The sequence below is a fragment of the Streptomyces niger genome (genome assembly GCF_000718305.1).
GTDB classification, from domain to species: Bacteria; Actinomycetota; Actinomycetes; order Streptomycetales; family Streptomycetaceae; genus Streptomyces; species Streptomyces niger.
Genome location: NZ_JOFQ01000001.1, coordinates 1 through 111,885 on the forward strand (window position 1 = coordinate 1; position 111,885 = coordinate 111,885).

Genomic DNA, 111,885 nt, shown 5'->3' on the forward strand with positions numbered 1-111,885 from the left:
AGGCGCCAACACCAAGCCCGCATCAGTCACTACAAACGACGGGGCCACAGTCCCTGAAAACTGCCCAGCAATCAGAACAAACACCGTTGCAGTACTAGGCGAGTTCAGGGCCGTCCAGGAAGCCCAGCAACACGGCGGCCTCCGCACGGAGTTGAGCGGCTCGGTCAGCATGCGCAGGCGCGCTCAGCTGTTCCGCCACCTCCAGCCGCTCGGCGGCCTCGGCGCGTACGACGTCGACCACGTTGCGCTCGCTCAACTCGCGCCGAGTTCCCTCGGTGGCACCGGCACCGGCCGGCGATTGTTCCAAGGCCACGCCGCGCAGCTTCGCTTCGTCCACCGGCACCGCTTCAGCGTTGTCCAGCGCAGCGAGTGTCGCGCGCAGGGCGCTCACCGCTGCCTTGTCGCGGGCGCGCATCGCTTCCGGCAGTGCCTGACGCATACGAAGACGTAGAGACATGCGGGTGACCTTATGGCCGGCATCCGGGGCACACAACGCAATTACGCCCGGTGCCGAACCACCACCCGCATCGAATGAGGCCGCGGCAATGGCCGGCCTCTCCTCTGGACACATCGACCGCTCGACGGGGCAGGCCGCGAAGCCGCCGTCCGCGTCGATTCGTGGCACCGGTGACCCGTGCTGTCCGACCGTGCAGCGGCCATACGGGTGGGCGTACCGATGGCAGCCGCTGACGTATCGGAAGGGGTGGCGGACGAGTGGCCGGTAGATGTCTACGGTACGGCGGAGGAGAAGTCACGGTACGAGGAGCAGAGCATGGGAGAGGCGGCATGAGCGAGGGCGACAGCACCATGGAGCGGATCGGCCCGCTGCGGCGGGTGATGCATGGTCGGGATCCGGATGAAGCGCACCGCGCGTCGACGCCGTTGGAGCTGCTGTTCGACCTGACCTTCGTGGTCGCGGTCTCTCAGGCCGCCGCTCAGCTCCACCACGCCCTGGCCGAGGGGCACGTCGGTGCCGGCCTGATGGGGTACGCCGCGGTGTTCTTCGCGATCTGGTGGGCGTGGATGAACTTCACGTGGTTCGCCTCCGCCTACGACACCGACGACGTGCCCTATCGGCTTCTGACACTGCTGCAGATGGCCGGCGTTCTCGTGCTGGCGGCAGGCGTTCCGCGCGCGTTCCGGCACGGCGACTTCGCCATCGTCGTGGTCGGCTACGTCATCATGCGCGTCGCCATCCTCACGCAGTGGCTCCGAGCTGCCGCCGAACACCCCGAGGGCCGCGGGGGTGCGCTGCGTTACGCCGCGGGCATCGTCGTCGTACAGGTCGGGTGGATCGCCCGGCTCTGGGCGCCGGGGATCTGGGCCCCCCTCACCTTCGTGGTGCTCGTCGCGGCGGAACTGGCCGTACCCGCCTGGGCCGAGTACCGCGGAAGCGCCACCCACTGGCATCCGGAGCACATCACCGAGCGGTACAGCCTGTTCACGATCATCGTGCTCGGCGAGGTCATCCTCGCTTCTTTCGCCGCCGTGCAGTCGGCGGTGTCGGCTCATGGCCTGTCCCCCTCCGTGCTGCTCGTCGTGATGGGCGGCCTCTTCCTGGTGTTCGCCCTGTGGTGGATCTACTTCACCGGGAGCGATGCCCACCTCAGCGCCCTGCGCACCGCCCTGACCTGGGGATACGGTCACTACGTCGTCTTCGCTGCCCTGGCTGCCCTCGGTGCCGGCCTGGAGGTCGCGTTGGATGCCGCCGAGCATCACGGGCACCTGTCCGCCCGAGCTGGTGGGCTGGCGGTGGCCATTCCCACCGCGATAGTGCTGGTCGTCCTCGGGGTCCTGCATCGGGTGACCGGTACCGGTGCCGTGGGCCGCGGGTGGTTGGTGGCAGCGGGTGTGCTGGTCGTGTTGGGCCTGGGCTTCAGTCCGCCCGTACTGGGCCTGGGCGGCGCCGTGCTGGGCATCGGGCTGGCCGTGGCCGCAACCCTGGCCGCCAATCTGGCGGTGTTCCGCCATCGGGCAGTCGCGGCGCGGTGAGCATGCCCTCGGGAGTGCCCCCTCGGCCGTTCCGCCGGGCGCTGTCGTCGGGTAGACGTAGGCGGGTGTGAGCTGCGCGCAGGGAGCGGAGCGTTGGTTGAAGGAGGGGCCTGGCGTGCATCGGCACCAGGAGCAGAACGGCGTCGGGAAGACAGCCGTCCCGTATCGCCGGCCGGCAGCCGGTGGCGTGGCAGCCCGGCAGGACGCACCGGTCCCGCCGCACGGCGCGAGCCCCGCGGCTACTGCGTTGACGGCACTGCAGCGTGCAGCGGGCAATGCCGCCGTGAGCCGGATGGTCGGAGATCTGCGGGGACGTTCCGATGGCGCTGCTCACTCGGCGGGTCCTGCAGGCCCTGTGGTGCAGCGTGCCCCTTCGCCGGCTCCTGCTCCTGCTGCGCGGGCGGCGGCCCCCGCGGTGCAGCGCGCCCCCGCGGACGATCTGGTGCACGACCCGAAGGCGTTCCTGTCGCACTCCGCCCTGTCGCTGGATTTCGCGCTCGGCATGCGGAATCGGGCGCCCGGGCTCCCCCTGGACCATCAGGCCTTCGCCAACCGGCTGGGCCGGTGGAATCAGCACTGGTTCGTTCTCGTACCGGACGCCCGGCGCGCCAAGGAGGGCAGGCCCGCATACCTGCTCACGCCTGCCGTGGAGAAGTACGTGCAGGCCTTCGGTGACAGCGACGACCTGCTCGCCCCGCTCTCCGGGCACCGCGATCTGCCCCCGGTACTGCCCGATCAGGCCTACCTGGCGTCGTTCTACGTCCCCTACCTCAGAGGCGGGACAGCGGGCCCGGACACCTCCGTCGGCCACTCGCGGATTCCCAAGGACGCCGGGAAACAGGGGCACGGTTCGGAGTTCGTGTTCACCGCCACGATGAACGGCTGTGCCTTCGCCGTGACCGGCGACGCCCAGGACAAGTGCTTCACCGCCTGGCACTACCAGTCCCCCAGCGCCCTGTCCAACCGCGAGCCGGCCAAGAACTTCCGGCGCGACCGCCGCCCCGCCGACTGGTTCGGCCCGGAGGAGTACGAAAGTCCCGACCAGGACGGGCTGTTCGAGACGACGAACATGCTGTGGAACGGTCCGGCCGGCTGGGAGGTCCTCAGCCAGGAGACCTCCGTCTCCGCGTACGACGAGAACGACGCCCGCATCGCGGCGGTCCGCAGCCGTCCACTCACCATGGGCCCGGGGCAGGAGGCCGCGTACACCGCCCGGATCTACGTCGGGCGGGCACAGACGCAGCTCAAGGAGTTCATGCGGTCTCTCGCCCAGGCCCGCAACGCCGCCGGGAACACCGAGCAGCAGCGAACTCTGGAGCAGCACGTCTTCAAGCCGCTGGAGATCACCATGGCGGCGGAGCCCCTGATGCTCGCGGGGAACACCGATTTCGCCGCGCTCATCGGCATCGCCGTACGCCTCAAACAGCAGCGCGCGGAGGCTCTGCAGAAGGTCAAGGACTGGCTCGCGGCGCACCTTGAGGATGCCACCATGACGCACGAAGGCGGCCTTCTCAATCGTCGGATCAGCCCGGAGAAGCTGGCGCACCGGCGTAAGAAGATCAACATTCTGCTCGGCCAGTTCTCCGACCGCGCATGGATCGACGGCCTGTTGGAGGAGGCGACCGACCACCCTGCCGACCGGGACGGTGCGCCGGGGGCCGGCGCGCCCGCGGCCGGAGCCGGTACTCCTCCGGCCTGAGGGCGACCGGCTCCGGCGGCGGTCAGCCGAGCCAGAGGAGGTCCGTCACGCGGAGCTCACGCAGTGCGGGGTGCACGATGTAGCTGATCAGGACCGGTAGGCGGGGTACGTCGACGTTGTGGCGGCCGTCTCCCATCGGCAGACCGGGAAGCGGCTTGTCGGCATCGGCCGCGGCGCCGGCCTCCAGGGCGAGCGCGCGAACGAACCGTACGAGCTGGTCGTGCAGCTCGTGGTCACCCCCCGCGCGCATCGTCTCCAGGACGCCGGCGGCTTCCCGGGTGAGCGACACGGACCAGCCCGGTGCGGGACTGCTCACTCCTCACCGCCGACCGGGTGGGGCAGCGAGGTCAGGCCGCGGCCGGCGGCGGCGTCGGCCAGGCGCTGATCGCGGCCGGGCTGCTGGTCGAACATCGCTTCCATCCACCACTTCCGCAGGGTGGCGTTGAGGGGTTCGCCCTCTTCGGCCTGGCCGATCTCGGCGTAGAAAGCCATGCGCTTGGCACCGGTGAGAGCGTCGGCCACGGCGTCGATCGTGTGCGGCAGCGGACGGACCCTGGGGTCAGCGGGGTGTTCGGGCTGGGCGCTCATGATGTCCTCATGTCCTCCGGGCAGGTGTCGCTGTCACCGTACGCGGTCGCGGCGCGGTCAGGGGAGCGATATGCGAGCGATGTGGGAGCGCTGCGACGCCACCTGTGACCTTGTGTGGCTACTGCTCTGCGGGTGCCGGTACGAGGCCGTCCTCGACCAGGCCGGCGAGAACGGTCTCGCCGAGTGCGTGTACGGCGGACCGGGGGCGCACCATGACGGTGAACTCCTTGATCCGTCCGGCGTCGTCGAAGTGCAGCAGATCCACGCCGTGGATCTCCTTGCCGCCCGCCGTGGCGCGGAAGAGCAGCACCGCGGAGTCGGCGGACGAGCCGTCGGTGCTGGTCTGCGCGGTACCCGTGTGGTCGCCGATGTAGCGGAAGTCCTCGAACTTGCGCAGCAGGACGCCGAAGAGGCCCAGCACCATCGGCTTGCCCTCGAAGGGGGTGAACTTCACGGGGCTGTAGAACCGGATGTCGTCCGTGAACAGGTCGTCCAGCGCCGAGAGGTCGCGGCGGTCCACTGCGGCGCGGAAACGGTCGGCGGGGGTCATGGCGTGCTCGCCCTCCATGCTCTGCACTCCTCACTCCTCTTCATTCTTCTTCGCGCTTCTTCGCGCTTCTTCGCGCTTCTTCAGACTTCTTCGGACTTCTTGATACTCATGAATGTGACTAGTCATTTTCATGATTACCATGGATCGCGAGTCCGGAACAGAGGGGCGGACAGCGGAACAGCGGGACGGAGAAGGCGGTCCGATGGCGCTCAGGCACGCCGTACTGGCGGCACTGCTCGATGAGGAGCTCAGCGGTTACCAGCTGGCCAAGGCGTTCGACCTCGGAGTGGCGAACTTCTGGCACGCGCAGCCGCAGCAGCTCTATGCCGAGCTGACCCGGCTGGAGAAGGACGGGTTGATCGCCGGCCGCGAGGTCGTCCAGGAAGCCCGGCCGAACAAGCGCCTCTTCCACGTCACCGCGGCAGGACTGGCGGAGCTGGAGGGCTTCACGGCCGCCTCCGCGAAGCCCTCCTTCGTCCGCGACGACCTGCTCGTCAAGGTGCAGGCCGCCGACCACGTCGACACCGGTGCCCTGATCGCCCAGCTCTCCGACCGCGCCGCCTTCGCGCAGGCCAAGGTCGAGCTCTTCGGCACGTTGCTGCACACCATGCGCGCAGGGCGTACGGAGGAGGAGTTCCTGCGGCACGGCGACCGCATCGGGCCTTATCTGACGTGCCTGCGCGGACTGGCCTTCGAGGAAGGCAACCGCGAGTGGTGCGAACGCACCATCGCCGTGCTGCGCGAGAGAAGGTAGACCCGTACGTTCGGTTCGCCGTCGAGCCGCCACACGCGGACGCCCCGGTCAGTCGGCTGACGCGCCGCGTCGGTCCTGGCCCGCTGCCTGGCGGGCCGCCGCGGCCCCCTGTCGCTCCATGGCCAGCAGCAGCCGGTCCAGGGCGGGCATCGCCGCGGCCAGTGCCGCCCGGTCCGCCGCCGGCAGCTCGGCACTCGCCGTGACCAGCGCCGCCGTACTCGCGCTGTCGTAGCGCTCCAGCAGTTCCCGCGCCGTGGCCGAGGCCGTGAGCGTCACCGTACGCAGGTCGTGCGGCTGGGATATCCGCTCCACCAGGCCCGCCGCCGTCATCGTGCGCACCAGGTTGCTCACCGTGGACGGTGCGATCCGCAGCCGCGCCGCCGCCTCGCGCGGCGCCAGCCCGTCGGGAGCGGCGGACAGCGCCCGCAACAGTTCGATCTGCGCCTCGGGCAGGTCCGGCAGCCCCTCCGCATTCCGCGTGGCGCGCAGCACCGCGCGTCGCAGTGGCCCGAGAAGTCTGCCGAGTTCGAGAGCGACGTGGCCGGTGTCCGCTGAGCTGCTGTCCATGCGCCCATTCTGCCAGTCGGGGGTTTACTTTTGCTACAAAACTGTTTTGTGGCAAAATCAAATGGCGGGAGCCGAACCGGGCGACCGCCATGCACCACCGAGGAGAAGCGCCATGACCACCACCGTGGAGAACCCCGTACCGCCGCAGGACCTGGCAGGCATCGTGGGGCACCGCTTCATCTACACGTACGCCAACGGCTGGCAGTACGAGATGTACGTGAAGAACGCGACCACGATCGACTACCGCATCCACACCGGCATGGTCGGCGGCCGTTGGGTCAAGGACCAGGAGGTCGACCTGGCACAGCTGGCCGACGACGTCTACAAGGTCTCGTGGAACGAGCCGACGGGCACGTCGGTCGTCGTGAACGTGCTGCCCGGCCGGCGCGTCCTGCACGGCACGATCTTCTTCCCGCACTGGATCGAGGAGGACGGCAGCAAGACCGTCCTGTACCAGAACGAGCACCTGGACGAGATGCGCGCCTTCCGCGACGCGGGGCCGACCTACCCGATCTACGTCGTTCCGGAGTTCGCGAAGATCACCCTGTTCGAGCACGTCGGGGAGAACGACGAGCAGGTCATCGCCGTGGGCCCGGCCGACCTGCCGGCCGGCTTCGCCGACCGCACCAACTGAGGTCCGACGGCCCCGGTGGCCGCGCGGGTGTCGCTAGACCGCTGTCCGCAGCCGCCATCTCACCTCGACGCCCGTCTGCCCCGCCGCCCGTGGCCCCTCCGGCTCCCGGGTGCGCGCGATCTCGGTGAAGCCCAGACGGCGGGCCACGGCACCGCTGGCGGGGTTGCCCTCGTCGTGGTGGATCTCCACGTGACCGATGCCCGGCAGCTGCCCGGCCGCACGGACGAGAGCAGCCGCGGCCATGGTGGCCAGGCCCTTACCCGTCCAGGCGGGATGGATCCAGTACCCGATCTCCAGTCCGCCGGGCCCGATCCGGCGATGCAACCCGCAACTGCCGATCACCTCTCCCCCGGACGTGATGGCGTAGCTGTACGCCTCCCCCGATGCCCACTGCTCCTGTGACCGGGCCAGGAACTCTTGTCCCTGCTTGCGGTCGTGCGTCGCCGCGAAGGCCAGCCAGGGCAACAGGTGGTCACGCGACTCGGTCATCACCCGGTGCAGGGTGTCGATGTCGTCCATACGCCATCGACGCAACTCGACGTCCCCATGGCGAAGAATCTCAGCAGGCTGCTCCATGACGGGATGCTGCCCGAGTGTTCACCACCGCGACAACACAATTAACCGACGCGACAACACAATGAGCGGCAACCAGCGGCGGCCGGCTGCGCACTGCGGTGCGCAGCCGGCCGCCACCGTACTGGCCGACTCCGTCCTGGCCGACCTCGACCCGCTGCCGGCGCGCGAGCTGTACTGCCACCGCAACACCGTGCTGAACCGGCTGACCCGCTTCGCCGAACTCACCGGCTACCACCCCGCCCGCCCCGCCGAGGCCGCCACGGTCCTCTTCGCCCTGCACTGCGCCGGACCCGCGTAGGATCCGCAGCTTGACCCTGCACCGCGGTGCAGGGTGCACCGTTGCCGGCATGACACACCCGAACCGCCGCCTGCGGACCGATCCCGCCCGGATCGGCGCCCTCTACGACCTCGCCGTCGCCCCGGTCTTCGCCACTCCTTGGACCGCCCGGCTCGCCCTCGACGGTGCCCGTGTCCTGCACACCGCCCTGGACCTGCCCGGACGCGCCCCCGGCGGCTTCGGGCCGGAACAGCTGCTGTTCGTCACGTTCTTCGGCGTCCTGGTGACGATGTGGGCGGTGGTCCGCCTGGTACGCGGCGACGCCGTGACCACGGCAGCCGACATGGCCGGCCGGGCGGCCTTCGCCGTGTTGATGACGGTGGCGATGGCCGACGGGGCGAGCACCGTACTCGCGGTGTTCGTCACGTTCGAGGTCGGCTTCCTGCTGGCACAGGGCGGGCAGCTGATCCGGGCGACCCGGCGGCCCGCACGTACCTCCCCCGTCCGGGAGACTGTGTCCCCATGACCATGACGCCTGCCGAAGCCGCCCGCGCCGCCGGCGTGCCGCTGAGCACCCTGCGCTACTACGAGCGGCGTGGCTTCCTCGCCCCCGAACGTGACCCGAACTCGGGCTACCGCCGCTTCTCGCCGGACGACGTGCGCCGCGCCCGCTTCGTACAACGCGCCCAGCGGCTCGGCTTCGGCATGGCAGACGTCGCGGCGTTCCTGGCGCTCTCGCAGGAGGGCGCCGTCGCCTCCTCGCAACTGCGCACCGTCATCGACGCAAAACTCGCGGACCTCGACGCGCGCATCGCCGACCTCGCACGGATGCGTACGGCCCTCGCCGCGCTGGCCGACGGCGCCGCGGACGGCGACTGCGTGTGCCCCGTCGAAGCAGCGCTGACCGGGGCGGTGCCGGAGGCAGGGCACGCCCCGCGGCCGTCTCCGTGACCCTGGCGTTGCGTCAGCGGCAGGGCGATCTCCGCCAGGTGGCGGATTCCCGGGAGTGTGCGGGCCGGACACTCGGGAAGGACCGAGCCACTCGGAAGCCGGGTGGAGCACACTGGCGTCATGGGTGACAGCAGCCAGCCGGGGTCGGTGCAATCGCAGACATTTCCACCGCGGCCGGAGAGCGTGGCGCATGCTCGGCGCTTCGTCCGGAGGGTGTTGGCGGGCATTGACTGCGAGGCGGTCGACTCGGAGGTGGCGGAGAACGCCGCACTGCTGGTCAGCGAGCTGGTGACCAACGCCGTTCTGCACGCGGGCACCGCGATCGAGGTGACGGTACGGATCCTCGACCACAAGGTGCGTACGGAGGTCGGCGACCGCCGGCCGCACCGCGGACTGGTGCCGCAGGGGCACTTCCCGCATGCCACCTCGGGGCGGGGCCTGAGGATCGTCGAGCAGTTGGCATCCCGGTACGGCGTCGACACCGGCGAGGACTCCAAGACGGTGTGGTACGAACTGTGGCTGGACGGGGGCCAGCCACCACCCTCCAGGTGGCGAAGCGAGGTACCGGCCTCCTCCCCCACCCGTACCGTGTCCCTGGTCGACCTGCCGGGCGCGCTGTACGTCGCTTCCCAGCAGCACTGCCACTCGTTGCTGCGCGAACTCACGCTTGCCGCGTCCACCGGGCAGCGTTCCGGCGTGCGTCCGGCGGACCTCGCCGTCGCGCACGACGTGAACAACGTGATCAGTGCCTGTGTGACGGCCGAGTGGGAGTGGGAACAGCAGCCCCCGGCCGCGCACTTTCGCACCGTGCGGCTCCCGTTCCCGGCGGATGCCGGGCCTGCGGTACTCACCTTGCGCCGCGTGCTCGATGCGGCTGAGGAGGCCGCCCGGGGCGAGCGTCTGCTCTCCCTGCCGGCGCTCCCCCAGAACAGTGCGTTGAGCCATTGGCTGCTCGACCAGCTGAGCGGCCAGCTCGCCGGCGGGCCACCCACCGCGTGGACCGTGATGCCTCGCGAGCCGAGCGCGAGCCCGCTGGAGCCGGCGGTCTGGGAAGCCGGCCAGGTGACGGCCAGCGGCATCCCGACCATCGCCGCCGACGACGAGAACCGGATCATCGCCGCCAACGGGTCCGCGGCGGACATGCTCGGCTGGCAGGCCGACGACCTCATCGGCCGACGCCTCACGACCCTCATCCCGGAACACCTGCGCAGGCGCCACGTGGCGGCGTTCTCGTCCCTCCTGCTGACCGGCCGGCCCCGCATTCTCGGCCGCTCGGTGCCCATCCCCGCACTGCACCGGGACGGCCGGCTGGTACCCGTCCGGCTGTTCATCCAGACGCAGGAGACGGCTGACGGCCGCCCCGTGTTCGTCGCCCAGCTCACGCCGCGTACCGTCATCCCTGCCGCCTCGCCGGGCCCCTCCGAAGAGGGCAGTGACGCGGTGGCCGAGGCGCCGGGCGGGGTGCAGGAAGCGGGCGAGGCGCAGCAGCCCGGCGAACTCCGGGCGGAGCCGGACGACGACGAGGCCACCGGTTCGGTGCGGGAGCGGCGGCTCCTGCTGCTGGCCGACATCAGGGACGCGCTGAGCGCCGCCGCCGACCTCAAAGAGGGGGTGCAGCGCGTGTGCGCGATCCTCAGTCAGCGACTGGCCGGCTGGTGCGTGGTGGATCTGCTCTCCGATTCCGGTCAGCTCGAACGGGTCTGCGTCACCCACCGCGGCCCCGGGCCGCTGCCCGCCGAGGTGGACACGGGCAAGTTGCCGGTGCTGACCGAGAACGCCCGCGGTCCCCTGGGCCGGGTCCTGCGCGGAGCCGGACCGCTGCTGCTCAGCGAGGCCCCGCCACCGCACCAGAGCGGCACGCTCCTGGACACCCACTACGTCGAACTGTTCGAACGAATGGGAGCGAGAAGCGCCGTCGTCGCCCCGCTGCGGGCGCGCGGCGCGGTCTTCGGCGCCCTCACACTGGCCCGTTCCGCCGCGGAACCACCGTTCACCGAGGAGGACCTGCCCCAGGTCGCCGACCTGGTCCGGAACCTCGCGCTGGGGGTGGAACACGCCCGCCTGTACCAGGAGTCCCGGCAGATCGCCGAGCGTCTCCAGCGCTCCTTGCTGCCCGTGCTCCCGGACCTCCCGTACCTGCGGCTGGCCGCTCGGTACGCACCCTCTTCCACCGCCGCGCAGGTCGGTGGCGACTGGTTCGACGGCTTCGTCCTCCCCAACGGAAACACCGCTGTGGTCATCGGTGACGTCGCCGGGCACGACCTGGATGCGGCCGTCGCCATGAGCCAGCTGCGAAGCATGCTCCGCGGCATCGCCGTCGACCGGCAGGAACCTCCGCAGGAGGTGTTGCGCCGCCTGGACCTGGCCAACCACAGCCTGTACCGGGAGGCCACCGCCACGTGCGTGTACGGTGTCGTCGAGGGGCCCGAGGACGGGCCGTGGAGGTTGCGGTACTCCTCCGCCGGGCATCTGCCACCGTTGCTCACCACCAGGGAGGGCGACACGTCCTACCTTGAGGACGGGATGGGACTGCTGCTCGGTATGGACCCCGACATGCCCCGTCCCGGGGCGGAGGCCCCCCTTCCTCCCCACTCGACCGTGCTGCTCTACACCGACGGCCTCGTCGAACGCCGCGACGAGTCGCTCGACGTCTCCCTGTCCCGACTCCGCCGGCTCACCGCCGCACTGGCCCGCGAACCCCTCGACGTCTTCTGCGACGAACTGCTCATCGGCCTGAGTGCCGACAGCGTCGACGACATCGCCCTCCTCGCCGTCCGGCCGGTGCCCGCACCCGACCGCTGACCGGCCGCCTCCGGCCGCCCATTCACCCGCTGCGGGGGATGCCCGACCGCCGCGGACGACGGCTGAATGGAGGGGGGAGCCGGTACGTCGCGCTCCTCCCACCGCGGTGCCGAACACCTCGCTCCGCACGCACCGGGGAGCGCCTGTTCGTAAGTCCTAGGGGGCGGCGGAGATGGCTGATGTGTCCTCGACCGGTCGGTGGGGACCGGGCCGCGCGCGGTGAAGCGGCTGAGCGCCGCCGTCCCGGCGGTGTCCCGTGCGGCGCCCTTCGTGCGGCGGGTCGCCGTTCAGTTGAGGAGCGTCAGCGTCCTCGATCTGTCGACCCGGCTCGCGGCACAGGTGTTCCTGACCGCACTGCCCATGCTCTTCGTGATCGCGGCCTACTGCCCGCAAGAGGTGCGGGAGCAGTTGCGGACGTCGCTACGTGACGTCCTCGGGATCCAGGGCATCGTCCAGGACCAGGTCGAGCGGCTCTACGCGGGCGGCGAACGAGGATCGGGGGCATGGGGTGTGGTGAGTGCCGTGGTCTCGCTGGTCTCTGCGACGGCTCTCAGCCGGGTACTTCAGCGGCTGTGCGAGCGTTCCTGGCAGCTGCCGCACACGACCGCGCGCACCGCGGTGTGGCGGTGGTTCCTGTGGCTGCTCGTATGGAGCACCGCGTTGGTGTTCCAGGGGGTGGTGCGCGGTGGATTCGGTGCGGGCGCCCTGTTGGGCTTCCCGCTCCAGGTCGCGGCGGCGACAGGGCTGTGGTGGTGGACCCAGCATCTCCTCCTGGCGGGCCGTGTCGGGTGGCTGCCACTGCTTCCCGGTGCGGTGCTCACCGGTGCGGGCACCTCGGTGTTCGCCGCCACATCGAGCCTGTGGATGCCCCGTACGCTGCAGCGGAGCGTGGACCAGTTCGGACTGCTCGGCTCGGTCTTCACCGTGTTGTCCTGGCTGATTCTCTTCTGCACCACGGTGGTGGCGGGGATCGCCATCGGCTGGCTGGTCGCCCAGGAGCGGTCGGTCAGACGGCTGCTCGCCCTGGATCGCGGTGGTTTCACCCGCGCGAGGTGATGCGCCCGCCGGATCGCGGGCCGCGAGAATGGGCGGCACAGCGGGCATGGCCGCGGCGGAGGTGGTGCCATGGTGAGGACCGACAACCCCGACAACGCCGATAACACCGACAACACAGAGGGGCCGCGGGGTGACACCGGGTTCGAGATCCGCATTCGCGGCACGTTCAGCGCGGCCTTCCAGGAGGCCTTCGGCGACCTGTCGGTCACCCGACACCCTGCTGAGACGGTGCTGCGCGGTACGCGCCTGGACCAGGCCGCGCTCTACGGCGTCCTCGACCGCATCCAGGCGCTGGGCCTCGAACTCATGGAAGTACGGCGGCTGCCGCCGTCCGAGAGCCGAGACCCCTCCGAGAGCCGAGACCCCGGGGCGACCACGGGGACCGAATGATCAGCGGTCAGAGCAGTTCCAGTTCGCGTGCGCGCCGGACCGCTGCCGAACGCCTTGTCACCTCCAACTTGCGGTAGACGCTCTTGAGGTGCGTCTTGACCGTGTTGACCGACAGGTACATCTCGGCGGCGATCTCTTCGGTGGTCATCGTCCGCGCCAGGTGTTTCAACACGTCGCGTTCCCGCCCACTGAGCACCTCGCACTTCGTGGTCTCCCGGCCCCCGGCAGGCGCTCCGGAGAAACCGCAGGGCGCGGCAGCGCACGCCAGGTGCACCGCACGCTCCAGCCCCTCAGTGGGCCACGGGCCCGCCACCGCCGCACAGAGGTCACGTACGGCCTCGGCGGAAGGCGGGGCGTCACGCTCGCACAGGACGACCGTCTCGCCGGCGAGACGGTGCAGGGCGACGACGGGAGGGTCGGGCATCGGTACACACAACGCCGAAGCCACGTCGTCGAGTTGGCGTCGAGCCGCTGCGGGCTCCCCCCGTACCAGATGCGACCAGACCCGTACCACGTGGAGTGCGGCGCAGGAGCGGTCCGCCGGGTCGGGCGCGGGTATGTCGAGGTGCCGGGCTCGCGCGGCGAACTCGGCGGCGGACCGCGTCCGGCCGCGCAGGGTCGCGAGGAGGGCGAGGTCGACGAGACAGTCACGCCGCAGCGGGCTGGGGCCGGCGTCCTGCGGCCCGATGGTCCTGAGCGTTGCGAGCAGCGCTTCCTCCGCCCTCTTCAACCGGCCGCACCGCAGTTCGGCGCCGCCGCGCACGTAGTGCGCGAAGGCCTGCAACTCGGGGTGTCGCGCGCTGGTTTCGCGCGGCAGTCGTGCGCACAATCCGTCCATCTCGGCCGCCGCGGCCAGTGCGGACGTCGGATCGCCGAAGGGGTCCGCCGCCATACGGATCGCGTCATACGTCAGGCGGGCAGTGAGCGGGACCGGCTGCGCACCATCGGCCGGCGCTGCCGTCCTCATCAGCGCGTCGGCCTTCCGCAGGGCGTCGTCACAGCCCGCACCATCCCTTCGGGCAAGCGACAGGGCCGCGGTCGCCAGCGCCACGTCACCGTCCTGTGCGCTGTCGGAGGCCGTGGCCATGCACTGCGAAAGGCGCTGAAGGAGGCTGTCGGGCAGTGGATCGCCGGCGAGGCCGATGATCCGGCCGACCGCCAGCCGCTCGACCGCCAGCCGGGCGGCGTACGACGGGTCACCCGCGGCCACGGCGTGCTCAAGGGCTTGGGTCAGCGGGCCGTGCGCGCCCAGCCAGTCGGCGGCGCGACGATGCAGCCGCGCGATCCGCTCCGGGGCTTCGTACCGCAGTCGCAGCAGCAGCACGTCACGGAACATGCGGTGGTACCGGTACCACCCCTCCCCCAGCGGTTGCAGGAAGGAGTTCTGCCGGACCAGCGCGGCGAACCGGCCGTCGGCGTCCTCTTCCGTGACGGCGGCGGCCAGCTCCGCGTTCACCCGGTCCAGCAGGCTGGTGACCAGCAACAGGTGGCGCATGGGGGCGGGCTGGACGTCGAGCACCTCCTCGGCCAGATAGCTGACGACCGCCTCCTCGTCGCCGGCGAAACGCCGCACGAACGTTGCCGGGTCCCGATGTCCGCCCAGGGACATGGCCGCCAGCCGCAATCCCGCCGCCCAGCCCTCCGTACGCCGGGTGAGGTGCCGCACCGCCGAACCGGTGAGGGTCACCTCGTGCTGGGCGAGCAGCGCCACCGTCTCCTTGTCGGTGAACGCCAGGTCCGCCGTGCGCAGTTCGGTCAGTTCGCCGGCGAGGCGGCGGCGGTGGAGGTGCAGCGGCGGGTCCCTGCGCGCGACCACGAGCAGCCGCACCATGGGAAACGCGTGCCTGAGCAGGAGTGTCACGCCCTCCGCGGCTGCCGACCCCGGCTCCAGGTCGAAGTCGTCCAGCACGATCACCACGGGCTCGGTGCGCCGGGCCAGGTCCGCTGCCACCCGGGCGGCCAGCGGCCCGTCGGCGGCGCCGGAGATCGGTGCGGCGGTGTGGACGCCCGCGTACGGCAGCGCGACCCCGGCTTCCCGCAGCTTGGCGACCACGCGCGGCCAGAACACGCCGGGCGGCTCGTTCCCGCCGTCGCAGGGCACCCAGGCCACGGGGCCGGGCAGGGCAGCCGTGTGCGCCCATTCGGTGACCAGTGCCGTCTTCCCGGCACCAGGCGGGCCCACCACCACGGTCAGGGGCCCGCGCACGCCCCGGGCGAGCCGGGACACCAGGTGAGGCCGGGGGATGAGCCACTCCGGTACCGGTGGCACAACAGATGTCGGTGGCGCGGGAGGAAAGGACGCAGTGCTCGAAGAGTCACCCGTGAACTCGGCCATCGCGGCACCTCACTCTCGCAGCAACGACGCGCGACACGCGGAAGCGTGGCATGCACGAGTGTGCCGCGGTCCGGGCGGAGCGGGCCCCGAGCGGGCGGCACGAGCAGGCTCCGGGCAAGCTCCGAGCGGGCGGAAAAAAGGGGCGGGCGCGACCACTACAGTGGCCGCGCCCCTACCGGCCCACGGTTTCCGGTCCCGCGCCCGGTCTCAACGGTTCACGATGCGGCGGAGCCAGTGCACGCGGGCCCGGCGGGCGTCCTGGGAGACGGTGGCCTTGGGAGCCAGTTGGTCGAAGCCGTGGAAGCCGCCCGGCCAGATGTGCAGTTCGGCGTCCCCGCCGGCCTGCCAGATACGGGTGGCGTACGCGACGGCCTCGTCGCGGAAGGTCTCGGCCGCACCCGCATCGATGTACGCGGGCGCCAGTCCGGACAGGTCCGTCGCCCGGGCGGGTGCCGCGTACGCCGGTACCTCCGCCGTACCACGCGCCGCACCCAGCAGCGCGGCCCACCCGACGGCGTTGTCCTGCCGGTCCCACAGCCCGCGTCCCGCCATCTGGCGGGCGGAGGGGGTGTCGTTGCGGTCGTCGAGCATCGGACACATCGCCAGCTGCCCGATGAGGTGCGGGCCGTTGCGGTCGCGGGCCAGCAGCGCCAGGGCGGCGGTGAGGCCACCGCCCGCGCTGCCACCGGCGACGACGATGCGCGCCGGGTCGCCACCGAGGTCAGCGGCGTTCCCGGCCACCCACCGCAGACCGGCATAGCAGTCCTCGACGGCCGCGGGGTAGGGGTACTCGGGCGCGAGGCGGTACGCGACGGAGACCACGACGAGCCCCAACGGCTCCGCCCACTCCGTCAGAATCACCTCCAGGCCGGCACGGTTGCTGCCGCTGATCATCCCGCCACCGTGCAGGTGGTAGACCACCGGTGCGCCGGCCGCGAGACCGGTCGGCCGGGCGACGAGGAGGGAGACCTCCGGCGCCCCGGCGGGGCCGGGCACACTCCTCTCGTACACCTCGAAGGCTCCGCCGGCGCGCAGCTCGTCCAGGGTGGGGTCGGGGACCATCTCGGCCAGCCGTTCCCGCCAGCGGGGAATCATGGCGGGGTCCGACGGGAAGGCGTCCCGCAAGTCGTCCATGCCGTTCAGCACGGTGGCCAGTTCCGGGTCGAAGCGCACCGGCAGCAGCTCTGCCGGCCCGCTTGCCTCGCTCCGCCCGGACGACGGCGTGTGGTTCATCGGCCTACCTCCATCGATGGTGTTTCCAAGACGGCGCGGACCTCGTCCTCGCTGGTCTCGCGCAGTTCCTCGTCGACGAGCAGCCAGCGGGTGATGCCGGCCGCTGCCAGGAACGGCAGGTCGTGGCTGGCGATGACCAGGGCGCCTTCGAAGGACTCCAGGGCGCTGGTCAACTGCCGGACGCTCGACACGTCGAGGTTGTTGGTCGGCTCGTCGAGCAGGAGCAGCTGCGGCGCCGGCGCGGCGAGCACGGTCGCCGCGAGGGCGGCCCGGAAGCGTTCGCCGCCCGACAGGGTGCCGGCCGGCTGTTCGGCGCGTGCCCCCTTGAACAGGAAGCGGGCGAGCTGTGCGCGGATGTGGTTGTCGGTGACGCCCGGAGCGGTGCGGGCCACGTTCTCGGCGACGCTCAACTCGTCGTCCAGCACGTCCAGGCGCTGCGGCAGGAACCGTAGCGGGACGTGCGCGGTGGCCGTACCGGACAGGGGGGCGAGCTCGCCGGTGAGGGTGCGCAACAGGGTGGTTTTTCCGGCTCCGTTGCGTCCGACCAGTGCGATGCGTTCGGGGCCGTGCACGTCGAGGGTGGCGGCGCGCAGCCTGCCGAAGCACGGTTGCACGTCGTGCAGGCTCAGTACGGTGCGGCCGGCCGGTACCGCGGTGTGCGGCAGGCTCATCCGGATCTCGGCATCGTCACGGATCGCGTCCGCGGCCGCCTCCCGCCGCTCGCGCGCCTCCTGGAGACGGTCTTCGTGCAGGCCGCGCAGCTTGTCGCCGGACTCCTGCGCCGACCGCTTGCGTTCGCCGGCGACGATCCTCGGGGCGCGCCGCTGGGCATCCAGCTTCTTGTTCTGCCGTTGCCGCCGCGCCACCTTGGTGCGGGTCTCTCCGAGTTCGCGCTGCTGTCGGCGTACGTCCGCCTCGGCCGCCCGCAGCGTACGGCCCGCCGCCTCCTGTTGGGTGGCCAGCGCCTCCTGGTACGCGGACCAGCCGCCCCCGTACCAGCTCACCGAGCCCGACCGCAGCTCGGCGGTGCGGTCCACCCGTTCCAGCAGGTCGCGGTCGTGACTGACGACGATCAGGGTGCCGGAACGCCAGGAGTCCACGGCGTCGTGCAGGCGGCGGCGCGCGAACAGGTCGAGGTTGTTGGTCGGTTCGTCGAGCAGCAGGACATCGGGGCGTTCCAGTAGCAGCGCGGCGAGGCGCAGCAGTACGGTCTCGCCGCCGGACATCTGCCCCACGGTGCGGTCGAGTCCGAGGCCACCGAGTCCGAGTGAGCCCAGTGTGGCGAGGGCTCGCTCCTCGACGTCCCAGTCGTCGCCGAGCTTTTCGAAGTGCTCCTCGTCGACCTCGCCCGCTTCGATGGCGCGCAGGGCGGTGCGCCGCTCGGCGATGCCCAGCGCCTGGTCGACGCGGAGTGTGGTGTCCAGGGTGATGTTCTGCGGAAGGTGGGCCAGGCGGCCGCCGACGGTCACCGTTCCGCGGGACGGGGACAGCTCACCGGCCAAGAGGCGGAGCAGGGTGGACTTGCCTGTGCCGTTGGCGCCGACGAGGCCGATGCGGCCCTTGCCGACGGTGAAGGAGAGTCCGTCGAAGACGGTCGTGCCGTCCGGCCACTGGAAGGACAGGGCGGAGCAGGTCACGGAGGCCTGGGGCGTCGGTCCTGACATGATGTTCTCGCAGTCGTACGCGGTGGATGGGGACTACGTGTGCGAACACCACGCGGCGACCGAACCGGCGAGCCGGCGAACCGACAGAACAATGGGTGCGGCTCTCCGAAGGGTGAGGGACAGCTCATGCACCGAGGTCGCAGACACGCGGGGCCACGGACGGCGGAATGCCGTGCGACGCGACGGGCGTACGGCCGATGCCGTACCGCGTGATGATCGCGAACCTCAGATGCGCAACGTCCACCTCTATCGGAGACAACAGGACCCTGCGACTGTACCTCATGGTGCGGAGCGGTACACCGAAAAGGCCGGCCCGACGCGTCAAGGGCGTCGGGCCGGCCTCCCCGGCGGTACGTTCCCGCGAGGGTGCTCGTCCCTCGCGCGACACGGCTGGTCAGTCCGTGCCGAACTCCATCGCGGCGCGGTCCAGCGCCTCGTCCTCACCGGAGACCTCGCCGCGGGAGGCGATGGCCTCGGCGCCGCCCTCCGGCATGGCGCCGATCAGCCCGGTCGAGGCCGCCTGCGCGGCACCGATGGCGGGGCTGCCGGTACCGATCAGGCCGATGCCGGCGTACTGCTCCAGCTTGGCGCGCGAGTCGGCGATGTCGAGGTTGCGCATGGTGAGCTGGCCGATCCGGTCCACCGGGCCGAACGCCGAGTCCTCGGTGCGCTCCATGGACAGCTTGTCCGGGTGGTAGCTGAACGCGGGGCCCGTGGTGTTCAGGATCGAGTAGTCCTCACCGCGGCGCAGCCGCAGCGTCACCTCGCCGGTGATGGCCGCGCCGACCCAGCGCTGGAGCGACTCCCGCACCATCAGGGCCTGCGGGTCCAGCCAGCGGCCCTCGTACATGAGGCGGCCGAGGCGCCGGCCCTCGTTGTGGTACTGGGCGAGGGTGTCCTCGTTGTGGATCGCGTTGACCAGGCGCTCGTAGGCGGCGTGCAGCAGGGCCATGCCGGGCGCCTCGTAGACGCCGCGGCTCTTGGCCTCGATGATCCGGTTCTCGATCTGGTCCGACATGCCCATGCCGTGGCGGCCGCCGATGGCGTTGGCCTCCATCACCAGGTCGACGGCGGAGGCGAACTCCTTGCCGTTGATCGTCACCGGGCGGCCCTGGTCGAAGCCGATCGTGACGTCCTCGGTGGCGATCTCGACCTCGGGGTCCCAGAACCGGACGCCCATGATGGGCTCAACGGTCTCCACGCCCGTGTCCAGGTGTTCCAGCGTCTTCGCCTCGTGGGTGGCGCCCCAGATGTTGGCGTCGGTGGAGTACGCCTTCTCCGTGCTGTCCCGGTACGGCAGGTCGTGGGCGAGCAGCCACTCCGACATCTCCTTGCGGCCGCCGAGCTCGGTCACGAAGTCCGCGTCCAGCCACGGCTTGTAGATCCGCAGGTTCGGGTTGGCGAGCAGGCCGTAGCGGTAGAACCGCTCGATGTCGTTGCCCTTGAAGGTCGAGCCGTCGCCCCAGATCTGGACGTTGTCCTCCAGCATCGCCCGGACCAGGAGGGTGCCGGTGACGGCGCGGCCGAGCGGCGTGGTGTTGAAGTAGGCACGCCCGCCCGAGCGGATGTGGAACGCGCCGCAGGTGAGCGCGGCAAGGCCCTCCTCGACCAGCGCCGCGCGGCAGTCGACCAGACGCGCGATCTCGGCACCGTAGGTCTTCGCACGGCCGGGCACCGAGGCGATGTCGGGCTCGTCGTACTGGCCGATGTCGGCGGTGTAGGTACACGGAACAGCACCCTTGTCGCGCATCCACGCGACCGCGACGGAGGTGTCGAGGCCGCCCGAGAAGGCGATGCCGACGCGCTCGCCGGCGGGGAGGGAGGTGAGGACCTTAGACATAGGAAGAGTATGCACGATTACGCATTTCCATGCAAAGGCAGGTCCGGGTGTCCAGGTTCCGGGTCAGGGAAAAGTTACAGACAGTAGTCGCCGGTTGCCCGCCTCCGCGCCGCCTCTCAGTGCAGCAGCTTGAGCCCCACCACTCCGCCGATGATCAGGAGCAGGCAGAACAGGCGCGCGGCCGTCACCGGGTCGCCGAGCACCGCCATCCCGTACACGGCGGTCCCCACGGCACCGATGCCCACCCACACTCCGTAAGCGGTACCGAGCGGGATGTGATTCACCGCGTACGAGAGGCCGCCCATGCTGAGCGCGAGCGCACAGAGGAAGAGCACGGAGGGCCACAGCCGCGAGAAGTTCTTGGACGCCTCTAGAGCCGTCGCCCAGACCGTCTCCAGGACGCCCGACACGATGAGTACCACCCAGGCCATGGACCGCTCCGTTCTCCCTGGTGCCCGCGAGGGATCGACTTGATCAACATCGTCCAGTTGACCACTGCGCGTCGCTTTCCGCGCGCCGGGGGCAGCAGGGGCCGCACAGGGCGGTGCGCGCTTCGGGCGTCGGCATGCGGGTGAGGGGTACAGTCAGCACGTAAGTCGCAGCTCCTGATCAGCGGAAACCCACATCGGTCGGCCACTCGGCGACGTGTCGCCCCCGATGCCACGCCTCTCACCCGGAGCCGTTCATGACCACACCGCGGGATTTGTCGATCGTCGCCCTGGACGTGGCTTCCGATCCTCCAGTGGATCCGGGCGACCTCTCGCTCGCCCTCGCGGGAGCCGAGCTGATCGACCTCATGGACGCCGGGATGCTGGTACTGGACGGCGACCGCATCGCGCCGGGCGGAGCGCGGACACTGGCGGACCGTCAGCTCGACGAGGCCGCTGCACTGCTGATTCGTCGGATGCCCTATGAGTCGGTCGACGACTGGCTGTGGCGCCGAGGCCGCGGCCTCTCCGCGGTCTACCGGGCCGCGCTGGCCGAATTGGCGGCAGCGGAGAACGCCACAGGCACCCCGGAGCGCGTCGTTCGACAGCGCCGCCGCTGGTTCCCCCTCCGGCACACCGGGCCGGCACTGGCGGCCGACTCCCCCGCCCGCCGCCGCGCAACCGCCCGCTGGGCGTCCGGCGACCCCGTCCTCGCCACTCTCGCGGCCGCTGCCGGGGTCCACAACGCATCGGTTCCGGCCGAGGAGTCCCCGAGTTTCGCCGACGAAGCGGTGGCGACCGTACTCGCCGCCGTCAACGGGGCGGTGACGGAGCTGGAAGCCGTACGGCAACGCCGAACCATCGAAGCTGCCGCCTTCGACAACATCTGGCGCGGACAGTGACGGGAACGGAGAGGGGGACGGGTCAGGAACGGGGAACGGGAGCCGAGGGCGCGTCAGCGCAAAAGGGGTAACTCGCCCGCTGGCCGGATTCATTGAGGCCGCCACTTCGCGAACAGGCGTTCTACGGCCGGCTTTCGAGTTCTCCCTCCACGGGGGAAATCTGCCGGTCAGCACCGTTTTCCTGTCGGCCGGTCTGCCCACTTCACGCCGTACTTACGCGTGACCTTTCCCCTATTGGATCAATGTGCGGTGGCGCATAACATGCGGTTTGTTGATCACACTGGGTGTCCGCGTGACGCCCCGGGGGAGTGACCGAACCGCCTCAGGAGGGCCGCCAGATGAGTCCGCTGACAGACCCACCGGCTACCACCCCGACCCCTCGGATACCCCCGCTCTACGCGCCGATCCCGCCCGCCGTCCACCCGCGCCACACGGCCATCGACAACCGTACCGCCGCCTGGGCACGCCGGTACGGGGGCGGTACGCGGCTGAGCGAACGGCTCGCCGAGCAGGACATCGGCGTCTTCGCCGCGCGCATCCTCCCGACCGGCCGTGAGGATGTCGCGCAACTCCTGGGCGATTTCGTGCTGTGGCTGTTCCTCGTGGACGACGGCGTGATCGAAGAGGGCGAGCTCGGCCGGGCTCCGGGCGCGCTCACCGCCGCCCTGCAACGCCTGCTGTGGGTGGCCGAGAATCCGGAGGCGGCTCTGCTGACGGACGACCCGCTGGCCAAGGGGTTGCGGGACCTGCACGCACGGGTGGCGCGGTACGGGACCGCCGGTCAGGTCACCCAATGGGTCAACGCGCTGCGAGAGTACGCCCTTTCGGTCGTCTGGGAGGCCGGCCACCGCTTGGCCGGCAGCGTGCCCGACCTGGAGGACTACACGCTGATGCGGCTGTACGACGGCGCCACCACGGTCGTACTGCCACTGCTGGAAATGGGGTACGGGTACGAGCTGTCGCCCCAGGAGCGCGCGCATCCCGCGACGCGTGCCGCGGCCCAGATGGCCTCGTTCATCATCACCTGGGACAACGACCTGCTGTCCGCTCACAAGGAGGCGCAGGAAGCGGGGCAGACGGGTGACTACTACCTCAACGTGCTCCGCGTCCTGACGCACCATCACGGCCTCTCCCTCGCCCAGGCGGTCTCCACGGCGATCGCGCAGCGCGACCGCGTGATGGTGCACTTCCAGCGAGTGTGCTCCGCACTGGCTTCCCAGTCCGGTCCGCAGCTGCGCCAGTACCTCGACAGCCTGGGAAACTTCGTACGCGCCTCACTGGACTGGGGCGTCAGCAGCCACCGCTACACCACACCGCACGATCCCGCGGGCCTGCCGAGCACGTTCGCGTCGATGCCTACCGACGCGCGGGCCGAACCGCTGGCCATCAGCGCCATCTCCTGGTGGTGGGATCCGCACCGCCTCCGCCTCAGCCCCTCGGCACGCCGTAGCCGGCAGACCTCCGGGAACAGCGCGTTACTGGCGACTTCCGCGTAGCCCGGCGGCCGGCCGTCGTCGCGGTGTGCCCGGGGTGGTCGGCGGTGCGTCATCGGGCGCCGAAGTGCGGGGCGACTCCGGTCAGTTCGCAACTGGCCTCCCACAGGCGGGTTGCGGCCTCGGGGTCCGCGTAGTGGCCCCGGACGGAAGTGGGCCGAGGGCGGCCGCGCAGGCCGAAGACTCTCGGCTCCCAGAGCTGACCGCCTTGCACCGTTGGGTCGAGGACGGCGCGCACCATGGGCCACGCCCCGGCGTCCTTGCCCTGGACGAGCAGGCCGGCGGGCAGACCGCGCAGCCGGTCGCCGACGCTCCTCTCGTGCACCGGCGGGCGTGCGGGCGTGAGAGAGTCCAGCGCGCCGCCGGGGTGGGCCACCACGCTCAGCACCGGGCTGCCGCTCGCCCGCAGCCGCCGGTCGAGCTCGCACGCGAAGTACGTCTGCGCCAGCTTGGAGCGCCCGTAGGTCCGTTTGGGCCGGTAGTCCCGAGTCGACTGCAGGTCCTCCAGGTCCAGCCGCTCGGACCTGGCCGCGAAGCTGCCGACCGTGACGACGCGTCCCGCCGGCGCGGCCGTCAGCAGCGGCGCCAGCCATCCGGTCAGGGCGAAGTGGCCGAGGTGGTTGGTGCCGAACATGACCTCGTGGCCGTCCTTGGTGACCTGCCGCGGCGGGTCGTCGAGGGCCACTCCGGCGTTGAGGACCACCGCGTCCAGGCGGTCCGCGGCCAGCGCGTCGGGAGCGCTCGGGAGCGATGCCAGGTCTGCCAGGTCGAGCCGCAGATGGCGCAGCCGGGCACCGGGCACGCGGGCCCGGATCGAGTCCATCGCGGCCCGGGCCCTGCCGGCGTTCCGGCTGCCCAGGACGACCATGGCCCCCGTCCCGGCGAGCTGCTCCGCCACGAAGTACCCGATCCCCGCGTTTCCCCCGGTGACGAGGAAGGTGCGGCCCTCGGCCCGCGGAAGTCGGTGGACGTTCCAGGGAAGGTGCGGGGATACGGGTGTCATGCGACGGCTCCTTGCGGGAGGGGAGGAGGTGGGACGGCCCGGCGGGCCCGGTCCTGCCGCGAAGATCGCAGCAGCCGCCGACAGACTCCCTACACCTCGGCGACGCCGCCGGCAGGTCGCCGACAGCGCACGGCCCCGGCAGCTGTCAGTGCGCCCGGCCCGGGGCCGGGTCCTCGTCGAGGAGCGGGCGGATGGCGCCCAGTACGGCACCGATGCATACGTCGCGCAGTTCGGCGCGGGTACAGGTCTCCTCGGTGAGCCAGTCCACGCACAGCACCTGGACGAACACCAGCCAGCTTTTCAGTACGCCCGACACCGCCGCTCGGGTGTTGTCGTCGGTGAGGGCGAGCGCACCGAGCAACCGCTCACGCAGCGCGTCGAGTTCGCCGGCGATGATGGTCTGGATCAGCCGGTCACCGGCCAGTACCCGATTCGCCGCGAGCACGGTGTGGCGGTTCTCCGCGAAGTACTCGATGTGGGCGTCCAGGCCCTCGGTGAGTTGCTCGACCAGCGAGTCGGCGGGGTCGAGCCGGGTCTTGGCGAGCAGCTGCTCGGCCACCTGCTGGTAGAGCGCGGCGAAGAGGTCCCGTTTGCTCGGGAAGTGGCGGTAGAGCAGTGCCCGGGAGACGCCGGCCTGCTCGGCGACCTCCTCCATCAGCACCTCGTCGTAGGGCTGCGCGGCGAAGAGCCGGGCGGCGACGGCGAGGAGCTGGGCACGGCGTTCGGCTGGACCGAGGCGCTGACGCGAAGACACAGCCGCATGTTAGTTGACACACGTCTACCGGTTGGCAAGCTTAGTAGACACGTGTCAACTTACGCGGTCGGCTGTCGACCCGATGCGGTCGACGAAGGGACAAGGGGCCGAAGATGACCAGAGGCAAGACGCTTCGCGGACTGGCGATGGTGATGGGGTACGCCTGCGTGGCGATCGGGCTCTTCCACGTACTGCTCGGGAACGCCGCCATTCCGGGCGCGAGCTCGGCCGGCCCGACCATCGACAGTCTCGGACGGTTCTTCGGCGCGATCTTCGCCGGGTACGGCCTCGCCTGGCTCTGGGCCGCCCGGCAGTCACCGGTCCCCGCGACAGCCGTACGGTGGCTCTCCGCGGTGTTCCTGCTGGGCGCGATCGGGCGTCTGCTGTCGCTCGCCGCGCAAGGGTGGCCGCACTGGTTCCAGGTGGTGCTGACGATCATCGAACTGGTCCTCCCCCCGCTGTTCCTCTGGCTGGCGAGCGACCGGGACGAGGCGCCGTCGCGCCGGGGTGCCGGAGTCGGCCCGTAGCGGCCAGGAACGCCACGAAGGCGGCCATGGCGATCCAGCCGGGCCAGCCGAAGAGCCCCATCCGCAAGGGGTCCGGCGTCACGTCCTGGTCGGCGAATTCCTTGACCATGCTCACGCTGACCGTACTGACGAAGGCGTGGCCGACGACCGCGGGGATCACCGAGCCCGAGCGCAGCCGTAGCCAGGTGAGGATCGGCAGTGCGAGCGTGCAGCTCACCAGCATCGCGGGCACGGACACATACCAGGGACGACCTGGGTACTGGCCGCCCATCAGGAGTGTGGGCAGGTGCCACAGCGCGAAGACGACGCCGGTGGCCGGGTAGGCCCACAGCAGGCGGCGGGGCCGGCCGTCCTGCGCCAGCCGGGGGAACAGATATCCCTGCCAGCCGAGCTCTTCACCGAAGAAGAGCGGCAGGGACGGCAGTAATTGCAGCAGCATGCCCACTGCCCACGCTCCCAGGCCGGACCAGCGCATCTCGCCCCACGGGTAGGTGCCGGCCGCGGCGCCGATGCCGAGAGCGATCAGGGTCAGGCCGGCCGGGACCGCCAGGGCCATGAGGCATGCGCGTACGGCTCGCCCAGGGGGCGACGGCCACCGCAGGGCGAGGGCCTCGCGTACGCGCCCCCGGCCGGCCGGCTCCACGTACCGGATCACGAGGACCGCGGCGAGCGCCGGCGTCATCATCGCCACTGCGATGCACACCTGCTCCAGCGCGCCGGTCTCCGTCCGGCTGTCCGTACGCAGGTACCCACTGGCCAGCAGCGGCGACATGGACAGCCACATGCCCAGGTACGCCAGGCCCAGGAATGCGATGAGGCCACGGCGCCCCCGCCCCGGCGGTCCCGCCGCCCTCTCGGGAGCCGGCGCACAGGAAGTCGACGTGTCGGTGGCCGGCGTATCGGGAGTTGTCATGACTCTGACGTTATGGCGGGCGTCGCGAGCCGGTGAATGCGGCTGCCACCAGTGCCGCCCCTGCGGCTGCCCCTACGGATCACGGGGCTCCTCCGCCCTCCCCCGACCCGGTGGATGAGCGAGATCACGACCGGTTAGCATATGAGCACCGCCTAGCTCGATCGAGAGATAAGCCTGTGACTGTCAACGACGACTCGTTCACCAATTGGAAGAACCGCGAGGAGATCGCGGAATCGATGATCCCGATCATCGGGAAGCTGCACCGGGAGCGGGACGTCACGATCCTGCTGCACAGCCGCTCCTTGGTGAACAAGTCGGTGGTCAGCATCCTGAAGACCCACCGATTCGCGCGCCAGATAGCCGGCGAGGAGCTCTCGATCACCGAGACGTTCCCCTTCCTCCAGGCGCTCACCGCCCTCGACCTGGGCCCCTCCCAGATCGACATCGGCCGGCTCGCCGAGACGTACAAGGCCGACGACCGGGGGCTCTCGGTGGAGGCGTTCACCGCCGAGGCCGTCGCGGGCGCCACGGGCGCCAACAAGATCGAGTGCCGCCAGGGGCGCGACGTCGTCCTCTACGGCTTCGGCCGCATCGGCCGCCTCGTCGCCCGGCTGCTCATCGAGAAGGCCGGCTCCGGCAACGGCCTGCGGCTGCGCGCCATCGTCGTGCGCGGGGGCGGCGGCCGGGCCGCCGAGGACCTCGTGAAGCGCGCCGCGCTGCTGCGCCGCGACTCCATCCACGGTCAGTTCCAGGGCACGATCACCGTCGACGAGGCGAACAGCACCATCGTCGCCAACGGCAACGAGATCAAGGTGATCTACGCCAACGGCCCGTCGGAGATCGACTACACGGCGTACGGCATCAAGGACGCCATCCTCATCGACAACACGGGCAAGTGGCGCGACCGCGAGGGCCTGTCGGAGCACCTGCGCCCCGGCATCGACAAGGTCGTCCTGACCGCGCCGGGCAAGGGCGACGTCCCGAACATCGTGCACGGCGTCAACCACGACACGATCAAGCCGGACGAGCGGATCCTGTCCTGCGCGTCCTGCACCACCAACGCCATCGTCCCGCCGCTGAAGGCGATGGAGGACGAGTACGGGGTGCTGCGCGGCCACGTGGAGACCGTCCACTCGTTCACCAACGACCAGAACCTGCTGGACAACTACCACAAGGCGGACCGCCGCGGCCGCTCGGCGCCGCTCAACATGGTCATCACCGAGACCGGTGCCGCCTCCGCCGTCGCCAAGGCGCTGCCCGACCTCAAGGCGAAGATCACCGGCAGCTCGATCCGCGTCCCGGTGCCGGACGTCTCGATCGCGATCCTCAACCTCCAGCTCGCCCGCGAGACCAGCCGCGACGAGGTGCTCGAATACCTCCGTGACGTGTCGCTGACCTCGCCGCTCCGCCGCCAGATCGACTTCACCAGCGCCCCCGACGCGGTCTCCAACGACTTCATCGGCTCGCGCCACGCGTCGATCGTGGATGCGGGTGCCACGAAGGTCGAGGGCGACAACGCGATCCTGTACCTGTGGTACGACAACGAGTTCGGCTACTCCTCGCAGGTCATCCGCGTCGTCCAGCACGTCTCCGGGGTCGAGTACCCGACGTACCCGGCGCCGGCCCCGGTGGCCTGACGCCTGCTCACCCCCGTACGGCGGCCCCGACGACCGATCCGGGGCCGCCGGCAGTAACTCGGCTCATCCAGGGCACTTGCAGAAAACGATCTTCGCCCAGCCCTGGAGAGCGCTCATGGTCACCCCGACCCGCCGGCCACGACCCGCCACCCGCCGCCCCGCGTTCAGCCTGCGCCAACTGACCGTCTGCTTCGGGCTGATCGCCATCGGCATCGTGGGGATCGGCTTGATGCTGCGAACGGGCCTGGACAGCGCGGCCCGCCACCCTGTGGCGAGTCTCGTCGTGGTGTCGGCGGTAGCGGCGCTGGTCGTAGGGATCGCCCGCTCCCGTCCTCGCGGAGGCGCGAGCAGGCGCGTGGATCCTCGTCCGGGCGACCCGGGCTTCGCGGCGGAATCCCCTCTCGTCGAAGTCGAGAACATCGAAGAGGGCGAAGAGGCCGAAGCAGTCGAAGCAGCCGAAGAAACCGTGTACGTGGCGGACTACGCGGCCATGGACGCGTACGAGTTCGAGAACGCGGTGGCCGCACTGTGCGAGCGGGACGGCTGCATCGACGTCGAGGTCGTCGGCGGCGCCAACGACCTCGGCGCGGACATCGTGGCCACGACGTCGGACGGCCGCACCCTGGTCGTCCAGTGCAAGCGCTACGCCGAGAGCCACAAGGTCGGCTCGCAGGATCTCCAGCGCTTCGGCGGCACCTGCTACACGGTCCACGGCGCGGACGTCGCGGCGCTGGTCACCACTAGCTCGTTCACCGACCCCGCCATCGAGTACGCCGAACAGTGCGGCATCCTCTGCTTCAGCGGCACGGAACTGACCGCCTGGGCCACCGGAACCGGGCCCGCCCCCTGGGAGTAGGCCCGCACCAGGAGTGAGGGTGGGGAGTGCGGAGCGAGGAGCGGGGCGTGGCTCCACCCCTCGCGTGTGCTCACGTGTTGCGGATCGCTTGCACCAGGCCGGCGATGAGGTCGGCCCGCTCGGTCATGGCGGCGACCACCAGGTACTCGTGGTCCGCGTGGGCGCCGCCACCGACCGCGCCGAGGCCGTCGAGGGTCGGCACCCCCAGAGCGGCCGTGAAGTTCCCGTCGCTGCCGCCGCCCACTGCCTTGCCCCGCAGGCCGGGCGCGAGTTGCCGGGCCATGGCGAACAGCTCGGCGGAGGCCGACTCGGGCATCGGGGGGCGGCCTACGGAGCCCCGTACCGCGATCTTCGCCTCGTCGAGGCGCGGAGTCAGTGCAGCGAAGGCGGACTCGATGCGGTCCTTCTCGTCCGCCGACTCGACCCGCACGTCGACGACGATGGTCGCCTCCGCCGGTACGACGTTGTCCAGGGTGCCGGCGGACGCGACGGTCGGGGTCACCGTCGTGCCGATGTCGGGACGGCTCAGTGCCGCGATGTCCAGGACCTGGTGTGCGGCTTCGACCAGGGCATTGACTCCGGCCGCCGGCTCCAGCCCCGCATGCGAGGCGCGGCCGGTGAGGGACACCTGGAACGTGCCACACCCCTTACGACCGGTCTTCAGGCCACCGTCGTCGGCCGCACCCTCGGCCACCAGTACCGCACCGCAAGCGAGGGCGCGTTCTTCGATGAGGGCGCGCGAGGCGTGCGATCCGACCTCTTCATCGGCGGTCACCAGGATCTCGACGCCCGAACGGTCGGCGAGCGACGCCACGCCGTGAACGGCCTGCACCAGGCCGCCCAGCATGTCGAAGACCCCGGGCCCGGTCGCATGGCCGGCCTCGACCTTGAAGGGGCGACGGGCGAGGGTGCCGAGCGGGAACACCGTGTCGTGGTGACCGAGGATCAGTACCTTGGGGTCGCCGCCGCCCGACCAGTGCACGTGCGGCCCGGCTGCGCTCTCCACGAGGCGGGCCCGACCGCCGAGACGGCTCTCGATGACGGCGGCGACGGCCTTCGCCGATGCGGTGAGGGCATCGACATCGCGCGACGGAGACTCGGTCTCGACGAGCGTCCGAAGGTCGTCCAGCATGGCGTCGACGCTCACATCGACAGACTTGTACTTCGTCACGCCGCAAGCCTACTCGGCACGTCGCGGGCCCACTTGGTACACCGCGGGCCTACTCGGCACGTCGCGGGCAGCGTCTTCGTTCAACCCGCGCCGCCGGCGGCTGCGTTGTCCGAGTAGATCTGCTTGCGTACCGCCTCGGCGAACCACTGCTCGCGGACCAGAGGTCTCAGTTCGCGGCGTGCGCGCCAGGAGACGTCCAGACGTGTGGCCACCTCCGTGGCCAGGAGCAGTCCGGCCAGGGCGCGGGAACGACGGTCGGGGAAGCCCCGCTCCAGGGAACCGTGGAAGGCGGCGAGCGCCTGGTCGTGCAGTTGCTGGTCGACCACGTCGTAGCGACGGTGGGGGAACAGACCGAGCGCGCGGTGTTCCGTCAGCCGGATCGCGCCACGGTGAGCGAGGGAGGCGGCGGCGAGCTGCTCCGCCTGTCTACCGTACTTCCGGAGCCAGGCCTGCAGCCGTTCACCCTTGCCCTTGCCGTTGGCTCCACCCGCCGGGCCGGCGGCGAGGTCGCCCAGTATCCGGTCCAGTAGTGGCTGACCGACCGGCAGAGGACGCAGGACGACGAACCGCCCCCGTTCCTCGGCCACACTGCCGTACCCCTCCAACTCCGCGAGCGCGGCCGCGGCCAGGCCGTAGCGGAGGTGGTCCATCTTGACGCGGGGCCGGGAGCGGGCGGGATCGAGGCCCAGGAGCAGCAGTTCCTCGGCCACCGTCAGGTGATGCGGCGAAAGCGTGGTCATGGCGGAAGGGACGCTGCCACGTCGACCAGCGGTTGCCGGCGGCGGCGGTGTCGAGGGGTGCGGGGAGGCCGGTGGCAGCGGGCGGCGGTTCGCGGACGGAGAAGAGAGAGAAGGGGGAGAAGGGTAAGGCGACGCACGCGGTAGGAGGCGAGGGGCGAGGCGGTCGGGGGCCGGAAGGCGACCGATCGCCTCGTGCTGAGCGGTGCTGATCGTTATGCTGCCGCCGAACGCTCAAACGCACACAACAGGGGGTGGCGCATGCGGGAACCGGTGGAACTGCGGCGGCAGCGCATACTGGCCGTCCTGAGGTCGCGCGGCTCGGCGCGCGTCGCCGACCTCGCGGCCGAGCTGGAGGTCTCGGTGGTCACCGTCCGCCGGGACGTCGAGGAGCTGGACCGCGCCGGCAAGCTGCGGCGCGGGCACGGGGTGGCACGTTCGCTCGTGCCGGTCGAGGAAGCGGGTACGGGTGCCGCCACGGCGGTGGCGACGGGCGGGCGGCCGGGTGAGGACTCCGCCCCGGCGATCGGCCTGGTGGTGCCCGAGCGGCACTCGTACCTCTTCGAGACCCTGCACGGTGCGCGCACCGTGCTGGAGGAAGCCGGCATGCGCATCGCGCTGCACATCGCGCCTGCCGTCTCCGGCGGTGAACGCCCCATGGTGGAGCGGGCGTTGGCGAGCGGCGTGCGGGGGCTGCTGATCGCGCCGCGGTGGCGCGGGCGGGGCGCGGAGGAGGCCGATCACGGCTGGCTCGGCTCACTGGACGTACCGACCGTGCTGATGGAGCGCCGCCCGCGGCCCGGCAGTGCGCTGCACGCGTTGGATTCGGTCTGCTCCGACCACTGGTACGGCGTGCACCTCGCCGTCGAGCACCTGGTGGCGCTGGGCCACCGGAGGATCGTGCTGGCCGCGCGGGACGACAGTCCGACGGCCCGGGCGGTGCGCGCGGCGTTCACCGCGATCGCGGCGGAGCGGGCGGAGGTCGAGGACTGGGCGGTGACGCTGAGTTCGCCGAGCGCGGTGCCGGAGGCCGAGGAGCGGTCACGCACCGAGCTGGATCATGGGCCGCAGCCCGACGTCCTGGACCTGGTGCGTGCGCGCGGCGCCACCGCCGCCCTGCTGCACGGCGATGTCGATGCGCTGATGCTGGTCCAGCGGTTCCAGGAGGCCGGGATACGGGTGCCGGAGGACTTCTCGGTGGTGGCCTACGACGATGTCGTGGCGGCGCTGGGCAGTACCCCGCTGACCGCGGTGGCGCCGCCCAAGAAGGAGGTGGGGCGGGCGGCGGCCGAGCTGTTGCTGCACCGGCTGCGGCAGCCGGCCGGCGAGCGGCCCGCACCCGTACGGCGTATCGAGCTGCTGCCGGATCTGCAGGTGCGTGGTTCGACGGCGCCGGTGGGCGGTTGCGCTGGTGAGTGACCGTCAGAAGCGGTATGCCAGCGGTATGCGGCGACCCTTGTGAGCGTTTGACCGCTTTATTTTCTTCTGATCGGTCTATTGACCGGGTTCTGTAGCTCCGATCACTATTCCCGTGTCCCGAAACGAGCCGCGGGAGGCACGCATGCCGGGCCAACAGAGCCGTCGTTCCGTACTCGCTGCGCTCGCCGCCCTGTCCCTGTCCGGTGTGAGCGCCTGCACCGGCAGCGGCGGCAGACAGCCGCGCACCACCGGCACCATCGGCAAGAGCACCACACGCGTCACCTTCTGGTCCGCCTTGCGTGGCAGCCAGGAGGTGGTGGACGAGTTCAACCGTACGCACCGCCACATCCAGGTGGACTTCCAACAGGTCCCGTCCGGCGCGCTGGGCGGTTATGCCAAGCTCAGCAACGCGGCCCGGGCGGGGAACGCACCGGACGTCGCCACCATCGAATACCCCCAGGTCCCGGGCTTCGCGATCGACGGCGTCGCCCGCGACATCACCGACCTCGTCGACGCCGACCTGCGCGGCAAACTGCTGCCGCAGGCTCTCCAGCTGACGACGTTCGACCGCCGGGTCTTCAGCGTTCCGCTGGACGTCGAGCCGATGGTGCTGCATTACCGCACCGACCTCTTCCGGGAGTACGGCCTGGACGTCCCTGCCACGTGGGACGACTTCGAGGAGGCGGCGCGGGTGGTACGGAAGCGCGCACCGGACCGCAGGCTGGCGCTGTTCCCCACCGACGGCATGACGCAGTTCGCCGCATGGTCATGGCAGGCGGGCAGCCGTTGGTTCGACACGTCCAAGGGTGCCTGGAACGTCTCCATGGCCGATGCCCCCAGCCGCCGGGTGGCCGGGTACTGGCAGCGGCTGTGGGACCAGGACCTGGTCTTCATGAATCCCACCGAGGGCGCCCGTGGCACCGCCCAGATCGGCCAGGGCCGGCTGCTCGCACGGCTCAGCGGCGCCTGGGACGCCGGCGCACAGATGAACGCCCATCCGGGGCAGGCGGGAAAGTGGGCCGTCGCGCCCCTCCCCCAGTGGGACACCCGACACCCCGTCAGCGCCACCCACGGCGGTTCCACCTTCGCCGTCACCAAGGACTGCCGGAACCCCGAAGCCGCGATGGAGTTCATCAGCTGGCAGGTCACCCACCCCGACGCGCTGCGGGCCCGGCTCTCCAGCGGGACCAGCAGTCAGTTCCCCGCCGCTCCCGGGCTGATCGAGGTGGGCCGCAAGGCCTTCGACCGCAGCTACTACTCCGGCCAGGACATCTACGCGCTCTTCCGGGAGCAGGCCCGGCTGATAGACGACCGGTGGACGTGGGGGCCGCGGATGACGGCGACACAGAAAGTCATGCAGGACGGGTTCGCCCGTGCCGCCGGCGGCCAGGGCACGATCATCGGCGCCGTACGCGAAGCGCAGCGCGGCACCATGCCCGACCTCAAGGCCCTCGGCCTGTCCACCACCGCGCACAGCAGCTGACGACCGTCAGAGAGGCAGGTGACACCATGACCACGACCACCACCACGGACACCGTCGCCCCACCGTCCCGGGCCGCCCCCCGGTCCTCCGCGGCCCAGCGGCGCGGGGCGCGAAGACGAAGGCTCGGCGCGTGCGGCGTGCTGATGACGCCGTTCTTCGTCCTGCTCGTGACGGTCTTCCTCATCCCCGTCGGCACCGCCGTGTGGCTGAGCTTCTTCGGCGCCGATCAGCCGGGCCTCGGGTTCGGCCCGGAGCGGACGGTGTTCGTCGGGCTGCGCAGCTACGCCGCGGTCCTCACCGACCCGACCTTCCTCGGCGGCCTCGGCACCGTCGCCGCGTACTGCCTGTTCTACATCCCGCTGATGGTGGTGTGCGCCCTGGGGCTCGCCCTGCTGCTGGACTCGGGCGTGGTGCGGCTGCGTTCGTGGGCACAGCTGGGGTTGTTCCTGCCGCACGCGGTGCCGGGCATCATCGCCGCGATCATCTGGCTGTACCTCTACACCCCCGGCATCAGCCCGGTCATCGAGCTGCTGGCGCGCGGGAACATCACCGTCGACTTCCTCGGCGTCCACACCGTCCTGCCCTCGATCGTGAACATCGCGGTGTGGAGCAACCTGGGCTACAACACCATCATCTTCTACGCCGCGCTGCAGGCCGTGCCGCGCGAGGTGATCGAGGCGTCGGTGGTGGACGGCGCGGGGCCGGTACGGACCGCGCTGCAGGTCAAGACGCCGTTGGTGCGGTCCTCGATCGTCATGGTCGCGATGTTCACACTGATCTGGGGGCTTCAGCTGTTCACCGAGCCGATGCTGCTGGGCCAGCAGACGCCGATGATCAACTCGCGGTTCACCCCGAGCATGTACATCTACGACGCCGCCTTCAACCGCAACAACTACAGCCTGGCGGCGGCCGCCTCCGTGATCCTGCTCGTCTGCACCATCGCCCTGTCCTACGGCGTGACCCGCTGGACCAACCGGTCCGACGGCACGGAGGAGGCCGCCCGATGACCACCCACGCCACCGCCCCCACCGCCCTGCGTCGTCCCCGGATGCTCGGCCGGACCGCCGTGAACGTCGTCGTCGGCGTGTGCGTGCTGTACACCCTGCTGCCCGTGCTGTGGCTGGTGCTGGCCGCCACGAAGAACCGGGACGCGCTGTTCAGCAGCGACCTGCTGTCCCTCGGCGACTTCTCGCTCTTCGCCAATCTGGGCGACCTGTTCTCCATGGACGGCGGGCTCTACAGCCGCTGGTACGGCAACAGCCTGCTGTACGCGGTGTTGGGCGCGGCGCTCGGCGCGCTGATCAGCGTCGCCTGCGGCTACGCCTTCGACAAGTACCGCTTCCGGCACAAGGAGAAGCTGTTCGGCCTGGTGCTGGCCGCGGTGATGGTGCCGCAGACGGTCCTCGCCCTGCCGCTGTACCTGATGGCGTCCGGCGTGGGGCTGGTGAACACCTTCTGGGCGGTCTTCCTCCCCGTCCTCTTCAACCCCTTCGGCGTCTACCTCGGCCGCATCTTCAGCCAGGGGTACGTGCCCGACGAGGTGCTGGAGGCGGCCCGCATCGACGGCGCCGGCGAACTGGCCACGTACTTCAAGGTGGCCCTGCGCATGCTGGGGCCCGGCGTGGTGACCGTCTTCCTCTTCCAGCTCACCGCGATCTGGAACAACTTCTTCCTGCCGATGGTCATGCTGTCCGACCAGGACCTGTATCCGGTGAGCCTGGGGCTGTACACGTGGAACAGCTCGGCGACCGTCTCCCCCGAGTACTACCCCGTCGTCGTCGCGGGCTCGCTGCTCGCGGTGCTGCCGCTGATCCTCGCCTTCATGCTGCTTCAGCGCTTCTGGCGCTCGGGGCTGACCGCCGGAGCGGTGAAGTAGCCACCCCTACGACAAGCAGAGACAGCACGACAAGTCGAAGGAGTTCCATGCCCGACGCCCGTCGCCGGCCGTGCGCCGCGCTCGCCATGAGCCAGGACGCCGCCACGGCCGTCTTCGGCCCGGACGAGACGGCGGCCCTGGCCGCCGTGTGCGAGCCGGCGCCCTTCCCCGTACTGGACGACCTGCGGACCGAACGGGCGCGTGCGGTCCTCGCCACGACGGAAGTACTGGTCACCGGCTGGGGCTGTCCGCCCGTGGACGAAGCGGTGCTGGCTGCCGCGCCCCGCCTGCGGGCCATCGCACACTCGGCGGGCAGCGTCCGCAACCACCTCACCGAAGCCTGCTGGGAACGTGGCATCGAGGTGTCCTCGGCAGCGGCGGCCAACGCGCTGCCGGTGGCCGAGTACACCGTGGCGATGACCCTGCTGGCGAACAAGCGCGTCCTGGAACGCGCCCGCGACTACCGCGCCACCCGCAGTCGCGACAACTGGCTGCACACCGACCGCACGATCGGCAACTACCGCCGGACCGTGGGGGTTTGCTCCGCCTCGCTGATCGGGCGGCGGGTGATCGAGCTGCTGCGCCCGTACGACCTCCAGGTGCTGCTCTACGACCCGTACGTCACCGAGGCCGATGCCGCGGCCCTGGGCGTGCCGACCGTGGGGCTTGAGCAGTTGTTCGCGGCGAGTGATGTCGTCAGCGTGCACACGCCGCTGCTGCCGGCGACCCGGGGCATGGTCAGCCGCGCGCTGATCGGCCGGCTGCGCCCCGGCGCCACACTGATCAACACCTCGCGGGGCGCCGTCGTCGACCAGGACGCACTCACCGACGCGGTGACCGCCGGCCGCATCCACGCGGTCCTGGACGTCACCGAGCCCGAGCTGCTGCCCGCCGACCATCCGTTGTGGGACTGCGAGCACGCCCTGCTGACCCCGCATCTGGCCGGCTCCCAGGGCAACGAGTGGCGCCGCCTCGCCGAACTGACGGTGAGTGAGGTGGTGCGCTGGGCCGCGGGCGACGGCTTCGCCCATCCCGTACACCGCGAAAGGCTGGCGTTCCTGGCATGACCGACGTCCCCGGCACCCCCGCACCCACCGGCCGCTTCCTCCGGCTGCCGCCCGAGGACCGCGCACTCAGCCCGCACACCGGCTACACCCGCGCCCATTGGGAGGCCGCAGCCGACGGCCTGGTCGACGCCGCCTGGCGCTGGGCCACGCCCGGCGGGGCGCTGCTGGACCTGCCCGGGCGGCCGTCCCGGTCCGGGGTGCGCTCCGACGGCCTGGAGGGGTACGCGCGTACCTTCCTGGCCGCGGCGTTCCGCGTGGCGGGCGCGGGCGGCGCCGACCCGCACGGCTTCCTCGGCCGGTACGCGGAGGGGCTCGCCGCCGGTACCCGCGCGCCGGGCCGCGCCGACGCCGAGTCCTGGCCGCTGATCCTCGACCATCACGTGCAGGGCCAGCCGATGGTGGAGTCGGCGTCCGTCGCGCTCGGGCTGCGACTGACGCGCCCCTGGCTGTGGGACCGGCTCGACGGTGCCGTGCAGGACCGCGCCGAGGAGTGGTTGCGCGGCGCCCTGCGGCACACCCCCGCACCCAATAACTGGTACCTCTTCGCCGTCACCGTGGCCGGGTTCCTGGAGTCGGTCGGCCGCGGCGACGCCGAGACCCGCCGCGCCGTCGAGCGGGGCCTGCGCCTGCTGGAGACCTGGTACCGGGGCGACGGCTGGTACGCGGACGGCGACGGCCGCGCCTTCGACCACTACAACGGCTGGGCACTGCACCTCTACCCGATGCTGCACGCCCACCTCGCGGACGACAAGGGCATGCTGGACCGCTACGGGCCCCGGCTGAGCGAGCACCTGGCGGGCTACTCGCTGCTCTTCGGCGGCGACGGGGCGCCGATCCACTTCGGCCGCTCGCTGACGTACCGCTTCGCCGCCGGCGCGGCGGTGGGTCTGGGCGCACTGACCGGACACACTCCCCTCGCCCCCAGCGTCTCCCGCCGGCTGCTCAGCGGTGCGCTGCGCTACTTCGTCACGCGGGGCGGGGTGGGGGCCGAGGACGGACTGCTCAGCCTGGGCTGGCACGGGCCGCACGACGCCACCCTTCAGACGTACTCCGGGCCCGGCTCGCCGTACTGGGCGTCCAAGGCGTTCGTGGCGCTGCTCGCCCCGGCCGACGATCCGCTGTGGACGGCCACGGAGGAGGCGGCGCCCGTCGAGGGCGCGGACCGGGTGGTGGCGCTTCCCGCGCCGGGCCTGCTCATCCAGACCACCGGTGCCGACGGCATCGCGCGGCTGCACAATCACGGCAGCGACCACGTCCGCCCGCACGAGGGCGACACCGCAGCGGTGCACGATGTGCTCTACGGGCGGTTCGCCTACTCGACGAGCACCGGCCCCGCCGCCCCCGGGAACGTGCCCGACAACCACCTGTCGGTGGAGGTCGGTGGGCGGGCGTCGGTGCGCTGCCGGATCCGGCCGCTGGGGGCCGGTGGCGGCGACGGGTGGGGCTGGGCCGCGTCCTGGCACCGCCCGGTGTTCGCGGCGGGTCCGCCGATGGTGCCGGGGCTGGAAGTGCGCAGCGTGACGGTCGTGCGTGGCCGGTACGAACTCCGGGTGCACCGGGCGGCGGGGGTGCCGTACGGCGCGCGGATACGCCAGACGGGCTGGGCGACGGGGCCGGAGGGGGTTCCGGGACCGGCTTCGGAGCTGCACGGTGTGTACGGCTGGGCGGAGCGGGACGAGGCGCGCGCTCCGCAGGGCACGGCCTACACGCGGTGGGCGGTGATCCCTCGGCTCACCACGGAGCCCGTCGGGGAGGCGGACGCCACGGTGGTCGTGGCGGCCCTCGCCGCGCTGTCCGGGGCGACCGGAGCACCGGAGGCCTCCGGTGCTGTGCCGTTGGCCGATGTCGTCTCGGTGGTGGCGGCGGACCCCGGCGGCGAGGAGATCGTGGTCCGGTGGGGCGAGGACGGGGCGGTCACCAGGATCGCCTTCGCGCCACTGACCGTCGAGCACGGCCGTGCCACGGACGGCGCCAACTGACCGCGACCCGCGCGGAAATGACCTCGGCCCCCACCTGAGAGGCGGGGGCCGAGGTCATTGCGGAGCGCCGGGCAGGCCTTGCACCTGCATCTCCCCGCAGGAAGCGGGGCGTCTTTCCTTGGACCACCGACGCGAGGCGGGTCGCTGAGGTTTCTCCGCGGCGCGCTCAAGATCAACTATAGCACCTCGGGCGGCCGCCCCTCACCTCAACCGTCAGGCCGTGAGCGCCACGTCGGACGGGGTGGCCGTCGCGAGCTCCGCCTGGGCCAGGTGGCGTTCCGCCACGGCGAGGGCGTCCTCCGGAGTCCGGGTGCCGGTCGAGACGCACAGGGTGTAGGTGATGTCCTCCAGGCACCGGGCCGTCTCGTGGGAGCCCTCTTCGGAGTGGCGGACCTGGAGCTCCTCGTACCGGGCGACGAGATTCCGCAGTGTCTCGGGAGACGGCAGCAGCACAGCAGCACCTCTACTTCAGTCATGAGCCGACGGGGTGTCACACGTGTACCCCGATCACACGAGATATCCCATGTACCACCCGTATCCGCCGCCGATCGACGCCCTCCGTTACCTGCATCAGAATTCCGGTATCGGAATTCGCGAAGAAGGAGGAATAGAACCGCTGAGCCCGGGCAGACGGTGCTGAGACCTGGGTCGAGCAAAAAATTCGGGAGGGTGGAAGCATGACGACGTCGCCGGCGGTGGTGGATACCGAGGAGCACGTGACCGCGGGAGCCGAGGGCGAGTCCCTGGCCACGGACGCCGGTCTGCCGTGGGTCGAGGAAGCCGCCAAGGTGGCGCCGCAGGACGCCAGGGCACTCTCCAAGCTGTTCTTCGAGCGGCTCACCGTGCTCGACGAGGGCACCGGCGAGTACCAGTACGCACGCAACACCCTGATCGAGATGAACCTCGCGCTGGTGCGCTTCGTGGCCGGGCGGTTCCGCAACCGCGCCGGGGACACCGGACAGATGGAGGACATCGTCCAGGTCGGCACGATCGGTCTGATCAAGGCCATCGACCGGTTCGACCTCACGCGGGGTACGGAGTTCCCCACCTTCGCCGTCCCCTACATCATGGGCGAGATCAAGCGGTTCTTCCGTGACGCCACGTGGGCCGTGCACGTGCCGCGCCGCCTGCAGGAGCTGCGCGTGGAGCTGGCCCAGGCCAAGGAGCGCCTCGTCAACGCGCTGGACCGGGACCCCACCGTCGCCGAGCTCGCCGCCGAGCTGAGCATCAGCGAGGAGGAGGTGATCGAGGGCCTCGTCGCGAGCAACGGCTACACCGCCGGTCCCCTCGACGCCCCGGACGACGGCCCCGACTCGGACGGCGAGGGCCGCAGCCTCACCGACGTTCTCGGCGAGACGGACCCCGCCCTGGAGCTGGTGGAGAACGTCCACGCACTGGGCGGCCTGCTGCACGAACTCGACGAGCGGGACCGCCGGATCCTGCACATGCGATTCGGTCAGGAGATGACCCAGTCGCAGATCGCGGGCGAGCTGGGCATCTCCCAGATGCATGTCTCCCGGTTGCTGACCCGCATCCTCACCCGCCTGCGCCGGGGGCTGCTCGCCCACGGCTGACCCGGCCGGCGGGCTCGTACCCGCCGAGCCCCACCACCGCGGTGCCGTCCGCCTCGTCCCCCGTGCGAGACGGACGGCACCGCGGTGGCCGTACGCCGGTGGCCGTGCCTCACACGTCCCGGCGCACCAGTGTGATCAGGCCACCCACGGCCGCGAGCGCCGCCCAGCCCGCCATCACCGCCAACCCCGGCCAGGCCTCCAGCGCCCCTTCGGGTACGAGGTGCAGGATCTGCTGGCCCGCGCGGTCCGGCAGGAACTGGCCCCACTGCTTGCTGGCGGGCAGCGACCCCGCCATGGGGAAGACGGAGAGGAAGAGCGGGACGAGCAGGCTGAGCGTGCCGACCGGGCTCCGCAGCATGGCGGCGCAGCCCGCGGACAGGACGCCGAGCAGGGCGAGGTACACACCGCAGCCGAGGGCGGACCGCAGGACGGCGGCGGAGCCGGGGCTCGCACCAGCACTGCCCAGCAGGGCCTGGCCCGCGAGCACGGAGGCGAAGCCGGTGACGAGCCCCATCGCCAGACAGAGCAACGCAACGGTGGTCAGCTTGCCCGCGTAGAGCAGCTCGCGGCGCGGTACGGCGGTGAACGAGATGCGGGCGGAGCCGCTGGACCACTCCCCCGCGACGGCCAGGACGCCGAAGACGACGGCGCCGAACTGGCCGACGTTGAGGCCGAAGTACGAGGTGAAGACCGGGTCGAAGTCCGGGGGCTCGCCGGCGACGTCGGTCGAACCGCAGACCAGGGCCCCGATCCCGGCGGTCAGCACCAGGACGACCAGCAGGCTGGAGGAGAGGGAGCGCAGCGAGTGGACCTTCGTCCACTCGGAGCGGAGTACGGCGGCGAACGGCATGCTCACACCTCCTGGTGCAGCGTCTGCGGAGTGGTGGTCGTGTACTGCGCGGCGTCCGCGGTCAGGCGGAGATAGGCGTCCTCCAGCGACGGTGCCTCGTCGGCGAGTTCCAGCACCGGAATTCCGTGCCGCGAGGCGAGCGCGCCGATGTCGGCGGGTTCCGCGCCCTCGACGAGCCAACGCCCGGTGTCGTCCTGGACCGCCTCGAAGCCCGCGCGGACCAGCTCGGTGTGGAACCGGCCGCTCTCCGTCGTCCGCACCCGCACCCGCCGGTGGGTGTGCGCGCGGATGAAGGCGTCCATCGGGGTGTCGGCCAGCAGCCGACCCGCACCCAGGACGACCAGGTGGTCCGCGGTCAGCGCCGTCTCGGCCATGAGGTGGCTGGAGATGAGCACCGCGCGTCCCTCGGCCGCGTACCGCTTCAGGAGCGTGCGGATCCAGATGATGCCTTCGGGGTCCAGGCCGTTGGTGGGCTCGTCGAGCATCAGTACCTCGGGGTCGCCGAGCAGTGCGGCCGCGATGCCGAGCCGCTGCCGCATGCCGAGCGAGAAGGTGCCCACGCGCTTGCGGGCGACCGCGGTGAGGCCGGTCTCCGCCAGCACCTCACCGACCCGACGTGCGGGGATGCGGTTGCTGTGGGCGAGGAAGCGGAGGTGGTCGCGGGCCCGGCGGCCCTTGTGCGCGGCGCCGGAGTCCAGCAGTGCGCCGACGTGCCGCAGCGGGTCGGTCAGCTCACGGAAGTGCCGGCCGCCGACGCGGGCGGTGCCGGAGGTGGGCCGGTCCAGGCCGACGACCATCCGCATCGTGGTGGACTTGCCCGCTCCGTTGGGCCCGAGGAAACCGGTGACCCGCCCCGGTTCCACGCGGAAGGTGAGGTCGTCCACGGCTCGTGCGGTTCCGTAGACCTTCGTGAGTCGCTGCACTTCGATGGAGGTCATGGCTTCAGCCTGGCCCCCGGACCCGCGGCGGGGCGTCCCCCGGCGGCGGGGACCGCCTCCCCCGCCCGGGGGAGGCAGGTGCGGTGCGTGCGCTGGCACGATGTCGGCGTGCTTCCGACGCCGTCAGTACCCGCCCTGCCCGCGCCCCTGCGTGCCGCGGTGCGGCCGCTGTTCCGGACCGTCACCTACAGCCGCTGGCTCCACCTGCTGGTGGCCTCGGTGCTCGGCATCCTCTGCGGCTTCTTCCGGTCCGGGACGTTCGCCCCGGGTGGCCGGCCGTGGCTGTGGATCGCGGTGCTGCCCCTCCCGCTCGCCCTGCTCGCCGCGCTGGTGCCGGCGGTGCGCCGCTTCGAAGGCATCCAGGCCCGACTGCTGCTCTTCCCCGGCCCGCACGCCGCTCACGGTACGTACGACGCCGGCGGTACGTACGACGCCGGCGGCACGCACGAAGCCCACGGCCGGGCGGCCGGCGGCCGGCGCGGCACGGGCAGGTCCGGCGCCCACGCCATCTCCACCACCCCCTCGGCGACCTGGGCGGACCGTTGCCGCACGGCGGTGTGGTTGCTGCTGCGGCTGGAGGCGGGCGTGGCCCTGACCGCGCTCAGCATCCAGCTGCCGGCTCTGACGGCGGTGTTCGTCGGGGCCGGTACCGGCCACCCGGTGCAGCTCCGGAGCCTGCCGGCGATCGCGTCGCCGCAGTGGTGGTACCTGCTGCTCGCCCCGCTGCCGATGGCCCTCCTGTTCGCCGTGGCCGTGGTGGCGGGGCGGGGCATGGCGGCCGCCGCACCGCGGCTGTTGGGTCCGTCGGCCGCCGAGCGGCTGGCCGCGCTGGAGACGCGGACCGAACGCCTGCTGGAACACAACCGGCTGGCGCAGGAGTTGCACGACTCGATCGGACACGCGCTGACCGTCGCGGTGGTCCAGGCGGGCGCGGCGCGTGCCGCCGGGTCGCCGGAGTTCACGGACCGCGCACTGGCCGCGATCGAGGAGACGGGGCGGCAGGCGCTGGACGACCTGGAACGGGCGTTGCGGCTGCTGCGTCAGGACACCACCCGCTCCGCCGACCGGCCCACGCTCGCCGATGCCGCGCGGCTGCTGGAGTCGGCACGCGCCGCGGGCTCCACGGTCAGTGCCGAACTGCACGGCGCGCTGGAGGAGGTGCCGGGGCCGGTGTCGCGGGAGGGCTACCGCATGGTGCAGGAGGCGCTGACGAATGTGTTGCGGCACGCGGGGCCGGTGGCGGTGTCCGTCCGCATCGCGGCCTCACGGGACGAGCTGGAGCTGGACATACGCAACCCACTGCCCGCGCCGGTCCCCGCAGACGCCGCCGGTGCCGTACCGGGTGGTCGGGGCCGCGGCCTGCGCGGCATCCGGGAGCGGGCCGCGCTCCTGGGTGGTGTCGCCGAGACCGGGCCCCGGGACGGCGAGTGGCGGGTCCGTGCGCGGCTGCCCCTGCACCTGGCGTCCTGAGATCACCTCTAGGCTGAGCGCGTGCCGATATCCGTACTCCTGGTCGACGACGAGCCGCTGGTGCGTGCCGGGCTGCGCGCCATCCTGGAAGCCGAGCCCGACATCGAGGTGACGGGGGAGGCCGCCGACGGCGCCGCGGTCGTCCCGTTGGTGCGGCGGCTCCGGCCCGACGTGATCGCCATGGACGTCCGGATGCCGTTGCTGGACGGCATCGAAGCGACCCGCGCGGTGCTGCGCTCGGTACCCGAACCGCCCAGGATTCTCGTGGTCACCACCTTCGAGGACGATGCGTACGTGTACGAGGCGCTGCGCGCGGGCGCCGACGGGTTCCTGCTCAAGCGCGCACGGCCGACCGAGATCGTGCACGCGGTGCGGCTGGTGGCGGAGGGCGGTTCGCTTCTCTTCCCGGCGTCGCTGCGCGCCATGGCGGCCGGCCGGCGCAACGAAGGGGCCCGGGCCGCCTTCGAGCGGGCCGGGCTCACCGAGCGGGAGCGGCAGGTGCTGCGGCTGATGGCCCGCGGCCTGTCCAACGCGGAGGTCGCGGCAGAACTGGTGGTGGGGACGGAGACGGTGAAGACCCACGTCAGCTCGGTGCTGACCAAGCTGGGGTCCCGCGACCGGACCCAGGCCGTGATCGCCGCCTACGAGTCGGGGTTCGTGTCCCCCGGCTGACGCGGCGGTGATCCGACCGCTGCCGCGTCAGCCGTCGACCTGGCTCCCGATCACGTCGCGGGTGTACCGGAACTCCTCCATCAGCCGGATGGCTTCGACGACCAGGACGCCGTAGGGCCGTGCCGGGTCGGTGAGCGGCAGCCCCAGTCGCTCGGCCTCCTCGGCCACCTCCTTGCGATGCCGCTCGGCCTCGTTCGTGAGGCGGCACAGCTCCTGCGACTGGTCCGCCAGCGACTCCTCCGCCAGCTCCGCGAGCACCGAGGTGATGGCCGAGACGGACTCCAGGAACCGGGCGTAGCACGCGAGGAAGGCGTTGCTGTTCTCCCGCTCGGTGCCCTCGCGCGCGTCCTCGCGGTCCTCCCGCCAGCGGTCGAGGCTACGGGTCAGCGAGGCCACCTGGTACAGGGTGCGTTCCAGTGCCTCCAGCACCGACGCGTAGTTCTCGAAGCTGCCGGGTGTGCGGTGGCGGCGGAGCAGTCGCCGGGGGTTGTAGTAGAGGCTCTCCTCGGCCGTCTGCAGCCCCGACCGCGCCTGGGTGATCAGCGCCTCGGCCCGCTCAGCCCGGGACCGCCACTGCTCGGTGCGCTCCTGGTCCAGGTCGCCGTCGCGCAGCGCGGGGAAGATGTCGCTGACCAGGTCGCACAGGGCCTGCGCGAGACTGCGGATGCCGTACTCGGCACTGCGGTACCGCATCGGCGGGAACACCGTGAGGTTGACCAGCACACCGACGCCGCAGCCGATGAGCACGAGCAGGACGATCTGCCCGAGCTGGGTGACCTTATCGGTGTTCGAGGTGGCGGCGGAGTAGGTGGAGAAGGCGAAGAAGGCCGCGGTGGCGACCTGGGAGCGCTGGGCGCCCAGCGCGGGCCAGCGGCCGATGGTCAGCGCGATGGCGGCGACCAGGACGAAGGTCAGCAGATCGGGTCCGGCGAGGAAGCCCAGCGCGGCCTGGACCGCCACACCGGCCGCCACGGCTCCCACGTACCGCAAGGACTGTACGACCGACTGGTAGACGGTGACCTGCATGATCAGTACGGCGGAGAAGGGCGCGAAGGCCGGCGACTGCGCGTTGAGCAGGTCGTGGGAGATCACCCAGCAGACCGTGGCGGCCAGCGTGCTCTTGCCGATGAGCAGCAGTGTGTGCCGCTCGTGTCCCGCCGAGCCGACGGCTCTCCCCCACCACTGCCGGATGCGCGCGGACCGGCCCGAGGCGGCCTTCCCCCGTGATGACGCAGCCTGCCGCCCGGTCGTCTCCCCGGTGCCCGTCGTCCCCCTCTGCTCCGTGTTCTTCAGCGCTCCGCTCCCTCCAGGCGTCCCCATCGGCCGACCTCATGTCCGGTGTCGGCCGGTGGCCCTCGATTGTTCATTGACCCCCGGTACCCGGCAGTACCAGAGGCACCCCTGCTCGCTCCGCCATGTGGCCTACGTGACATACGTCGACGGGGCCCGCGCCCCGATCGCCGAGGCCACCGCCCGCGGAAATGCCGCGCTCCCGGGTCGGCTGCCCTGTTAGCGTGCCGCCGTGACGTACCGAGGAGCCCCGCGCACCGGTCCGCACGCCGTGGCCGAGGCCGTCCTGCGGGAGCACGGAGCGGACCTCGGCACCGTCGAGCGCGGCCGGGGCTGGACCAACACCACCTGGCTGACCGATGAGCTCGTCGTACGCGTGGCGACCCGCCCGGGTCCCGCGGACCTGCTCCGCGAGGAACGGCTGCTGAAGTTGGTGCCGGCGGAGGCCGGCTGCCCGCCCGTCCTCGACTCGGGCGTCCGGCAGGGGCACGAGTGGGTGCTGACCCGGCGCGTGGCCGGGGAGAACCTGGAGGAGGTCTGGCCCACGCTGGACCCCGCCGCCCGGTCGCGCGCCGTCGAGCAGATGTGGGCACGCGCCCGTCATGTCCACCGGGTCGACGTGGCCGCTGCCGCGCCGCACGCCCGCTCCCGCTCGCCGTTCTTCTCCCGGAGTCCGGCGGAGGCGACGGCCCGCCTCGACCGGCTCGTCGCGGCGGGAGAGCTCACCCCCGCCGAGGCCACGGGGCTGGGCCGGGCGCTCGACCGCTTCTGGGCCGCGCTGCCCGAGGCGCCCCTGGTCCTGAACCACGGCGACTTCTGCACGCCGAACACGCTCTGGCACGACGGCCGGGTCGTCGCGCTCCTGGACTTCGAGTTCGCCGTCGTCGCGCCCCTCGCCGTCGACCTCAACGAGCTCGTCAAGCTGGCGTTCGGCCCGAGCGGCCGGGAAGAACGCGCGCCGCTCCGGGACGCGGTCCGGCGCATCGCCGCATCGGCGCTGCCCGGCGCGGGCGGCCCAGACGTACTGATCGGCCACTCCCTCATGCTCGAGATGTGGGTCCTGGAGAACGAACTCGCCGCGGACGAGCCCGACATGGCCGACCGTGCCCACGCCACCGCCATGCTCGCCGGCTTCGCCGAGGGCGACGGCGGGTACTTCGCTCCGCTCCTCGACGGCCTTCGGTAGGGGGTCCGGGCGCCGAGCGGTGTCGCACCGGGCATGGTCCGTCGGTGCCTCATGCCCTGTCCGGGATCAGTGGGTCAATTGGGGCTCCATGTTCGGTAATTGCCGCTTTTGCTGGACCATGGACATCTAATGTGAATGTGCGGTGGCTCATGAGGTCCGCACGGCCTCAGCCGTCGCAGTCATTTCATTGGGGGACGCCTGTAGGTGTCGAGACGAGAGTGGTGATCCATGGCGAGTACGAACAGTCGAATACCTCGCGGACGGCGGGGCATCGCGTACGCGGCGGCGGCCGGAGTGCTGTCGCCGCTGCTGGTGCTGGGGGCGCCGGCGGCCTCCGCGCAGGCGGCCTCGGGGTCGTCGTGCGGCGGTCTGCAGGGGCCGCACCAGAAGGACGCCGAAAGGTTCCTCGGCCGGAAAGCGGACGGCAGACAGACGGTCGGTGACTGCCGGGCGATCCGCGACTTCCAGCGGGCACACGGCATCTACCCGCAGTACGGGTACGCCGGGCCGGTCACCTGGAACGTGATGAAGCTGGTGAAGAAGCAGAAGGCGGCCGGCAAGAACCCCAACCGGGCGGGTCACTGCCCGGTGAACAAGGGGCGGATCGCCTGTGTGGACCTGACCCGGCAGATCAGCTGGGTCCAGGACGGCCACAAGCTCGTCAAGGGCCCGGTCCCGGTGCGTACGGGGCGGAACAAGCACGAGACGCGCACCGGACTGCACCGCGTCTACTGGCGACACAAGGACCACGTGTCCTCGCTGTACGACGTGCCGATGCCGTACAGCCAGTTCTTCGACGGCGGCGAGGCGTTCCACGCCATCGACGGCAGTGTGTGGTCGGCGCCGGGTTCGCACGGCTGCGTCAACATGCGGACCGCCGACGCCAAGAGCTACTGGAAACTGCTGCGGAACGGCGACGAGGTCTACGTGTACGGGCGCAAGGCCGGCACGTGACCCTCTGCCGGTAGTCCGCGGGTCCTGTCCCGCGGGTGGGAAGCGTGGGTCGTCCCGGTGTTGCGGGGCGGCCCACGAGCATGTCGGGAGCGTGTGAACGACCGGCGGACTCGCGCGCCGCCCGCCGGCCTGCGCGGTGGGTCAGTAGTCGGCGAACTCCCCTGTCAACGCCTCGGCCGCCTCGATCTCACCGCTGAGGGGGTGGTCCTCCTCGATGTGCGGCAGCCGTTCCGCGGCCGCCGCGAGGGCCCGGGCCACGGGGGCGGCCGGCAGTTCCGCGCCGGAGAGCCGCAACGCCCGCACCGCGCCGATGAGTTCGCAGGCCAGGACCGTGCGGTAGGCGGCGACGGCCGAGGTGGTGCTGCGGGCCGCCTGGGTGGAGAAGCTGGCGTGGTCCTCCAGGCCGCGCGAGATCACCGCGGTGCCGAGGGTGACCGGGGCCGCGGCGTGCCGGAGCCGGCCGAGCGCGTCGTGTGCGACGTACTCCAGGATCATGATGCCGGAGCTGCCGGCGGGGCCCGCGGCCAGGAACGGCGACAGGCCGGTGAGGTCGGGCTCGACCAGGTCGCTCAGCCGGGCCGCGGACAGTTCGGCGGCGTGGTGCAGTGCGGCGCGCAGACCGTCCAGCGCGAGGGCGAGGTAGGCGGTGGAGAACTGGCCGTGATGGTGGATCTGTTCGCCGTCTATGTCGATCAACGGGTTCTCGGCGGCGGCGTTGACGTCGATGGTCAGCACCCGTTCCAGGGTGTCGGCCGCGTCCAGCGCCGGCCCGTGGACCTGCGGGAAGGCCCGCAGTCCGAAGGGGTCCTGGAGGCGCCGCCCGGCGGGCGCGTCGGCGCCGAGGGCGAGGATGCGGCGCATCTCCGCGGCGCAGTACAGCGAACCGCGGTGCGGCCGGGCGGCGTGCACGGCCTCGGAGAACGCCTCGGGCGAGCCGCCCAGCGCGCGGTAGGAGAGGGCCGTGATCACGTGGCTCGCGCGCAGCAGCCGCCGCAGGTCGTGCCAGGCGAGGACCGATTCCGCGAGGGTGACGGCGTTGCTGGAGATGAACGCGAGGGCGTCGCCGGGGCTGATCGGCACGGGGTCCAGCGACCGCTTCGCCCAGGGCCGTTCACCGGCGAGAGTCAGGGCGATCTCGGCGAGGGTGGTGAGGTCGCCGGTGCCGATGGCGCCGCGGGCGTGCACCGAGGGCAGTGCGTCCTCGCGCAACGCGGTTTCGAGCGCATGGAGCAGCCGGGGGTGTACGCCGCTGCCCGCCGCCGCCAGTTGGTTGAGGCGGACGAGGAGCCCGGCGCGCACCACGTCGTCCGGCAGGGGCTCCCCGCTGCCGCCGGCGTGGCTGCGCAGCAGCCGCAGGCCGTGCTGGTCGGCGGTGTCCGGGTCGACGACGGCGTGCCGGTTGGCGCCGACGCCGGTGGTGCGTCCGTACACGGCTCGCTTGGCGCCGCTGTCGCGGGCGATCTCGTAGGCGCGTCCGGCGCGCTTGAGGGCGTCGTCAGCCAGCTGCACCGGTACGCCGTGCCGTGCGACGCGGATGACGTCGGCACAGGTCAGCGCGGTACCGTCGATGCGGAGGGAAGTGCTGTGGGCGGTGCGGTCCAGCATGAAGCTCCCTTGACAAGAACTTATTCATCTCGCAGGGTGCATGAAACTCTTCATTCGCACTCTTGGCAAGAGCTGTTCATGCAGGCCGCTGCCCGGTGACCTGCCCCCTCCAGCCCGCCCGACGCCGTGCCGGAGCCGCGGCGTCCCCCTGATCGGAGAGCTTGTCGAGCCATGCCGGACGACCGGACCCTCACCCCAGCCGCCGATCCCCCAACCGCCGAGTCCGCAGCCGCTGATCCGTCAGTCGCTGATCCGTCAGCCGCACCGGCAGGCGCCACGGCGACCGACACCTTCGACGACGTCCCCCTCAATCGCTTCCACCTGAAGATCACCGCGTTGACGTTCGGCGCGAACTTCTCCGACGGCTACCAGCTGGGCATCATCGGTATCGCGCTCACCGCGATCGCCCCGCAGATGCACCTCGGGTCGATGTGGCAGGGGCTGATGGGCGCCTCGGCCCTCATCGGAGTCTTCGCCGGCAGCATCGTCATCGGCTGGGCCGCCGACCGCATCGGGCGGCAACGGCTCTACATGCTCGACTTCCTGCTGATCGCCGTGGCGTCCGTCCTGCAGTTCTTCGTCACCGGCCCGACGGAACTGCTCGTCCTGCGCCTGCTGATCGGCTTCGGGATCGGCGCCGACTACGCGCTCGGCCCCACCCTCGTCGCCGAATTCGTACCGCGCCGCTACCGAGGCGGCCTGCTGGCCTCACTCACCTGTCTGTGGACCGTCGGCTACATCGCCGCCTTCTTCTTCGGCACCTACCTCATCGGCCTGGGCGGCGACTCCTGGCGCTGGCTGCTGGCCAGCAGCGCGGTCCCCGCGATCGCGGTGCTGTTGATGCGGCTGGGCACGCCCGAATCGCCGCGCTGGCTGCTCAGCAAGGGCCGGACCGAGGAAGCCCGGCAGGTGATCACGCGCTTCGTCGGCAGCCACATCGACTTCGAGGCGTTCGCGGCGCAGCAGCAGCACACCACCGAGCGGCGGGCCTCCTACCGGGAGTTGTTCGGCGCGGCGCACTGGCGGAACACCGCGTTCGGCGTGCTGTTCTACAACTGCCAGGTGATCCCGTACTTCGCGATCTACACCTTCCTGCCCCTGGTACTGGTGAAGATCCAGCTCGCCGGCTCCGACTTCCTCAGCGAGGCGCTGCTCAACTCGTTCCTGCTGCTCGGCGGCGTCGTCGGACTGTGGCTGGTGGCCAAGCTGACCCGGCGGCGGCTCACCATCGGCTCGTTCGTCGTGCTCGCGCTGTCGCTGGCGCCGATGGGCCTCTGGCCGGACGCACCGGCCGCGCTGCTCTTCCCGCTGTTCCTGGTCTTCACGTTCACCATGTCGGCGGCGACCAACCTCGACCAGGTGTACCCGCCCGAGCTGTTCCCCACCGAGCTGCGCAGCTCGGGCGTCGGACTGCTGAACGGCATGAGCCGCGTCGGCTCCGCCGTGGGCACCTTCCTGCTGCCGATCAGCCTCGGCTCCTTCGGGTTCGCGCCCACCATGATGGCGCTCACCGGCGTCCTGGTGTTCGGCGCGGTCATCTCCGTGCTGTGGGCCCCGGAAACCAGCGGAGCGGCACTGGACTGAGCGCCTGAGCGAGCACCCACTGCCGGGCCGGGGCACCGCCCCCGGCCCGGCGCCCTGCGCTGGGCCTCAGGCCTCAGTGACCGGACCGCGCGACACGGAACCCCACGTCGTCGACCCGGAAGTCCGGATGGCTACGGCGCCGCGCGGACGCCCGGCAACTCCAGTGCTCGTCGAACCAGCCGCCGCCGCGCAGCACCCGATACTCGCCGTAGACCTCGGGGTCGTACACGTCCCAGCACCAGTTCCACACGTTGCCGAGCATGTCGTGCAGGCCCCACTCGTTGGGGCGCTTGCCTCCCACGTCCTGGATGCGCTCCTGGGAGTTGCCGCGGTACCAGGCGATCTCGTCGAGCGGCCCGTAGTGCGGCCCGGTCGTGCCGGCCCGGCAGGCGTGCTCCCACTCGGCTTCGGTCGGCAGCCGGTACCCGTCGGCGGTCTCCTCGCGTGCGACCTCGATGCCGCCGCCGACCGGGCGGAGGCGGTAGGCAGGCTCGCACCCGTCACGCCGTGACAGCGCGTTGCAGAAGCGGACCGCATCCCACCAGGAGACGCCCTCCACCGGCAGCCGGTCCCCCTGAACGGCGCTCGGCCGCGCGCCGGTGACCTCCGCGTACAGCTTCTGGGTCACGGGGTACGCCGCGAGCCGGTACGGCGCCAGCTCGACCGGCCAGGTGCGCTCCGTGCGCCGGTCCGACAGTGTCACCTTGCCCGGCGGAACCGCGACCATCTCGTCCCCCGCGCGCTTTCCCATGATCGGCCTCCGTCCCCCGGTCTCCACGCGTGAGTGGAGCACATCCCGTTTCCCGTCCCGTTACCCGTGCGTCGGTGTTCCCACCGGCCGTAAGTCATGATCTCCTATCCCACGGCAGGGCGACTTCGGTTGGGAAGCAGCCGGCCCTCGCCACGTACCGACGGTGGCCGGCGTGCCGACCACGGTCCGTGTACCGCGCTGCCCGGCTCCGCGGCCGTCCGCAGCCCTCCGACACAGCACCGGCTTGATGTCACAGGCCACTCGGGACCTCGCAACGAGCTGTCGTCATCCGCGCCGGCGGCGGACGACGGAGAGGGGCAACAGTGGCAGAGGGGTACTCGGTCGCCGATCCGGCGATGAGCGACTGTCTGGAGCAGTTCGGCGCCGGCCGGTTGCCGCTGCACGAGTGTGCCGACGTCCTGGGACTGGACGGCCTGGCGCTGCTGCTCGCCACCGATACGGGCCTGCCGGAGCCGATGCTCGTCCACGGCCCGCTGACCCTTTCGCTGGAGGACCTCCAGCTGGTACACGGCCGGGGGCCCGGCCCGGACGCCGCACAGCACGGCATGACGGTGCTGGCTCCGGACCTGTCCGACCTGGTCGCCTCCCGCTGGACAGGCCTGACTCCGGCCATCCGGAGCCTGGGCGTGGCGGCGGTCTTCGCCTTCCCGCTGCGCATCGGGGCGTTGAGCGGCCACCGCAGAGCACCGGGGGCCCTGACTCCCCCTCAGCTCGGCGGCGCCGACGCCCTCGCCGATGCCGCCGCGCGCGCCGTACTGCGGCAGACCGCCTGGCTCGCGGGCCGGGCGGACCAGGCGGGCCTGCCCTTCGCCGCGGCGCACCGGGCGGCCGGTGCGCTCGCCGTACGGCTCGGCGGCGTCTCCCTCGAACACGCCTGGCTGCGGCTGCGGGCGCACGCCTTCCGCCACGACCGGTCGCTGCTGGACACCGCCGACGCCGTACTGCGCGGCGGACTCGCCGGCCTGTGAGCCGGCGGGCTGCCGGGAGGGGGACCGGCAACCCCGTTCAGGGGGCTCAGGCCGCCTGGGGCTGGGCCGTACCGGAAGCGACCGACGAGATCTTGGACGCCTCGGGGATCTCCGGGCGACCGAACAAGGGGGCGTAACCGGAGGGCAGGTGGGCCAGGATGCGGGTGAGGAGTTCGCGGCCCGCGAGGGCGGCCACCGTGGTGAGGACGGCCCCGGTGTCCCAGCGGGTGGTGGCCGGGCTGCCGCCGGTCCGGGCCGCGAGGTCCTTGACGAAGCCCCAGCCGGTGAGCGGTTTCGTTGCCGGGATCTGGCCCGTGAAGGCGAGCGCGGCCTCCACAGGCAGGCGCGCGGCCAGTTCGACGCGTTCGTCGCCGGTCAACTGCCGCCCCAGTGCGCCGAGTACGGCCTGAACGGCTTCGTCGGCGCGTTCCCGGGTCGGATAGGCACCCTCGTACCGGACTTTCTCCAGCATCAGCTGGTAGGTCATCACCGTGTCGCGCTGGGCCGGGGCAGACTGGTGGTGCATCGCTGTCGCCGTCGCCTTCCTCGTGTTCTCGTCCACTGGCTGCTGTTTGTCGACGTGTTACCGCTGTGGGCGGATTGATGCGCCGTGATTCCGGTGTCGCGTTCGCCGGCCGGCCGGCGCGAGGCGGGATGTCCCGGAGCGGCGCTCCGAGCCCGGCTGCTCAGCCGGGAAGCCGGTGGTCCGCGGTGCCCCGGCGGACGGCGATCTTGCGGGGCTCGGTGGGCCGGGTGACCGGGATGCGCAGGGTCAGCACGCCCGCGTCGTAATCGGCCGTGATGTTCGCGGTGTCGAGGGTGTCGTCCAGGACCAGCCGGCGGGAGAATACACCCAACGGCCGTTCGGACACGTCCATCCGGACCTTGTCCCCGTCCGCCGCCGGCCGGCGCTCGGCCTTGACGGTCAGCACGTTGCGTTCGACGTCGATGTCGATGGCCTCCGGCACCACGCCGGGCAGGTCGAACGCCACTACGTACGTGTCGTCCTCGCGGTACGCGTCCATCGGCATCGGGGCCGGTCGCGACCAGGTGCCGGAACCCATCAGATGCTGGGCGAGGCGGTCGAACTCACGGAAGGGATCGGTGCGCATCAACACGGTGTTACACCTCCAGAAGGCTCAGGCAGTTGCTGCCAATGCGCTTCACCTGCCACCGTTGTAGCATGTCATCGGAACGATGACAAAATGAATGTCATCGAAAGAATGACAGTCGTTGCGGCTGTCGGCCGGCGCCGGCCGACAGCCGACGAGGGTGCCACCGAGGAGAACGAGAAGGTCATGCCCCCCGCCGAGCACACCAGCCCCGCTTCCTTCTTCGCCGCCGCCGCGGCGCTGGAGACCATCGAGGACGCCGTCCGCACCGCCCAGCACAGCGACACCGGGCCACCCCCCTCCCCCGACGAGGGACCGGAACGTGCCCTGGAAGCCCTGCTGTTGCTGCGCCAGGTGCGCGAGCAACTCGCCGGCTGGGAGACGGGGCTGATCGAGACGGCCCGGCGAGCGGGCGCCAGCTGGGCCGACCTCGCCCAACCCCTCGGCGTCGCCAGCCGCCAGGCCGCCGAACGCCGCTACCTGCGCCAGCGGCCCGGCCCCGCCGGCACCACCGGCGAACAGCGCGTGCAGGCCACCCGCGACCGCCGCGCAGCCGACCGCAGCGTCACCGCCTGGGCCCGCCACAACGCCGCCGACCTGCGCAGTCTGGCCGGACAGGTCACCGCCCTCACCGACCTGCCACCGGCCTCCCGCACTCCCCTGGCCCGCCTCAACCAGGCCCTCGCGCACGACGACCCGACCGACCTGCTGGCCCCGCTCACCGCGGCCCGGCCGCATCTCCAACGGCGCCACCCCGACCTCGCCGCCCGCATCGACACCCTGACCACGCACACCGACCAGCTGCGCGACGAAAGCGACAGCCGGCGCCGCACCGGCTGAGGAACCCAGCGCGGCGGCCAGCACCGCAGGCCGGCGCGCCCGCCGCTCACAGCGTGGCGGCCGGTGCGAGCGTCGCCGGCGGTCGACGGTGGGCGGCCCGTCACGACGTCGTGCGACGGAGGCGGGCCGCGCAGGTCGTTACTCCGCGGGGCCCGTCGTACCGCCGGCGAGGAGACGGCGGGCCAGGCCGCGGGCGTAGTCGGCGTCCAGCAGGCCGGGACGGAAGAGGATGCGGTACATCAACGGCGCCACCAGGTGGTCGAGGACCGTCTCCACATCGGGTGCCGGCTCGCCCCGTCCGGCGGCGCGGTCGAGGAGCACGGCGACCTGCTCGGCGGCGTACGCCGAACACTGCCCCGCGTTGCCGCCTTCCCGGTCGCCGGCGACCGCGTCGTGGACGTAGTCGCGCCCCGCCGCCGAGGACATCTCCTCCAGCCACTCCACCGCCCAGGTCTCCAGGTCGGCGGCGAGGCTGCCGTGGTCGGCGGGCGGCCCCTCCGGGCGCAGCCGCTCCACCGCCACATCGGACAGCAATACCTGGAGGTCACCCCAGCGCCGGTAGATCGTCGAGGGCGTGACCTCGGCGCGCGCCGCGATCAGGGGCACGGTGAGCTCGGCGCGCCCCCGCTCGGCTTCCAGCTCCCGTACGGCCCGGTGCACCGACTCCTGCACGCGTGCGCTGCGCCCGCCCGGGCGGCTCCTCGGCTTCGCTCCCATCCCCTCACCTTAACGCTGATTCTTTGCTTCAAGCGGGCTGGGCATCACGCCGGCCCGGACGTACCGCTCGGGAGGCGGGCTCCGCCACATCCGCCAGCGGGGCTGGCCCGAAGGCCTGCTCGTACGCGTCCGCCGCACCCAGCAGCGCCGCCTCGCCGTACGGCCGCCCGATCAGCTGCATGCCGATCGGCAGCCCGTCGCGGTCGGCACCCACCGGCAGTGACAGCGCGGGCAGCCCGGTGAGGTTCGCCGGCGAGCTGAACCGTACGTACGCATCGGCCACCGCCTCGACAGTGCCGTCCGGCCAGGTGAACGCCTGCTGCCCGACCAGCGCCGCGGTGGCCGGTACGGTCGGTGCCGCGATCAGGTCCACCTCCCGCAGCAGCCGTTCCCACTCCCGCCGCATGAGCGTGCGGGCGCGCTGCGCGCGGATGTGGTCGACGGCGGGCAGCAGTGCGCCCGCCTCCAGCAGCACCCGCACCTCGTCCCCGTACAACTCGGGTGCGCCGCCCAACTCCGTGGCGTGGTACGCGGTCGCCTCGGGCACCATCAGGCCCCAATGGACGGCCTGCAGATACCGGTGCAGCGGAATGGTGACGTCCACGAGCGTCGCCCCGAGGGCCGCCATGCGGTCCAGCGCGGTGCGCACCGCGGCCTCGACCTGGGGGTCCACGCGGTCGAAGAAGTAGTCGGCGGGGACGCCCACGCGGACGCCGCGCAGGTCCGGTTCGCCGGTGGCGTCGCGCGCACCGCGGCCATGCCGGTTTCCGTGTCCATATCCGTTGCTGCCGTCGCTGCCGTACCCCGGCGGTGTGTCCGAACCGGGGTCGGCGATGGCGGCCAACACCAGCCCGGCGTCCCGCACCGTGCGGGTGATCGGGCCGACGTGGTCCAGCGACCAGGACAGCGCGGCCACCCCGTCCCGGGGCACCGTTCCGTACGTCGGCTTGAGCCCGACCGTCCCGGTCAGCGCGGCGGGGACGCGGATCGAGCCGCCCGTGTCCGTCCCCAGCGCGAAGGTCGCAGCGCCCGCCGCCACCGCGGCGGCCGACCCGCCACTGGAGCCTCCCGGCACCCGGTCCGGGGCCCACGGATTACGGGTCTGCGGCGTCGTCAGCCCGTAGGCGAACTCGTGCGTGTGCGCCTTGCCCAGCAGCACCGCACCCGCCTGCTTCAGCCGCGCGGCGACGGTGGCGTCCCGTTCCGGCACCCGGCCGGCGCGTACGGCGGAACCGGATGCGGTGGCCACGCCCGCGGTGTCGATCAGATCCTTGAGCGCCATCGGGATGCCGTGCAGCGGGCCGCGGTGGCGTCCGGCGGCGATCTCGCGTGCCGCGGCGGCGGCCTGCTCGCGCGCCACCTCCGCGGTCCTGGCCGCGTAGGCGTTCACCACCGGCTCCGTCGCCTCGATACGGGCCAGGACGGAGTCGGTCAGCTCCACCGGGGAGAGGCGTCCGGCGCCGATCGCGTCGGCCGCCGCGGCGAGGGAGAGCTCGTAGGGCTGCACGGCCGTCACCGCCCGTCGGGACGGTAGACGGGGGCGGGCGGCACGTCCGCGAGGTCGAGCTCCCGGAGACGGCTGACCACGGTGAGGATGTGGTCGGCGGTGGCGGCGACAGCCGCGTGCCGGTCGTCGCGCAGGGGGATGCCGGCGCGCTCGGCCGCCTCGGCGGCTGTTCGCGGGCTGTGCGGAGGAAGCGGAGGGAGGGGAGGGAGGGGCATGACGGATTCGGATCCTTTTCGGGGAGCGGGAGGAGAGGCGTCGGGCTTCCGGCGGGTTCGCGCCGATGAGCACGGCCTGGGAGGAAAGGGCGCCGATCGAGCACAACACAGGCTCTACGACGCGGACATGGGCAGCGCGGACGGGACGGCACCGATGCGTCGTCTTCGGCTGCCACCGTACGGACAGTAGGCCGCCACACCCATCTAACGCAAATTGTTTGCGTTAACGCGCATCACCAGCCTACCGTTAACGCAACACCTGCGCTTTAAGGCGCCCGACCCGAGGAGTCGCATGCCCGCCCCCACCTGGACCATCGGCGACATCACCGTCCACCGCATCGACGAAACCGGGCTGCCGCCCGAGACCGGCCCCTGGCTGCTCCCGGACGCCACCCCGGCCGTGATCGCCGACGCCCCGTGGCTGCGCCCCGACTTCGCCGGGCCCGACCACGTCCTGCGCCTCGCCAGCCACACCTTCGCCGTACGCGCCGGCGGCCTGCGCATCCTCGTCGACACCGGCATCGGCAACGGCAAGGACCGCGCCAACCCCGCCTGGAACGATCTGAACATGGACTACCTCGCCCGACTCGGAGCGGCGGGTTTCCCACCGGACTCCGTCGACCTCGTCGTCCTCACCCACCTGCACACCGACCACGTCGGCTGGAACACCCGGTACCACGATGGCGCGTGGGTGCCCACGTTCCCGCACGCCCGTTACGTGGTGGCCCGCGAGGAGTGGGCGTACTGGTCGGCCGCCGAACTGGACGCGCCGCGCCGCCAGATGTTCCGCGACTCCGTCCACCCGGTGCGCGAGCACGGCCTGTTGGACCCGGTGGACGTCCCCGCCACCGGCACGGAGATCACCCCCGGCGTCACCTTGCTCCCCACCCCGGGGCACACTCCCGGTCAGGTCGCCGTCCGCATCGCCGACGCCGGCCGGTCGGCCCTGATCACCGGTGACTGCGTCCACCACCCCGTCCAGCTCGGCCGCCCCGACCTGACCAGCTGCGTCGACATCGACCCGGCCCAGGCGGTCGCCACCCGCCGCGACCTGCTCGCCTCGCTCGCCGGCACCAACACGCTCGTCCTCGGCAGCCACTTCCCGCCACCCACCGCCGGCTACCTCCGCCCCGACGGAGCCGGCTACCGCCTCACCCCGGCACCCGGCGCGTAGCACGCCGAGGCGGTACGGCAGACGCCGGGAAGGTACGGCGCCCGGCGAGAAGAGGGGTGGCACGCTCGTTTCCCCCACCCGAACCGCGCAGGGGCGCAAAGATGGGCAGGTGGAGAACGCGCCGGGGCAGTACGACGGACGACGGACAGCCCGTCGCCGTACCCGGCGTGAGACGGAGGAGCGAGTAGTCCGATGCGCATCGTGGTCAGTGAGTTCATGAGCCTGGACGGCATCGTGCAGGCGCCGGGCGGCCCGAAGGAGGACGTGGACGGAGGGTTCACCCACGGCGGCTGGTCGCATCCCTTCTTCGACCCGGAGGTGATGGGCGGTGCCATCGACGCGGCGATGGGCCGGGCCGGGGCGCTGCTGTTCGGGCGCCGGACGTGGCAGACGATGGCCGGGGCGTGGCCCGACCGGGCCGGCGACCCGTTCGCCGACCGGATGAACGCGCTCCCGAAGTACGTCGTGTCCCGCACCCTCCGCGACGACGAACTGACGTGGCACCACACCACTCTCATCCCGGGCGACGAGGCCGTCGCCCGCATCCGGGAACTGCACGGGGCCGATGGCGGCGACCTGTGGGTCATGGGGAGCCCCACGCTCGTCCGGACCCTGCTGAGCGAGGGCCTGGTGGACGAACTCCTGCTCATGATCGAGCCGGTGCTCCTCGGCGGCGGCAAGACGCTCTTCCCGGACGACGGTGCGCTCCGCACGTTCGAGCTGGTCTCGGCCGTCACCAGCAGTACGGGCGTCCAGGTGTGCACGTACCGGTCGGCCGCCGGCCCTGCCACCGAGGACTGAGCAGTCCGCCGCTCCCACGACCCGTCTGCGGAGCGGCGTACGACTCAGGAAGGTACGACTCAGGAAGGTACGGCTCAGGAGCGGGTCGCCACCAGCAGATCGACCAGGTAGGCCTCCGCCACCGCACCGTCCGGGAAGAGCTCGCGCAGGCGCGTGCGTTCCTCGGCGAGGAAGGCCCGGGTGGCCGCCTCGCCGAGGACGAGGAACGCCGAGTGGCTGGTGACGTTGGCGAGGTGGGTCTCCAGCGGGACGGTACGGGTCCACCGGAGCCGGCGGCGCGCGAAGCGGAGCCCCGGCCGGCCCAGTCCCGCGAGCCGGGCTGCGCGACTGTCGTCGGGGCGCTCGGCGGCGGGCGGTGTCACCCCGCAGTGGCGCGCGATGCGGTTCTTCTGCGCACCGATCCACGGGACGTCCGTGTCGCCGATGTTCCACCAGACGGCGAGCGCGCCGTCCGGGCGCAGCACGCGCAGCGCTTCGGGGACGGAGCGGTCGGGGTCGGTCCAGTGCCAGGACTGCGCGTAGGTGAGAAGGTCGCGGGAGGCGTCGGCGAGGGGCAGTGCGTTGCCGTCGCCCCGGACGATCGGTACGCCGGGGAGCTGCCTGGTGAATTCGGCGGCCATGCCGTCGCCGGGCTCCACGGCGATCACGTCGGCGCCGCGTTCGCGCAGCAGGGCGGTGGCGATGCCGGTGCCCGCGCCGACATCGGCGACGCGGGAGCCCGCGAGGGGCCGCCCCGAGAGTTCCTCCACCGTGTCCAGGAGGGCGGGTGGGTAGGAGGGCCGGTTCGCACCGTACCGAGCGGCGGCCGCGTTGAACGAGTGGGCGCGTGAGGTGGCGGTCATACGTGCATTCTCGCGAGGAACACCACACATCCGATACGGCGGCAGCGCGCTCAGCACACCCCCTCAAAGATCGGGCAAAAAACGTAAACCTTCCACCGCGTCACGTCACGGCCCACTCGAACACGCGTTGAGCAGGTGTGACCCTCTCTGTCGACCACAACCAGCGGTACCCCGTACCCGTCGCGCTGCCCTGCCATCTCTGCCCCGAGCCCACACCTGCCTCGCCCGAGCTCGCGGTGGCGCTCCAGCCCGCGATCGGCCCCGAGCGCACGGTGTGGCTGTGCCGGTTCTGCCAGGAGACCCGGCCGGGGCGGGACCGGCCGCAAGTGGGCGGTGCGGACTGGAGCTGGCGGAGCCTGAACCGCGGCGCCACCGCCCTGCGGACGGACTTCGCCGCGGGGCAGTGGGTGCCACTGCCGGAGGAGCACCGGTTCGCCGAGGCGCTGAACCGGTGCCGCTGGACGGAGTCGGCGGTACGTGACCTCCTGTACCGCGCCGGCCCCGTCCTACGGACCGGCCGACTGGTACCGCTGCTGCAGGACACCCTCACCGTCGTCCTCGCCCACGTCGCGGACGACGACGTGTCACTGCGGGAACTGCGCCGCCTGATCGACACACTGACCCCGGACTCCGCCACCCCGTCGCCCTCCTGAGCGAGGCACCCCGGGGCGACGGCACTCCTACCGGACGAATGCGCCGGAATCCTGGTCATGGATGCTGATCGCCTCAGGCGTCGAACGTGTCCGGGTCCGGGCCGAGGCGGGTGCCGTTGTCCAGGGCGGCGATGGCCGCCATGTCGTCGGCGTCCAGCTCGAAGCCGAAGACGTCGAAGTTCTCCCGGATCCGGGACGGGGTCGCGGACTTGGGGATGACGACGTTGCCGAGCTGGAGGTGCCAGCGCAGGACCACCTGTGCGGGGGTCTTGCCGTGCTTCTCGGCGAGCTTGCCGATCGTGGCGTTCCCCAGGAGGCCCTTGCCCTGGCCGAGCGGTGCCCAGGCCTCCGTCACGATGTTGTGCTCGGCGTGGAAGGCACGGGCCTCGGCCTGCTGGAAGTTCGGGTGCAGCTCGATCTGGTTCACGGCCGGGACGACGCCCGTCGCGTCGATCGCGCGGCGCACGTGTTCCGGCTGGAAGTTCGAGACGCCGATCGCCTTCGCACGACCGCTCTCGTTGATCTCGCCGAAGGCCTTCCAGATCGCGAGGTAGTCGTCGCGCACGGCCCGCGGCCAGTGGATCAGGTAGAGGTCCACGTGGTCCAGGCCCAGCTTGTCGAGGGAGGCGTCGAACTCCCGCAGGACGTTGTCACGCGTCCACGTTTCCGAGGCGCTGTTCCACAGCTTCGTCGTGACGAAGAGGTCCTCGCGGGCGATGCCGGAGGAGGCCAGGGCGCGGCCGACGCCGGTTTCGTTGCCGTAGACGGCCGCGGTGTCGATGCTGCGGTAGCCGGCCTCCAGCGCGCTGGTGACGGCGGCGGTGGTCTCGTCGTCGGGGACCTGGAAGACACCGAAGCCCAGCTGCGGCATGGCCACACCGTTGTTCAGCGGCACGTTCGGAATCGATGTCGCGGGGTTCATGGGGGGCAGTCCTTTCGCACGGTGGTCGTCGTCCGTGCAGGTCGGTACGGGTGCGTCGGGTATGCGTACGGATGCGTCGGCTACGAGTACGGGTACGACGGGTACGGGTTCGTCAAGGAATCAGGGTCGGTGCCACACCGCCGTCGACGCGCAGCGCCGCGCCGGTGGTGGCGGAAGCGTGCTCGGATGCCGCATACAGCGCCAGCGCGGCGACCTCCTCGGGCCGGATGAGGCGGCCGAGGAGCGAGGTGGGCCGCTCCTGCCGGATGAAGGCGGCCTCGGCCTCGGCGAAGGAGGTGCCGGGGCCGACCCGGTCGGCGATGAACTCCTCGACGCCGGGGGTCAGCGTGGGGCCCGGCAGGACGGAATTGACGGTGACACCGGTACCGGCCAGTTCCTGGGCCATCCCGCGCGAGACGGCGAGCTGGGCGGTCTTCGTCATGCCGTAGTGGACCATCTCGGTCGGCGTCATGACCGCCGACTCGCTGCTGATGAACAGCACCCGGCCCCAGCCCCGCTCGGCCATCCGCGGCGCGTAGTGGCGGGCCAGCCGGATGCCGCTGAGGACGTTGACGTCGAAGAACCGCTGCCACTCCGCGTCGGGGATCTCGAAGACGGGGGTGGCGGAGAAGATGCCGGTGTTGTTGACCAGGACGTCGACGTCCGGGGCGGCCTCGGTCAGCGCGTCGGTGCCCTCGGCGGTGGACACGTCGGCGGCCACGGCGCGGACCCGCTCGGAACCGGTCTCCGCGGCGATGTCCTGGGCGGCCTGGGCGGTACGGCTCTCGTCGCGGCCGTTGACGACGACCTCGGCGCCGGCGCGGGCGGCGGCCACCGCGATGGCGCGGCCGATGCCCGCGGTGGAGCCCGTGACGAGCACGGTACGGCCGGACAGGTCGATATGCATAAGGGCAACCCTTCCTTCGGCACGCACCCCTGGTACGGATGCGTCGCGTCCACATTTAACACGCGCATGCAATTATTGCGAGCGCAGGTATTACGCTAATACATCCTCTTGCTCGTGAGCACACCGCCCGCGCATACTCGGTGGGCCACGCTCCTCGGGCACCCGCACCACGGGGCTCCGGCCCCGGCCCCGCCCCGCACACGCAGGCGCACACGCACCGACGGGCGACATCGGGCGGGGCGTACTAAAAAGAAGTACGCACCCACCTTCAGGAGCAGTCACGCATGACCACCACCGCACAGATCGGCGTCACCGGCCTCGCTGTCATGGGGCGCAACCTGGCCCGCAACTTCGCCCGCAACGGCTACACCGTCGCCCTGCACAACCGCACCGCGGCCCGCACCCGCGAGCTCGTGGACCGGTTCGGCGACGAGGGCGACTTCGTGCCCACCGAGACCGCGAAGGAGTTCGTCGCCGCGCTCGAACGCCCCCGCCGCCTCGTCGTCATGGTGAAGGCGGGCGATCCCACGGACGCGGTGATCAAGGAGTTCGCCCCGCTCCTCGAACCCGGCGACATGATCATCGACGGCGGCAACGCGCACTTCGCCGACACCCGCCGCCGCGAGAAGCAACTGCGCGAACAGGGCATCCACTTCGTCGGCGCCGGCATCTCCGGCGGCGAGGAGGGCGCGCTCAACGGACCGAGCATCATGCCGGGCGGCAGCGAGGAGTCATACGCCTCACTCGGTCCGATGCTGGCGAGGATCTCCGCGAAGGCCAAGGACGGCGCCCCATGCGTCACACACATCGGCCCCGACGGAGCCGGCCACTTCGTAAAAATGACACATAACGGCATCGAGTACGCCGACATGCAGCTCATCGGCGAGGCGTACCAGCTGCTCCGCGACGTGGCCGGGTACTCCGCCGCGCAGATCGCGGACGTCTTCCGCACCTGGAACACCGGGCGCCTGGACTCCTACCTCATCGAGATCACCGCGGACGTGCTCTCCCACGTCGACGAGGCGACGGGCAAGCCCTTCGTCGATGTCGTCCTGGACCAGGCCGAGCAGAAGGGCACCGGCCGCTGGACCGTGCAGATCGCCCTGGACCTGGGCGTTCCCGTCTCCGGCATCGCCGAGGCCGTCTTCGCCCGCTCCGTCTCCACCCAGGGCTTCCACGAGATGGCGGCCGGCAGCGCGGAGTACGACTGGCACCTCGACCTCGGCAAGGTCGCCGCGATCTGGCGCGGCGGATGCATCATCCGGGCCGCGTTCCTCGACCGGATCACCCGCGCCTACGAGGCACAGCCCCAGCTGCCGAGCCTCCTCGCCGACAAGACCTTCGCCGAGGAGATCGCCGCCGCGCAGGACGACTGGCGCGACGTGATCGCCACCGCCGCCAAGCAGGGCGTTCCCACCCCCGCGTTCGCCGCCACCCTCGCCTACTACGACTCCCTGCGCGCCGAGCGCCTCCCCGCCGCCCTCACCCAGGGCCAGCGCGACTACTTCGGCGCACACGCCTACCGCCGCACCGACCGCGACGGCGTCTTCCACACCCTCTGGGGCGGCGACAAGACCGAAGTCGACAGCTGACGGGCGTTCGCAAAAACCCTGATGCTGCTGGCCCCCGGGCCAACCCCCCGGCATCACTTTCCAGCTCACTGACGCCAGACGGAAAGATTTGGACGACGGGCCTCTTAGACGCCGTTTCCTTTGGTGTCAGTGAGACGTTGAGCGCTTCATGAGGGGCTTGGGTGAGCGGTTAGTGCCGGACGAGTTGTGGGTGCTGTTCCGACGGGTGGTGCCGCCCACGGAGGTCAAGCGTCCACAAGGTGGTGGCCGGCGGCGGGCGGGAGATCGCGAGACGCTGGCCGCGATCATCTTCGTGGCCACCTCGGGCTGCACCTGGCGGCAGCTGCCACCAGCGTTCGGCCCGGCCGGGCCGACCGTCTACCGGCGCTTGGCCCAGTGGAGCCGGGACCGCGTCTGGGCCAAGCTCCACCGCGTGCTGCTGGATGAACTCGGCGCCCGCGGCAAGCTGGACTGGTCGCGGTGCGCGATCGGCTCCGTCAGCGTGCGGGCGGCAAAAGGGGGCCCCGGACCGAATCCGACCGACCGCGGCAAGAGCGGATCGAAAATCCACCTGCTCACCGACCGCAACGGCGTACCCCTGTCACTGGGGATCTCCGCCGCCAACACACACGACAGCCTGGGCCTGCAGCCGCTCGTGCGGGGCATCCCGCCCATCCGCTCCTGCCGCGGACCTCGCCGCCGACGGCCGGCCAAGCTCCACGCGGACAAGGGCTATGACTACGACCACCTGCGCACATGGCTCCGTGAACGCGGCATCCGCCACCGCATCGCCCGCAAGGGCATCGAACCCTCCAAGCGCCTGGGCCGCCACCGCTGGGTGGTCGAGAGAACCGTCTCCTGGCTGGCCGGGTGCCGTCGCCTGCACCGCCGCTACGAGCGCAAGGCCGAGCACTTCCTCGCCTTCGTCGGCATCGCCGCAGCACTCATCAGCTATCGCAAGCTCACCAACTGAAACAACGTCTAAGCGCTTTCGTGCTTAACCGGGCCCGGCTTTGCCATCTCGGAGCTGACTGAACCACCCGTCGTAATGGCCGGTGAGGCGGGCCACTTGCACACATGCCGAGGCCAGACCTGGTGCATTGGCCTGCCAGTTCTCCGCGGTAACTCCCTCGGTGGCACCGGTGCCCCAGATGCCGGCGAGTAGACGGGTCGCGCTGACCTGGATGACGTGATCCAGCGAAATATGTTCGTCATCAGCGACCGCACGAATTTCCCGCTGGGCCTGCTCTGTGAGCTCCGGTGTCAAGAGGTCCTGCAGATCTTGGGTCAGGCCGCCCAAGACGGCGGTGAACACCAGCAGCATCCGCTTTGACTGCGCGGGATGCTGCTCGAAGTTTGCGCAGGCCTGGTTCACGAAGTCGGAGATCATGTTGAGGCGCTGGGCGAGCAGGTCGGTGGGATAACGGTTACTGTTCTCATTCTCGTCGGTGCGTCGCTGCTCAGACATGGGCGGGCTCTTCTCCCGTTGATGCAGAGGAATCCGGAAGCGAAGCAGGATTCCGCTGTGATGATCGTGGTGGATCTCCACTTCATCGGCACGGGCCGACAGATTGCCGGTGATTTTTTCCCGGTCGATCTTGTGATCCTTCTGGCCAGCACCCTCGGGCCTGGCCTTCGCCGGCAGCGTGAATCCCTGGTCGGTGACGTCCACGCGGCAAGACTCACCCTGCACGCTCAGCACTACCCGGAAATGCGGGGCCTGACTATGGGCCACCAGATATCCCCCTGCCTCCTGCACACTCTGTTTCATGGCGCCAGCCGTTGAAGGGCTGACTCCAAGAGCAAGAACCGACGCCCCCGCCAGCCGCCCGGCCAGCAGTACGCTGATCTGCTCACGGGGGAGCGTCACGGACCAGAAGATGTTCACGGTCCCTCACTTGGCCTTCCTCCGCGCCAACGAGGTATGCGCCGTCAGTATGCTCCTTCCAGCGGGTACCCGCTGAGCGCGTCTGCTTCCCCAGACAAATCGGCGCACTTGCCCGCATGTTCGACGAAGCCGGTGCCGACTCCAGCTCCAGGCCGAGCCGGACACGCGGCGTCCCACTGAGAGGACATGAGTGTCGCTGTCTGCGACGCCACCTGTGGGAGTCCCACCTCATGAAGCGCTCAACGACTCACTGACGCCAAAGGAAACGGCGTCTAAGAGGTCGTTTTCCCCTTGAGTGCGGTGCTATCCGTTGTTTTGCGTCTGCTGATGATCTGACACTGGCGAGCCTGCAGTGAAGGCCGTGGCTGGCGGAAAGGACGGTGCGGCGCCTGGGGCGAGAGCCCGCTTGCGTCTGTCTCATTCCAGGACGCCCGCTTCTGTTCCGTGCTTCCACGAGGCCGGACGCACGCCTGGGCGCACGCCCTCGACCGGCGGTATGCCCGGGACATGACCGCCCGTCGCGCGTATCCGAGTGATCTTTCCGACGCCCGTTGGGAGTTGATCGAGCCGATCCTGTCCGCCTGGCGCTTCGAACGCCGCGGCCGGGCCCTGGACTTCGGCCGACCGCCCCGGCACGACCTGCGCGAAATCATGAACGCGATCTTGTATGTGGACCGCACCGGCTGCCAGTGGGCCTACCTCCCGCACGACTTCCCGCCCTGGCAGTCGGTCTACGGCTACTTCGCCAAATGGCAGACCGGCGGCATTTTCGCCCAGCTCAACGGGCTGCTGCGGGAGCTGGTACGCCAGCAGGAAGGCAAGCACCGCCACCCTTCCGCCTGCGTGATCGACGCCCAGAGCGTGAAGACCTCCACCTCCGTGCCCGCCCGGAGCCAGGGCATCGACGCGGGCAAAAAGATCGTGGGCCGCAAACGCAGCATCCTCACCGACACCCTCGGCCTGCTGCTGGCGGTGCTGGTCACCGCGGCCGGCGTCCAGGACTCCACCGCCGGCCGCACCCTCCTGGAGCAGGCCGCCGCCGACCACCCCAGCCTGCGCAAGGTCTGGGTCGACGGCGGCTACCGCAAACACTTCATCGACCACGCCGCCACCCTCGGCATCGACCTCGCAATCGTCCAACGCGCCCCCGGCGCCAGGGGCTTCACGCCCATCCCAAAACGCTGGACCGTGGAGCGCACCTACGGCTGGCTGATGCTGCACCGTCGCCTCGTCCGCGACTACGAGTCCTACCCGCACCGCTCCGAAGCCATGATCCACCTCGCCATGACCGATCTGATGGCCCGCCGCCTCACTGGCGAAAGCACCGTCTCCTGGCGCGACCCGGCATTACCGAATAAGAAGCGCATCTCGGGATGAAACAACGGGAGAAAACGACCTCTAAGAAGCTCTCCGGTTGAAGTCGATGGCGGGGCAACTGGGCATCAGTGTCACCCATTCGGTGCAGCGCCACGCGAGATCCCACGGCCGGAGGAGCGCCGCCACCTCCGCTCCTCAGTAGCACGTCAAGGGTCAGGCACCACATGGCGCCCGGCGGCATTCAGCGGATGCGCCGGATCATCACCGTGAGGCGGGGCGAGGCCGGTGAGGGCTGGCTGTGCCCGATGTCCTTGTAGCCCCAAGACTTGTAAAGGTCGTGGACCTTTCCATCTCCGGCCGCCTCATTGACCATGAGGGTCACGTACTGCTCGTCTCGGCTGCCGAGGAGCGTGTCGTGAATTCGCCGCGCGGTTCCGGTGCCACGCCACGCGGGCCGAACCCCGATTTCACGGGCAGACCGCGGTGGCGGGACGTGCATCCCTCGCGTCAGAGAGAGTGCATAAGGGGCCTGCGGTGCCAGGTGTGCGCGCAGCAGTCCAGCCGTACGGACAAGGGGTACCTCTTCCTGGCGACGCCGCCGGTCAGCGCACGAGCAGGCTGGGAAGGGCTTCGCACCGCTCAGCCGCCCCTCTGCCTGGAACACGCTCAGGAGTCGGTTGAGAAGTGCCGCCACCTTGTACGGAAGGGGGCTGTCGCTCTCCGCGCCCGAATCCCACGGCTGCACGGAGTACTCGGAACGCCCTACCGCTACGGCCCTCACGGCATCGAGCCTGTCGACCTCGGCGACAAGCCTGGGGCGGACACTCCCCTGCCGTACCGAGATCGTCGGTTGACCCATTGGGTCCTGGCCTCCCAGCTCGTCCGCGAGCTGCGCGGAGTCACCGTCGTGGACCTCGCTGAGGAAGCCGCGGCAACCCGTCGCGACTCCTCTGTCTGATCTCCGTCCTCTCCGCCCAGCGTGACGGCAGCGGCGGAGAGGACGGGCACCACCCGGCAAACCACACCTGACACAAGGCTCGGGGCCGGACGAAACGCGCGGGGAGGGCACCTCTTCCGGTTTCTCCCCGCGCACCTCCTTCAGCGCCGACCGCATCACTTGGAGCGTGCATGCTCACACCCCCGACCTTCCGCAGCGTCGAAGGCGCCTACCTGGCGTTGCTCAAGCTGGCGACCGACGAGCACAAACACCACATCGCGGCCCGCGGGAACGAGGCCCGCGAGGTAGTCGGTGTTGGATTCCGGCTGCCCGACCCCCGCCAGAGACTCCCCTGTCTGGCGACCCGCACGACCAATCCGGCCTTCCAGTTCGCCGAGGCCCTCTGGTACCTGGCCGACCGCCGCGACCTGGAGATATCGGCTACTACGCGCCCACCATGCGCGCCAGCTCACCCGATGGCGTCAGCCTCGGCGGCTCGGCCTATGGCTACGCCCTCTTCAACCCGGCCGTCGGCGATACGGTCTCGCCGTTCGACCGGGTCCTGGAGCTGCTGCGCACGGAGACCGACAGCAAGCGCGGCTACCTCCCGATCTTCTCCGCCGGGAAGCTGGCCCTCGATGACAGCTGGCGAGCGGCCGACAAGCGACAAGACAAGCCCGTCGCTCGCCGACCGGCAGGCTGCGCGGCCCCCTCCGACCGAGCAGTCGGGTCGCCTGCGGGTCATCCAACGGGACCGACAACACAGGGGCGGGAAACCTTGCTCAGCGAATTGCGGGAGTCGCGCGGGAAGTCGCTATTGCAGTCGAGGGCGTTGTCTGAACGAGTCCTTGATCAGGCGACGCGGACGGCGGTTTCCAGTCTTCAGTCGCGCAACGGCGACGCCCGCCTCGCAAAGAGCGAGCCGAAGCGCGTATCGAAGGAGGAAACGATCACTTACCGAGTGTCTCTTCCGCTGGTTTCCCCTTTGGTTCCAACGGACGAGGGACCGAACGAACAAGAACCAAACAGAAACCTGCTGAGCGCGGCTCTGGATTATCCGATGATAATATCTGAGCCGCCATCTGAAGTAGTTAGAGGCCGCAGCTGCGTGCGCTTTCGACCAAGAGGCTACTCACAGGCGCAGACTCATTCTTCGTGAGCTTCTCTCCTACTGGAACACGCCCCGACTCGCTTTGGCTCGACGAACTGGAACCGGTGGCCGGTGAACTCCTCGAGCGTCACTTGACCCGCGCGCAGGAGTGGTTCCCGCATCAGTACGTGCCCTGGAGTCAGGGGTACGACTTCGAGGGTCCGCTCGGTGGGACGGCATGGGAAGAAGGCCAGTCGGCCCTCTCCCCCACCATTCGTTCGGCTCTGGTGCTCAATGTACTGACCGAGGACAATCTGCCGAGCTACCACTGGGCGGTGTCGGACCGGATCGGACGGACGGGCGCATGGGGCGAGTGGCTTGCGCGGTGGACAGCTGAGGAAGACCGTCACAGCACCGCTCTGCGTGCTTATCTCCACACCAGTCGCGCGGTCGACCCGGTGGCTCTGGAGCGCATGCGTATCGCGCAGATGTCCACCGGATACACACCTCGCCACGTCGGGATGCTGGTCAACCTCGTGTATCTGGCGGTGCAGGAGCTGGCCACACGGGTGTCCCACCGTAATGCCGGACGGTACAGCGGCGATTCCCGTTGCGAGCGGTTGCTGTCCCGCATCGCCCAGGACGAGAACCTTCACATGATCTTCTATCGGGACCTGCTTCAAGCAGCGATGCAGATGGATGCCGATGCGGTACTGCAGGCCGTTTCCGAATGTGTGCGGGACTTCCAGATGCCGGCCGAGCGCATGGCCGGCTTCCGTCCTCTTGCGTTGGACGTCGCTCTGGCTGGCGTGTACGACCTGCGGGTGCACCACGACGAGGTGCTGGTGCCGCTGCTGCGATCGCTGGCCGTGTGGGACGTGCGGGAACTGAACCCGGCAGGGGAGCAGGCCCGCGACGAGCTTGCGGGCACGCTGCACCGCATCGAGGCGCGGGCCCGCGCCTTTGAGAACGTCAAGGAACGGTGGTCCGCCGGCCGTGCCAGCGGTCCGGGCGGGATCACCGACAAGGTGTCCGCAGCCTTGTGACACGCGCCGCCTCACTGGTGGCAGGGATGACCCACAGTCCTCGGAACGTCTGCGACACAGTTCTCACATCCCCGAGCAGGGACGGGACCCATGAGTTTCTCCGTACGCCCGCCGGCGACAAAGCCGTCCGCTGCGGCTCGCCGTGCCGATGGCCGGCTCGGGAGGGTGGCCTGGTGGTGCATCCGCCGAGCACGCCATGTGCTGGCGCTCCACGCTCTTCTGACCGTGGTGGCTGTGGCGGTGGCGGCAGGCGCATTCGCCACCTTGTCCTCGGGCGGCTACACCGCGACCGGAACCGAGTCTGTTCGAGCCGAGCACGTGCTGACACACCGGTTCGCTGCGGGCACGCCGGATGTTCTGGTCTATGCGCATACCGAAGCGGGGGTGGACGAACCGGCTGCCCACGCCTCCGGCAGGCACCTGACTGACTGGGCCCGAAGCCAACCAGGCGTGCTGCACGCAACTTCCTACTGGACGGCCGGACAGCCTGAGTTGCGTTCCAAGGACGGACGAGCGGCCTTGGTGGCACTGGATCTGGGCGATGACGAGTTCACTGCCATGCGCACCTTCGAGGCGCTGGCTCCCGGGCTGAAGCGGCACGCGGGTGAGCTGACGGTGAAGACGACCGGGTCCGCGGTGGTCAACGCGGAAGCCACCCACAGAAGCCAGCACGATCTCCTGCGTGCCGAGCTGATCGTGTTGCCGTTGACCGTGCTGATCCTCCTGCTTGCCTTCCGGTCACTGGCCGCCGCGCTGGTGCCGACAGTGATCGCCGTGTGCGCGGTCACTGCGGCGTTCGCCGTGCTGCGGCTGGTGAATGCCTTCGTCCCGATGTCGGTGTTCTCCCTCAACATCGCTGCCGCCCTCGGTTTCGGCCTGGCTGTCGACTACGCGTTGTTCGTCGTCACCCGTTTCCGAGAGGAACTTTCGGGAGAACGTACTGTGACGGAGGCCGTCATCCGCAGCATGGACACTGCGGGGCGCGCCGCGGCCTACAGCGCGGTCACGGTGGTGGCCGGACTCTGTGCGGTTCTCATGTTCCCCGTACCCTTCCTCCGGTCCTTGGCCATCTCCGGAATCGTCGTGGTGCTACTGGGGGCCGCGGTGACGGTGACCGCGCTGCCGGCGCTCCTTGGGCTCATCGGTCACCGTGTGGCGAAGGGGAGCGATCGGCGGCGACGGTGGCGGGCCGCCGACGATGAGGGCGCCCACGACAGTCGCGCGTGGCGAACGATCGCCCGTTTCACCACCGCGCATCCGCTTCTTCTGCTGGGTTTCAGCGGTGTCTTGTTGCTCACGTTGGCCTGGCCGTTCACCCACGCCCGCTTCGGGGTGGTGGACGCCCGCGTGCTGCCGGCCACGGCGGACACCCGCGTGCTCACGGAGCGACTCCCGCAGCTGTTCTCCCTGGACAGAGAGCGCACCTTGTCGGTTGTCCTGCCTGAAACAGAGCGATTCGACTCGGCACAGCTGGGCGGCTATGCCAGGCACCTGTCCCGGGTCGAAGGTGTGGACGGTGTGCGAGCGCCCGATGCCACCTACCGGTACGGCTATCGAGTGGCTGGTGCGGGACCAGGGCATTCATCGATCGACGGTCGTGGGACGGTACTGTCCGTCGTGGTGTCTGCGCCTGCCCAAAGTGAGGCCGCCAAGGACACCGTGCGCCGTGTGCGGCAGGTACCGGCGCCGGGCTCTCCTCTGGTGACCGGCCGCACCGCGGCGGCCGTCGACACCGCTGCCGCGGTCGGCGACCGGCTGCCCTGGGCGATCGCGCTGGCTGTTGTGACAACCCTGAGCACCCTGCTGGTCTGCACCCGATCCGTTCTCGTACCGGTCAAAGCCGTGATCGTGGGCGTGCTGAGCCTGACGGCCAGCCTCGGAGCCATGGTGTGGGTCTTCCAGGAGGGCCACGGGCGTTTCCTGATCGGTGACTTCGCCGTCACCGGGCAGTTGGAGTTGACGATGCCCGTACTGGTCCTTGCCCTGGCCTTCGGCGCGTCCATCGACTACGAGCTCTTCTTGATGACACGCATCAAGGACGAGTACGTGTCCGGCAGCGATCACCGTCAGGCGATCATCACGGGTATCGCCCGCACCGGGCGCCTGTTCACCGCCGCGGCGCTGATCGTGGCCGTCGCCATGGCGGCCCTGGCGACCTCGGGGATCAGCATGCTGAAGGTGCTCGGCGTGGGGCTGGCGATCGCTGTCCTCGTCGACGCGACCGTCATCCGCGGCATCCTGGTCCCCGCGGTCCTCCAACTGGCCGGTCGCGCCAACTGGTGGATGCCTCGTTTCCTGCGCCGGCCCTCTTCTCCTCCGAAGGCACCTGACGGCGCGCCCGGCAGCCCGGCCGTGTCCCTCCGGCCTGCCGGACTGCCGAGGCAGCCCGAGCGGGAAGAGTGAACCCGCCGGGGCCGCACATCGCGTCCGCCACAGGGCCATCGTATGGAGCATTGTCCTCTCATCGGGCGACATTGCTACGACCCACCGAGACGGCCGTCCTGTGCCGCACGGCATCTTGTCAAGCTGTGTCGACCCTCCCTCTCCGTAGAAGGAAGCCCATGCACGACACGTACGAGCTCATCACGAGATGCCTGGCCCAGCACTTGGGCATCGAGTCGGAGACGCTTGCTCCGCAACGCACCTTCACGGATCTGCAAATGGATTCCCTCGCCCTCGTGGAGCTGGTGGTGGTCCTTGAGGAAGAGACCGGCGCACAGCTGTCAGAGGATGCCTCCGCCTTCACCGACGACATGACCTTGGAGCGTGCCGCCGAGCTGCTCGCCCAGGCCATGCGGACCGACGAGAGCACCACGCTGGCCCCTGCCGCCACGACAGCTGAAGCCGCCTCGTGACACAACATGACGTCGCCGTCACCGGCATGGGGCTCGTCACGCCCGCGGGAATCGGAACCAACGCCACCTGGTCAGGTTTGTGCGCAGGCTGGTCGACGGCCACCATCGACCCGGCCATGGCCGAAGTCGACCTCCCCGTCGCCTTCTCCTGCCGAGTGCCGGGCTTCGACCCTGATCAGCTGCTCGGCCGGCGAACCGCCTGGCGGATGGACCGCTTCACCCAGATGGCGTTGGTGGCCGTCCGCGAAGCCGTATGTGATGCGGGTCTGCAACCGGACAGCTGGGACGGCACCCGTGTGGGCGTGGTCCTGGGCGTCGCAGCAAGCAGCAACGACACCGGTATGCCCACCTTCCGGAAACTGCACGACCGCGCGTACCGCTCCCTCTCTCCCACCGCCATCGCCCGCTTGTCACCGAACATGGCAGCCGGCGAAGTCAGCCTCGATGTCCGTGCTCTGGGGCCCAGCTTCGTGGTGAGCACCGCCTGTGCCTCCGGTACCACGGCCCTCGGCGTCGCACGCGACCTGGTGCGCTCGGGCACCTGTGACATCGTCCTGGCCGGGGGCAGTGAATCGCCCTGCACCAGCCCATTCGCCGCAGCTGCCTTCCACCGCATGGGCGCGCTGTCGACCCGGCATGACGACCCCGGCAGCGCCTCCCGGCCGTTCGACGCCGACCGCGACGGATTCGTCCTCGGTGAAGGTGCGGCCGTCCTGGTGCTGGAGAACGCCCGCCATGCCCGGGCACGCGGAGCACGCCCCCACGCGTACCTGTCCGGCTACGCCGCCAACGCCGAGGCCCATCACCCCACCATCCCCCGTCCCGACGGCGAGGGCCTGGCACGCTGCCTGGCAACCGCGCTGACGGACGCACGAATCGGCCCCGAGGCGATCGATCACATCAACACACACGGCACCGCCACTCGCCTGAACGACGAGGCCGAGGCGCGGGCCCTGCATCGGGTCTTCCACCGACCACCGCCGGTGACCTCCATCAAAAGCGTCATCGGGCACTCTCTCGGCGCTGCCGGCGCCATCGAGGCCGCCGCCAGCATTCTGAGCCTCACGCATCAGCACATCCCGCCCACCGCGAACCACGACACCTTGGATCCCGCCATCGACCTCGACGTCGTGGCCAAGGTGCCCCGCCCCGCCCGTCTGCGGGCCGTCGTCAGTACCTCGGCGGGCTTCGGGGGACAGAACGCCGTGGTCGTGCTCACGGCCCCCTGAACCTCGGCAGCCCGCGGCCGCGGGCTGAAGGCTCATACCTGTCCTGCCGCAGTGCGTCTTCACAACGCGCCCCGCGCCAGTGCCGCAGTACACATGATTCCCGACCCCTTCGATGCTCATGGCATGCGCTGTCCCGGACAGCTGCCCCGGACAATGGAAAGGCGGTGTTTCCCCTGTCCCTCGTCACCGGCCACACCGGGCATCCGCCCAAGGCCGCCCGGGCCGACACCACGGTACGCTGCGTGGTCCTCGCCTCCCGGCCTCAGGCCACTGTCCGTCTGTACTGCCTGCCTCCCGCCGGCTGCGGACCGGAGTACTACGAATTCTGGACACAACTGGTCCCGCCCTGGGTGGAACTCTGCTCCATCGAACTGCCGGGCCGGGGCCGACGGAGCCACCAGCCCTCTCTCACCGATCCCGACCAGTGCGCAGCCCACATCGCGGAGGCCCTCGAAAGCGCAACCGACCCGCGGCCCTACGCACTGTTCGGGCACAGCGTAGGAGCCTTCCTGGCGTACATCGCCACGTGCCACCTACAACGCGTCCTTGGCCGCATGCCGAACCTGCTGGCTGTGTCCGCGCTTCCCGCACCGCATCTGGACGCCTACACGGCCGCACTGCCCTCCCGCCTGGCGGCCGGCTTGGATGGTCTGAGCGACTTCGTCGGCCCCATCCCAGAAAACATCCTGAACACCCCGGAAGCGGCAACAGCATGTACGGCCATCCTCGCCGACCTACTCATGCTGCTCCACTACCGTCATCACACAGTTCCTCAGTTGGAGGTCCCCCTCGCCCTCTACGGCGGCGACCACGACCCGCTGACCAGCCAGAACACTCTCGTGGCCTGGAATGATCTCGTCACCGCCTCCACCACTCCCCGCCTCTTCACCGGCGCTCACACCTACCCCAACCAGCATGCCGAACTCCTCGTGCACCATCTCACCGACGAGCTGTCACGCTACGTGTGAAGCTTCGCCCGCGGCCCGCGCGAAGAGGTTTCCCGCAGTTGAGGACACCTTGCTCCTCGTGGATCGCCCCCCTGATCCCACCCATCGCCGACGGCGGCTACCGAAGCACCGGCCTGAGCGTCCAGGCCGCATCCGCCCAGAGGCGCGGTGGACCGTTCTTCTTTCCTGACAACGGTCACCCGGTGCCGCCGGAAGGCGGGGGGTCTGCGGGTACGGTCGCCTTGGCGACGGAGGCGGCCGGCTGATCGGAGTCCACGGGCGTGGACGCCATCGGCCGGTCGGACTTGCAGCGAGACTTCTCGTCCTTGGACATCGGACCGGTGCGCTGGTAGATCCGGTCGGGCACCTGCAGCGACGGCCCGTCGACGGTCACGTACAGCCGGTACGCATCGTCCTCGTACTTACCCACCTGATTGAGCCATCCTTCGACGCGCTGCCGGCCGGGCTGCACCTCGATCCAGCCGACCTCACCGGCCTCGATGATCTCGGTGATCTTCCGTTGGGAGTGGGTCCGCCACTGCCAGGGCACCTGGTAGGCACGCTCGTACCCGGTCGCGATCTGGCGAGCGATGACGCGGCTCTGCGCATCGTCGTCCAGGGTGGGATCGCCGCTGGTGGGTAGCTTCGCGGACGAGCCCAGATTGAGGCCCTCCTTGGCATGTGTAGGCGCCAGGCTGTCAAAAGAGCGTTCGCGGTAGTTGAACCAGCGGGTGTGCTGGATCTGGTTGCGTGTGCAGTTGACGTATGCCTCACCGATGACGCGCGCCTTGTCGTAGTAGGCGTAGGAGTAGCGTTTGTCGACCTCGAAGGGGCAGTCGTCGAGTTTGCCGTCGCACTCTTCCACCGCCGATTTCACATCGCTGGGATCGTTGCCTTTGAACGCCTCGGCCCACGGCAGGTTCGTCTTGGGTCGTGTCTTGTCGGCGGGCGGCGGTGCCTGTCGGATGTGGATGTTCGTGAGCATGGCACCGCATGTCTGATCGCTACTGGTGGTTTCAGAGACGAACGTCAGGGCCGGCTCGTCCTCCTTGGCGGTGAACTCATAGGTCCTGGTTCGCCAGTTACCTTCCTCCGCCCACTGCGAGGGCTTCCGCCCCGCAGGCGGTGCCTCAGTGGTATAGGAGTGCTTGCCGGCCTCACCGGATCCCTCAACGGTGTAGGACTGCCCGACCGTGGCAGCGGTCGCCTTGCAGGAGTTGGCGGTGCTCGGGCTGTCGTCGAAGGTGACGGTCACTTTCGCTCCCGCGCGGACGCCGCGCAATCTCTGGTACATCTTCTTCACGGGAGTAGCAGCCCACGACTTGTCCGTGCGCCCGTTCTTGGCGGGTGGAACGAGATAGGCCCTATCGCCCGACCACTGGGGCACGGCGACCTTTTCGGGGTCCTTCTTGCTTTCTCTCTTCTCCAGGAACCGTGCGTTGAGCACGGTGACATCTACCGGCTCGGGTTCCTCCCTCGCCACGGTCATGGATGTGCGCGGGCCGGCCGGAGAAGTGGCAAGCCCCGCCAGGACAAGGCACAGGCTCCCCGTTACGAGGACGGTGCCACGCACTACGGTGCGCCGTGGCAGGCGATGGCGTTCCATGGGCACCCCAAGGTGTTGATGAATCAACGGTCGAGGTTTTGCTGGCATGTGGTGGGGTGGGTGCTGAGCTCTCTTGGCTCGTGAAGATCGCACCGGCCGTTACGCCGGACATCGCCACGCGGGTCCGGATGACATGCGTGTCACGCTGCAACGCGTTGGCCGGCTCACCTGGGCACGGCGACTTGCTCAGCGGCCGTCCTCAACCCGGGTTCGGCGTGGGGTCGTTGCCGTGCGTTGGGCCGGGTCGGAGGATGGCGTCCGCGTGACCGCCGGGCTGATTGTCGCTCGTTTTGGGCGTCGGACTCCCACCGCCTGCCGTGTTCCCCTGCGGACGCAGGTTTCCGCACATGCCCTCGGGCACCGAGTAAGTCTGTGCGATGAACGAGCTGGTGTTGATCGTGGACGGCGTGTCCACTCTAACGCCGCTGAGCTTCTTTCCGTTTTCGGTCACGATGTCCCCCACCACGCGCTGCATGGCGGCGCTGGCTCCGAAGACGAGCATGTCGTGTGACTTGACCGTGGTGTTGTAGGTGGTCGACTCGGTGTGCTCGGTCTGCCAGGAACGGGCGTAATGCGCTTTGAATGCCGTTTGGAAGGCAAGCTTTGCCGCCTGCGTACCGGAGGCCTTCGCTCCTTCTCGCACACTGCTCTTGGCTCCGAACTCAGAGGTGGGCCCCTCCTTGAGGTTGGGAGTCTTGTGGTTCTGATGGCTTTCGGACGTGGCGTCTTTCGACACCTCCGCGGTGCCGCTGATGGACCCTTCGGTGGAGACGCTGCCGGTGATCTCGCCGCCGATGTTGTCGGTGCTGCCGGTGCGCAGGTCCACCTTGCGGTTCACGGTCATGTCGCTGATCGTGCAGTTGATGACCGCGTTACCGAGTGATTTCACCGCCGTGGTGTACTCCCGCGAGCGGGCGGGATCGATGACGAAGGAGCAGCCTTCGGGGGAGGACGCGCAGTACTTCACCACCTGGGTGATCCGGCCCTCATCCGGTTTCCGTGGTCGGGAGGACGTCGTGGCGTCGACGGGCGTGATGGTTGACGCCGCTACGGTCAGGCACAGGATCGGGACGGCGGACACGCGTCGGACAAGAGGCAGGAGTCGGTCGGTCGGCAAGGCAACCTCCTGGCGGAAGTGGGAACGGCGCGATGCACGCGCGGAGATGCGGCCGGCAGGTCCTGACCGATGTCGGCGGCCCGGAGGTCACTGACCCAGCAGCTCACACAGACGCGACAGGGCGAACGGCATGTTCTCTTCCTTGTCCGCCCCCTCGGGCAGCGTTTTCGGGAAGTCAGTGCATACGTGGGTGCGCTGGGAGTCCGGTGCCGGTTCCGGCTGGAACTTCCCGATCGTTTCGGTCATCTTGTCGATGCCCTTGAGTTCACGGGCTCCTTGGCCCGCCAGTTTGTCCATGCACTCGTGTGAGTCAGGGGGGCACTGATCGATCTTCTTCTGCGTCTTGGCGATGTTGTCCTCGGTTTCATCGACATTCTTGCGGACACTGTCCGCTCGCTTGCCCACCTCCTCGCATGCTTTCCTCTGTTGCCGTTCGTCCGACTTATAGGTTTCGCAGGGTTCTTGAACCGGGGCCGCGGCCGGATACTGCTCGGGGGCGTCGGCAACGACGTGAGAGGACTGCGCGGTCCAGATTCCGGCGGTCACCCCGGCTACCACCAGCGATGCCGCGACAGCGGGCGCGATACGCGAGCGCTTCATGGGCAATCCTTCCTCTGAGATGGCGGGGCAGGGGGGGCTGGCGTTGTGCGCCCACCGACCCGACCGGGCCGTTCAGTCCCGGTCATTCGCCCGCAGGACGGCTGCTGACGTTCTGGAAGAGCTGACAGAGATAGTTCTCGTCCCGGCTGAGAATGAGTTCCGACTTGGCGTACGTCGAGGTTTTCGGCGTGATGGCCAAGTGGTCGTATCCCTCAGCGGCCGGTCGGATGGTGAAACCTCCCGGATCGGCGTGCAGGATGATCCAGCGCCGTTTCGTGTCGACGTCGTTCGCGCCCTTCGGCCGTGACTTCACCGGAAACTGTTTGGACCTGTCATCGTCGAACGACAGGTAGTCTCCGTTGTCCGCGTTCACGATGTACCAGGAAGCGTTGGGCGCTTCTTCCAGACGCCATTGATCGACGACCTTGACGGAGGCCGCCCAGTCCCGGTCAATGATGACCTTGGTCTTGTCGGTGGCGTCGAGAACGAGCCTGAGCCCGCTCAGCACGTGATCAAGATAGAGGTTGATTCCTGGTTGGAATTGCGCCGGCAGAGCCTCCCGGCTGCTGCGCGCGATACCTGCTTCCGGCCTGGGCATGGCTTCCTTCCTTGTGACTGGACGTGGTGCTGGGCGGTGGGCGGTGGCGGCCCGCCCGGATGTCAGCGCTGGGCGAGCTGCAGCGCGGCTCCGTGGTACTTGCCGAGCCTGACCCACTCGTCCTTGCCGAGGCGTCCACCCAAAGCAGGCGCCGTGTACACGTAGGCGTACCGGTCTCCGTCGACTCGCACTTCCACGCGGTGCACCTCCAGGTAGGAGTCATCCTCCGAGGAGGTATAACGGATGTAGTTGGGGAATTGATCGAGAGACCACACGTACAGCTGAGGCTTGCGCGGATCGTTCAGACCGGGCTGCATCACGTTCGGCGTATCCCCTAGGCAGTACGTGAAGGTGGAGCCTCCCTCTGCCGTGTACGTCTGCTCGGTTTCATCTTTGTGTTTCAGCGAAAATTCTCGCCCGCCCATCCCGAGGCGCAACGTACCCTTCACCTCCTTGGGCCCCCCTTGCGCTTTTTCGATGTACCCCAGAATCACGGACACGGTGATTTTCCTGATGGTTTCCGGCGTCAAGGCCACGGGACACCCGCCTCCCAAGTCAGTGTTTTTGGGTTTCCAGTGAGAATCGCTATCGATTATGTTAATTCCCTTGCTTCATAGTTGTAATCTGTGATTACTCGTGTGAGTTAATAAGTGTGACGAGTTCCCGGTTTGAGAGTTTCAGGCGGTACTGATGTGAATAAAGACTCCCCTGAGGCCCTTCTGAGGCGGCCCTGAACGGAGGCGGGGACCCGGTGGGGTGCGGTCGGCAAAAAGCACGCACAGCGGAAGAGCACCGAACGGGAGCGGTGCACCGCCGCCCCGGCCCGGGCGATCACCTTGGAACCGAACTTGCGGACGCGGGACACTCATCTGTCGTGCTGCACTACGTCGGAACGGGGAGAGCCGGGGCGACGTCCCGACGTAGGGCCGATACGGGCCGCCTCCCACCTTTTCGTGAGCGATTCCGCTTCGACACGCGGAGAAATTCCGGGGATATGCATCTGGCTACTACCAAGTTCACGTGCCGGCTCATTCGAGAGAAAGCAGTGATTTTCGTGTACAGCTGGGACACTGTTCTCCGAAGCCGCGTGCGGCACGCTATCGACCGCCGATATCCGTCGGGTTGGCACGCATGTATATTCCGGATGGTGACGCTCCGTCGTTCCGCTTGACCGAGCCGCACCCAACACCTGGAATCCAGTGCAGGAGGGCGCGTTGAGGGCACGTCCGAGAAGCACCGAATCGCCACAGCAGCAACGCGATGATCGAACCCCCGCGGAATCGCCCCGGACGGACCCACATCACGACTGGTACCTCCGAGCGGGCGTACGCAGCGCGCCCCGTCGTGTCCTGACGGACGAACTCGCCGCCGGGCAACTGTTCTTCCCGCCCGCTCTGGTGCCGTACCTGGACCATCCGCTGGTACGTGCTCTGCCGGCGGACCGGCGCGATGAGCTGCTCGCCCGGCACCTCTTTCAGTACCTGAGCTTCACTGCCCATTTCGAGACCCGTGTGGTCAACCGGGCCACGGACAGCATCGCGGGCGGCCGCAGCGGGATCGGAGCCTCCGCCGCCGTCCGGCTGGACGCGTACCGGATCTACTGCGACGAGGGATACCACTCCCTGTACAGTTTCGACGTCGTCGACCAGGTGTCCCGGGCATCGGGCATCGCCGTGCTGCCGTACGACTTCACACCGTTCCTGCGGCGCCTCGACGCCATCGGGGAGCAGGCGTTGCCCGACGCTCCGGCCCTCGCCCAGCTTCTGCAGGTCGTGGTCTTCGAAACGCTGATCACAGCAATCCTCAACGACGTACCCCGGGACGGGCGGGTGCTCACCGTTGTACGGGACATCGTGCGCGATCACGCCAAGGACGAGGGCTGGCATCACGTCTTCTTTTCGCGCTTCTTCCGCGAACTGTGGGCGCAGCAGGACTCCGAGCAGCGCGAACGCATCGCGCGATGCGTCCCGGACCTGATCCGCGCCAGTCTGCTGCCCGACCTGCGGCCGGTGCGCACCGCCCTGTCCTCGGCCGGGCTGGTCGCCGGGAAGGTGGAGGAGGTCGTCCGGGACGCCTACGCACAGCGGCGGGTCGATGACGGCATCAGGGCTGCTTCCCGGCATTCGGTGCGGCTGTTCCAGGAAACCGGCGTCGTGGACGCACCGGGCGCACACGATGCCTTCGCGGCGGCGGGATTGCTGCCGTGAGGGGCCGGTGGAGGGTCTCCTCCTGGCGAAGAGTCCCGTCCGCAGCGTCCTCCGCTGCGTGAACGTCCAGCAGTCTGCACTCCATAGACCCGAAGAACCTTCACTTCGCAGAGCCGTCGAACAACGAACCGGTCACGTGCTGACCATTCACCGAATGAGGCCCGATGGCAGACACATGCACTGCACAGGACCCCGGCCTTGAACAGGGACTGTTCTCGCTGGCCGACTTGGAACCCGCGCTGATCAGAAAGCTGGCCGCGCGTTCGGTCGAACTCTTCCGGGCACCGGACGCGCACGAACGGCCGCTGGCCGGCCACCTCGTCGGCGTCCTGTTCACCAAGACCTCCACCCGTACCCGCACGGCCTTCACCGTGGGTGCCGTCCGGCTGGGCGCCGTGCCGGTCGCCTACGGCCCCGGCGACCTTCAGCTCGGCACCGGTGAGTCCATCGCGGACACCGGACGGATACTGGGAGCGATGCTCGACGCCCTGGTCGCCCGGACCGCCGGTCCCTTGGAGGAGCTTCGAGAGCTCTCCCGCCGAGGGCGTTTCCCCGTGGTCAATGCCATGGCGGCGCAGGAGCACCCCAGCCAGGGTCTGTGCGACCTGGCCACGCTCGAACTGGCCCTGGGCAGCCCGGAGGGTGTGCGACTGCTGTACGTCGGCGAAGGAAACAACACGGCGGTGGCGCTGGCCCACGGGCTCGCCGCCGTCCCCGGGGCCCACATCACTTTCGCGACCCCGCCCGGATACGGCGTTCCCGAGCCCGATCTGGCGGCGGCCCGCCGACGCGCGGAGCGGGTCGGCGCGGCCGTGGCACAAGTGCACGACCTCACTCAGGCACCGGACGAGGTGGACGTCGTCTACACCACCCGGTGGCAGACGACCGGTACCAGCAAGCCGGACCCCGACTGGCGTCAGGTGTTCCGGCCCTTCCACGTCGACAGCGCACTGCTGGACCGGTGGCCACGCGCCGTGTTCCTGCACGATCTGCCCGCACACCGGGGTGACGAGGTCGCGGGCGAGGTCCTCGACGGACCGCGCTCCCTGGCGTGGACCCAAGCGGCGATGAAACTGTCCAGCGCCATGGCGGTACTTGAGTGGGCCGCGCAATCGCAGTACTGAGTTGCCGCCCCGGCCCGGTCCGGCCATCGCGGGCCCGGGCGGGCCCGCGATGGCCCGTCGGTTTGCTGGCGCCTGGGCCGCCCTACCCGCGCCCCTGTCGTCGTCTTCACGGATCGAGGTGCTCCATGTCCAACGTCACCCGGGTATCCGCCTACCGGCATCTCCAGGAGTGCGACCTGGTGCCTCCTGGCTCCTCGTACGTCTTCTTCGAACCGGCCGACACCGAGATCGGCGTGTGGGTGGCCGCGGACCTGTTCTCGGAGGGCTGCTGCGTACTGGATCTCGGCTCGGGCAGTGGTGCCGCCGCGGCCGCGATGGCCCGGGCCGGCGCCGTGCGAGTGCACGGTGTCGACTCGGGCGCCGAAACGGTCGCCTGGGCACGTGCGCACTACGCCTCCCCCGGCGTCGGGCCCGTGACATTCGCGCAGGGCGACTTCTCCCTGTTGTCGAGCCGGGAGTTGCTGGCCACCGCCCCGGCCCCGCTGCACCGGCCCCTGATCGTGGCGAGCAATCCGCCCTACGTGCCGCTCACCGAGGGGGCCGCCGCGCTGCGCCGGTCGATCAGCGGCGCCCAGGACGGGTTGAAGTGGGCGCCGGCGATCATCGGGCACGCCCATGCGCTCGGCAGTGACCTGGCGTTCACGATCGGCAGCTACTCCAGTCCTCGCAAGGCCGCTCGGATGCTGGCGAGGGCCGGGTACCGCATCGAGTCCGTGACCCTGTGCCCACTTCCGCTGGGGGCTTTCACGCTCGCGCACATGGAGCAGGTACTGGACCTGGAAGGCGAGGGCGAGGCGGTGCTCTGGCGGGCCGAGGGACGGGAGCCGTCCTACTTCGTCGTCGGACTGGCCTGTCACCGGGACGGAGTGGACGGGAGGGACGCCGGGCGCCTGAGCGGGAGCGGTGCGCGGCTGACGGAAGACGGGCTGATGGCCGTGCTCCGCGCCGCGGCGCGCTCGCGTACGTCTCATCTCGAATCCCTGGACGAGCCGGGCGCGCCGCACGTGCCCGTTCCGCTGCGTGTCCTGGATCTGCCCCATGCGGCCGTCCGTCACCACTGGTGACGCGGCCCGTCCCCTTCGCAGAGAGGAAGGACGCTCCTGTGAACGCAGTCCGTCCGGACCCGGTCCCGCCTGATCTGGTCTCCCCCGTCAGCGTCACCGTCACCGCCGTAACGCACAGCGCCGACTTCATCCGCCCCCGATTGCGTGCCGACAGGCGCGACCGTCTTGCCCTCCATGCAGGCGTGCAGATCAACGGTGCGCCCCACGTGGGCACCAACGTGATGCAGACCGCCGCCTTCTTACTGGCCGAGGCCGCCCGCGACCGGTTCGGCGTCGAGACAGTGCTGCGTTTCGGCGCCCTGGACAACACCGCCTGTGACACACGCACCTGCGCGCGTACCGGCACGCTCTACGAGAGGAGCTACCATCACGCCCTCGGACCGGAAGCGATCGGCGAGCTGACACGGCGCTACTACGGCGGACTGTTCGACTCGTTGTCCGCCGCCACCGGGGTCCCCTATGAGGTGCAGACTTACACGGCACAACAGTCGGGTTCCGTCTTCCGGGAGGAGTTCCTGCGGTCGCTCGTCCTGAGGGACGAGCTGCGCTGGGTGCTGGCGCCCTCCTCCGGGCGGTTGCCCTTGAGCTTCCCCTGCCCTGAGTGTGGCTGGTCGCAGAAGCACGGCGAAGGTACGGAGTTGCTGGAGGCGGGTACGCGGCAGGCGCGAGCGCGTGCCGTATGTCTTGACCACGGCACGTACGCCGTGGACGTCACGCCGGAATCGCAGGTGTACATCGGTTCGACGACCCTCCATCGCAACCTGGTCAAAGAGCGCGCTGCCGCGCGCGACGACGCCCTTCCCGTCATCGTCAAGGGAGCGGACTGGGCCGCCGGCTGCCGGCTCCTGGACGAGGCGTTCTGGTGTTACGCGGGAGCGACTCCGCCGCCGCGCGTTTTCACCCCGGTCATCCTGTCGGAGTCGGGGGCCAAGCTGTCCAAGTCGCTGATACAGGAGGGGAAGGCGGACCTGCCGGCCGGCATCGCTCCGTGGATGCTGGACGTCACCCTTTGGGAGGGGCCGGTGGAAGAGTACGCCCACCTGCTCCTGCGGCTCGTTTCCCTGATGCTGTCCGACCCGCGCCACTTCGAGCGGGGTTACACCACGCGGGAGCTGGCCCGCCTCATCGGCTCCGATGGCGGTTCCGGAGCGGCGGCGTGACGTCACTCGCCGGGCTCTACGATGCCGCTCTGCTCGATCTCGACGGTGTGGTCTACGTCGGGCCCCGTGCCGTCGAGCACGCCACGGAATCATTGGTCCGGGCCGGCGAAGCGGGCATGCGCCTGGCCTACGTCACCAACAATTCCTTCCGTACGCCTCGCACGGTGGCCGAGCACCTGCGCGAGCTGGGCGTGCCGGCGGCCGAGGAGGACGTGGTGACCTCGGCGCAGGCCGCCGCGCGCCTCGCCGCCGAGCGCTGCGGACCGGGCGCTCGCGCGCTCGTCATCGGCGGCGAGGGACTACTGTCCGCGGTGCGCGCACGTGGCCTGGTGCCGGTCCGGTCCGCCGATGACGGGCCCTGCTGTGTCGTGCAGGGCTTCGCGCCGTCGTTGAGCTGGCGGGACCTGGCCGAGGCCGGTTATGCCGTCGGCCGCGGAGTGCCCTGGATCGCCACCAACGCCGACCGCGACGCACCCACCGCGCGCGGGACCGCACCGGGAAACGGCGCCCTCATCGGCGTGGTCGAGGCTGCCACCGGCCTGGTGCCCACCGTGGCCGGCAAACCTTCCGCCGCGCTGCTGCACGACGGTGCGACGCGTACCGGCGCCCGGCACCCGCTGATGATCGGCGACCGACTGGACACCGATGTCCAAGGTGCGCATTGCGCCGGTTACGACAGTCTCCTGGTACTCACAGGCGCCACAACGTGGCAGGAACTCCTGATGGCCCCCGCACATCGACGCCCCACTCACCTGGCAGCGGACCTGCGTGGTCTGCTGGCGCCGGCCCGCGCCGTGGCACGGCACCCGGACGGGTCCTCGTGCGGTGGCTGGCGGGCCTCGGTCCGGGACCGCGAGTTGTTGGTGGAGGGGGACGGTGACCCGTACGACGCACTGTGGGCCGCGTGCTCGGCAGCCTGGGCGGCGCCGGAATTACCGGGGATGACGAAGGCCCTGGCGGTCCTGGACCGGTACGTGCGCCCGCTCGGCGCGGACGTCTGACACCGCCGGAAAAGGCCGTGGTGTCCAGCCACGGCAGGTCACCCCGCCGTACCACTGTCTCCGGGAGCCGGTACGGTGCGGGGCTCGGTACGTCGTTGGAACAGGGCCCCGGAGTGGCGGTGCGGCAGGTCCACGATGCGCAGCAGCTGGAAGCCCTGAGCCAAGTAGTAGTGGTGCAGCAGGTGGTTGGTCTTCCACGCCTCCAGCCTGAGCCAGGTTTTCCCCTCCCCGGCGGCCAGCTCGCCCGCCCAGTCCAGCAGCCCGGCGCCGATCGCCTGCCCGGCTGCGGCTCTGCTCACCGCCAGGTCGTGAACGTACAGTGCGGACGCCGGATCGTCATCGGCCCACCATTCGGGGTCGCCCTTCTGCTGGACCGTGACGGTACCGACCAGCTGTCCGTCCCGATAGGCGAGGTGGCATTCGCGTGCCCGGATGGCCTCGGCCATGCGCCGGCGCCGTGGCGGGTACTGCCACTGGTCGCTGCCTTTGGAGGCCAGCCAGCGGCTGGCCTCGACCCAAAGCCCTTCCACGGTGTCCAGTTCGTCGGGGCGGGCGGGGCGGATGTCCAGAGCACTCATGAGGCGGTGTCCTGACCGGAGGCGGACAGGTAGCGCAGGGCCACGGCGGCGTGGCAGGCGATACCCGACGCGAGGGCGTCCTCGTCGATGACGAGACGGCTGGAATGCAGTTCGGGGGCCTGGTCGGGGGTCAGACCGGGCGGGCACGCGCCGAGGAACGCGAGCGCACCGGGCACGGCGGCCAGGACATAGGAGAAATCCTCCGCGGTCATGGCAGGGGCGGGCATCGCCTCGACGCGATCTGCTCCCAGGACGTCCGCCGCCACCCGCAGGACGAAGCCGGCGAACACGGAGTCGTTGACGGTCACCGGGTAGCCCGGCTCGACGGTGACCTCCGCCGCGGTACCGTGCGCCGCGGCCACACCTTCGGCGACCTGGGCGACCGCGCCGTGCAGGCGTTCCCTGGCGGCCTGCGACACGGTGCGAATGGTTCCCGTGATGTCGACCGTCTCCGGAATGATGCCGGGGAGCGAGCCGGCGGACAGGGTACTGACGGTGAGGACCGCCGGGTCGTCGGCGGCGATCCTCCGGGTGACCGCGGTATGCAGAGCAAGCACGATCTCGCAGGCGACGGGGATGGGGTCGGCAGCGGTGTGCGGGGCGGAGGCGTGGCCGCCACGTCCGCGTACGACGATGCGCAGTTTGTCGGAGGCGGCCATCTGCGGGCCGGGCCGCAGTCGGACCGTACCGCTCGGCAGGCCGGGCATGAGGTGCAGCGCGAAGGCGGCGTCCGCCGCCCGCCCACCGGCCGTGAGGACCCCTTCCTCGATCATGTGGCGGGCTCCGTGGCGGCCTTCTTCGCCGGGCTGGAACATGAAGATGATCCGTCCGGCCAGCTCTTCCCGGTGCCGACTCAGCAGTTGTGCTGCGCCCGCCAGCATGGCGGTGTGCGCGTCGTGTCCGCAGGCGTGCATCGCGTCGGGCACCCGCGACGCGAAGTCCAGGCCGGTGGCCTCCCGTACGGGCAACGCGTCCATGTCCGCGCGCAGCAGAAGAGTGGGCCCCTCTTTCGCCCCGTCGAGCGTCGCGGTCACCGAGGAGAGCCGTTGGCCGGTACGCACGTCCAGTCCGAGGCCGTCCAGAGCGCTCAGGAGACGCTGCTGCGTCCGCGGTAGGTGCAGCCCGACCTCCGGCCAGGCGTGCAGGGACCGGCGCAGACCGACCGCGTCAGGTACCAGGCTGCGGGCTTCTTCGAGGAGCGTGGCGCCGCGCTGTTCCTGCTGTCGGGACTGCGGGCCGGCCGGTCTGCCGCTGTCCGTGGCGGCGGTGGATGCGTCTTCTGCCCCCGTACTGCCAAAGATCGTCATGCGGTGCTCTCCATCCCGGGCGCGGCTGGACCGTCGGGTCGTCGGAGGGGCATGGATGAACCGTCCGGCCATCGGAACCCACGTCAGGGGAGAGCGGAAACCGCGGTAGAGACCGTTCCGGTTGCCAACAGCTTACTGGGCAACAGTTGGCGATTTTCGGACAATTTCCGCACACAACATGGCGCATTTGCGCTTTTGACACCCATCTGGCGCGCTGACATGCTCCTCACTGGCGCATCTCACGGACCCCAGGACGGGAGTGAGGACCGACCATGACCGTGCCCGGTACCCGCACGGAAGCAACGGCGCAGCCCGCTTGGGCATGGGAAGAAGCCGAGTGGCGCAGACATGTCGAACGGGTCCGCGCCGGACGCAGCCTCAAGCCGTCCCGATGGCCCGGCGGAGCCAAGGCCGCGGTGGCGCTCTCCTTCGACCCGGATCACGAGACGATTCCGCTGCGGGACGGGCAGGTGCTGCCGGGCAAGCTCGCACAGGGCGAATACGGCGCACGGGTGGGTGTCCCCCGCATCCTCCGCCTTCTGGAACGGCGCTCCCTCCCGGCCACGTTCTTCATGCCGGCCGTCTGCGCCCTGCTGCGCCCGGACGAAGCCCGCGGTTACACCGAGCGTGGCCACGAGGTGGCCATCCACGGCTGGATTCACGAACGCAACATGGAACTCGCCTACGAGGACGAGCGGGACCTCGCTTTCCGGTGTGCCGACACCCTCGAACAGATCACCGGTCAGCGGCCGGTCGGCATCCGCACGCCGTCCTGGGACTTCAGCGAGCACACACTCGGCATCTCCCGTGACCTCGGCCTGTCCTACGACTCGTCCCTGATGGCCGATGACGATCCCTACGAAATCCTCTCCTACGGCGAGCCGACGGGGCTGGTGGAGATTCCTCCGGAGTGGATTCGCGACGACGCGGTCTACTTCAACATGGACCGGTACACCGCGGTGCGCCCTTACACCGTGCCGCGTCAGGTTCTGGGGCTGTGGCGGGACGAATTCGATGCCGCGTACGCCGAGGGCGGGCTGTTCGAGCTCACCATGCATCCGCACGTCATCGGTCACCGGTCACGCATGGTCGTCCTCGACGAGCTGCTCGACCACATTGCCGGGCATCACGACATCTGGTACGCGACTCACGCGCAGGTCGCCGAGCATGTGAGGCAGCCGTCGGCGCTTCCCGCCGAAGCACCCGGAAGGTGACGTGGCCGGGCGCGCACGGCGCGCCCCGTATCCGTCCCCCTATCGCCTCGGACTGCAGCCCAGGATCGGCACGGCGTGGGCCGAGCCCGGCCGCTCGGGACATCTGCTCACCGGTATGGCCGCCGAGGCAGCACTCGCAGGGGTGACCCTCGCGCGCCGACGGAGCAGCCACCGAGCGCCATGCACCGGGGAACCGGACGATCGTGGTACCGGCCCACAGAGGGTCCGTACTGATCCGAGGAAGTGAGACCAAGATGGCCTACCCCGCACGTGACGTACTCACCATGGCGGTGGGGCACCCCGGCCCGGTACGCACACGGCGCCTGAACGCAGGGGCCGCCGAGGGTACCGCGACCGGCGGAAGACGGCGGAGAGCACGATCATGTTGATCTTCATCGTCGTGGCCGTGCTCGCGTTGTGCGTCGGCATCGCCCTCAACCGGTTCCTGCGTCCGCGTCTGGGGATTCAGAACGAAGAATCCTTGCGCGTCCGCGACCTGGTCGGCCCGCTCCAGACCCTGACCGTCCTCCTCGTCGCCTTCACCCTCGCCATGGCATCCACCTCCCACGGCAAGGCCAAGGAAGCAGTGCGGACCGAGGCGAACGCCCTGGAGAACCTGGCCGAGGTCGCCGAGTACACGCCCGCCCCACTGCGCCAGCGTCTGCGCGCGGATGTCGTCTGCTACGCGAGGGCCGTGCGCCACCAGGAGTGGCCGGCCATGGATGCCGGACACGGCTCCACGGCCCCCAACGCCTGGAGCACCGATATGCGCGTGGCGTTCAAAGACCTCAGCGACGGCCACCCCTCGTTCAGTCTGCTGGCCAACGCCAACAAGAACCGGTCCGAAGCGCGGCAGACCCGGCTGGCCGAGTCCGCCCCCACCATCCCGGACACCGTCCTCGCGTTCATGCTGGCCAGCCTCGCCGTGAGCGTGGCCGCCATGGGGCTCGCCACGCCGCGCCAGAACAACAAGGCCCACCTGACCGCCATCACCGTGGTCACGGCCCTGCTGACCACTGCCCTGGTCATCATTCACGACGTCGAGCGTCCCTTCGCCGGCACAGTGGCCATCCCAGCGACGGCGATGGCGAACGTCGAACACGAGACCACTCAGGAATATCGCGACGCACATGGAGCCGCCGACCTTCCGTGCGACCAACACGGCAATGAGACCAAGACCAAGTGAACGGGCGCCATCGCATCGTCACGGCTGCGCGGAAACACTCAGGCGCACCAGATGAAGTCAACCGGAATACCCCGATCACCTGAAGAGGTGGTTGCCCGGCGCGGGAAGCGCTCACCGAAAACCCAGGAATACGCTGGAGCATGTGACCATCCGATCGGTGGATCGCGGTCACTGCTCCGCGTACTTCCTCGATGTCGAAGAGCGCGCGGCCGGTGCAAGAGGCGCAGTGCGGTGTCATGTACGCCCTTCATCCGCAGACCGAGGCGGCCCGGCCGGCCGGTGGCGGCGGCCCCACGGAGGAGTCGAGTTGAGACTGAGGACGACCGTCACAGTGACCGTCGCACTGCTCGTCCCCACAGCACTTGTGGCATGCGGCCGGGAGGGCTCGCCGCCGGGCAGCGTCACGGCATTACTGAGCGGTGACCGGCAGCGCCTCACGTACCCGGTCAGCCATCACGCACGCGACACCGGCTCCCTCTCCCTGGCCCGTGCCGCAGCCAGAGGCAGAATCGTCATCGGGGTCAAGTCCGACCACCCCTTCCTCGGTTTCGAGGATCCGGTGACCGGTCAACGCGTCGGCTTCGACGTGGAGATAGCCAGAATGATCGCGGCGGACCTCGGATACTCAGCCGGGCGGATCACCTGGAAAACCGTCCCTCCCCAAGGCCGGGAGACCGCCATCGCCCAGGGGGACGTCGATTTCTACGTCGCCGCGTACACCATCAACGACGAGCGCAAGAAGCAGGTCTCCTTCGCAGGCCCCTACTACATCGCGGGCCAGGACCTCCTCGTCAAGAAGGAGAACCGCGACATCAACGGCCCCGCCGGCCTGAAGGGGAAGACCGTCTGCAGCGTCACCGGCTCCACGCCTTACCAGCGCATCCAAGAGCCCCGCTTCGGCGCCAAGGTCATCTCCCACGACAGCTACGCCCAGTGCGTACAAGATCTGATCATTGGCGAGACCGATGCCGTGACCTCCGACGACACCATCCTCAAGGGATACGCGGCACAGAACGGCGGGCGGTTGAGGGTCATCGGCCGCCCTTTCTCCACGGAGCCCTACGGCGTGGGCCTGGCGAAGAACGACAAGGTACTGCGCAGCGCCATCGACGACGCCCTGGAACACCACATGGCCAACGGCGACTGGCGACGCGCCTACGAAGACACACTCGGTCGGTCAGGAACCGGACCGGTCCCCCACCCACCGCGGATCCAACGCTACTGACCGGCCGAACCATGTGCCGGGGAGTTCGAAGGCCGAGGCAAGAGCCCTTCCTCTGCTCGCCGAACGACACCGCTACCCCACCAACGACATCACTCCCCCACCATCGACCGATCTCCTTCCCGTAACTGCCGGAACCGCCGCCGGCCGTGGATCCCGGAGGCACACGTGCACGTGCTGCTGGACAACACCGATCTGTTCCTCCGGGGCTTCGTGGGAACCGTGACCCTGACCGGCCTGAGCGCCCTGCTCGCCCTGACGGTGGGGACTCTCCTCGCGGTCTGCCGGGTCAGCCCGGTGCCGCCCCTGCGCGCGCTGGGCACGGCAGCCGTCACCGTGCTGTGCAACACCCCGCTCACCCTGTTGTTCTTCGCGGTGACCCTCGGCCTGCCCATGCTGGGTCTCTCCCGGCTCAGTTACTTCTGCCTGGCAGTGCTGACCCTGGGCTGCTACACCTCCGCGTTCGTCTGCGAGGCACTCAGATCCGGCGTCAACACGGTCGAGACGGGACAGGCCGAAGCCGCCCGCAGCCTGGGCATGTCCTTTCCGCAGACCGTATTCCTCATAGTCCTGCCTCAGGCGGGCCGGGCCGTGGTGCCACCGGTCGGCAGCCTGCTCATTACGCTGACCAAGAACTCCGCACTGGCCGGCGGATTCAGCGTCTACGAACTGTTCAGCACGGAGAAGACGTTGGTCGAGAACGGCTACGCCATCCTGACCGTCTTCGCCTGGATATCCGCGGCCTACCTGCTACTCATATCCTGCATCAGCGGTGTGTTCCGGCTGCTTGAACACCGGCTGTCGGTGGTCCGGTGACCTCCGTCCTGTTCGACACCCGCGGGCCACGGGCACGCCGCCGCCACGCCATTTACAGCGTCGTTGTTGTCGGAGGTGTCGCCGCGCTGCTCACCTACGTGTTCCTCCGCTTGCTCGACGCCGGACAATTCACCGCGGCAATGTGGCAGATGTTCTCGTACGAGGGCGTCCAGCGGCGCATTCTCGCCGGGATCCTGGACACTGTGAAGGCCTTCCTTCTCGGTGTCGCGTTCTCCCTCGTTCTGGGAATTCTGTTCGCCACCACCCGCCTCTCCGTACACCGCCTGGTGAGCGTTCCGGCCACCGTGCTCGTGGAGTTCTTCCGGGCCATGCCGCTCCTCATCATGATCTTCGCTCTGTACAACACCGCGTGGCTGCGCTCGTCCGTCACCGCGATCGGCGGTTCTCTCCGTGACCACCTCGGCGGTCCGGGCTCCTGGCTGGCGGCCACCTTCGCTTCCCCGACGCTGTGGGCCCTGGTGATCGGCATCGCCCTGTACAACGGCGCCGCGCAGGCGGAGATTCTGCGCGCCGGTGCCCTGGCCGTACCGCGAGGACAACGCGAAGCGGCCGTCGCCTTGGGCATGCGCAAGGGCCAGCTGATGCGAGCGGTCGTCATTCCGCAAGCAGTACGTTCCATGCTGCCGAGCATCATGAGCCAGATCGTCGTCACGTTGAAGGACACCTCGTTGGGTTTCATCATCACCTATGAGGAACTTCTCTACGCGGGAAAGCTGTTGGCCCAGAATACGGCGACGCCCACGGGATACCCATATATTCCCGTACTGCTGGTGGTCGGCCCCTGTTACATCGGCATGTGTCTCCTGCTGTCCACCGCAGCCCGCCGGCTCGCCAGCCTGAATGGGCGCACCGCCACCGCCCCCATCCGGCGGGAGAAGGGTCTCCTGCGGCGCCGCTGAGAGAATGCAGCTGCCCGCCTCCGACGGTCACACACGGGCTCCATTGACACGGCATGCCGAAATGCGCTGCCTTTTGAGACGCATGCTGTGTTCGACCTCCGAAGATGAAATCCCTACGCACCGCCCATGTTTTTCCCTGTGCTCCTCCGGGAAACTAAGCAGCGGAATCCAATGCGACGCAGGCGCTGCGGCCACAGCTGTCCTGACGCCTGCGAGAAAAGAGGGAAGAGGCGATGGCCTCCGCAGCCCGTTCCGCAAATGATCCGTACCCCACGCGCTACGTCACCGCATCGCTGCCCTTCGACCGCCGCCACCCCGTGGTGTGGGGCGAGGGGGCGGATGGTCCGCTGAGCACCGACGAAGTGGCGGCCTATCGGCGTGACGGTTTCCTCGCCTTCGGCGCGCTGCTCGCGCCCGAGGACGTGGCGAGGTGCCGGGAAGAGCTCCGGCGCATCGGCCAGGACAGCGACCTGCGGGGAAGTGAACGCTTGGCGCCCGAGCCGGACTCCGCGGAGATCCGCTCGGTCTTCGAAGTCCACGAGCTCAGCGAGGTGTTCGCCCGGATCGTCCATTCCGGGGCGCTGGCCGACAAGGCACGGCAGGTGCTCGGCTCGGACGTGTACGTCCACCAGACCAGGGTCAACTACAAAGCGGCCTTCGACGGCTCGAAGTTCGGCTGGCATTCGGACTTCGAGACCTGGCATTCCGAGGACGGGATGCCCGTGCCGCGTGCCCTCAGCTTCTCGGTCGCCCTGAGCGCGAACCTTCCGGTCAACGGACCGCTCATGATCATTCCTGGATCGCACCGCACGTTCGTCCCTTCCGTGGGCGAGACTCCGGTCGACTACCACAAGCTCTCGCTCCTGGGGAAGAACCTGCCGGCCGGCCCGGCGGACCGGGCGGCGGTGACGGACCTGGCAGAGCGGAACGGCATCGAGTCCTTCACCGGAGCACCCGGCTCAGCCGTCATGTTCGACTGCAACTGCCTGCACAGTTCGAGCGGTAACGTTTCACCGTTCCCGCGGACCAATCTCTTCATCGTCTACAACAGCGTGGACAACCCACTGGGCCGGCCCTACGCCGCGCCGAAACCCCGCCCCGGCTACCTGGCCAGCCGGAACTTTACGCCAGTGCCACAGGACGCCCGCCGGCGCGACCGCTGAGCCGAACCCTTCGCGGCACGCAGCCACGACCGGCGTGCCCGGAAGCCGGAAAGACATCCGGAGCCGGGAAAACCGCCGGGCGCACGGCTCCCCACCGAGCAGCGCCCGGCCACGGTGCGGCCGCACCGGCTGCGCCCGGCCCACCGGTTGACGTGCGCCCCTTGCGGTACCCCGGTGTTTCCCACACGACCGGGGACACGTCGGGATCACCGGTCGGGGCCTGGATCAAGGCCAGGGTCGGAATACGTGAGGACGGCTGATTCCGGCACAGCCCGGGTATCCGACGCGCACGCTCCGGCGGACGGAGCGCCGGCACTCCGCCGTCCGCCCGCCGATGGATCCGCATCCACGGCGCCCGCACTACCCTGCGCGGCACCGTACGAGGAACGGTCCACCGCCAGGACCTTCACCCTGTCAGTAATTCCCGTTGTGGTGAGCCGCTGCTGCTGCCGCCAGTGCCGCGAGTACACGGTGCCGAGGTACCGGTCGGCGCCGTCCGCGCAAAGACAGGCGGCCCTGGTACGCCGGGCCGTGGCGCGAAACAGCTGCAATGCCGCCGCGATCACCGCCCCGGAACTCGCGCCGACGCCCAGCCCTGCGGTCTCCTGAAGCCACAGGCATACGCTCACGGCCTCCTGCGGTGTGATGCGCACCGCGGGACGGAATCCGCCCGGCAGGAACGATGACGGACGGCTGGCACCGATTCCGGAAAGCACCCGCCGTCCGTGCGGGCCGCCGAGAGCGACCGATCCCGTCATGTCGACTCCCACCAGCTCCCAGTCGGGCACGGACGCGGTGACGAAGTCACGGAAGCCGGCCAGCGTTCCGCCGGTCGAGACCGCCACCAGCACGGTCGTCCGGCCCTCGGGGATCTGCGCCCGCAGTTCGGGGGCGGTGCCGGTGGAGTGGGCCCGCGGGTTCGCCGGGTTCGTGTACTGGTTGGGCCACACCAGGAACGGCTCGGCGCGCAAGCGCTGCCGAATGTAGTCCAGCCTGCTGAGCAGATATCCTCCCGCGCCATCCGGTCGGTCGACCATGACCACGGTGCCGCCGAGGGCTCGGATGCCTTCGATGACATGCCCGCTGGTCTTGGGGTCCACGACGGCCGTGAACGGAACCTGATGCGAAGCGGCGACTGCCGCCAGCGCGAGGCCGAGATTGCCGGACGTCGATTCGATGATGCCGATCGCAGGATCGACACGGTCGACGACGTCCTGCCACAGCGCTACAGCCGTTCGCCCCTTGACGGAGCCGAAGGCGTTTGCAGATTCCAACTTCAACCACAGCGTACGCGGTATGTCGTCAACAGATATATCGAGGGAAACAACCGGAGTGGCCGATGACCGTGGAGTTCCACCCGAGAGCAGTTCGCTACGGCCGTCCGAAAGACTCGGCAAAGCGCCTCCTCGCCGCCTGCCCCCCTTACGCCGTAGGCCAGTCACGATCACTGCGCCGACCTCGACAATTAGACGTCTCAAAGTTAGAGAGTGAAGAGCGCACTGCCAAGGCAGCAAACGCGCCACGTTCCGCCTGCACGCCGGATGCTCACGGGAATTGCGCTCAGGATTTTACTCAGGTCACGTAAGTTGCCGATTGAGCGCTGTGTACATGACTGGACACCGCGTGTCCGACAATCATCTCCTGAGCATTCGCAGGGCGTAGCGCGTGGTTACGCGTGGCAGGTAACGAATTCTTCGAGTAGCGGTGAGAGGGGCGCCGGAGGTCCTGGCGCCCCGTCCCTCGACGGAGACGCGGTGCCGGACACCGCCTCGTACGGCTTCGACACGCTCAGTGCGGCCGGTTCGCCTCCTCATCGAAGGCGTGAGCGGGCCGGGGCACCCGGCCCGCACCTGGGCAACTGCCCGTCTCATCAAGGGCCGTCGGGCCGGGCAGCGCGCCAGTGCGGTACAACCAGGCAACCGCCACGGCAGATGCCACCCCGAAGAACACGCAGCAGCCCCAGGGAAGCGCCTCGTGACCGGTCCGCCATCCGGTGTCCATCGCCCAGCCCACCAGCGCGTTCCCGGCCGCCGCCGCCAAGCCGGAAAACATGGAGAACACCCCGAAGTACGTTCCCGTGAGCCCCTCCCGGCCGAACCTGGGAATCAGGCCTATGACAGGTGGCTGGGCGATCATGACCCCGCAGTAGAGGAGCAGCGCCCCGGCCAGGACCGGGAGCGTGTGCAGGGCCGCTTCCACCGGACCGGCCGGCGGTACCTGGCCACGGACGAACATGGGCGGCACGAACCCGCACGCCATGAGCGTCAGTCCGAGACCCACCCATCGAGTGCCGCCGCCACGCCGTTCCACGGCCCGGGTGACCCGCAGCTGAAGCCCCATGTTGATCAGCGCTCCCACGACCAGCAGCACGCTGACCGACTCCTCGCGCCCGGAGGCCCTGCGCGCACCTTCGGGCAGCAGCAGGTAGAGCTGGTTCTCCAGGGTGGCCATGCCCGCCGCGGCGATCGCGAAGACGAGGAACCTGCGGTTGCCGAACACCTCCCGCCAGTCCGCGCGCACCGAGCCTTGCCGCTCCGTCGCCCGGTACGCCGGAAGCGCGAACAACTGGGCCACGGTCAGCAGCGCGAACACCGCAGCCGCCACCAGCGCGCAGCAGCGGAAGTCCACCAGGACCAGGAGGCCGCCCAGCAGCAGCCCCACCAGCGAGCCGCTGGTGGCGAAGACGTTCAGCAATGCGAAGGACTCGGCCGCACCGCCGTCCGATGCGCGCGCGAGATAGGTACGTACGGCCGGGTAGAAGAGTGCCCCCGCGAGTCCGCTGAGCCCGGCGGCGACGAGCACGACGGGGAACGAACTCCCGATGGCGAACAGGCCGAAGCCGACCGTCCGCAGTCCACACCCGGCGATGATCACCGTGCGGGGTCCGAGCCGGTCGGCCGCCGAACCGCCCAGGATGAACAGACCCTGCTGGCTGAGATTGCGCAACCCCAGTACCAGCCCGACCAGCGCCGCCGACATGCCCAGGTCGTGTCCGAGGTAGGCCGCCAAGAAGGGAATGAGGAGGTAGAAGCCGACGTCCACGCCGAATTGGTTGATGAGCAGAAGCTGGACCGCCGGCGGGAAGCCGCGGACCACCTGAAGAGTTTTCATGAAGGTTCCCGTGCGTGGCCCGGGCGGCGCCCCGAAAGAATTTCCTGAGCACCGCAGGCAGACGATCGGCTGGAATTGCCGGGGACGCGCGAAGGGAAAGAAGCGGAACGCGAAGGAAACACATTTGCCCCGTAGCCGGATATATCGAGGGGGCGTCAGCTCGCGCTCGATCGGACTGCCAGCCGTGAGCATCGATGAGCATGGCGGTTGATCATATCCTTCGATGATGCACAAGCAGGCCTCGGGTGTGCGGAGAATGTACGTGCGGACAACCCTAGCAAAAACGCCATTACAGGCATCACGTCCTCGCGGGAAGGCAGGGCAAGGCAGGGCAAGGCAATTATTGTGTGACCGTCTGACTGCCCTCGCTGCCGCTTCGCAGCCGCGGAACGGTTCCGCACGTATCGAGCGCGCGAATACTCGTATGCGGACCTGCACTCCAGCAGTCCGAGCGCCACCCATCGCAAGTAAGAGGCAAGAACTCTCGGGCAAGGCGATCGCGGAACAAGGGAGTTGGACAGTTTCCGGTTCACACCGGCACCGGCACCGAGTCCGCACTCCCTGGAGACGCTCGCCGGCACATGGCCGGTGTGTCACCCCGTCTGCGACGGGTACGCAGGATCACCGCGGCGTGTCCGGAAGGGATGGTCCACTGCATGCGACGGGCGGCCGACCGTTGTATCCGGCGTACCGTGAAGACACGGTCGGCTTCCGGCCGGTGCCCGCCGCCGGGCGGCCCCTCCGTAGCGCGGAAGGAGACGGCACCATGTTGGCCTCCAACGGTTCTGCCGCGGACCTGACTCCCGAAGCGGGACGCGTCATCAGCACCCTCGCCGGCACCGGCCGGCCGGCGTCAGCGGGCGACGGCGGTCCCGCCGTACATGCGGCGCTCCACCAGCCCCGCGCCTTGGCGTTGGACAACGCGGGCAACCTGTACGTCGCGGAGTGGAAGGGCCACCGCGTCCGGCGCATCACTCCGGACGGCCTCATCACAACCGTGGCAGGCACCGGCGAACGGGGCTTCGCCGGTGACGGCGGCCCGGCCACCGCGGCGCTCCTCGCCGAACCCGGCGGCCTCGCCGTCGATTCCCACGGCGCAGTGTTCGTCGCCGACTACTGGAACCACCGCGTGCGCAGGATCTCCCCGGACGGCGTCATCACCACCATTGCGGGCACCGGCGAACCCGGGCACGGTGGTGACGGTGGGCCGGCGGCTGCTGCCGCGTTCAACGAGCCCCGGGGGCTGGCACTGGACCACGTGGGCAACCTGTACGTCGCGGAGTGGAAGGGCCACCGCGTCCGGCGCATCACTCCGGACGGCCTCATCACAACCGTGGCGGGCACCGGGGAGCCCGGCTTCGGGCCCGACGGTGTGCCCGGCCCGGACAGCGCCCTGCGGAACCCCATTGATGTGGCGACCGACGTGAACGGCAACCTCTACATCGCCGACTGCTGGACCCACCGGGTGCGCAGGGTGACACCGGCCGGGCTGATCAGCACGGTGGCGGGTACAGGGCATCCTGGGCACGACCCGGACGGACGCCCTGCCGTGGCGTCCCGCCTGGAACAGCCGCGCGGTGTGGACCTGGACGACGCCGGGAACGTGTATGTGGCCGACTCCCTGAACCAGTGTGTCCGGCTCATCACCCCGGACGGCCTCATCACCACGGTGGCGGGCGGAGTTCCCGGCCACGAGGAGGAAGGCGGCCCGGCCCTGGGCGCAGACCTGTATCTTCCCCGTGCCCTGGTCGTCGGCCGGAACGGCTCCCTGATCATCGCCGAGTCGGACAGCAACCGCGTACGCCGGATCAGCGCCCGGCCGGGACCATCTCAGGACCACCCAGCGGACAACTCGGCCGCTGAGCACCTGCTCGTCGAGACGTACGCTCCCACCACCGTGCAGCGCGACCGGACGTTCCTCCTCACTGTTCGGATCAGTGCCCGGCCACTGCCTTCACCGGGAAACACAGAGGTCACCGTGGAACTTTCCCTTCCCGACGGGCTCACCACGCCGGCGGGGGACAGCACCATCACCGTCCAGCACCTCATCGCCAGGGCAAATGCCGACGCCACAAACCACACGGTTCAGCACAGCTTCGAGATCAGGGTGACCGAAACAGCCGCTCTCGGCCGCCATGAGGCCACCGTTGCCGTCGAATCGACGACCCACTCGGTCAACCGGCGCGTGGTGCGTACCGTCGCGGTGGTCGTCGCAGCCCCGCTCCCCGTCACGGATGAGCGCGGAATCACCGTTCTCCAGGAGAACGTCCCGCAGGCGGCACCGGGTGACGAAGCCGTCATCAACATGCGGTACACCACACCGGTCGGCCAACCCGTCGTACCGGGGCGTGTCGCCCAGCGATTCATCGCCCCCACCGGCTTCGTCTTCTCCGGCCCACCGTGCTTCCGGCGCCCCGACGCCGCAGGGGGCGGGCAACCCGCCCGCGCCGCCCACCACATGGACGACGATGGCCGGATGCTCACTGTCGAGAGCAACCCGCACATGAACACCGTCCGCGGCGACCGAGGCGACCTGGTGTGCAGCCTGGCCCTGCGCGCCCTCCCCCAGGCGGCCCCCGGTCACTACACCGACGGCGCGGTCACCATCGGCGACCACGGCCCTTCCGCAGCCTTGACAGCAACAGTGACGGAGCCCCCGGCCCCCCGTTGACCACACCGGCCAACGCAAATCTCCAGTTCCCGTAGGGATGCATCGCAACGCACGAGGGACAGAGCTTGGAAACCCGCACTCCTACACCGCCTGGTACACCACCACGGGGGAATAATCAGCCGAATTCGCCGTTCCGCGCTCCGTCACGGAAGGTGATCCATTCACCGGCGGCTCGGCGCCCTGCGCAACCGGATCACGCACTGACGTCATGCTCCCCCTCCCGGCAGGTATGCCAACCCCAACAAGAGGCTCGCAGGCTCACAGAAGCTGGAGAAGCCCCTGACACGGCCTCTGTCATGGGCAATTCCAGAGCACGGGCGGCCGTCACCCCGCACGAGAGCGCCGGGGAACCATGCTTACCGGTGGCGTCCGCGTCGCGCGCAGAGCCTTCCAGCATGCGCTGCGTCCCGGCGCCCGGATCGCTCTGCTGAACACCGACCCCGCTCATTACGGGCTGACCTGCACCTTCATTCGCACCGGCGAGACTGACGTCCGGCATCAGCGCGGTGAACCTGTCCCAGTGCATCTGCGCGCCCGTGACGACACTTGGACGACCTTCACCAACTATCACTGGCCCCTGCAGCACTACCCCGATCTACCGGCCCGGGCCGGTCTCACCGACATCTCTCAGTAACACCCCCAGGTGGACCAGGCCAGGCCCCTCGCCGACCAGGCACTCTTCCGCAGTAGCTCGTGGGAAACCGAACGCGCTCATCCCCATGGCCGTCACCGCCGCTACGGCCTGGGTCCGCAGGCGCCGTCTGCAGCACTGCCGGCTCAGCTGCCAGTCACGTCACCCCGTAGGTTCAGACATGAGTTTTCCCGCGGTTCCGTCACCGCCGCACGAAGCTCGCCGATCCTCACGATCGCGGAGAATCCGTCGGCGAGGGCGGGCCACGGAGTCGCCGTGCCGGGCGACTCTGCTGGCGAACCGGCGGCTGTCGAGGGCGCCGCCGATGAAGGAACTCACGGGCGTCGTCCTCGGCGCGATGACCGTCATCGGCCTCACCACACTGCCGGCACAGGCCGCACAATCATGCTCGCCAGTCGCCCCACGTGCAGTAGCACCATCCGACCCCTGCGACTCGACGGAACCGGAAGCCGTGATCATGTGCGCTACCCAATCCTGGAGCCACAATCGGCTCGGTACCCCCACCCTGTAGGTGGCGGCTAAAGGGTCGAAGCGGAACAGGCGCGGGCTCCACCGACGCGAGGAATTGCCTGCAGGCGCAGCGGTGTCACGCAGGGCGCGCGCTGGTACGGCCTGCACCTACTCGGTCGAGCGGAATGCGGTGCGGCCCCCTTGCCTGTCGTATCCGCCGCCTAGTCTCGAAGCCGAGATCACCGAGGGCCGGCGATGCTGCCTCTGACGTGGATGTGGCCGACTCCGGTGCGGGGCGTACCTGCTAAGGGCGGCGGAGGGACATGTTCGGCGAGGTGCAGCAGGTGACATCCACAGGCAGGCAGGGGCGGGTGCCGAAGGTGTACTGCCCGATTCCGGCAGCCGTGCACCCTGAGGCCGCCGCGGCCGGTGAGCGCAGCATCAAGTGGTTGGCGTCTTTCGGGGTATTCGACGCGGACGACTCGGCGCGGGAGCAGACGGCGGGGAACCGGGTGGGGGAGGCGGCAGGCCGCGCGGCGCCCCACGCCGGCGGGCACGGCTTGCAGATTTTTTCGGACTGGGTCGCCGCGGCCTTCGCCCTGGATGACCTGTACTGCGACATGGGTCCTACCAGCAGGCGGCCGGAGGAATTCATTCCGCTGATGATGCGTCTGCTGCACCGCATGGACCATCCCGAAGCTCCGGGCTGGGACGACAGCCCTCTCTCGGCGGCCTTCGCCGACCTCTCACGCCGCGTCCGGGAGTTCGCTCCCGCCACCTTGACGCGGCGCTGGGTGGACGCACACCGCGGCTGGATGCTGGGGGCGGCGGCCGGCGTTGCCCAACACGGCGCGGGCGGGAGCCCTCCCGAGATCGTGGACCATCTGGTGATGCGGAACTGGGACGGCGCGATGCGCGCGAACCATGCGCTCATCGAAATCGCCGAAAGCACGATGCTGCCGAGCGCCCAGAGCGAGCGGCCCGCTGTGCGGGCGGCGACGGAGGCGGCGTACACGCTCGTCCTGCTGGGCAACGACCTGTACTCCTACGCCCGGGAGCTGGACGCCCAGGCCACCGGCACCAACTGCGTCGATCTCCTCACCCCGCCCGGCGGCACGGTCGAGGACGGCATGGATGCGGTCGTGCGGTTGCACGACCGCATCATGTGCCTGTTTCTGGCCCTGAGAGGGCAGCACGCCGCGCGGCCCCTCACCCGGTACTACCTCGACCAGTTGGCACAGTATATTCGGGGCAATCTCGACTGGTCCCTCACCGTCCCCCGCTACCGCACCGGCACCGCCGGCGACAGCGAGAGCGACTGGGCCGCCACAGCTCCTTCCGACGACACGCTCGCCGCCCCGCGGATCCCCTCCATTGCCTGGTGGTGGGATCAGCTGCGCCACTGAAAGCGTCTGTCAGGAACGCGGAGAACGGGTTCGAAAACTGTACGGCCAGCCCCTGAAGGTCGTTCCGTAGTTCATTTTCCTCATGTGCACTGTTCAGGCATGGGGGGCGACTGCGGAGACCGCCGGCACCAAAGGTGGCAGCCAACCGCCCTATCCTACGATGTCTACTGCTCACCTCCCCTCGCCCGGAGCAGTTCGAAGCCCTGTTCGTTGTCGCTGGGACAGGCCAGGACGGCCATACCATCGCCTGTGCTCGCGGCAACGGAGGACCACAGTTCGTCGCGTACACGCGCGGAAACAGTGCCTACGTACAGCTCGGGGGTCACTTCCAGAAGCCAGCGTGTGAGGGCGCCGCGCAGATGGAGCGGGACTGCGGTGGCAGAGAGCACGATCATTGATCGTGGCAGCAGTTCGAACAGGTGTAGGCCGTCGCGGAAGGAGCGCCGGGCCTGGGCTTCGGGGTTGGTGGAGGCGTGGAGGGAGAAGGCAAGGGGGATGGTGAGGTCGACCTTGTGGAGGTCGGCGACGTCGTGAACGAAGGCCTGTTGGTTGCCGCTGTGAACAAAGCCAAGAGCTGGGGAACAGCCCAGCGCGAGAATGGCGGCGTGGACGATGCCGTACAGGCAGGTGTTGGCGGAGGACAGGGCCAGGTTGACCGGGTCCTGGGTGTCCCAGGCGGCGAGGTCGTAGGCGCGGCGGAACCGGCCGATCTTGTACTGCTGGGCCAGGAGGCGGTAGTGGGGGCCTTGACGCGTTGGCCTTCCAGGCCGCGGAGTTGGGCGAGACCAGCAGGGACAGCGGGCGGCACCGGCCATCTGCGCTCAGGTGGACTGTGGTGGTGAATCCGCCTCGCGAACGGCCAGCCCTTTCACTTGCGGCACCACCACCGCCAGGTGGCCAGCCAGACCCTTCCACGCCGGATCGACCTGATGGCCCGTCACGCCGGAGAAGCCGCTCCCGGGTTCCGTCAGGACCACTGCACATGTCGCTTGTGCACGGTCTTTCACGGACCGAACCGTTCAGGCACAGCACGCCACCACACACCGGTCCGCGCTCGATACAGAACCCCGTTGATCACCTGCCGATGATCCCGCCATCTGCCGCAACGCCCGTCGCTCATGGGCAGCAGTGGCTCCAGGCGCGCCCACTTGGCATCACTCAGATCCCCCCGACCAGTCATACCCGTACAGCGAGTCGCATGCTCGGAGAGCCGCAACATTGAACCTTTAAGAGTGAGCTCTGGCATCGCGGTGGCCAGGGGAGGGAAGCGACCCGGTTATGGAATCCCTTCCACAGCCGCAGTTCCACATGCCGTTCGAGTCCCGCCTCAACCCTCATGTTGGCCAGGCCCGCGCACATGCCGAGGAGTGGGCCCGGCAGATGGGCATGTTCGATGAGGAGTACTTGCAGTGGCCGCAAAGGTGGAGTGAGGAGAAGTTCGGTGAGGCCGACTTCCCGTTGTTCATCGCCTTGACTCATCCGGACGCGGATGCCCGCGAGCTGGAACTGGTTACTGCTTGGCATGTTGCTCTGTGGTTCGTCGACGATCTGTTCCTACCGCTCTACCGGCGTGACCACGATCAGGAGTCGGCTGCGGCTCAGGTGGAACGGCTGATGCTGTTCTTGCCGTTGGACGGATTGCCGCGTCCGCTGAGCCCGGGCAATCCCGTGGAGCGGGCCTTCGCCGATCTGTGGACCGGCACGGCCGCCACCATGAGCCCGCTCTGGCGCGATCGGTTCATCAGCAGCGTGCGGCGCTTCCTGGACGGGGTGCTGTGGGAGCTCGAGCACGTCGACCATGCCGTGACCGACCTGATCGAATATCTGGGAGCCCGCCGCGACTTCGGCGGCCTGCAGTTCACCGCCGTGCTCATGGAGCACGCGATGGGTGAGCTCCGCCCGAACGTGCTGCGCAGCAGGGAGTTCCGCACCGCCGTTGACGCGTTCGTGGACGCCATCAGCCTGCACAACGACATCGTGTCCTACGACCGGGAGGTCGATGAGGGCACAGTGGGCAACAACGGCGTGGAGGTTGCCCGCGAAGCCCTTCGGCTGAATCGGCGTGACGCTGCTACCGTCGTCAACGATCTCTTGACCGCCAGGGTCGACACGCTGGCCGAGGCCCCAGCGGCCGTCCCGCCCGAGGCGGTACGGTTCGTCAAGTCGCTCCAAGAGGCGCTGGCAGGCTCGTACCTGTGGCACGAGCGGACCGGCCGCTTCGGCCGGGCAACGGCTGGAACCCTTGGGAAGCCCCGCGGCATGGGCACATCCGCGGCATATGCTTTCTCAGGATAATCCGGGACTCATCGCGCTCTGCAGGGCCGACCAACCGAGTCCAGTGACCTGAGTCAGTGCCCCTTCGGCAGTAGGCAGTGACTGCAGCGACGAAATCTCGACGCCCGCGGCAGCCGTACAGGCGGGAGTAGGACCGACGCCGGTATGGGCCGAGTGGCCTCGCGAGCGGGGTGCTGTGGGCCCGCGGTGTGGCCGGTCGGCCCATGCTCCCGGGCTCCGCGCGCGGGCAGGCTCAGCAGTAGAACTGCCGGTACCCGGTTCAGCAGTAGAACTGCCGGTACCCGGTGGGGCAGTTCCCGCCTGGTGACGGGGACGGAATAGAGGCCATCATGAAGCGCACCACTCTCCCGCTGTACGCCATCGCCCTCGCGATCGCGATCGTCGGGCTCGTGGCGCTGGGAGTATCGCCCGGAACCCTGTTCCTGCTGCTCACCGTCGCCGTCTGCCCGCTGATGATGTTCTTCATGATGCGCGGCGGCCACGGACACGACGACACCGACCGGACCGGTGGCGATGCCGATCCCCTGCACAAGCACCACCAGGACTCTCCGGGCTCCCCTCGCTCCTAGCCACGGCGGCTCGATACCGGTGAGGTGCGGGAGGGAGGACAGCATGGGCGGTCTCCTCGCGATGCTGCTCGGCCTGGTGCTGCTGGGCGTGCTCTACGACACGGTGCGCCTCATCGGGCCCGGCGAGTCCCGCTGTCCGCCGCCGGCCCGGTTGCGGGGCCGCCGCGCCGGACCGGAGGCCGCCGAACGGTGGCTGGTCGGCCGGCGGCTGCACGGCCGGATCGACGCGGCCACGTACACCCGCCGGATGGCCGTCCTCGCCCACGGCCACCGCACGTTCTCGACGAGGACGAAGACGCCGAGAACAACGAGCACGAGGAGGACGTGATGGCCGACGCCGCATATGGGCTGTGGCCGTTGGTCGTGTTCAACACCCTGTTGTTCGTGGTGTTCGCGGCCAGCTTCTTCCATCCGAAGACAAAGCGGGACTGGCGGGCCATGGGCGCCTACACCGCCTTCCTGGTGGCGCTGTTCACCGAGATGTACGGCACCCCGCTGACCATCTACCTGCTCGGCAGCTGGCTCGGCTCCCGGTTCCCCTTGCTGAAGGACACCCATGCCGGCGGGCACCTGTGGAACGACCTGACCGGCTGGTCCGGTGACCCCCACCTCAGCCCCTTCCACCTCGCCAGCTACGTCGCCATCGGCGGAGGATTCTGGCTCATCGCTGCCGCGTGGCGGCATCTGCACGAGGCCGCCCAGCACCACCGCCTGGCCGTCACCGGCCCGTACGCGAGGGTGCGGCACCCCCAGTACGACGGATTCCTCCTCATCATGATCGGTTTCCTGCTGCAGTGGCCCACCATCCCCACCCTGATCATGTTCCCGGTCCTGGTGTACGTCTACGCCCGCCTCGCCCGCAACGAAGAACGCGACATGGCCCGGCAATTCGGCGAGGAATGGGCCGACTACGCCGCCCGCACACCTGCCTTCCGGCCACGCCGCAGGGCTCCCCGCACCGGTGCTCCCGCTCCGTCGGCCGCCCCGCCGCAGCAGCGCGACACCGAGCCGGGCCTGTCCTCGCCGCCGTCCCGCAGGCGCCCGCGATGAGCCTGGCCGGGCCACCCCTCGGTGGCACGGTCCTTGAAGCGTTCGGCATCGAGAAGGCGTACACGCGCGGGGTGTGGCCCCTCCGCCGTCGGCTGCCGGTGCTGCGAGGCGTCGACCTCACTCTCGGCCCCGGTGAAGTGGTCGGCCTGGTCGGGGAGAACGGCTCGGGCAAGAGCACCCTGATGAAGATCCTGGTCGGTGCCCTGGCCGCGGACGCCGGCCGGGTGACGCACACCGGGCGGCTGGGCTACTGCCCGCAGGAACCCGTCGTCTACGAACGCCTCACCTGCGACGAGCACTTCGAACTGTTCGGCCGCGCCTACGCCATGGCCGAGGAAGGCGAGCGACGCGCCCGTCGGAGCCTCTACGCGGCACTCGGCTTCGAACGCTACGCCGCCACCCGTACGGACCGACTGTCCGGCGGCACCCTGGCCAAGCTCAACCTCGGGCTCGCGCTGCTGGCCGACCCCGAGGTGCTGCTGCTGGACGAGCCGTACGCGGGCTTCGACTTCGACACCTATCTGCGGTTCTGGGACCTGGTCGGCGAGCGCCTGAAGGCAGGCCGCTCGGTGTTGATCATCAGTCATTTCGTGACGGACGAGGAGCGCTTCGACCGGATCGTGCAGCTGAGGGACGGACGGGCGGTGCCGCGATGACGACCAGAATGGCAACGGTCACGACCAGAATGGCCACGGCCCTGTTCACCCGGCGTTTCCTGGTGGCGGCCGCCCGTAATCCGGTCAACGTGATGATGCTCGTCCTGGTGCCGGTGGTGTTCGTGGTGGTGGCCGACGGGGCTCTCGCGGACGCCGCCGAACTGCTCGGCGGGAAGGGCGGCCCGGCCACGCAGACCGCCACGGCCGGCTGGGCCGCCGGTTTCATCGCCGCCATCGCCATGTACTTCCAGGTGCGCGCCGCCCGTGCCACCGACCGCCGCCTGGTGCTCGCCGGGCTCGCACCCGCCCGTCTGGTCGGCGCCCGGATGGCCGCCGGCCTGGCCCTGGCACTGGTGGCGGCCGCCGCTTCCCTGGCAACACTCGCGGCACGTACCGGTATCGACAATCCGGGGAGGGCCGTCGCCGGAACACTGATGTACGCCGTGATCTACCTCGCCACCGGAGCGCTCATCGGCGCTCTGGTCGCCGGACCGGTCAACGGCACCGTCCTCATCCTGTTCGTATGGATTCTGGACGTCTTCTTCGGCGCCGCGTTCGGCTCGGCCGACCGCGTCGGCACCCGCGCCCTGCCGACGCACTTCGTGACGCTGTGGATGACGGACCTGCCCTCCCGCCACGGCGGCCGCATCGGCGACCTCGGCTGGTCCCTGGCCTGGACCGCCGCCGCAATCACCGTCAGCTGGACGGTCATCACCCGTACCAGCCGGATCGCCCGGCCGCGCCGCCGCTCCGCTCCCGGTTCCGTCGTGTACCAACTGACGACAGGGGTACGGATGGGGCTGCGCGAAGTCGGCCGCAATCGCGTCCTGTGGGCGCTGCTGGTCGCCGTCCCCACGGTCTTCGTGCTCCTCACCGTGCCGACCACTCCCAAGCACTACCAGACTCTGGCCCTGCCCGAGGCGGGTCGCACGATCACCGTGCGCTTCTGGTTCCCCGACACCCACCCCGGGTTCATGGCCCCCACCGCCATCGCCTCCCTGGCGGCTCTCGTGGGGCTCTTCACCGTCCTGGACGCCCGCTCCGCCGACCGGCGCCTGGCCCTGGCCGGCTTCCGCCCCGGCCCGCTGCTCGCCTCCCGGCTGGCCACGATCGCGTTCAGCGCACTGCTGACGACCGCCGTCTCACTCGCCGTCACCGCGGCCGTCTTCGATGCGCGCCAATGGGGCCTGTACATCGCCGCCAACACCCTGATCGCTCTCACCTACGGACTCATCGGCGTCCTGATCGGCTCGCTCCTCGGCCGTGTCGGCGGGGTCTTCATCGCCTTCCTGATCCCGTTCCTCGACCTCGGCATCGAACAGAGCCCCATGCTCAACCCCGAGCTCTCCGCCCTCGCCCACGCCACGCCCGGATACGGCGCGAGCCGCGTCCTCTACGACGCCGCTCTCACCCCCTCCTTCGACGAGACCGGCCCCCTCCTCATCGCCTTCGCCTGGCTCGGCGGCCTGCTCCTCGCCGCGGTAGTACTGTTCCGCCACACCGCGGCACCGTCCCGGCACGCACCGCACTGACCCGTACGGCGGTAACGCGACAGGGCGCGGATGCTCAGCGCCGGCACATGCGGTGTGTTGCCACACGCCGCCGGCCCGGTGTTCACGTCGGTCCGCCGATCGGTCAGTCATCGGTGGTAGGGCTTCTTGGTGGAGCTTCCTGAGCGGCAGGGCGTCGTCCCCTGAAGGTGGCTCCACACAGGACGGGAGCGGTGGATGGCACAAGCGCACAGACCAGTCAGGACACCTGCGAGCAGCTACCGGATCGCAGAGCAGCAGAGGGGCAGCCGGATGCCTGATGCGGACGCCGACGGCCTCCGTAGCCCGGCACTGACCGCGGTGGGTCTGTCGCTGGAAAAAGCCACGCGGCGACTGGCGCGCTACGGGCCCAACAAGATCCCCACCGAGCCGCCGACCCCGTGTGGCGGCGGGTGTTGCAGTAGTTGCGCGACCCGCTGATCCTGGTGCTGCTCGTGGCCGCCGCTCTGACGATCGCCACTGGTGATCTCTCCGACGCTGCCGTGATCCTGCTCGTGATCACGGTGAACACCGTGGTCGGCGTCGTGCAGGAGGTACGGGCAGAACAAGGCAGCCTCTGCCTTGTCTGCCATGAGTGCCCCGCCGCCAGGGTGGTACGGGGCGGTGCGGGGCGCTCCATCCCGGCTGCCGATGTGGTGCCCGGCGATCCTGGTCGCTGAGGGCGACATCGTTCCACGCGGACGGAGATGTGCTGGCAGCGTCTTTGCTGTCAAGGCGTTCGTGTCCCTGCGCCCCGGCACCGAACCAACGCCCGCGCTGGAGCGTGAGCTGCTGGCCTTCGGCCGCCGCAGGCTGGGTCCCGCCGTCGCGCCCCGGGAGATCGCCTTCGACCAGAACCTGCCGAGGACCCGCAGCGGCAAGGTCATACGCCGGCTGCTGCGCGCCCGCGAACTCGGCCTGCTCACCGGCGACCTGTCCACTCTGGAGGGATCCGCATGAGCCCCGCCCGCGGCACCCGTAAGGCCGAGACCGCGACCACCGCGAACGCGGCCCGGAGAGAGCTTGGGGCGAAGGAACTGCTGGTCCCGCTCCCGTATCGGCGTTCGGCGGCAGACTGGTGCGGTAGTCGAACTGCCCGATGTGGCGGGTGTTCCGCCGGACCACGCCGGTGCGTTCCTTCTCCTTGATCTCGCCATGGACGTCGAGCTCGCCGTCGGTGACTTCTACGGCGATCTGATCCTTGTCCACACCAGGAAGCTCCAGCTCCACCAGGTGGCACCGTGCGAAGGCGCGGAACGCCTCTTCCTCCGTCGGGAACGCTTCCACGTAGGAGTGGGCCATCGTGCCGACGGCAGGTATGCCCTCGGCAGTGGCGGCGGCCACGTCGCTGGTACCGGCGAAACCGACCATGGCACCGAGCCGGGCGGCCTGGAAGCCTGCCTGCGGACCGGGTGAACTCCAGGCCGCGCAGTGGCTCAAGGTCCCGCAGGGGCCGGTGCAGCGCGGAGGCGAAGGCATCGATGTCGTCGCGGCCGATCCGGAAGCCGGACAGGTAGTCGGGTACCGGCTCCAGCCCCGCGGCGACCAGAAAGCCGCGGTCGGCGGGGAGGTCGCGGACGAGGAGGCTGAACGTGGCCGGACCAGTCATGTTCTCCCGCGGGTAGGACATGGCCATCGTCACTTCGTACACATCGGTGGTCGTGGCGTCGGACATCGGCGTCGCCTCCTCGGCTCCCGTGCGGCCTGCTGTCGGTCACTGGCGGAAGCGCGCGGACCACCGCGGCTCCACCAGATCCCACTCGGCGTCCCACTGCGCGTACCTCCGACGGTCCAGCGCCAGGCGCATGCCCGCCCGTGCCGCGAAGAGTCCCGCGGCCACGGCGACCGCCGTCCCTCCGCCCGCCATCCAGCCCATGGCCATTGCGCTGTGCGCTGTCATCGGCGGACCGGTGATGGTTCCGTCCCGGTCCAGCCAGATCCGCACGGTGGCGCCCTCGGGCGTACCCGACTTCACCATGGCGGTTCCGGTGCGCTCCGCGCCGTTCTTGTCGGTCCAACGGACCTGCGCCCGTTGCTTGGCGTACGCGGCGTCTTGTGGTTCGTCGGCATGCGACGTCAGTCGGGCGGTGACCTCGTGCCGTTGCGCCGACTGGACGTGCACCGTGCGCAGCGAGGACTCGTATGCGGTCAGTCCCGCGCTGAGCGAGGCCGCCGGCAGTCCGATGGCGAGTATGAGCATCAGGAACCGGGAGAGCCAGGATTCGATCCTGTCGGATGTCCGCCGCAGCGGGTTGGCTCCCTTGGACGGGTGGTCCTGATGCGGCGGATACGGACCGGATGCGTACGGCGAACCTTGTGCACCCATGATCTGGCCTTCAGCATGTCGCTGGTCCGTGCACTCACCACCATGGAGCGGCAGCAGACCCGGCCACAGAATGCCGCGCGTATGCGTGTGGACCGCTCACCTGCGGCCTCATCGGCCTCCTGATCGGCTCGCTCCTCAGCCGTTCGGCGGGGTCTTCATCGGCTTCGCTACTTGGCGCTTACCGGCTCATCCCGGTGCACTGAAATCGGCGGATATGCCGGCGAGTTGGTCCAGGCGGCACTGAAGGGTGGGATGGGTGAAGACCAGGGCGGGCGGCGGTCCCGGCCGCCGGAGCGGCGGGGCTGCTGGCCGCCCATCGTCACCGCCATACCGGCCGTCAGCTGCCGGTCGGGGCGGAAGCGGCTGCCCATCGTCCCCTCATCTCATCCCGGGATCAGGCCCTCGTCGGCGAGCAGTTCCTGCAGCTCGTCCAGGCTGGTGTCCTCGTCGGGCAGGATCAGGTCGGACGGCGCCAGGTCGGAGTCGGGCAGGCGGGTGCCCAGGGCGCGTACCGTGTCCAGCAACTCCCGCAGGCCCGCGGCGAACTCCGCCTCGTCGCCGGAGGCAGCGGCCGCCTGCAATACGACGTCCAGTGCGTTGAGCCGGTCCAGATGCGATGCGGCGATCTCGTATTGGCCCTCGCCCAGAATCCGCATGATCACGACAGCCCCTCCTTGCCCTCGCCCGATGTGTCCTCTGGACGGCCCTCCTCCAGCGCGGCCGGCGCGGGGGCCGACGGAAGCCGCTCCTTCATCCGGGCCAGCTCCAGTTCCACATCCCGGCCCGCGGTGGCCGCATCCAGCTGGGCCTGGATGTCGTCCCGGCCCGCAGGCAACGTCGCATCCTCCAGCGCGCCTGAGGCGATCAGCTCGTCGAGCGCACCGGCCCGCGCCTGCAGCTGCTCGGTCCTGTCCCGGGCCCGCTCGACGGCCATGCCGACATCGCCCATCTCCTCGCCGATCCCGGTGACCGCCTCGGTGATGCGGGTCTGCGCCTCGGCCGCGGTGTACGTGGCCTTGATGGTCTCCTTCTGGGTACGGAACGCCTCCACCTTCGTCTGCAGCCGCTGCGCGGCCAGGGTGAGCTTCTCCTCCTGCGCCTGCAACGACTCCTGCTGCCCCTGCAGATCGGTGACCTGCGAGGCCACCGCGGCCCGTCGGGTGAGCGCCTCCCGGGCGAGATCCTCCCGCCCGACGGCGAGCGCCTGCTGCGCCTGGTCCTGCAGGCGGCCGGCCGACTGCTCCAGCCTGGTCGCCTGCAGCTCGACGCGCTTGCGGCTGGTGGCCACATCGGCCACGCCACGCTGGACCCTGCGCAGCAACTCCTGCTGCTGCCCGTACGAATAGTCCAGTACTTCGCGCGGGTCCTCGGCCCGGTCCAAGGCCTTGTGCGCCTTGATCCGGAACAGCGCGGCAATACGGTGCGCAATGCTGCTCATGGCCCTCCACTTTCTCTCGGCCCGGAACCGGCCGGCCGGGCCACCGATGCCGGCACACGCCGCGGCCGCCGGCGGGACTGTCGCGACGGGGCAGGACGGGGCAGGTTTGTGCATAGCCAGCTTCGTTCCGCCTCCCTCCGCTGCGGCCAGCCTGGGCCCTTCGAGGGGCGCTCCCCAGAGGTACGACGGACCCGGCGGTGGGCCAAAGGTCCCTCCCCGCCGGAATGACCAGCAGCGGTACGCCGTGCGCGGAGGCCACTTCA

107 protein-coding genes and 6 pseudogenes (1 of these 113 only partly in view) are annotated in these 111,885 nt (G+C 69.9%); 63 read left to right on the top strand and 50 right to left on the bottom strand.

Annotation, left to right across the window (positions count from 1 at the left end; translation table 11 throughout):
• Window positions 1-94: 94 nt before the first annotated feature.
• Window positions 95-415: a GatB/YqeY domain-containing protein gene (locus IF20_RS00005; RefSeq protein ID WP_052862795.1), complete on the bottom strand. Its 321-nt coding sequence runs from the start codon at window positions 413-415 to the stop codon at window positions 95-97.
• A gap of 371 nt (window positions 416-786) precedes the next feature.
• Between IF20_RS00005 and IF20_RS00010 the strand changes: the two genes are divergently transcribed.
• Both IF20_RS00010 and IF20_RS00015 read left to right on the top strand, forming a co-directional pair.
• Complete coding sequence (locus IF20_RS00010; RefSeq protein WP_052862796.1) at window positions 787-1,992, top strand: low temperature requirement protein A; 1,206 nt, start codon at window positions 787-789, stop codon at window positions 1,990-1,992.
• 415 nt (window positions 1,993-2,407) lie between these two features.
• Window positions 2,408-3,691, top strand: a complete 1,284-nt coding sequence (locus IF20_RS00015; protein WP_199896409.1) for a hypothetical protein — start codon at window positions 2,408-2,410, stop codon at window positions 3,689-3,691.
• 22 nt (window positions 3,692-3,713) lie between these two features.
• Here the strand turns inward: IF20_RS00015 and IF20_RS00020 are convergent, their stop codons facing one another.
• The 3 genes from IF20_RS00020 to IF20_RS00030 all read right to left on the bottom strand — a co-directional run bounded on the left by IF20_RS00020 (window position 3,714) and on the right by IF20_RS00030 (window position 4,829).
• The gene (locus IF20_RS00020; RefSeq protein WP_199896410.1) at window positions 3,714-4,007 is read right to left on the bottom strand and encodes a hypothetical protein; all 294 of its coding nucleotides are present in this window, start codon (window positions 4,005-4,007) and stop codon (window positions 3,714-3,716) included.
• Window positions 4,004-4,279, bottom strand: coding sequence for a hypothetical protein (locus IF20_RS00025; RefSeq protein ID WP_052862799.1), 276 nt, complete (start codon window positions 4,277-4,279; stop codon window positions 4,004-4,006). The genes IF20_RS00020 and IF20_RS00025 overlap by 4 nt, the downstream gene beginning before the upstream one ends.
• Before the next feature lie 118 nt (window positions 4,280-4,397).
• Window positions 4,398-4,829: a nuclear transport factor 2 family protein gene (locus tag IF20_RS00030; RefSeq protein WP_052863430.1), complete on the bottom strand. Its 432-nt coding sequence runs from the start codon at window positions 4,827-4,829 to the stop codon at window positions 4,398-4,400.
• Window positions 4,830-5,031: 202 nt separating this feature from the next.
• On the opposite strand from IF20_RS00030, the gene IF20_RS00035 reads away from it, so the two are divergent.
• Entirely contained in the window at window positions 5,032-5,583 is a 552-nt protein-coding gene (locus IF20_RS00035) for a PadR family transcriptional regulator (RefSeq protein ID WP_052862800.1), read from the top strand.
• A 48-nt stretch (window positions 5,584-5,631) separates the two neighbouring features.
• Here the strand turns inward: IF20_RS00035 and IF20_RS00040 are convergent, their stop codons facing one another.
• On the bottom strand, window positions 5,632-6,150 hold the full coding sequence (locus tag IF20_RS00040) for a MarR family winged helix-turn-helix transcriptional regulator (RefSeq protein WP_052862801.1): 519 nt from the start codon (window positions 6,148-6,150) through the stop codon (window positions 5,632-5,634).
• Window positions 6,151-6,262: 112 nt separating this feature from the next.
• On the opposite strand from IF20_RS00040, the gene IF20_RS00045 reads away from it, so the two are divergent.
• Window positions 6,263-6,784, top strand: a complete 522-nt coding sequence (locus IF20_RS00045) for a phenolic acid decarboxylase (RefSeq protein ID WP_052862802.1) — start codon at window positions 6,263-6,265, stop codon at window positions 6,782-6,784.
• Between the two features lie 33 nt (window positions 6,785-6,817).
• Here IF20_RS00045 and IF20_RS00050 read toward each other — a convergent pair whose 3' ends face one another.
• The gene (locus IF20_RS00050; RefSeq protein ID WP_052862803.1) at window positions 6,818-7,360 is read right to left on the bottom strand and encodes a GNAT family N-acetyltransferase; all 543 of its coding nucleotides are present in this window, start codon (window positions 7,358-7,360) and stop codon (window positions 6,818-6,820) included.
• 61 nt (window positions 7,361-7,421) lie between these two features.
• Here IF20_RS00050 and IF20_RS39685 point away from each other — a divergent pair, with 61 nt between their 5' ends.
• The 6 genes from IF20_RS39685 to IF20_RS00080 all read left to right on the top strand — a co-directional run bounded on the left by IF20_RS39685 (window position 7,422) and on the right by IF20_RS00080 (window position 12,836).
• Window positions 7,422-7,658: a helix-turn-helix domain-containing protein gene (locus IF20_RS39685; protein ID WP_052862804.1), complete on the top strand. Its 237-nt coding sequence runs from the start codon at window positions 7,422-7,424 to the stop codon at window positions 7,656-7,658.
• A 49-nt stretch (window positions 7,659-7,707) separates the two neighbouring features.
• Window positions 7,708-8,163, top strand: coding sequence for a hypothetical protein (locus IF20_RS00060; protein ID WP_052862805.1), 456 nt, complete (start codon window positions 7,708-7,710; stop codon window positions 8,161-8,163).
• Window positions 8,160-8,588 carry a MerR family transcriptional regulator gene (locus IF20_RS00065; protein ID WP_199896411.1) on the top strand — a complete coding sequence of 143 codons (429 nt, stop codon included), beginning with the start codon at window positions 8,160-8,162 and terminating at the stop codon, window positions 8,586-8,588. The genes IF20_RS00060 and IF20_RS00065 overlap by 4 nt, the downstream gene beginning before the upstream one ends.
• A 120-nt stretch (window positions 8,589-8,708) precedes the next feature.
• Window positions 8,709-11,390, top strand: coding sequence for a SpoIIE family protein phosphatase (locus IF20_RS00070; protein WP_052862806.1), 2,682 nt, complete (start codon window positions 8,709-8,711; stop codon window positions 11,388-11,390).
• Window positions 11,391-11,609: 219 nt separating this feature from the next.
• On the top strand, window positions 11,610-12,446 hold the full coding sequence (locus IF20_RS00075) for a ribonuclease BN (protein ID WP_234426430.1): 837 nt from the start codon (window positions 11,610-11,612) through the stop codon (window positions 12,444-12,446).
• A 69-nt stretch (window positions 12,447-12,515) separates the two neighbouring features.
• Window positions 12,516-12,836: a hypothetical protein gene (locus tag IF20_RS00080; RefSeq protein WP_052862807.1), complete on the top strand. Its 321-nt coding sequence runs from the start codon at window positions 12,516-12,518 to the stop codon at window positions 12,834-12,836.
• A 7-nt stretch (window positions 12,837-12,843) separates the two neighbouring features.
• Here IF20_RS00080 and IF20_RS00085 read toward each other — a convergent pair whose 3' ends face one another.
• From IF20_RS00085 to IF20_RS00105, 5 genes are all read right to left on the bottom strand, one after another.
• The gene (locus tag IF20_RS00085; RefSeq protein ID WP_234426431.1) at window positions 12,844-15,063 is read right to left on the bottom strand and encodes a LuxR C-terminal-related transcriptional regulator; all 2,220 of its coding nucleotides are present in this window, start codon (window positions 15,061-15,063) and stop codon (window positions 12,844-12,846) included.
• A gap of 315 nt (window positions 15,064-15,378) precedes the next feature.
• Window positions 15,379-16,404 carry an alpha/beta hydrolase gene (locus tag IF20_RS00090; protein ID WP_199896412.1) on the bottom strand — a complete coding sequence of 342 codons (1,026 nt, stop codon included), beginning with the start codon at window positions 16,402-16,404 and terminating at the stop codon, window positions 15,379-15,381.
• Window positions 16,401-18,068, bottom strand: a complete 1,668-nt coding sequence (locus tag IF20_RS00095) for an ABC-F family ATP-binding cassette domain-containing protein (protein ID WP_052862809.1) — start codon at window positions 18,066-18,068, stop codon at window positions 16,401-16,403. The genes IF20_RS00090 and IF20_RS00095 overlap by 4 nt, the downstream gene beginning before the upstream one ends.
• A gap of 394 nt (window positions 18,069-18,462) precedes the next feature.
• On the bottom strand, window positions 18,463-19,908 hold the full coding sequence (gene argG, locus IF20_RS00100) for an argininosuccinate synthase (protein WP_052862810.1): 1,446 nt from the start codon (window positions 19,906-19,908) through the stop codon (window positions 18,463-18,465).
• A 116-nt stretch (window positions 19,909-20,024) separates the two neighbouring features.
• The gene (locus IF20_RS00105; RefSeq protein ID WP_052862811.1) at window positions 20,025-20,339 is read right to left on the bottom strand and encodes a DMT family transporter; all 315 of its coding nucleotides are present in this window, start codon (window positions 20,337-20,339) and stop codon (window positions 20,025-20,027) included.
• A 254-nt stretch (window positions 20,340-20,593) separates the two neighbouring features.
• Between IF20_RS00105 and IF20_RS00110 the strand changes: the two genes are divergently transcribed.
• A complete protein-coding gene (locus IF20_RS00110; protein WP_052862812.1) occupies window positions 20,594-21,238 on the top strand; it encodes a GPP34 family phosphoprotein in 645 nt (214 codons plus the stop codon).
• A 338-nt stretch (window positions 21,239-21,576) separates the two neighbouring features.
• Window positions 21,577-22,734: a selina-4(15),7(11)-diene synthase gene (locus IF20_RS00115; protein ID WP_052862813.1), complete on the top strand. Its 1,158-nt coding sequence runs from the start codon at window positions 21,577-21,579 to the stop codon at window positions 22,732-22,734.
• Between the two features lie 49 nt (window positions 22,735-22,783).
• On the opposite strand, the gene IF20_RS00120 is transcribed toward IF20_RS00115, so the two are convergent.
• Window positions 22,784-23,734, bottom strand: a complete 951-nt coding sequence (locus IF20_RS00120; protein ID WP_052862814.1) for an SDR family NAD(P)-dependent oxidoreductase — start codon at window positions 23,732-23,734, stop codon at window positions 22,784-22,786.
• Window positions 23,735-23,879: 145 nt separating this feature from the next.
• The gene (locus IF20_RS00125) at window positions 23,880-24,488 is read right to left on the bottom strand and encodes a TetR/AcrR family transcriptional regulator (RefSeq protein ID WP_052862815.1); all 609 of its coding nucleotides are present in this window, start codon (window positions 24,486-24,488) and stop codon (window positions 23,880-23,882) included.
• 113 nt (window positions 24,489-24,601) lie between these two features.
• Between IF20_RS00125 and IF20_RS00130 the strand changes: the two genes are divergently transcribed.
• Window positions 24,602-25,015 (top strand): DUF4345 domain-containing protein, encoded by a 414-nt coding sequence (locus IF20_RS00130; RefSeq protein ID WP_052862816.1) that lies wholly within the window; start codon window positions 24,602-24,604, stop codon window positions 25,013-25,015.
• Here the strand turns inward: IF20_RS00130 and IF20_RS37095 are convergent.
• Window positions 24,924-25,928, bottom strand: coding sequence for a CPBP family intramembrane glutamic endopeptidase (locus IF20_RS37095; RefSeq protein WP_199896413.1), 1,005 nt, complete (start codon window positions 25,926-25,928; stop codon window positions 24,924-24,926). The genes IF20_RS00130 and IF20_RS37095 overlap by 92 nt on opposite strands.
• 176 nt (window positions 25,929-26,104) lie before the next feature.
• On the opposite strand from IF20_RS37095, the gene IF20_RS00140 reads away from it, so the two are divergent.
• Complete coding sequence (locus tag IF20_RS00140) at window positions 26,105-27,565, top strand: glyceraldehyde-3-phosphate dehydrogenase (protein WP_052862818.1); 1,461 nt, start codon at window positions 26,105-26,107, stop codon at window positions 27,563-27,565.
• Window positions 27,566-27,680: 115 nt separating this feature from the next.
• The gene (locus tag IF20_RS00145) at window positions 27,681-28,421 is read left to right on the top strand and encodes a restriction endonuclease (protein ID WP_052862819.1); all 741 of its coding nucleotides are present in this window, start codon (window positions 27,681-27,683) and stop codon (window positions 28,419-28,421) included.
• A gap of 70 nt (window positions 28,422-28,491) precedes the next feature.
• On the opposite strand, the gene IF20_RS00150 is transcribed toward IF20_RS00145, so the two are convergent.
• Both IF20_RS00150 and IF20_RS00155 read right to left on the bottom strand, forming a co-directional pair.
• Window positions 28,492-29,553, bottom strand: coding sequence for a M20 family metallopeptidase (locus tag IF20_RS00150; RefSeq protein WP_110943757.1), 1,062 nt, complete (start codon window positions 29,551-29,553; stop codon window positions 28,492-28,494).
• 119 nt (window positions 29,554-29,672) lie between these two features.
• The gene (locus tag IF20_RS00155) at window positions 29,673-30,332 is read right to left on the bottom strand and encodes a GOLPH3/VPS74 family protein (RefSeq protein WP_052862821.1); all 660 of its coding nucleotides are present in this window, start codon (window positions 30,330-30,332) and stop codon (window positions 29,673-29,675) included.
• A gap of 258 nt (window positions 30,333-30,590) precedes the next feature.
• Here IF20_RS00155 and IF20_RS00160 point away from each other — a divergent pair, with 258 nt between their 5' ends.
• The 6 genes from IF20_RS00160 (at window position 30,591) to IF20_RS00185 (ending at window position 38,153) form a co-directional block, all read left to right on the top strand.
• A complete protein-coding gene (locus tag IF20_RS00160; RefSeq protein WP_052862822.1) occupies window positions 30,591-31,748 on the top strand; it encodes a substrate-binding domain-containing protein in 1,158 nt (385 codons plus the stop codon).
• Window positions 31,749-31,890: 142 nt separating this feature from the next.
• Window positions 31,891-33,231, top strand: coding sequence for an ABC transporter substrate-binding protein (locus IF20_RS00165; protein ID WP_052862823.1), 1,341 nt, complete (start codon window positions 31,891-31,893; stop codon window positions 33,229-33,231).
• Window positions 33,232-33,257: 26 nt separating this feature from the next.
• Complete coding sequence (locus IF20_RS00170) at window positions 33,258-34,238, top strand: carbohydrate ABC transporter permease (protein ID WP_052862824.1); 981 nt, start codon at window positions 33,258-33,260, stop codon at window positions 34,236-34,238.
• Window positions 34,235-35,107: a carbohydrate ABC transporter permease gene (locus IF20_RS00175; RefSeq protein WP_052862825.1), complete on the top strand. Its 873-nt coding sequence runs from the start codon at window positions 34,235-34,237 to the stop codon at window positions 35,105-35,107. Before IF20_RS00170 ends, IF20_RS00175 begins: the two co-directional genes overlap by 4 nt.
• Before the next feature lie 47 nt (window positions 35,108-35,154).
• Window positions 35,155-36,174 carry a hydroxyacid dehydrogenase gene (locus tag IF20_RS00180; RefSeq protein WP_052862826.1) on the top strand — a complete coding sequence of 340 codons (1,020 nt, stop codon included), beginning with the start codon at window positions 35,155-35,157 and terminating at the stop codon, window positions 36,172-36,174.
• Entirely contained in the window at window positions 36,171-38,153 is a 1,983-nt protein-coding gene (locus IF20_RS00185) for a DUF2264 domain-containing protein (protein WP_052862827.1), read from the top strand. Before IF20_RS00180 ends, IF20_RS00185 begins: the two co-directional genes overlap by 4 nt.
• A 213-nt stretch (window positions 38,154-38,366) precedes the next feature.
• Here the strand turns inward: IF20_RS00185 and IF20_RS00190 are convergent, their stop codons facing one another.
• Window positions 38,367-38,606, bottom strand: a complete 240-nt coding sequence (locus tag IF20_RS00190; protein ID WP_052862828.1) for a DUF5133 domain-containing protein — start codon at window positions 38,604-38,606, stop codon at window positions 38,367-38,369.
• A gap of 224 nt (window positions 38,607-38,830) precedes the next feature.
• Between IF20_RS00190 and IF20_RS00195 the strand changes: the two genes are divergently transcribed.
• Window positions 38,831-39,727 carry an RNA polymerase sigma factor SigF gene (locus tag IF20_RS00195; RefSeq protein WP_110943641.1) on the top strand — a complete coding sequence of 299 codons (897 nt, stop codon included), beginning with the start codon at window positions 38,831-38,833 and terminating at the stop codon, window positions 39,725-39,727.
• Between the two features lie 109 nt (window positions 39,728-39,836).
• On the opposite strand, the gene IF20_RS00200 is transcribed toward IF20_RS00195, so the two are convergent.
• Both IF20_RS00200 and IF20_RS00205 read right to left on the bottom strand, forming a co-directional pair.
• Complete coding sequence (locus IF20_RS00200) at window positions 39,837-40,577, bottom strand: ABC transporter permease family protein (RefSeq protein ID WP_052862829.1); 741 nt, start codon at window positions 40,575-40,577, stop codon at window positions 39,837-39,839.
• 2 nt (window positions 40,578-40,579) lie between these two features.
• Window positions 40,580-41,515: an ABC transporter ATP-binding protein gene (locus IF20_RS00205; RefSeq protein WP_052862830.1), complete on the bottom strand. Its 936-nt coding sequence runs from the start codon at window positions 41,513-41,515 to the stop codon at window positions 40,580-40,582.
• A 108-nt stretch (window positions 41,516-41,623) separates the two neighbouring features.
• Here IF20_RS00205 and IF20_RS00210 point away from each other — a divergent pair, with 108 nt between their 5' ends.
• Complete coding sequence (locus tag IF20_RS00210) at window positions 41,624-42,985, top strand: sensor histidine kinase (protein ID WP_234426432.1); 1,362 nt, start codon at window positions 41,624-41,626, stop codon at window positions 42,983-42,985.
• Between the two features lie 21 nt (window positions 42,986-43,006).
• Complete coding sequence (locus tag IF20_RS00215; protein ID WP_052862831.1) at window positions 43,007-43,657, top strand: response regulator; 651 nt, start codon at window positions 43,007-43,009, stop codon at window positions 43,655-43,657.
• Window positions 43,658-43,684: 27 nt separating this feature from the next.
• On the opposite strand, the gene IF20_RS00220 is transcribed toward IF20_RS00215, so the two are convergent.
• Window positions 43,685-44,977 (bottom strand): FUSC family protein, encoded by a 1,293-nt coding sequence (locus tag IF20_RS00220; RefSeq protein WP_110943642.1) that lies wholly within the window; start codon window positions 44,975-44,977, stop codon window positions 43,685-43,687.
• Between the two features lie 202 nt (window positions 44,978-45,179).
• Between IF20_RS00220 and IF20_RS00225 the strand changes: the two genes are divergently transcribed.
• Entirely contained in the window at window positions 45,180-46,133 is a 954-nt protein-coding gene (locus IF20_RS00225) for a phosphotransferase family protein (protein ID WP_052862832.1), read from the top strand.
• Window positions 46,134-46,361: 228 nt separating this feature from the next.
• Window positions 46,362-47,087 (top strand): L,D-transpeptidase family protein, encoded by a 726-nt coding sequence (locus IF20_RS00230; protein WP_110943644.1) that lies wholly within the window; start codon window positions 46,362-46,364, stop codon window positions 47,085-47,087.
• 141 nt (window positions 47,088-47,228) lie between these two features.
• On the opposite strand, the gene IF20_RS00235 is transcribed toward IF20_RS00230, so the two are convergent.
• Window positions 47,229-48,692, bottom strand: coding sequence for an aromatic amino acid ammonia-lyase (locus IF20_RS00235; RefSeq protein ID WP_052862833.1), 1,464 nt, complete (start codon window positions 48,690-48,692; stop codon window positions 47,229-47,231).
• A gap of 171 nt (window positions 48,693-48,863) precedes the next feature.
• Here IF20_RS00235 and IF20_RS00240 point away from each other — a divergent pair, with 171 nt between their 5' ends.
• Window positions 48,864-50,276, top strand: a complete 1,413-nt coding sequence (locus IF20_RS00240) for an MFS transporter (protein WP_052862834.1) — start codon at window positions 48,864-48,866, stop codon at window positions 50,274-50,276.
• Between the two features lie 73 nt (window positions 50,277-50,349).
• On the opposite strand, the gene IF20_RS00245 is transcribed toward IF20_RS00240, so the two are convergent.
• A complete protein-coding gene (locus IF20_RS00245) occupies window positions 50,350-51,027 on the bottom strand; it encodes a formylglycine-generating enzyme family protein (protein ID WP_052862835.1) in 678 nt (225 codons plus the stop codon).
• A gap of 323 nt (window positions 51,028-51,350) precedes the next feature.
• On the opposite strand from IF20_RS00245, the gene IF20_RS00250 reads away from it, so the two are divergent.
• Window positions 51,351-52,016, top strand: coding sequence for a hypothetical protein (locus IF20_RS00250; RefSeq protein WP_052862836.1), 666 nt, complete (start codon window positions 51,351-51,353; stop codon window positions 52,014-52,016).
• A 46-nt stretch (window positions 52,017-52,062) separates the two neighbouring features.
• Here the strand turns inward: IF20_RS00250 and IF20_RS00255 are convergent, their stop codons facing one another.
• The gene (locus IF20_RS00255) at window positions 52,063-52,542 is read right to left on the bottom strand and encodes a DUF2267 domain-containing protein (RefSeq protein ID WP_052862837.1); all 480 of its coding nucleotides are present in this window, start codon (window positions 52,540-52,542) and stop codon (window positions 52,063-52,065) included.
• 160 nt (window positions 52,543-52,702) lie between these two features.
• Entirely contained in the window at window positions 52,703-53,134 is a 432-nt protein-coding gene (locus IF20_RS00260; protein WP_110943645.1) for an Hsp20/alpha crystallin family protein, read from the bottom strand.
• Window positions 53,135-53,314: 180 nt separating this feature from the next.
• On the opposite strand from IF20_RS00260, the gene IF20_RS00265 reads away from it, so the two are divergent.
• Window positions 53,315-53,968, top strand: coding sequence for a hypothetical protein (locus IF20_RS00265; protein WP_052863438.1), 654 nt, complete (start codon window positions 53,315-53,317; stop codon window positions 53,966-53,968).
• A gap of 138 nt (window positions 53,969-54,106) precedes the next feature.
• Here the strand turns inward: IF20_RS00265 and IF20_RS00270 are convergent, their stop codons facing one another.
• Genes IF20_RS00270 through IF20_RS00280 form a run of 3 tightly spaced genes read right to left on the bottom strand, consistent with a single transcriptional unit; the run spans window position 54,107 to window position 56,407 of the window.
• Entirely contained in the window at window positions 54,107-54,685 is a 579-nt protein-coding gene (locus IF20_RS00270; protein ID WP_110943646.1) for a TetR/AcrR family transcriptional regulator, read from the bottom strand.
• A gap of 28 nt (window positions 54,686-54,713) precedes the next feature.
• Complete coding sequence (locus IF20_RS00275) at window positions 54,714-56,192, bottom strand: amidase (protein WP_052863439.1); 1,479 nt, start codon at window positions 56,190-56,192, stop codon at window positions 54,714-54,716.
• A 5-nt stretch (window positions 56,193-56,197) separates the two neighbouring features.
• The gene (locus tag IF20_RS00280; protein WP_052862840.1) at window positions 56,198-56,407 is read right to left on the bottom strand and encodes a hypothetical protein; all 210 of its coding nucleotides are present in this window, start codon (window positions 56,405-56,407) and stop codon (window positions 56,198-56,200) included.
• 292 nt (window positions 56,408-56,699) lie between these two features.
• Here IF20_RS00280 and IF20_RS00285 point away from each other — a divergent pair, with 292 nt between their 5' ends.
• Together IF20_RS00285 and IF20_RS00290 are read left to right on the top strand one after the other, a co-directional pair.
• On the top strand, window positions 56,700-57,581 hold the full coding sequence (locus IF20_RS00285) for an MBL fold metallo-hydrolase (protein WP_052862841.1): 882 nt from the start codon (window positions 56,700-56,702) through the stop codon (window positions 57,579-57,581).
• Window positions 57,582-57,773: 192 nt separating this feature from the next.
• Window positions 57,774-58,382 carry a dihydrofolate reductase family protein gene (locus IF20_RS00290; protein ID WP_052862842.1) on the top strand — a complete coding sequence of 203 codons (609 nt, stop codon included), beginning with the start codon at window positions 57,774-57,776 and terminating at the stop codon, window positions 58,380-58,382.
• Window positions 58,383-58,456: 74 nt separating this feature from the next.
• Here the strand turns inward: IF20_RS00290 and IF20_RS00295 are convergent, their stop codons facing one another.
• Window positions 58,457-59,224 carry a class I SAM-dependent methyltransferase gene (locus IF20_RS00295; protein WP_052862843.1) on the bottom strand — a complete coding sequence of 256 codons (768 nt, stop codon included), beginning with the start codon at window positions 59,222-59,224 and terminating at the stop codon, window positions 58,457-58,459.
• A gap of 137 nt (window positions 59,225-59,361) precedes the next feature.
• Here IF20_RS00295 and IF20_RS00300 point away from each other — a divergent pair, with 137 nt between their 5' ends.
• Window positions 59,362-59,877 (top strand): hypothetical protein, encoded by a 516-nt coding sequence (locus tag IF20_RS00300; RefSeq protein WP_052862844.1) that lies wholly within the window; start codon window positions 59,362-59,364, stop codon window positions 59,875-59,877.
• 73 nt (window positions 59,878-59,950) lie between these two features.
• On the opposite strand, the gene IF20_RS00305 is transcribed toward IF20_RS00300, so the two are convergent.
• Window positions 59,951-60,799, bottom strand: coding sequence for an aldo/keto reductase (locus tag IF20_RS00305; RefSeq protein WP_052862845.1), 849 nt, complete (start codon window positions 60,797-60,799; stop codon window positions 59,951-59,953).
• A 112-nt stretch (window positions 60,800-60,911) separates the two neighbouring features.
• Window positions 60,912-61,706: an SDR family NAD(P)-dependent oxidoreductase gene (locus tag IF20_RS00310; RefSeq protein ID WP_052862846.1), complete on the bottom strand. Its 795-nt coding sequence runs from the start codon at window positions 61,704-61,706 to the stop codon at window positions 60,912-60,914.
• Window positions 61,707-61,990: 284 nt separating this feature from the next.
• On the opposite strand from IF20_RS00310, the gene gndA reads away from it, so the two are divergent.
• Window positions 61,991-63,298 (top strand): NADP-dependent phosphogluconate dehydrogenase, encoded by a 1,308-nt coding sequence (gndA, locus tag IF20_RS00315; protein ID WP_052862847.1) that lies wholly within the window; start codon window positions 61,991-61,993, stop codon window positions 63,296-63,298.
• Window positions 63,299-63,446: 148 nt separating this feature from the next.
• Window positions 63,447-64,250 carry an IS5 family transposase gene (locus IF20_RS37100; RefSeq protein ID WP_110943647.1) on the top strand — a complete coding sequence of 268 codons (804 nt, stop codon included), beginning with the start codon at window positions 63,447-63,449 and terminating at the stop codon, window positions 64,248-64,250.
• A 24-nt stretch (window positions 64,251-64,274) separates the two neighbouring features.
• On the opposite strand, the gene IF20_RS00325 is transcribed toward IF20_RS37100, so the two are convergent.
• Window positions 64,275-65,165, bottom strand: a complete 891-nt coding sequence (locus tag IF20_RS00325) for a hypothetical protein (protein ID WP_052862848.1) — start codon at window positions 65,163-65,165, stop codon at window positions 64,275-64,277.
• 507 nt (window positions 65,166-65,672) lie between these two features.
• Here IF20_RS00325 and IF20_RS00330 point away from each other — a divergent pair.
• The gene (locus tag IF20_RS00330; RefSeq protein WP_052862849.1) at window positions 65,673-66,542 is read left to right on the top strand and encodes an IS5 family transposase; all 870 of its coding nucleotides are present in this window, start codon (window positions 65,673-65,675) and stop codon (window positions 66,540-66,542) included.
• 181 nt (window positions 66,543-66,723) lie between these two features.
• On the opposite strand, the pseudogene IF20_RS37105 reads toward IF20_RS00330, so the two are convergent.
• Window positions 66,724-66,954, bottom strand: a pseudogene (locus tag IF20_RS37105) (GNAT family N-acetyltransferase); the annotation flags it as partial.
• A gap of 922 nt (window positions 66,955-67,876) precedes the next feature.
• Here IF20_RS37105 and IF20_RS38825 point away from each other — a divergent pair.
• The 6 genes from IF20_RS38825 (at window position 67,877) to IF20_RS00355 (ending at window position 74,607) form a co-directional block, all read left to right on the top strand.
• Complete coding sequence (locus tag IF20_RS38825) at window positions 67,877-68,578, top strand: hypothetical protein (RefSeq protein ID WP_199896414.1); 702 nt, start codon at window positions 67,877-67,879, stop codon at window positions 68,576-68,578.
• Window positions 68,575-69,555 carry an acyl-ACP desaturase gene (locus tag IF20_RS00335; protein WP_052862850.1) on the top strand — a complete coding sequence of 327 codons (981 nt, stop codon included), beginning with the start codon at window positions 68,575-68,577 and terminating at the stop codon, window positions 69,553-69,555. The genes IF20_RS38825 and IF20_RS00335 overlap by 4 nt, the downstream gene beginning before the upstream one ends.
• 90 nt (window positions 69,556-69,645) lie before the next feature.
• Entirely contained in the window at window positions 69,646-71,958 is a 2,313-nt protein-coding gene (locus tag IF20_RS00340) for an MMPL family transporter (RefSeq protein ID WP_110943648.1), read from the top strand.
• A 158-nt stretch (window positions 71,959-72,116) separates the two neighbouring features.
• A complete protein-coding gene (locus IF20_RS00345; protein WP_052862852.1) occupies window positions 72,117-72,410 on the top strand; it encodes a phosphopantetheine-binding protein in 294 nt (97 codons plus the stop codon).
• Window positions 72,407-73,639: a beta-ketoacyl-[acyl-carrier-protein] synthase family protein gene (locus tag IF20_RS00350; protein WP_052862853.1), complete on the top strand. Its 1,233-nt coding sequence runs from the start codon at window positions 72,407-72,409 to the stop codon at window positions 73,637-73,639. Before IF20_RS00345 ends, IF20_RS00350 begins: the two co-directional genes overlap by 4 nt.
• A gap of 164 nt (window positions 73,640-73,803) precedes the next feature.
• Window positions 73,804-74,607: a thioesterase II family protein gene (locus IF20_RS00355; protein WP_234426433.1), complete on the top strand. Its 804-nt coding sequence runs from the start codon at window positions 73,804-73,806 to the stop codon at window positions 74,605-74,607.
• A 175-nt stretch (window positions 74,608-74,782) separates the two neighbouring features.
• Here IF20_RS00355 and IF20_RS00360 read toward each other — a convergent pair whose 3' ends face one another.
• From IF20_RS00360 to IF20_RS00380, 5 genes are all read right to left on the bottom strand, one after another.
• Entirely contained in the window at window positions 74,783-76,192 is a 1,410-nt protein-coding gene (locus tag IF20_RS00360) for a carbohydrate binding domain-containing protein (RefSeq protein ID WP_199896415.1), read from the bottom strand.
• Between the two features lie 199 nt (window positions 76,193-76,391).
• Window positions 76,392-77,273: a hypothetical protein gene (locus tag IF20_RS00365; RefSeq protein WP_199896416.1), complete on the bottom strand. Its 882-nt coding sequence runs from the start codon at window positions 77,271-77,273 to the stop codon at window positions 76,392-76,394.
• A 123-nt stretch (window positions 77,274-77,396) separates the two neighbouring features.
• Window positions 77,397-77,909: a hypothetical protein gene (locus IF20_RS38830; protein WP_199896417.1), complete on the bottom strand. Its 513-nt coding sequence runs from the start codon at window positions 77,907-77,909 to the stop codon at window positions 77,397-77,399.
• 82 nt (window positions 77,910-77,991) lie between these two features.
• A complete protein-coding gene (locus IF20_RS00375) occupies window positions 77,992-78,507 on the bottom strand; it encodes an RICIN domain-containing protein (RefSeq protein WP_199896418.1) in 516 nt (171 codons plus the stop codon).
• 62 nt (window positions 78,508-78,569) lie between these two features.
• Window positions 78,570-79,043 (bottom strand): hypothetical protein, encoded by a 474-nt coding sequence (locus IF20_RS00380; RefSeq protein ID WP_052862858.1) that lies wholly within the window; start codon window positions 79,041-79,043, stop codon window positions 78,570-78,572.
• Window positions 79,044-79,706: 663 nt separating this feature from the next.
• Between IF20_RS00380 and IF20_RS00385 the strand changes: the two genes are divergently transcribed.
• From IF20_RS00385 to IF20_RS00405, 5 genes are all read left to right on the top strand, one after another.
• Entirely contained in the window at window positions 79,707-80,714 is a 1,008-nt protein-coding gene (locus IF20_RS00385) for a diiron oxygenase (RefSeq protein WP_267881112.1), read from the top strand.
• A gap of 164 nt (window positions 80,715-80,878) precedes the next feature.
• Entirely contained in the window at window positions 80,879-81,838 is a 960-nt protein-coding gene (locus IF20_RS00390; RefSeq protein WP_052862859.1) for an ornithine carbamoyltransferase, read from the top strand.
• A 125-nt stretch (window positions 81,839-81,963) separates the two neighbouring features.
• Window positions 81,964-82,902 carry a methyltransferase domain-containing protein gene (locus tag IF20_RS00395; RefSeq protein WP_052862860.1) on the top strand — a complete coding sequence of 313 codons (939 nt, stop codon included), beginning with the start codon at window positions 81,964-81,966 and terminating at the stop codon, window positions 82,900-82,902.
• Window positions 82,899-84,062, top strand: coding sequence for a hypothetical protein (locus IF20_RS00400; protein ID WP_199896420.1), 1,164 nt, complete (start codon window positions 82,899-82,901; stop codon window positions 84,060-84,062). Before IF20_RS00395 ends, IF20_RS00400 begins: the two co-directional genes overlap by 4 nt.
• Window positions 84,059-85,063 carry an HAD-IIA family hydrolase gene (locus IF20_RS00405; protein ID WP_052862862.1) on the top strand — a complete coding sequence of 335 codons (1,005 nt, stop codon included), beginning with the start codon at window positions 84,059-84,061 and terminating at the stop codon, window positions 85,061-85,063. Before IF20_RS00400 ends, IF20_RS00405 begins: the two co-directional genes overlap by 4 nt.
• A gap of 38 nt (window positions 85,064-85,101) precedes the next feature.
• Here IF20_RS00405 and IF20_RS00410 read toward each other — a convergent pair whose 3' ends face one another.
• On the bottom strand, window positions 85,102-85,641 hold the full coding sequence (locus IF20_RS00410; protein WP_052862863.1) for a GNAT family N-acetyltransferase: 540 nt from the start codon (window positions 85,639-85,641) through the stop codon (window positions 85,102-85,104).
• Entirely contained in the window at window positions 85,638-86,948 is a 1,311-nt protein-coding gene (locus tag IF20_RS00415; protein WP_110943650.1) for a M20 metallopeptidase family protein, read from the bottom strand. Before IF20_RS00415 ends, IF20_RS00410 begins: the two co-directional genes overlap by 4 nt.
• Before the next feature lie 272 nt (window positions 86,949-87,220).
• Here IF20_RS00415 and IF20_RS00420 point away from each other — a divergent pair, with 272 nt between their 5' ends.
• The 6 genes from IF20_RS00420 to thpD all read left to right on the top strand — a co-directional run bounded on the left by IF20_RS00420 (window position 87,221) and on the right by thpD (window position 93,469).
• Complete coding sequence (locus IF20_RS00420) at window positions 87,221-88,162, top strand: polysaccharide deacetylase family protein (protein ID WP_052862864.1); 942 nt, start codon at window positions 87,221-87,223, stop codon at window positions 88,160-88,162.
• 382 nt (window positions 88,163-88,544) lie between these two features.
• Window positions 88,545-89,348, top strand: coding sequence for a bestrophin-like domain (locus IF20_RS00425; protein WP_052862865.1), 804 nt, complete (start codon window positions 88,545-88,547; stop codon window positions 89,346-89,348).
• Window positions 89,349-89,655: 307 nt separating this feature from the next.
• Complete coding sequence (locus tag IF20_RS00430; RefSeq protein ID WP_052862866.1) at window positions 89,656-90,573, top strand: glutamate ABC transporter substrate-binding protein; 918 nt, start codon at window positions 89,656-89,658, stop codon at window positions 90,571-90,573.
• A gap of 165 nt (window positions 90,574-90,738) precedes the next feature.
• Complete coding sequence (locus IF20_RS00435) at window positions 90,739-91,386, top strand: amino acid ABC transporter permease (protein WP_052862867.1); 648 nt, start codon at window positions 90,739-90,741, stop codon at window positions 91,384-91,386.
• Entirely contained in the window at window positions 91,383-92,306 is a 924-nt protein-coding gene (locus tag IF20_RS00440; protein WP_110943651.1) for an amino acid ABC transporter permease, read from the top strand. Before IF20_RS00435 ends, IF20_RS00440 begins: the two co-directional genes overlap by 4 nt.
• Before the next feature lie 233 nt (window positions 92,307-92,539).
• The gene (thpD, locus tag IF20_RS00445; RefSeq protein ID WP_052862868.1) at window positions 92,540-93,469 is read left to right on the top strand and encodes an ectoine hydroxylase; all 930 of its coding nucleotides are present in this window, start codon (window positions 92,540-92,542) and stop codon (window positions 93,467-93,469) included.
• Between the two features lie 206 nt (window positions 93,470-93,675).
• Here thpD and IF20_RS00450 read toward each other — a convergent pair whose 3' ends face one another.
• Both IF20_RS00450 and IF20_RS00455 read right to left on the bottom strand, forming a co-directional pair.
• Entirely contained in the window at window positions 93,676-94,992 is a 1,317-nt protein-coding gene (locus IF20_RS00450; RefSeq protein WP_110943652.1) for a pyridoxal-phosphate dependent enzyme, read from the bottom strand.
• 265 nt (window positions 94,993-95,257) lie between these two features.
• Complete coding sequence (locus IF20_RS00455; protein WP_110943653.1) at window positions 95,258-96,580, bottom strand: MFS transporter; 1,323 nt, start codon at window positions 96,578-96,580, stop codon at window positions 95,258-95,260.
• Window positions 96,581-97,346: 766 nt separating this feature from the next.
• On the opposite strand from IF20_RS00455, the gene IF20_RS00460 reads away from it, so the two are divergent.
• Together IF20_RS00460 and IF20_RS00470 are read left to right on the top strand one after the other, a co-directional pair.
• Window positions 97,347-99,251: an NHL repeat-containing protein gene (locus IF20_RS00460; RefSeq protein ID WP_052862870.1), complete on the top strand. Its 1,905-nt coding sequence runs from the start codon at window positions 97,347-97,349 to the stop codon at window positions 99,249-99,251.
• A 1,425-nt stretch (window positions 99,252-100,676) separates the two neighbouring features.
• Window positions 100,677-101,759, top strand: a complete 1,083-nt coding sequence (locus IF20_RS00470) for a terpene synthase family protein (RefSeq protein ID WP_052862872.1) — start codon at window positions 100,677-100,679, stop codon at window positions 101,757-101,759.
• Window positions 101,760-101,923: 164 nt separating this feature from the next.
• On the opposite strand, the gene cas2e is transcribed toward IF20_RS00470, so the two are convergent.
• The 3 genes and pseudogenes from cas2e to IF20_RS40820 form a co-directional block, all read right to left on the bottom strand.
• Window positions 101,924-102,154: a type I-E CRISPR-associated endoribonuclease Cas2e gene (cas2e, locus tag IF20_RS37115; protein ID WP_110943761.1), complete on the bottom strand. Its 231-nt coding sequence runs from the start codon at window positions 102,152-102,154 to the stop codon at window positions 101,924-101,926.
• Between the two features lie 3 nt (window positions 102,155-102,157).
• A pseudogene (cas1, locus tag IF20_RS00475) lies at window positions 102,158-102,543 on the bottom strand (CRISPR-associated endonuclease Cas1); the annotation flags it as partial.
• Window positions 102,544-102,701: 158 nt separating this feature from the next.
• Window positions 102,702-102,939, bottom strand: a pseudogene (locus IF20_RS40820) (transposase); the annotation flags it as partial.
• A 98-nt stretch (window positions 102,940-103,037) separates the two neighbouring features.
• Here IF20_RS40820 and IF20_RS00480 point away from each other — a divergent pair.
• The 9 genes from IF20_RS00480 (at window position 103,038) to IF20_RS00515 (ending at window position 108,818) form a co-directional block, all read left to right on the top strand.
• The gene (locus IF20_RS00480) at window positions 103,038-104,054 is read left to right on the top strand and encodes a terpene synthase family protein (protein ID WP_052862873.1); all 1,017 of its coding nucleotides are present in this window, start codon (window positions 103,038-103,040) and stop codon (window positions 104,052-104,054) included.
• 329 nt (window positions 104,055-104,383) lie between these two features.
• Window positions 104,384-104,623 carry a DUF2933 domain-containing protein gene (locus tag IF20_RS00485; RefSeq protein WP_052862874.1) on the top strand — a complete coding sequence of 80 codons (240 nt, stop codon included), beginning with the start codon at window positions 104,384-104,386 and terminating at the stop codon, window positions 104,621-104,623.
• Window positions 104,624-104,666: 43 nt separating this feature from the next.
• On the top strand, window positions 104,667-104,951 hold the full coding sequence (locus IF20_RS00490) for a hypothetical protein (RefSeq protein ID WP_052862875.1): 285 nt from the start codon (window positions 104,667-104,669) through the stop codon (window positions 104,949-104,951).
• Window positions 104,951-105,673 (top strand): methyltransferase family protein, encoded by a 723-nt coding sequence (locus IF20_RS00495; protein WP_052862876.1) that lies wholly within the window; start codon window positions 104,951-104,953, stop codon window positions 105,671-105,673. Before IF20_RS00490 ends, IF20_RS00495 begins: the two co-directional genes overlap by 1 nt.
• Window positions 105,670-106,329 (top strand): ATP-binding cassette domain-containing protein, encoded by a 660-nt coding sequence (locus tag IF20_RS00500; protein ID WP_052862877.1) that lies wholly within the window; start codon window positions 105,670-105,672, stop codon window positions 106,327-106,329. Before IF20_RS00495 ends, IF20_RS00500 begins: the two co-directional genes overlap by 4 nt.
• Window positions 106,326-107,861: an ABC transporter permease gene (locus IF20_RS00505; RefSeq protein WP_052862878.1), complete on the top strand. Its 1,536-nt coding sequence runs from the start codon at window positions 106,326-106,328 to the stop codon at window positions 107,859-107,861. The genes IF20_RS00500 and IF20_RS00505 overlap by 4 nt, the downstream gene beginning before the upstream one ends.
• 270 nt (window positions 107,862-108,131) lie before the next feature.
• Window positions 108,132-108,299 carry a cation-transporting P-type ATPase gene (locus IF20_RS39690; RefSeq protein ID WP_234426434.1) on the top strand — a complete coding sequence of 56 codons (168 nt, stop codon included), beginning with the start codon at window positions 108,132-108,134 and terminating at the stop codon, window positions 108,297-108,299.
• The gene (locus IF20_RS39695) at window positions 108,284-108,538 is read left to right on the top strand and encodes a hypothetical protein (RefSeq protein ID WP_234426435.1); all 255 of its coding nucleotides are present in this window, start codon (window positions 108,284-108,286) and stop codon (window positions 108,536-108,538) included. Before IF20_RS39690 ends, IF20_RS39695 begins: the two co-directional genes overlap by 16 nt.
• Before the next feature lie 61 nt (window positions 108,539-108,599).
• Window positions 108,600-108,818, top strand: coding sequence for an AMP-binding enzyme (locus IF20_RS00515; RefSeq protein WP_052862880.1), 219 nt, complete (start codon window positions 108,600-108,602; stop codon window positions 108,816-108,818).
• A gap of 153 nt (window positions 108,819-108,971) precedes the next feature.
• Here the strand turns inward: IF20_RS00515 and IF20_RS39700 are convergent.
• The 6 genes and pseudogenes from IF20_RS39700 to IF20_RS40645 all read right to left on the bottom strand — a co-directional run.
• Window positions 108,972-109,088, bottom strand: a pseudogene (locus tag IF20_RS39700) (Hsp20/alpha crystallin family protein); the annotation flags it as partial.
• A 3-nt stretch (window positions 109,089-109,091) separates the two neighbouring features.
• Window positions 109,092-109,533, bottom strand: a pseudogene (locus tag IF20_RS38835) (hypothetical protein); the annotation flags it as partial.
• Between the two features lie 39 nt (window positions 109,534-109,572).
• Window positions 109,573-110,184, bottom strand: a complete 612-nt coding sequence (locus IF20_RS00525; protein WP_052862882.1) for an Rv1733c family protein — start codon at window positions 110,182-110,184, stop codon at window positions 109,573-109,575.
• A gap of 383 nt (window positions 110,185-110,567) precedes the next feature.
• The gene (gene pspAA / locus IF20_RS38840; protein ID WP_234426473.1) at window positions 110,568-110,840 is read right to left on the bottom strand and encodes a PspA-associated protein PspAA; all 273 of its coding nucleotides are present in this window, start codon (window positions 110,838-110,840) and stop codon (window positions 110,568-110,570) included.
• A 2-nt stretch (window positions 110,841-110,842) separates the two neighbouring features.
• The gene (locus IF20_RS00535; RefSeq protein ID WP_052862884.1) at window positions 110,843-111,622 is read right to left on the bottom strand and encodes a PspA/IM30 family protein; all 780 of its coding nucleotides are present in this window, start codon (window positions 111,620-111,622) and stop codon (window positions 110,843-110,845) included.
• A 226-nt stretch (window positions 111,623-111,848) separates the two neighbouring features.
• Window positions 111,849-111,885 (bottom strand): annotated as a pseudogene (locus IF20_RS40645) (diacylglycerol kinase family protein) (its annotated part continues 359 nt past the right edge of the window); the annotation flags it as partial.

Excerpts from the sequence above, each read along its gene's own strand:
- IF20_RS00500 (WP_052862877.1), top strand. The coding sequence starts at position 105,670 with ATGAGCCTGGCCGGGCCACCCCTCGGTGGCACGGTCCTTGAAGCGTTC.
- IF20_RS00200 (WP_052862829.1), bottom strand. The coding sequence starts at position 40,577 with ATGCCGTTCGCCGCCGTACTCCGCTCCGAGTGGACGAAGGTCCACTCG.
- IF20_RS00290 (WP_052862842.1), top strand. The coding sequence starts at position 57,774 with ATGCGCATCGTGGTCAGTGAGTTCATGAGCCTGGACGGCATCGTGCAG.
- IF20_RS00005 (WP_052862795.1), bottom strand. The coding sequence starts at position 415 with ATGCGCGCCCGCGACAAGGCAGCGGTGAGCGCCCTGCGCGCGACACTC.
- IF20_RS00040 (WP_052862801.1), bottom strand. The coding sequence starts at position 6,150 with ATGGACAGCAGCTCAGCGGACACCGGCCACGTCGCTCTCGAACTCGGC.
- IF20_RS00180 (WP_052862826.1), top strand. The coding sequence starts at position 35,155 with ATGCCCGACGCCCGTCGCCGGCCGTGCGCCGCGCTCGCCATGAGCCAG.
- IF20_RS00105 (WP_052862811.1), bottom strand. The coding sequence starts at position 20,339 with ATGGCCTGGGTGGTACTCATCGTGTCGGGCGTCCTGGAGACGGTCTGG.
- pspAA (WP_234426473.1), bottom strand. The coding sequence starts at position 110,840 with ATGCGGATTCTGGGCGAGGGCCAATACGAGATCGCCGCATCGCATCTG.
- IF20_RS00375 (WP_199896418.1), bottom strand. The coding sequence starts at position 78,507 with ATGCCCAGGCCGGAAGCAGGTATCGCGCGCAGCAGCCGGGAGGCTCTG.
- IF20_RS00360 (WP_199896415.1), bottom strand. The coding sequence starts at position 76,192 with ATGGAACGCCATCGCCTGCCACGGCGCACCGTAGTGCGTGGCACCGTC.
- IF20_RS00120 (WP_052862814.1), bottom strand. The coding sequence starts at position 23,734 with ATGACACCCGTATCCCCGCACCTTCCCTGGAACGTCCACCGACTTCCG.
- IF20_RS00010 (WP_052862796.1), top strand. The coding sequence starts at position 787 with ATGAGCGAGGGCGACAGCACCATGGAGCGGATCGGCCCGCTGCGGCGG.
- gndA (WP_052862847.1), top strand. The coding sequence starts at position 61,991 with ATGACCACCACCGCACAGATCGGCGTCACCGGCCTCGCTGTCATGGGG.
- IF20_RS00110 (WP_052862812.1), top strand. The coding sequence starts at position 20,594 with ATGACCACACCGCGGGATTTGTCGATCGTCGCCCTGGACGTGGCTTCC.
- IF20_RS00310 (WP_052862846.1), bottom strand. The coding sequence starts at position 61,706 with ATGCATATCGACCTGTCCGGCCGTACCGTGCTCGTCACGGGCTCCACC.
- IF20_RS00285 (WP_052862841.1), top strand. The coding sequence starts at position 56,700 with ATGCCCGCCCCCACCTGGACCATCGGCGACATCACCGTCCACCGCATC.
- IF20_RS00390 (WP_052862859.1), top strand. The coding sequence starts at position 80,879 with ATGGCAGACACATGCACTGCACAGGACCCCGGCCTTGAACAGGGACTG.
- IF20_RS00485 (WP_052862874.1), top strand. The coding sequence starts at position 104,384 with ATGAAGCGCACCACTCTCCCGCTGTACGCCATCGCCCTCGCGATCGCG.
- IF20_RS00095 (WP_052862809.1), bottom strand. The coding sequence starts at position 18,068 with ATGTCAGGACCGACGCCCCAGGCCTCCGTGACCTGCTCCGCCCTGTCC.
- IF20_RS00420 (WP_052862864.1), top strand. The coding sequence starts at position 87,221 with ATGACCGTGCCCGGTACCCGCACGGAAGCAACGGCGCAGCCCGCTTGG.
- IF20_RS00495 (WP_052862876.1), top strand. The coding sequence starts at position 104,951 with ATGGCCGACGCCGCATATGGGCTGTGGCCGTTGGTCGTGTTCAACACC.
- IF20_RS00035 (WP_052862800.1), top strand. The coding sequence starts at position 5,032 with ATGGCGCTCAGGCACGCCGTACTGGCGGCACTGCTCGATGAGGAGCTC.
- IF20_RS00090 (WP_199896412.1), bottom strand. The coding sequence starts at position 16,404 with ATGAACCACACGCCGTCGTCCGGGCGGAGCGAGGCAAGCGGGCCGGCA.
- IF20_RS00410 (WP_052862863.1), bottom strand. The coding sequence starts at position 85,641 with ATGAGTGCTCTGGACATCCGCCCCGCCCGCCCCGACGAACTGGACACC.
- IF20_RS00245 (WP_052862835.1), bottom strand. The coding sequence starts at position 51,027 with ATGGGAAAGCGCGCGGGGGACGAGATGGTCGCGGTTCCGCCGGGCAAG.
- IF20_RS37095 (WP_199896413.1), bottom strand. The coding sequence starts at position 25,928 with ATGACAACTCCCGATACGCCGGCCACCGACACGTCGACTTCCTGTGCG.
- IF20_RS00170 (WP_052862824.1), top strand. The coding sequence starts at position 33,258 with ATGACCACGACCACCACCACGGACACCGTCGCCCCACCGTCCCGGGCC.
- cas2e (WP_110943761.1), bottom strand. The coding sequence starts at position 102,154 with ATGATCGTGCTCTCTGCCACCGCAGTCCCGCTCCATCTGCGCGGCGCC.
- IF20_RS00150 (WP_110943757.1), bottom strand. The coding sequence starts at position 29,553 with ATGCTGGACGACCTTCGGACGCTCGTCGAGACCGAGTCTCCGTCGCGC.
- thpD (WP_052862868.1), top strand. The coding sequence starts at position 92,540 with ATGGCCTCCGCAGCCCGTTCCGCAAATGATCCGTACCCCACGCGCTAC.
- IF20_RS00065 (WP_199896411.1), top strand. The coding sequence starts at position 8,160 with ATGACCATGACGCCTGCCGAAGCCGCCCGCGCCGCCGGCGTGCCGCTG.
- IF20_RS00130 (WP_052862816.1), top strand. The coding sequence starts at position 24,602 with ATGACCAGAGGCAAGACGCTTCGCGGACTGGCGATGGTGATGGGGTAC.
- IF20_RS00145 (WP_052862819.1), top strand. The coding sequence starts at position 27,681 with ATGGTCACCCCGACCCGCCGGCCACGACCCGCCACCCGCCGCCCCGCG.
- IF20_RS00455 (WP_110943653.1), bottom strand. The coding sequence starts at position 96,580 with ATGAAAACTCTTCAGGTGGTCCGCGGCTTCCCGCCGGCGGTCCAGCTT.
- IF20_RS00060 (WP_052862805.1), top strand. The coding sequence starts at position 7,708 with ATGACACACCCGAACCGCCGCCTGCGGACCGATCCCGCCCGGATCGGC.
- IF20_RS00305 (WP_052862845.1), bottom strand. The coding sequence starts at position 60,799 with ATGAACCCCGCGACATCGATTCCGAACGTGCCGCTGAACAACGGTGTG.
- IF20_RS00415 (WP_110943650.1), bottom strand. The coding sequence starts at position 86,948 with ATGACGATCTTTGGCAGTACGGGGGCAGAAGACGCATCCACCGCCGCC.
- IF20_RS00480 (WP_052862873.1), top strand. The coding sequence starts at position 103,038 with ATGGAATCCCTTCCACAGCCGCAGTTCCACATGCCGTTCGAGTCCCGC.
- IF20_RS00175 (WP_052862825.1), top strand. The coding sequence starts at position 34,235 with ATGACCACCCACGCCACCGCCCCCACCGCCCTGCGTCGTCCCCGGATG.
- argG (WP_052862810.1), bottom strand. The coding sequence starts at position 19,908 with ATGTCTAAGGTCCTCACCTCCCTCCCCGCCGGCGAGCGCGTCGGCATC.
- IF20_RS00295 (WP_052862843.1), bottom strand. The coding sequence starts at position 59,224 with ATGACCGCCACCTCACGCGCCCACTCGTTCAACGCGGCCGCCGCTCGG.
- IF20_RS00155 (WP_052862821.1), bottom strand. The coding sequence starts at position 30,332 with ATGACCACGCTTTCGCCGCATCACCTGACGGTGGCCGAGGAACTGCTG.
- IF20_RS00490 (WP_052862875.1), top strand. The coding sequence starts at position 104,667 with ATGGGCGGTCTCCTCGCGATGCTGCTCGGCCTGGTGCTGCTGGGCGTG.
- IF20_RS00045 (WP_052862802.1), top strand. The coding sequence starts at position 6,263 with ATGACCACCACCGTGGAGAACCCCGTACCGCCGCAGGACCTGGCAGGC.
- IF20_RS39685 (WP_052862804.1), top strand. The coding sequence starts at position 7,422 with ATGAGCGGCAACCAGCGGCGGCCGGCTGCGCACTGCGGTGCGCAGCCG.
- IF20_RS38830 (WP_199896417.1), bottom strand. The coding sequence starts at position 77,909 with ATGAAGCGCTCGCGTATCGCGCCCGCTGTCGCGGCATCGCTGGTGGTA.
- IF20_RS00505 (WP_052862878.1), top strand. The coding sequence starts at position 106,326 with ATGACGACCAGAATGGCAACGGTCACGACCAGAATGGCCACGGCCCTG.
- IF20_RS00270 (WP_110943646.1), bottom strand. The coding sequence starts at position 54,685 with ATGGGAGCGAAGCCGAGGAGCCGCCCGGGCGGGCGCAGCGCACGCGTG.
- IF20_RS38825 (WP_199896414.1), top strand. The coding sequence starts at position 67,877 with ATGCGCGCCAGCTCACCCGATGGCGTCAGCCTCGGCGGCTCGGCCTAT.
- IF20_RS00470 (WP_052862872.1), top strand. The coding sequence starts at position 100,677 with ATGTTCGGCGAGGTGCAGCAGGTGACATCCACAGGCAGGCAGGGGCGG.
- IF20_RS00235 (WP_052862833.1), bottom strand. The coding sequence starts at position 48,692 with ATGCTGGACCGCACCGCCCACAGCACTTCCCTCCGCATCGACGGTACC.
- IF20_RS00535 (WP_052862884.1), bottom strand. The coding sequence starts at position 111,622 with ATGAGCAGCATTGCGCACCGTATTGCCGCGCTGTTCCGGATCAAGGCG.
- IF20_RS00525 (WP_052862882.1), bottom strand. The coding sequence starts at position 110,184 with ATGGGTGCACAAGGTTCGCCGTACGCATCCGGTCCGTATCCGCCGCAT.
- IF20_RS00345 (WP_052862852.1), top strand. The coding sequence starts at position 72,117 with ATGCACGACACGTACGAGCTCATCACGAGATGCCTGGCCCAGCACTTG.
- IF20_RS00030 (WP_052863430.1), bottom strand. The coding sequence starts at position 4,829 with ATGACCCCCGCCGACCGTTTCCGCGCCGCAGTGGACCGCCGCGACCTC.
- IF20_RS00160 (WP_052862822.1), top strand. The coding sequence starts at position 30,591 with ATGCGGGAACCGGTGGAACTGCGGCGGCAGCGCATACTGGCCGTCCTG.
- IF20_RS37100 (WP_110943647.1), top strand. The coding sequence starts at position 63,447 with ATGAGGGGCTTGGGTGAGCGGTTAGTGCCGGACGAGTTGTGGGTGCTG.
- IF20_RS00050 (WP_052862803.1), bottom strand. The coding sequence starts at position 7,360 with ATGGAGCAGCCTGCTGAGATTCTTCGCCATGGGGACGTCGAGTTGCGT.
- IF20_RS00265 (WP_052863438.1), top strand. The coding sequence starts at position 53,315 with ATGCCCCCCGCCGAGCACACCAGCCCCGCTTCCTTCTTCGCCGCCGCC.
- IF20_RS00395 (WP_052862860.1), top strand. The coding sequence starts at position 81,964 with ATGTCCAACGTCACCCGGGTATCCGCCTACCGGCATCTCCAGGAGTGC.
- IF20_RS00025 (WP_052862799.1), bottom strand. The coding sequence starts at position 4,279 with ATGAGCGCCCAGCCCGAACACCCCGCTGACCCCAGGGTCCGTCCGCTG.
- IF20_RS00425 (WP_052862865.1), top strand. The coding sequence starts at position 88,545 with ATGTTGATCTTCATCGTCGTGGCCGTGCTCGCGTTGTGCGTCGGCATC.
- IF20_RS00240 (WP_052862834.1), top strand. The coding sequence starts at position 48,864 with ATGCCGGACGACCGGACCCTCACCCCAGCCGCCGATCCCCCAACCGCC.
- IF20_RS00115 (WP_052862813.1), top strand. The coding sequence starts at position 21,577 with ATGAGTCCGCTGACAGACCCACCGGCTACCACCCCGACCCCTCGGATA.
- IF20_RS00460 (WP_052862870.1), top strand. The coding sequence starts at position 97,347 with ATGTTGGCCTCCAACGGTTCTGCCGCGGACCTGACTCCCGAAGCGGGA.
- IF20_RS00230 (WP_110943644.1), top strand. The coding sequence starts at position 46,362 with ATGGCGAGTACGAACAGTCGAATACCTCGCGGACGGCGGGGCATCGCG.
- IF20_RS00070 (WP_052862806.1), top strand. The coding sequence starts at position 8,709 with ATGGGTGACAGCAGCCAGCCGGGGTCGGTGCAATCGCAGACATTTCCA.
- IF20_RS00080 (WP_052862807.1), top strand. The coding sequence starts at position 12,516 with ATGGTGAGGACCGACAACCCCGACAACGCCGATAACACCGACAACACA.
- IF20_RS00205 (WP_052862830.1), bottom strand. The coding sequence starts at position 41,515 with ATGACCTCCATCGAAGTGCAGCGACTCACGAAGGTCTACGGAACCGCA.
- IF20_RS00185 (WP_052862827.1), top strand. The coding sequence starts at position 36,171 with ATGACCGACGTCCCCGGCACCCCCGCACCCACCGGCCGCTTCCTCCGG.
- IF20_RS39690 (WP_234426434.1), top strand. The coding sequence starts at position 108,132 with ATGCCTGATGCGGACGCCGACGGCCTCCGTAGCCCGGCACTGACCGCG.
- IF20_RS00330 (WP_052862849.1), top strand. The coding sequence starts at position 65,673 with ATGACCGCCCGTCGCGCGTATCCGAGTGATCTTTCCGACGCCCGTTGG.
- IF20_RS00340 (WP_110943648.1), top strand. The coding sequence starts at position 69,646 with ATGAGTTTCTCCGTACGCCCGCCGGCGACAAAGCCGTCCGCTGCGGCT.
- IF20_RS00280 (WP_052862840.1), bottom strand. The coding sequence starts at position 56,407 with ATGCCCCTCCCTCCCCTCCCTCCGCTTCCTCCGCACAGCCCGCGAACA.
- IF20_RS00165 (WP_052862823.1), top strand. The coding sequence starts at position 31,891 with ATGCCGGGCCAACAGAGCCGTCGTTCCGTACTCGCTGCGCTCGCCGCC.
- IF20_RS00220 (WP_110943642.1), bottom strand. The coding sequence starts at position 44,977 with ATGGGGACGCCTGGAGGGAGCGGAGCGCTGAAGAACACGGAGCAGAGG.
- IF20_RS00255 (WP_052862837.1), bottom strand. The coding sequence starts at position 52,542 with ATGCACCACCAGTCTGCCCCGGCCCAGCGCGACACGGTGATGACCTAC.
- IF20_RS00195 (WP_110943641.1), top strand. The coding sequence starts at position 38,831 with ATGACGACGTCGCCGGCGGTGGTGGATACCGAGGAGCACGTGACCGCG.